At 63.6% G+C, this 112,854-nt stretch carries 102 protein-coding genes and 5 pseudogenes (1 of these 107 only partly in view); 56 read left to right on the top strand and 51 right to left on the bottom strand.

The genetic code is table 11. From position 1 onward, the window contains the following. Positions 1-157, top strand: the end of a protein-coding gene (locus AC1RMD_RS06745) for an ABC transporter substrate-binding protein (RefSeq protein ID WP_492924901.1). The gene continues 926 nt to the left of window position 1, outside the view; only the last 157 of its 1,083 coding nucleotides appear in the window; its start codon lies beyond the left edge, outside the window; it ends in the stop codon at positions 155-157. A 3-nt stretch (positions 158-160) separates the two neighbouring features. On the opposite strand, the gene AC1RMD_RS06740 is transcribed toward AC1RMD_RS06745, so the two are convergent. The 3 genes from AC1RMD_RS06740 to AC1RMD_RS06730 form a co-directional block, all read right to left on the bottom strand. After that, positions 161-862, bottom strand: a complete 702-nt coding sequence (locus AC1RMD_RS06740) for a hypothetical protein (RefSeq protein WP_492924899.1) — start codon at positions 860-862, stop codon at positions 161-163. 414 nt (positions 863-1,276) lie between these two features. Continuing rightward, complete coding sequence (locus AC1RMD_RS06735) at positions 1,277-1,726, bottom strand: HEAT repeat domain-containing protein (RefSeq protein ID WP_492924897.1); 450 nt, start codon at positions 1,724-1,726, stop codon at positions 1,277-1,279. A gap of 10 nt (positions 1,727-1,736) precedes the next feature. Then, positions 1,737-2,387 carry a hypothetical protein gene (locus AC1RMD_RS06730; protein WP_492924895.1) on the bottom strand — a complete coding sequence of 217 codons (651 nt, stop codon included), beginning with the start codon at positions 2,385-2,387 and terminating at the stop codon, positions 1,737-1,739. Positions 2,388-2,607: 220 nt separating this feature from the next. On the opposite strand from AC1RMD_RS06730, the gene AC1RMD_RS06725 reads away from it, so the two are divergent. From AC1RMD_RS06725 to AC1RMD_RS06680, 10 genes are all read left to right on the top strand, one after another. Next, the gene (locus AC1RMD_RS06725; RefSeq protein WP_492924893.1) at positions 2,608-4,038 is read left to right on the top strand and encodes a circularly permuted type 2 ATP-grasp protein; all 1,431 of its coding nucleotides are present in this window, start codon (positions 2,608-2,610) and stop codon (positions 4,036-4,038) included. A 9-nt stretch (positions 4,039-4,047) separates the two neighbouring features. After that, complete coding sequence (locus AC1RMD_RS06720) at positions 4,048-4,998, top strand: alpha-E domain-containing protein (protein WP_492924891.1); 951 nt, start codon at positions 4,048-4,050, stop codon at positions 4,996-4,998. A 13-nt stretch (positions 4,999-5,011) separates the two neighbouring features. Then, positions 5,012-5,815 carry a transglutaminase family protein gene (locus AC1RMD_RS06715; RefSeq protein ID WP_492924889.1) on the top strand — a complete coding sequence of 268 codons (804 nt, stop codon included), beginning with the start codon at positions 5,012-5,014 and terminating at the stop codon, positions 5,813-5,815. A 58-nt stretch (positions 5,816-5,873) separates the two neighbouring features. Then, positions 5,874-6,749, top strand: a complete 876-nt coding sequence (locus AC1RMD_RS06710) for a proteasome-type protease (RefSeq protein WP_492924887.1) — start codon at positions 5,874-5,876, stop codon at positions 6,747-6,749. A 56-nt stretch (positions 6,750-6,805) separates the two neighbouring features. Next, positions 6,806-7,216, top strand: a complete 411-nt coding sequence (locus AC1RMD_RS06705) for an Hpt domain-containing protein (RefSeq protein WP_492924885.1) — start codon at positions 6,806-6,808, stop codon at positions 7,214-7,216. 595 nt (positions 7,217-7,811) lie between these two features. Then, a complete protein-coding gene (locus AC1RMD_RS06700) occupies positions 7,812-8,222 on the top strand; it encodes a hypothetical protein (RefSeq protein ID WP_492924883.1) in 411 nt (136 codons plus the stop codon). 104 nt (positions 8,223-8,326) lie between these two features. Further along, entirely contained in the window at positions 8,327-9,238 is a 912-nt protein-coding gene (locus AC1RMD_RS06695; protein WP_492924881.1) for a LysR family transcriptional regulator, read from the top strand. A gap of 105 nt (positions 9,239-9,343) precedes the next feature. Continuing rightward, positions 9,344-11,272 (top strand): serine protein kinase, encoded by a 1,929-nt coding sequence (locus AC1RMD_RS06690; RefSeq protein ID WP_492924879.1) that lies wholly within the window; start codon positions 9,344-9,346, stop codon positions 11,270-11,272. A 9-nt stretch (positions 11,273-11,281) separates the two neighbouring features. After that, positions 11,282-12,427 carry a DUF444 family protein gene (locus AC1RMD_RS06685; protein ID WP_492924877.1) on the top strand — a complete coding sequence of 382 codons (1,146 nt, stop codon included), beginning with the start codon at positions 11,282-11,284 and terminating at the stop codon, positions 12,425-12,427. Then, positions 12,424-13,815 carry a SpoVR family protein gene (locus tag AC1RMD_RS06680; RefSeq protein ID WP_492924875.1) on the top strand — a complete coding sequence of 464 codons (1,392 nt, stop codon included), beginning with the start codon at positions 12,424-12,426 and terminating at the stop codon, positions 13,813-13,815. Before AC1RMD_RS06685 ends, AC1RMD_RS06680 begins: the two co-directional genes overlap by 4 nt. Here the strand turns inward: AC1RMD_RS06680 and AC1RMD_RS06675 are convergent. Further along, entirely contained in the window at positions 13,772-14,833 is a 1,062-nt protein-coding gene (locus AC1RMD_RS06675; RefSeq protein ID WP_492924873.1) for an SDR family oxidoreductase, read from the bottom strand. The genes AC1RMD_RS06680 and AC1RMD_RS06675 overlap by 44 nt on opposite strands. Further along, positions 14,833-16,113, bottom strand: a complete 1,281-nt coding sequence (locus tag AC1RMD_RS06670; protein ID WP_492924871.1) for a nucleotide sugar dehydrogenase — start codon at positions 16,111-16,113, stop codon at positions 14,833-14,835. The genes AC1RMD_RS06675 and AC1RMD_RS06670 overlap by 1 nt, the downstream gene beginning before the upstream one ends. Before the next feature lie 185 nt (positions 16,114-16,298). Here AC1RMD_RS06670 and AC1RMD_RS06665 point away from each other — a divergent pair, with 185 nt between their 5' ends. Continuing rightward, on the top strand, positions 16,299-18,674 hold the full coding sequence (locus AC1RMD_RS06665; RefSeq protein WP_492924869.1) for a hypothetical protein: 2,376 nt from the start codon (positions 16,299-16,301) through the stop codon (positions 18,672-18,674). Then, positions 18,668-19,423 (top strand): S1 family peptidase, encoded by a 756-nt coding sequence (locus AC1RMD_RS06660; RefSeq protein ID WP_492924867.1) that lies wholly within the window; start codon positions 18,668-18,670, stop codon positions 19,421-19,423. Before AC1RMD_RS06665 ends, AC1RMD_RS06660 begins: the two co-directional genes overlap by 7 nt. On the opposite strand, the gene AC1RMD_RS06655 is transcribed toward AC1RMD_RS06660, so the two are convergent. Then, on the bottom strand, positions 19,424-20,176 hold the full coding sequence (locus tag AC1RMD_RS06655; RefSeq protein ID WP_492924865.1) for an N-acyl amino acid synthase FeeM domain-containing protein: 753 nt from the start codon (positions 20,174-20,176) through the stop codon (positions 19,424-19,426). Between the two features lie 108 nt (positions 20,177-20,284). Further along, positions 20,285-20,893 carry an XrtA/PEP-CTERM system exopolysaccharide export protein gene (locus AC1RMD_RS06650; protein ID WP_492924863.1) on the bottom strand — a complete coding sequence of 203 codons (609 nt, stop codon included), beginning with the start codon at positions 20,891-20,893 and terminating at the stop codon, positions 20,285-20,287. 157 nt (positions 20,894-21,050) lie between these two features. On the opposite strand from AC1RMD_RS06650, the gene AC1RMD_RS06645 reads away from it, so the two are divergent. From AC1RMD_RS06645 to AC1RMD_RS06585, 13 genes are read left to right on the top strand one after another with little or no spacing between them, the layout of a single operon-like run. After that, positions 21,051-22,577 carry an XrtA system polysaccharide chain length determinant gene (locus AC1RMD_RS06645; protein WP_492924861.1) on the top strand — a complete coding sequence of 509 codons (1,527 nt, stop codon included), beginning with the start codon at positions 21,051-21,053 and terminating at the stop codon, positions 22,575-22,577. A 9-nt stretch (positions 22,578-22,586) separates the two neighbouring features. Further along, complete coding sequence (locus AC1RMD_RS06640) at positions 22,587-23,351, top strand: XrtA-associated tyrosine autokinase (RefSeq protein WP_492924859.1); 765 nt, start codon at positions 22,587-22,589, stop codon at positions 23,349-23,351. Then, positions 23,335-24,864 (top strand): TIGR03016 family PEP-CTERM system-associated outer membrane protein, encoded by a 1,530-nt coding sequence (locus AC1RMD_RS06635; protein ID WP_492924857.1) that lies wholly within the window; start codon positions 23,335-23,337, stop codon positions 24,862-24,864. The genes AC1RMD_RS06640 and AC1RMD_RS06635 overlap by 17 nt, the downstream gene beginning before the upstream one ends. A gap of 12 nt (positions 24,865-24,876) precedes the next feature. Beyond that, a complete protein-coding gene (gene wecB / locus AC1RMD_RS06630; RefSeq protein WP_492924855.1) occupies positions 24,877-26,019 on the top strand; it encodes a non-hydrolyzing UDP-N-acetylglucosamine 2-epimerase in 1,143 nt (380 codons plus the stop codon). Beyond that, a complete protein-coding gene (locus tag AC1RMD_RS06625; protein ID WP_492924853.1) occupies positions 26,019-26,852 on the top strand; it encodes an XrtA system polysaccharide deacetylase in 834 nt (277 codons plus the stop codon). Before wecB ends, AC1RMD_RS06625 begins: the two co-directional genes overlap by 1 nt. 20 nt (positions 26,853-26,872) lie before the next feature. After that, positions 26,873-27,880: a FemAB family XrtA/PEP-CTERM system-associated protein gene (locus AC1RMD_RS06620; protein ID WP_492924851.1), complete on the top strand. Its 1,008-nt coding sequence runs from the start codon at positions 26,873-26,875 to the stop codon at positions 27,878-27,880. A 4-nt stretch (positions 27,881-27,884) separates the two neighbouring features. Beyond that, positions 27,885-29,114 carry a TIGR03087 family PEP-CTERM/XrtA system glycosyltransferase gene (locus tag AC1RMD_RS06615; RefSeq protein ID WP_492924849.1) on the top strand — a complete coding sequence of 410 codons (1,230 nt, stop codon included), beginning with the start codon at positions 27,885-27,887 and terminating at the stop codon, positions 29,112-29,114. After that, entirely contained in the window at positions 29,111-30,682 is a 1,572-nt protein-coding gene (gene xrtA, locus AC1RMD_RS06610) for an exosortase A (RefSeq protein WP_492924847.1), read from the top strand. Before AC1RMD_RS06615 ends, xrtA begins: the two co-directional genes overlap by 4 nt. After that, entirely contained in the window at positions 30,666-31,838 is a 1,173-nt protein-coding gene (locus AC1RMD_RS06605) for a TIGR03088 family PEP-CTERM/XrtA system glycosyltransferase (RefSeq protein WP_492924845.1), read from the top strand. Before xrtA ends, AC1RMD_RS06605 begins: the two co-directional genes overlap by 17 nt. Positions 31,839-31,848: 10 nt before the next feature. Then, entirely contained in the window at positions 31,849-33,774 is a 1,926-nt protein-coding gene (locus AC1RMD_RS06600) for an XrtA/PEP-CTERM system amidotransferase (protein WP_492924843.1), read from the top strand. 2 nt (positions 33,775-33,776) lie between these two features. After that, positions 33,777-34,985, top strand: coding sequence for a TIGR04063 family PEP-CTERM/XrtA system glycosyltransferase (locus AC1RMD_RS06595; RefSeq protein ID WP_492925650.1), 1,209 nt, complete (start codon positions 33,777-33,779; stop codon positions 34,983-34,985). Further along, on the top strand, positions 34,982-37,453 hold the full coding sequence (locus AC1RMD_RS06590; RefSeq protein ID WP_492924841.1) for a glycosyltransferase: 2,472 nt from the start codon (positions 34,982-34,984) through the stop codon (positions 37,451-37,453). The genes AC1RMD_RS06595 and AC1RMD_RS06590 overlap by 4 nt, the downstream gene beginning before the upstream one ends. 13 nt (positions 37,454-37,466) lie before the next feature. Then, a complete protein-coding gene (locus AC1RMD_RS06585; RefSeq protein WP_492924839.1) occupies positions 37,467-38,213 on the top strand; it encodes a class I SAM-dependent methyltransferase in 747 nt (248 codons plus the stop codon). On the opposite strand, the gene AC1RMD_RS06580 is transcribed toward AC1RMD_RS06585, so the two are convergent. From AC1RMD_RS06580 to AC1RMD_RS06560, 5 genes are read right to left on the bottom strand one after another with little or no spacing between them, the layout of a single operon-like run. Beyond that, positions 38,210-39,394: a hypothetical protein gene (locus tag AC1RMD_RS06580; protein WP_492924837.1), complete on the bottom strand. Its 1,185-nt coding sequence runs from the start codon at positions 39,392-39,394 to the stop codon at positions 38,210-38,212. The two genes, AC1RMD_RS06585 and AC1RMD_RS06580, sit on opposite strands and share 4 nt — an antisense overlap. 2 nt (positions 39,395-39,396) lie before the next feature. Beyond that, a complete protein-coding gene (locus AC1RMD_RS06575; protein ID WP_492924835.1) occupies positions 39,397-40,875 on the bottom strand; it encodes an MBOAT family O-acyltransferase in 1,479 nt (492 codons plus the stop codon). Continuing rightward, complete coding sequence (locus AC1RMD_RS06570) at positions 40,865-41,938, bottom strand: glycosyltransferase family 4 protein (protein WP_492924833.1); 1,074 nt, start codon at positions 41,936-41,938, stop codon at positions 40,865-40,867. Before AC1RMD_RS06570 ends, AC1RMD_RS06575 begins: the two co-directional genes overlap by 11 nt. 10 nt (positions 41,939-41,948) lie before the next feature. Next, positions 41,949-43,394: a lipopolysaccharide biosynthesis protein gene (locus AC1RMD_RS06565; RefSeq protein ID WP_492924831.1), complete on the bottom strand. Its 1,446-nt coding sequence runs from the start codon at positions 43,392-43,394 to the stop codon at positions 41,949-41,951. A 9-nt stretch (positions 43,395-43,403) separates the two neighbouring features. Next, positions 43,404-45,485, bottom strand: coding sequence for a glycosyltransferase (locus tag AC1RMD_RS06560; protein WP_492924829.1), 2,082 nt, complete (start codon positions 45,483-45,485; stop codon positions 43,404-43,406). A 99-nt stretch (positions 45,486-45,584) separates the two neighbouring features. On the opposite strand from AC1RMD_RS06560, the gene AC1RMD_RS06555 reads away from it, so the two are divergent. After that, a complete protein-coding gene (locus AC1RMD_RS06555; protein WP_492924827.1) occupies positions 45,585-46,880 on the top strand; it encodes a putative O-glycosylation ligase, exosortase A system-associated in 1,296 nt (431 codons plus the stop codon). Then, positions 46,877-47,767 carry a polysaccharide deacetylase family protein gene (locus AC1RMD_RS06550; protein WP_492924825.1) on the top strand — a complete coding sequence of 297 codons (891 nt, stop codon included), beginning with the start codon at positions 46,877-46,879 and terminating at the stop codon, positions 47,765-47,767. The genes AC1RMD_RS06555 and AC1RMD_RS06550 overlap by 4 nt, the downstream gene beginning before the upstream one ends. Here the strand turns inward: AC1RMD_RS06550 and AC1RMD_RS06545 are convergent. Genes AC1RMD_RS06545 through AC1RMD_RS06535 form a run of 3 tightly spaced genes read right to left on the bottom strand, consistent with a single transcriptional unit; the run spans position 47,744 to position 52,391 of the window. Next, positions 47,744-49,576, bottom strand: coding sequence for an asparagine synthetase B family protein (locus tag AC1RMD_RS06545; RefSeq protein ID WP_492924823.1), 1,833 nt, complete (start codon positions 49,574-49,576; stop codon positions 47,744-47,746). The two genes, AC1RMD_RS06550 and AC1RMD_RS06545, sit on opposite strands and share 24 nt — an antisense overlap. Further along, positions 49,573-50,814, bottom strand: coding sequence for a pyridoxal-dependent decarboxylase, exosortase A system-associated (locus AC1RMD_RS06540; protein WP_492924821.1), 1,242 nt, complete (start codon positions 50,812-50,814; stop codon positions 49,573-49,575). Before AC1RMD_RS06540 ends, AC1RMD_RS06545 begins: the two co-directional genes overlap by 4 nt. After that, on the bottom strand, positions 50,811-52,391 hold the full coding sequence (locus tag AC1RMD_RS06535) for an acyl-CoA ligase (AMP-forming), exosortase A system-associated (RefSeq protein WP_492924819.1): 1,581 nt from the start codon (positions 52,389-52,391) through the stop codon (positions 50,811-50,813). The genes AC1RMD_RS06540 and AC1RMD_RS06535 overlap by 4 nt, the downstream gene beginning before the upstream one ends. Before the next feature lie 157 nt (positions 52,392-52,548). Between AC1RMD_RS06535 and AC1RMD_RS06530 the strand changes: the two genes are divergently transcribed. The 6 genes from AC1RMD_RS06530 to AC1RMD_RS06505 are packed head-to-tail and all read left to right on the top strand — an operon-like array spanning position 52,549 to position 57,010. Beyond that, a complete protein-coding gene (locus tag AC1RMD_RS06530) occupies positions 52,549-53,271 on the top strand; it encodes a GNAT family N-acetyltransferase (RefSeq protein ID WP_492924817.1) in 723 nt (240 codons plus the stop codon). Then, positions 53,259-53,501, top strand: coding sequence for an acyl carrier protein (locus tag AC1RMD_RS06525; RefSeq protein WP_492924815.1), 243 nt, complete (start codon positions 53,259-53,261; stop codon positions 53,499-53,501). Before AC1RMD_RS06530 ends, AC1RMD_RS06525 begins: the two co-directional genes overlap by 13 nt. Next, positions 53,498-54,304: a hydrolase 2, exosortase A system-associated gene (locus AC1RMD_RS06520; RefSeq protein ID WP_492924813.1), complete on the top strand. Its 807-nt coding sequence runs from the start codon at positions 53,498-53,500 to the stop codon at positions 54,302-54,304. The genes AC1RMD_RS06525 and AC1RMD_RS06520 overlap by 4 nt, the downstream gene beginning before the upstream one ends. Continuing rightward, on the top strand, positions 54,301-55,131 hold the full coding sequence (locus tag AC1RMD_RS06515; protein ID WP_492924811.1) for a hydrolase 1, exosortase A system-associated: 831 nt from the start codon (positions 54,301-54,303) through the stop codon (positions 55,129-55,131). Before AC1RMD_RS06520 ends, AC1RMD_RS06515 begins: the two co-directional genes overlap by 4 nt. Further along, the gene (locus tag AC1RMD_RS06510) at positions 55,125-56,372 is read left to right on the top strand and encodes a glycosyltransferase (protein ID WP_492924809.1); all 1,248 of its coding nucleotides are present in this window, start codon (positions 55,125-55,127) and stop codon (positions 56,370-56,372) included. The genes AC1RMD_RS06515 and AC1RMD_RS06510 overlap by 7 nt, the downstream gene beginning before the upstream one ends. Then, a complete protein-coding gene (locus tag AC1RMD_RS06505) occupies positions 56,369-57,010 on the top strand; it encodes a tetratricopeptide repeat protein (protein WP_492924807.1) in 642 nt (213 codons plus the stop codon). The genes AC1RMD_RS06510 and AC1RMD_RS06505 overlap by 4 nt, the downstream gene beginning before the upstream one ends. A gap of 3 nt (positions 57,011-57,013) precedes the next feature. On the opposite strand, the gene prsR is transcribed toward AC1RMD_RS06505, so the two are convergent. Genes prsR through AC1RMD_RS06490 form a run of 3 tightly spaced genes read right to left on the bottom strand, consistent with a single transcriptional unit; the run spans position 57,014 to position 61,774 of the window. Then, positions 57,014-58,360, bottom strand: a complete 1,347-nt coding sequence (gene prsR, locus AC1RMD_RS06500) for a PEP-CTERM-box response regulator transcription factor (RefSeq protein ID WP_492924805.1) — start codon at positions 58,358-58,360, stop codon at positions 57,014-57,016. A gap of 16 nt (positions 58,361-58,376) precedes the next feature. Then, on the bottom strand, positions 58,377-60,392 hold the full coding sequence (prsK, locus tag AC1RMD_RS06495) for an XrtA/PEP-CTERM system histidine kinase PrsK (RefSeq protein ID WP_492924803.1): 2,016 nt from the start codon (positions 60,390-60,392) through the stop codon (positions 58,377-58,379). Then, complete coding sequence (locus tag AC1RMD_RS06490; protein WP_492924801.1) at positions 60,392-61,774, bottom strand: TIGR03013 family XrtA/PEP-CTERM system glycosyltransferase; 1,383 nt, start codon at positions 61,772-61,774, stop codon at positions 60,392-60,394. The genes prsK and AC1RMD_RS06490 overlap by 1 nt, the downstream gene beginning before the upstream one ends. Positions 61,775-61,958: 184 nt before the next feature. On the opposite strand from AC1RMD_RS06490, the gene nadB reads away from it, so the two are divergent. Both nadB and AC1RMD_RS06480 read left to right on the top strand, forming a co-directional pair. Beyond that, positions 61,959-63,572, top strand: coding sequence for an L-aspartate oxidase (nadB, locus tag AC1RMD_RS06485; RefSeq protein ID WP_492924799.1), 1,614 nt, complete (start codon positions 61,959-61,961; stop codon positions 63,570-63,572). Positions 63,573-63,581: 9 nt separating this feature from the next. Beyond that, complete coding sequence (locus AC1RMD_RS06480; RefSeq protein ID WP_492924797.1) at positions 63,582-64,118, top strand: GNAT family N-acetyltransferase; 537 nt, start codon at positions 63,582-63,584, stop codon at positions 64,116-64,118. Between the two features lie 37 nt (positions 64,119-64,155). On the opposite strand, the gene AC1RMD_RS06475 is transcribed toward AC1RMD_RS06480, so the two are convergent. Together AC1RMD_RS06475 and AC1RMD_RS06470 are read right to left on the bottom strand one after the other, a co-directional pair. Beyond that, on the bottom strand, positions 64,156-64,935 hold the full coding sequence (locus AC1RMD_RS06475) for a PEP-CTERM sorting domain-containing protein (protein WP_492924795.1): 780 nt from the start codon (positions 64,933-64,935) through the stop codon (positions 64,156-64,158). 102 nt (positions 64,936-65,037) lie between these two features. Further along, positions 65,038-65,613 (bottom strand): TetR/AcrR family transcriptional regulator, encoded by a 576-nt coding sequence (locus tag AC1RMD_RS06470; protein ID WP_492924793.1) that lies wholly within the window; start codon positions 65,611-65,613, stop codon positions 65,038-65,040. Between the two features lie 62 nt (positions 65,614-65,675). Here AC1RMD_RS06470 and AC1RMD_RS06465 point away from each other — a divergent pair, with 62 nt between their 5' ends. Next, the gene (locus AC1RMD_RS06465; RefSeq protein WP_492924791.1) at positions 65,676-66,713 is read left to right on the top strand and encodes a DUF418 domain-containing protein; all 1,038 of its coding nucleotides are present in this window, start codon (positions 65,676-65,678) and stop codon (positions 66,711-66,713) included. A 4-nt stretch (positions 66,714-66,717) separates the two neighbouring features. On the opposite strand, the gene nadC is transcribed toward AC1RMD_RS06465, so the two are convergent. The 3 genes from nadC to AC1RMD_RS06450 form a co-directional block, all read right to left on the bottom strand. Next, positions 66,718-67,584, bottom strand: coding sequence for a carboxylating nicotinate-nucleotide diphosphorylase (nadC, locus tag AC1RMD_RS06460; protein ID WP_492924789.1), 867 nt, complete (start codon positions 67,582-67,584; stop codon positions 66,718-66,720). Then, on the bottom strand, positions 67,581-68,726 hold the full coding sequence (gene nadA / locus AC1RMD_RS06455; RefSeq protein ID WP_492924787.1) for a quinolinate synthase NadA: 1,146 nt from the start codon (positions 68,724-68,726) through the stop codon (positions 67,581-67,583). The genes nadC and nadA overlap by 4 nt, the downstream gene beginning before the upstream one ends. Positions 68,727-68,817: 91 nt before the next feature. Continuing rightward, positions 68,818-70,419 (bottom strand): ABC-F family ATPase, encoded by a 1,602-nt coding sequence (locus AC1RMD_RS06450; protein WP_492924785.1) that lies wholly within the window; start codon positions 70,417-70,419, stop codon positions 68,818-68,820. A 231-nt stretch (positions 70,420-70,650) separates the two neighbouring features. Here AC1RMD_RS06450 and AC1RMD_RS06445 point away from each other — a divergent pair, with 231 nt between their 5' ends. From AC1RMD_RS06445 to AC1RMD_RS06435, 3 genes and pseudogenes are all read left to right on the top strand, one after another. Beyond that, the gene (locus AC1RMD_RS06445) at positions 70,651-73,458 is read left to right on the top strand and encodes an FG-GAP-like repeat-containing protein (protein ID WP_492924783.1); all 2,808 of its coding nucleotides are present in this window, start codon (positions 70,651-70,653) and stop codon (positions 73,456-73,458) included. A gap of 54 nt (positions 73,459-73,512) precedes the next feature. Beyond that, entirely contained in the window at positions 73,513-74,226 is a 714-nt protein-coding gene (locus tag AC1RMD_RS06440; RefSeq protein WP_492924781.1) for a hypothetical protein, read from the top strand. 120 nt (positions 74,227-74,346) lie between these two features. Then, positions 74,347-74,832, top strand: a pseudogene (locus AC1RMD_RS06435) (PEPxxWA-CTERM sorting domain-containing protein); the annotation flags it as partial. Here AC1RMD_RS06435 and ldcA read toward each other — a convergent pair. The 5 genes from ldcA to queE form a co-directional block, all read right to left on the bottom strand. Further along, positions 74,811-75,737, bottom strand: coding sequence for a muramoyltetrapeptide carboxypeptidase (gene ldcA / locus AC1RMD_RS06430; protein WP_492924780.1), 927 nt, complete (start codon positions 75,735-75,737; stop codon positions 74,811-74,813). The pseudogene AC1RMD_RS06435 and the gene ldcA overlap by 22 nt on opposite strands. 10 nt (positions 75,738-75,747) lie before the next feature. After that, complete coding sequence (locus AC1RMD_RS06425; RefSeq protein ID WP_492924779.1) at positions 75,748-76,692, bottom strand: alpha/beta fold hydrolase; 945 nt, start codon at positions 76,690-76,692, stop codon at positions 75,748-75,750. A 73-nt stretch (positions 76,693-76,765) separates the two neighbouring features. Continuing rightward, positions 76,766-77,248 carry a tRNA adenosine(34) deaminase TadA gene (gene tadA, locus AC1RMD_RS06420; protein WP_492924778.1) on the bottom strand — a complete coding sequence of 161 codons (483 nt, stop codon included), beginning with the start codon at positions 77,246-77,248 and terminating at the stop codon, positions 76,766-76,768. Further along, positions 77,241-77,687, bottom strand: coding sequence for a 6-carboxytetrahydropterin synthase QueD (gene queD / locus AC1RMD_RS06415; protein ID WP_492924776.1), 447 nt, complete (start codon positions 77,685-77,687; stop codon positions 77,241-77,243). Before queD ends, tadA begins: the two co-directional genes overlap by 8 nt. Positions 77,688-77,689: 2 nt before the next feature. After that, positions 77,690-78,325: a 7-carboxy-7-deazaguanine synthase gene (gene queE, locus AC1RMD_RS06410; RefSeq protein ID WP_492924774.1), complete on the bottom strand. Its 636-nt coding sequence runs from the start codon at positions 78,323-78,325 to the stop codon at positions 77,690-77,692. Between the two features lie 142 nt (positions 78,326-78,467). Between queE and AC1RMD_RS06405 the strand changes: the two genes are divergently transcribed. Both AC1RMD_RS06405 and AC1RMD_RS06400 read left to right on the top strand, forming a co-directional pair. Further along, positions 78,468-79,289: a sensor histidine kinase gene (locus AC1RMD_RS06405; RefSeq protein WP_492924772.1), complete on the top strand. Its 822-nt coding sequence runs from the start codon at positions 78,468-78,470 to the stop codon at positions 79,287-79,289. Between the two features lie 23 nt (positions 79,290-79,312). Then, positions 79,313-80,299: a sensor domain-containing diguanylate cyclase gene (locus tag AC1RMD_RS06400; protein WP_492924770.1), complete on the top strand. Its 987-nt coding sequence runs from the start codon at positions 79,313-79,315 to the stop codon at positions 80,297-80,299. Here AC1RMD_RS06400 and AC1RMD_RS06395 read toward each other — a convergent pair. Genes AC1RMD_RS06395 through AC1RMD_RS06380 form a run of 4 tightly spaced genes read right to left on the bottom strand, consistent with a single transcriptional unit; the run spans position 80,296 to position 84,104 of the window. Beyond that, positions 80,296-82,023 (bottom strand): DUF4214 domain-containing protein, encoded by a 1,728-nt coding sequence (locus AC1RMD_RS06395; RefSeq protein WP_492924768.1) that lies wholly within the window; start codon positions 82,021-82,023, stop codon positions 80,296-80,298. The two genes, AC1RMD_RS06400 and AC1RMD_RS06395, sit on opposite strands and share 4 nt — an antisense overlap. A gap of 53 nt (positions 82,024-82,076) precedes the next feature. After that, positions 82,077-82,325 (bottom strand): hypothetical protein, encoded by a 249-nt coding sequence (locus tag AC1RMD_RS06390; RefSeq protein WP_492924766.1) that lies wholly within the window; start codon positions 82,323-82,325, stop codon positions 82,077-82,079. Next, a complete protein-coding gene (locus AC1RMD_RS06385; RefSeq protein ID WP_492924764.1) occupies positions 82,322-83,110 on the bottom strand; it encodes a DNA/RNA non-specific endonuclease in 789 nt (262 codons plus the stop codon). Before AC1RMD_RS06385 ends, AC1RMD_RS06390 begins: the two co-directional genes overlap by 4 nt. A 31-nt stretch (positions 83,111-83,141) precedes the next feature. Next, a complete protein-coding gene (locus AC1RMD_RS06380) occupies positions 83,142-84,104 on the bottom strand; it encodes a helix-turn-helix transcriptional regulator (protein ID WP_492924762.1) in 963 nt (320 codons plus the stop codon). Positions 84,105-84,190: 86 nt separating this feature from the next. Here AC1RMD_RS06380 and AC1RMD_RS06375 point away from each other — a divergent pair, with 86 nt between their 5' ends. After that, positions 84,191-84,820, top strand: a complete 630-nt coding sequence (locus tag AC1RMD_RS06375) for a LysE family translocator (RefSeq protein WP_492924760.1) — start codon at positions 84,191-84,193, stop codon at positions 84,818-84,820. 136 nt (positions 84,821-84,956) lie between these two features. On the opposite strand, the gene AC1RMD_RS06370 is transcribed toward AC1RMD_RS06375, so the two are convergent. Then, the gene (locus AC1RMD_RS06370) at positions 84,957-85,190 is read right to left on the bottom strand and encodes a hypothetical protein (protein ID WP_492924758.1); all 234 of its coding nucleotides are present in this window, start codon (positions 85,188-85,190) and stop codon (positions 84,957-84,959) included. Positions 85,191-85,528: 338 nt separating this feature from the next. Between AC1RMD_RS06370 and AC1RMD_RS06365 the strand changes: the two are divergent. Continuing rightward, positions 85,529-86,629: pseudogene (locus AC1RMD_RS06365) on the top strand (methyl-accepting chemotaxis protein); the annotation flags it as partial. Here AC1RMD_RS06365 and AC1RMD_RS06360 read toward each other — a convergent pair. Next, positions 86,626-87,276, bottom strand: a complete 651-nt coding sequence (locus AC1RMD_RS06360) for an HAD family hydrolase (RefSeq protein WP_492924756.1) — start codon at positions 87,274-87,276, stop codon at positions 86,626-86,628. The pseudogene AC1RMD_RS06365 and the gene AC1RMD_RS06360 sit on opposite strands and share 4 nt — an antisense overlap. 101 nt (positions 87,277-87,377) lie before the next feature. On the opposite strand from AC1RMD_RS06360, the gene AC1RMD_RS06355 reads away from it, so the two are divergent. Beyond that, the gene (locus tag AC1RMD_RS06355) at positions 87,378-89,744 is read left to right on the top strand and encodes a diguanylate cyclase domain-containing protein (protein WP_492924754.1); all 2,367 of its coding nucleotides are present in this window, start codon (positions 87,378-87,380) and stop codon (positions 89,742-89,744) included. A gap of 6 nt (positions 89,745-89,750) precedes the next feature. Here AC1RMD_RS06355 and AC1RMD_RS06350 read toward each other — a convergent pair whose 3' ends face one another. After that, positions 89,751-90,392 carry an FABP family protein gene (locus AC1RMD_RS06350; RefSeq protein ID WP_492924752.1) on the bottom strand — a complete coding sequence of 214 codons (642 nt, stop codon included), beginning with the start codon at positions 90,390-90,392 and terminating at the stop codon, positions 89,751-89,753. 29 nt (positions 90,393-90,421) lie between these two features. Beyond that, on the bottom strand, positions 90,422-90,841 hold the full coding sequence (locus AC1RMD_RS06345) for an ATP-binding protein (RefSeq protein ID WP_492924750.1): 420 nt from the start codon (positions 90,839-90,841) through the stop codon (positions 90,422-90,424). 40 nt (positions 90,842-90,881) lie between these two features. Here AC1RMD_RS06345 and AC1RMD_RS06340 point away from each other — a divergent pair, with 40 nt between their 5' ends. After that, positions 90,882-91,334, top strand: a complete 453-nt coding sequence (locus tag AC1RMD_RS06340) for a FecR family protein (RefSeq protein ID WP_492924748.1) — start codon at positions 90,882-90,884, stop codon at positions 91,332-91,334. A 3-nt stretch (positions 91,335-91,337) separates the two neighbouring features. Then, positions 91,338-91,928, top strand: coding sequence for an OmpA family protein (locus AC1RMD_RS06335; protein WP_492924746.1), 591 nt, complete (start codon positions 91,338-91,340; stop codon positions 91,926-91,928). Positions 91,929-91,932: 4 nt separating this feature from the next. Here the strand turns inward: AC1RMD_RS06335 and AC1RMD_RS06330 are convergent, their stop codons facing one another. From AC1RMD_RS06330 to AC1RMD_RS06320, 3 genes are read right to left on the bottom strand one after another with little or no spacing between them, the layout of a single operon-like run. Beyond that, positions 91,933-94,044, bottom strand: a complete 2,112-nt coding sequence (locus tag AC1RMD_RS06330) for a CHASE2 domain-containing protein (protein WP_492924744.1) — start codon at positions 94,042-94,044, stop codon at positions 91,933-91,935. Positions 94,045-94,052: 8 nt separating this feature from the next. Then, the gene (locus AC1RMD_RS06325) at positions 94,053-95,021 is read right to left on the bottom strand and encodes an MBL fold metallo-hydrolase (RefSeq protein WP_492924742.1); all 969 of its coding nucleotides are present in this window, start codon (positions 95,019-95,021) and stop codon (positions 94,053-94,055) included. After that, positions 95,018-95,371, bottom strand: a complete 354-nt coding sequence (locus AC1RMD_RS06320) for an STAS domain-containing protein (RefSeq protein ID WP_492924740.1) — start codon at positions 95,369-95,371, stop codon at positions 95,018-95,020. The genes AC1RMD_RS06325 and AC1RMD_RS06320 overlap by 4 nt, the downstream gene beginning before the upstream one ends. Before the next feature lie 136 nt (positions 95,372-95,507). On the opposite strand from AC1RMD_RS06320, the gene AC1RMD_RS06315 reads away from it, so the two are divergent. Continuing rightward, positions 95,508-96,806: an NCS2 family permease gene (locus tag AC1RMD_RS06315; RefSeq protein WP_492924738.1), complete on the top strand. Its 1,299-nt coding sequence runs from the start codon at positions 95,508-95,510 to the stop codon at positions 96,804-96,806. Here the strand turns inward: AC1RMD_RS06315 and AC1RMD_RS06310 are convergent. Further along, on the bottom strand, positions 96,803-97,087 hold the full coding sequence (locus AC1RMD_RS06310; protein WP_492924736.1) for a hypothetical protein: 285 nt from the start codon (positions 97,085-97,087) through the stop codon (positions 96,803-96,805). The two genes, AC1RMD_RS06315 and AC1RMD_RS06310, sit on opposite strands and share 4 nt — an antisense overlap. A 126-nt stretch (positions 97,088-97,213) precedes the next feature. Here AC1RMD_RS06310 and AC1RMD_RS06305 point away from each other — a divergent pair, with 126 nt between their 5' ends. The 6 genes and pseudogenes from AC1RMD_RS06305 to AC1RMD_RS06280 form a co-directional block, all read left to right on the top strand. Beyond that, positions 97,214-97,672: an Lrp/AsnC family transcriptional regulator gene (locus AC1RMD_RS06305; RefSeq protein WP_116989168.1), complete on the top strand. Its 459-nt coding sequence runs from the start codon at positions 97,214-97,216 to the stop codon at positions 97,670-97,672. A gap of 122 nt (positions 97,673-97,794) precedes the next feature. After that, positions 97,795-98,949 (top strand): hypothetical protein, encoded by a 1,155-nt coding sequence (locus AC1RMD_RS06300; protein ID WP_492924734.1) that lies wholly within the window; start codon positions 97,795-97,797, stop codon positions 98,947-98,949. 14 nt (positions 98,950-98,963) lie between these two features. Beyond that, positions 98,964-99,374: a type 2 periplasmic-binding domain-containing protein gene (locus tag AC1RMD_RS06295; RefSeq protein ID WP_492924732.1), complete on the top strand. Its 411-nt coding sequence runs from the start codon at positions 98,964-98,966 to the stop codon at positions 99,372-99,374. Between the two features lie 92 nt (positions 99,375-99,466). Beyond that, positions 99,467-100,285: a beta/gamma crystallin-related protein gene (locus tag AC1RMD_RS06290; RefSeq protein ID WP_492924730.1), complete on the top strand. Its 819-nt coding sequence runs from the start codon at positions 99,467-99,469 to the stop codon at positions 100,283-100,285. Between the two features lie 93 nt (positions 100,286-100,378). Next, positions 100,379-101,434: a GGDEF domain-containing protein gene (locus AC1RMD_RS06285; RefSeq protein ID WP_492924728.1), complete on the top strand. Its 1,056-nt coding sequence runs from the start codon at positions 100,379-100,381 to the stop codon at positions 101,432-101,434. 25 nt (positions 101,435-101,459) lie between these two features. After that, positions 101,460-101,615 (top strand): annotated as a pseudogene (locus AC1RMD_RS06280) (thioredoxin domain-containing protein); the annotation flags it as partial. A gap of 7 nt (positions 101,616-101,622) precedes the next feature. On the opposite strand, the gene AC1RMD_RS06275 reads toward AC1RMD_RS06280, so the two are convergent. The 8 genes and pseudogenes from AC1RMD_RS06275 to AC1RMD_RS06240 form a co-directional block, all read right to left on the bottom strand. Beyond that, positions 101,623-102,246, bottom strand: a complete 624-nt coding sequence (locus AC1RMD_RS06275; RefSeq protein WP_492924726.1) for a GyrI-like domain-containing protein — start codon at positions 102,244-102,246, stop codon at positions 101,623-101,625. 180 nt (positions 102,247-102,426) lie between these two features. Beyond that, positions 102,427-102,669 (bottom strand): annotated as a pseudogene (locus tag AC1RMD_RS06270) (transposase domain-containing protein); the annotation flags it as partial. 894 nt (positions 102,670-103,563) lie between these two features. Beyond that, positions 103,564-104,178 (bottom strand): DUF416 family protein, encoded by a 615-nt coding sequence (locus tag AC1RMD_RS06265; RefSeq protein WP_492924724.1) that lies wholly within the window; start codon positions 104,176-104,178, stop codon positions 103,564-103,566. 626 nt (positions 104,179-104,804) lie between these two features. Next, positions 104,805-105,293 carry an Imm42 family immunity protein gene (locus AC1RMD_RS06260; protein WP_492924722.1) on the bottom strand — a complete coding sequence of 163 codons (489 nt, stop codon included), beginning with the start codon at positions 105,291-105,293 and terminating at the stop codon, positions 104,805-104,807. A 2-nt stretch (positions 105,294-105,295) separates the two neighbouring features. After that, positions 105,296-105,700, bottom strand: coding sequence for a hypothetical protein (locus AC1RMD_RS06255; protein ID WP_492924720.1), 405 nt, complete (start codon positions 105,698-105,700; stop codon positions 105,296-105,298). Between the two features lie 179 nt (positions 105,701-105,879). Next, the gene (locus tag AC1RMD_RS06250) at positions 105,880-106,251 is read right to left on the bottom strand and encodes a hypothetical protein (protein ID WP_492924718.1); all 372 of its coding nucleotides are present in this window, start codon (positions 106,249-106,251) and stop codon (positions 105,880-105,882) included. Positions 106,252-106,840: 589 nt separating this feature from the next. Then, positions 106,841-107,356, bottom strand: coding sequence for a hypothetical protein (locus tag AC1RMD_RS06245; protein ID WP_492924716.1), 516 nt, complete (start codon positions 107,354-107,356; stop codon positions 106,841-106,843). A 61-nt stretch (positions 107,357-107,417) separates the two neighbouring features. Continuing rightward, the gene (locus AC1RMD_RS06240; protein ID WP_492925648.1) at positions 107,418-109,184 is read right to left on the bottom strand and encodes an RHS repeat domain-containing protein; all 1,767 of its coding nucleotides are present in this window, start codon (positions 109,182-109,184) and stop codon (positions 107,418-107,420) included. 729 nt (positions 109,185-109,913) lie between these two features. On the opposite strand from AC1RMD_RS06240, the pseudogene AC1RMD_RS06235 reads away from it, so the two are divergent. After that, positions 109,914-110,414: pseudogene (locus AC1RMD_RS06235) on the top strand (transposase); the annotation flags it as partial. A 127-nt stretch (positions 110,415-110,541) separates the two neighbouring features. On the opposite strand, the gene AC1RMD_RS06230 reads toward AC1RMD_RS06235, so the two are convergent. Genes AC1RMD_RS06230 through AC1RMD_RS06220 form a run of 3 tightly spaced genes read right to left on the bottom strand, consistent with a single transcriptional unit; the run spans position 110,542 to position 112,440 of the window. After that, a complete protein-coding gene (locus AC1RMD_RS06230) occupies positions 110,542-111,027 on the bottom strand; it encodes a hypothetical protein (protein ID WP_492924714.1) in 486 nt (161 codons plus the stop codon). A gap of 1 nt (position 111,028) precedes the next feature. Further along, positions 111,029-111,196 (bottom strand): hypothetical protein, encoded by a 168-nt coding sequence (locus AC1RMD_RS06225; protein ID WP_492924712.1) that lies wholly within the window; start codon positions 111,194-111,196, stop codon positions 111,029-111,031. Continuing rightward, complete coding sequence (locus tag AC1RMD_RS06220; RefSeq protein ID WP_492924710.1) at positions 111,193-112,440, bottom strand: polymorphic toxin-type HINT domain-containing protein; 1,248 nt, start codon at positions 112,438-112,440, stop codon at positions 111,193-111,195. The genes AC1RMD_RS06225 and AC1RMD_RS06220 overlap by 4 nt, the downstream gene beginning before the upstream one ends. On the opposite strand from AC1RMD_RS06220, the gene AC1RMD_RS06215 reads away from it, so the two are divergent. Next, a partial coding sequence (locus AC1RMD_RS06215; protein ID WP_492924708.1) for a prepilin-type N-terminal cleavage/methylation domain-containing protein occupies positions 112,390-112,854 on the top strand: 465 nt, incomplete at its 3' end. The two genes, AC1RMD_RS06220 and AC1RMD_RS06215, sit on opposite strands and share 51 nt — an antisense overlap.

The following is a 112,854-nucleotide window of genomic DNA, read 5'->3' as shown; positions in this document are numbered from 1 at the left end:
CAAGCCGGACGTCATGCCCATCTTACGCCAGATGACGCCGACGGTGATGGTGGATCCGGCACGCATGGCGGCCTTGAAGGTCACGCTGCCGGCCGCGATGATCGCCCACAAGACCGAGACCAGCAGCGGCTTCTGGCAGATCGACATGGCCAAATAGATACTACTGCATGGCGACTAGCACGAGGATCAGGCCCTGCCCGCTCGCGAGAGGCTGAAGAGCTTTTCCAAGTATCGCGCCGACCGCGTCGCCCGGATCGTCAACGCGCATGGCGTGACCCGGGGTCTCGGAGGTCGTTAACAGATCGCCGACCTTGATGGGCGAGCTATTCGCATCAGCTTTGCAATATACCTTTCCGAAAAGAGCTAGCGGCATGCGGCTTGCATCGGAATCACGCTGATCCAGGATAATCGCCGGCCGGAGATTGCCGGCTCCCGATACGATACCCGCAACCCTTGTGTCATAGGCGTGTCGGCTTTGTGCCAGGACACCCGTATCGTCGATCACCAATACAGTTCCCGGCTCAACTTCATGTGCGCCAACCACATCGAAATGCTCGGCACAATCGGCTCCGGTCAGAATGACGTCACCATCAACCTTGACGTCACCACCAACCTTGATGTCTTTTTCGAAGACTGCACGTCCCCCAACCCCAATGTTGTCCATGAAGCTAACCGAATTGGAGAATTCCGAACCGCTGGCCGTGCTCAGAACGGTGGTGCCAAAATCGCTGGAAAGTGTAATGCGTCCGGCAGACTCCAATAGCACCGAACTCTCAAAACCGGGCGTGGAGTTCTTGATGCTTAAGTTTCCATGTGCTGGGTCCAATGAGATTGCAACTTCATCGGAATTGAGCTTCAGCATGCCAGTCGCATCGGCGATAAACTTGGTCGCTCCTTCGGTATTAGTGATCGCAATAATTCCGTTATTGAGGGCGACGGAACCATCTTTGCCAAGAGCGACACTAATATGCCCCTCGCCGTCGTCGATCGAGATCGATCCGCTGGTATCAAGCCGGATCGCGGTACCGTCATCTCCGTTAATTTGAACTATGCCCGGTTCGGCAATCAGGCTAATACGCTGACGGCCATCCTTAGGTCATCCCTGCCCAAACAGAAATAGACCTTCTGCCAAAATCACTCCGGCTGGATTGAGCCCACCCATGAAAACAGGGTCCGCTCCAATCACCGTACCGGTATTTCCCTCGCCGTCGTTAACGATTACCGGCGCTATGAAGGTTGACATTTGAACGATCTCCTCAGAAAGAAGCGACATGTATTACTGACGTCGATACGAAATATTTCCGGCTTCCTTGCGCACGCCCTCGTCCGGGTCCTTCGTTAACAACTCCTTCACTTTCATTCCGACTTCAGGCGAAAAATTCGTGGACATAGATCTTAATGTTCGCACCCGAACACTGGGATCGACATCGTTCAAGAGCTTTATTACTTGCGGCGACAAGCTTTGCTGGAAATGTTTTAGCGAACCGGCGGCGGCGATGCGAACACGAGGATCTGTATGTGCAGCAGCCTGGTCAAGCACTTCGAGCGCAGCAGGCGTTCCGACAAAGCCGGCAAGCGAAGTCGCCTTCGCTGCAACAGCGATGGACGCTGTACGAGCAAGCGTTATCAGATGAGGGATGACGGACGGCCCAAGTTGAGCCAGTATTTCATACTGTGGTTCATCAACATCCAGGCGCTGCGCCAATTCTTCTATCGAAATCGACATTGGAGTGCTCCTAACAAAAACGTACCAGACTGCTGCTTTGCATCGTCCTGATCTCATCTTCAGCCAAGACAGGCACCCCGACTATGGCGTCCGTTCCTATGCCGTCCCCGCCGATCATTAACCGGGTCACATCTCCAACATGAGACAGTCCAAGAACATGACCTATTTCATGTGCCAAGGTCCATTTTGACGCGATGGTCGCCACAACCGCGCCTTCCCTGTTCCGCGGATGAGTTGCACATCCGTTAAACACTGGATTTGTCGCTTGCACGAAATAAACTACGATGTCACCGAAGACGACATTATTGCGATGGTCATATAACTCAGCCTGCTCTTCGGTGACGGTTCCGTCACAGTTTCCAACGTCCACGGTATTTAACAAGGAGAAATTTTCAATTGCCGACAGCGGTTCCCGACTGGCTTCGCGGACCCCGATAAACGCCGTGTCATAGACCTGTCGCATAAGAAGCAACATTTTGCTAATGCGAATGTCCGGCGCAGTAAGAGTTTTCAAATGGACGGTAATACATTTGACATAAGGGCAAGGCGCAGAAATGAACTGGCGCAAGGAAAGGGGAAAGGCCATGCCGCCCTTTACAGCAGCTGCCTTGACGCTGGCGGGTGTTCCTGCAAGCCGGCAAGAGTCACTTAGGAAGTGCATAAACATCTCCTCACGCTGATACGACATTTCTTATATTTCTAACGGAACAATTTACAAGAGATGCGACTTGTTGGACATCCGGCGCAGCTGAAAGGTTCCGTTTCAAACGCCGACACCTTTGCGGCCGGTCCTGCTGAAGGAGTGGCCGCACCAAGATTGGGCATTTTCTCTGGCACGTTTCTTGATAGAAGAGAAATGTACTCATCAGGGAATGTTCGATATGGCTAAATTCTTCAACGAAATGACCGCCGACGGGCTGGCCCACCATGCCAGCGCCGAGGTACGTGAACACTACCGCGAGTTTTGCGGCTGGCTGCAACGCCAGTCGGCCGAGACCATCGAGCGCAAGCGGGCCGAGGCCGATTTGACCTTCCGCCGGGTCGGCATCACCTTCGCCGTCTACGGCGACGATGCCGGCACCGAGCGGCTGATCCCCTTCGATACGATACCGCGCATTATTCCGGCGGTCGAATGGAAGCAGCTGCAAACCGGGCTGGTGCAGCGGGTCCAGGCGCTGAACATGTTCATCCATGATATTTATCATGACCAGAACATCATCAAGGCCGGCATCATCCCCGCCGAGCAGATCTACAAGAACGCCCAGTACCGGCCGGAGATGCAGGGCATCAAGGTGGTGTCGGACATCTATGCGCATATCGCCGGGGTCGACATCGTGCGCGCCGGCCAGGGCGAGTTCTACGTGCTGGAGGATAACCTGCGGGTGCCGTCCGGCGTCTCCTACATGCTGGAAGACCGCAAGATGATGATGCGGCTGTTCCCCGAACTGTTCGCCCGCAACAAGATCGCGCCGGTCGACCACTATCCCGACTTGCTGCTCGACAACCTGCGTTCGGTGGCGCCGATGGGCATCAACGATCCCACCGTGGTCGTGATGACGCCGGGCATGTACAACTCGGCCTACTTCGAGCACGCTTTCCTGGCGCAGCAGATGGGCGTGGAGCTGGTCGAGGGCAAGGATTTGTTTGTCAGCGATAACACGGTGTTCATGCGCACCACGCGCGGCCCCAAGCGGGTGGACGTGATTTATCGCCGCCTGGACGACGATTTCCTCGATCCGCTGGCGTTCCGACCGGATTCCTCGCTGGGGGTGCCGGGGCTGCTGTCGGTGTATCGCGCCGGCCGCGTCTCGCTGGCCAACGCCATCGGCACCGGGGTGGCGGACGACAAGTCGATCTATCCCTTCGTTCCCGACATGATCAAGTTCTACCTGTCCGAGCAGCCGGTGCTGAACAATGTGCCGACCTACCAGTGCCGGAAAAAGGAAGACTTGGCCTACACGCTGGCCAACCTGCCCGAGCTGGTGGTCAAGGAAGTGCATGGCGCCGGCGGCTACGGCATGCTGGTCGGCCCGGCCTCGACCAGACAGCAGATCGAGGACTTCCGCCGGCGCCTGATCGCCAGGCCGGACGGCTATATCGCCCAGCCGACGCTGGCCCTGTCGGCCTGCCCGACCTACGTGGAAAGCGGCATCGCGCCCCGCCACATCGATCTGCGTCCTTTCGTCCTGTCCGGCAAGACCATTTCGATGGTGCCGGGCGGCCTGACCCGCGTGGCCTTGCAGGAAGGCTCGCTGGTGGTGAACTCGTCGCAAGGCGGCGGCACCAAGGACACCTGGATTTTGGAACGCTAAGGAGAGCCCATGTTAAGCCGTACCGCCGATCACCTGTTCTGGATGGCGCGCTACACCGAGCGCGCCGAAAACACCGCCCGCATGCTGGACGTCAACGTGCAGACGTCGATGTTGCCGCAATCCGACGAGGAAAACGCCCACGGCTGGCGCGCCATGCTCGGCATCTCCGAGCTGCAATCCGCGTTCGACCGCAAGTACGACTCGCTGGAGGCGCGCGCCGTCATCGATTTCATGGTGCGCGACCCGGACAACCCCTCCTCCATCGTGGCCTGCCTGACCGAGGCGCGCGAGAACGCCCGTGCCGTGCGCGGCACGCTGACCACGGAAGTATGGGAAATCCAGAACCAGACCTGGCTGGACATGCAGAAACGCCTGGACAGCGATCTGCTGGAAACCGATCCCAGCAAGTTCTTCGAGTGGGTCAAGTTCCGCTCGCATTTGTCGCGCGGCGTCACGGTTGGCACCATGTTGCGCGACGAAGCGGTGCATTTCATCCGATTAGGCACCTTCCTGGAGCGGGCCGACAACACCGCCCGCATCCTCGACGTGAAGTTCCACGGCGGCGGCGCGGAAAACACCGCCGAGACCATGACCCAGCGCGATTTTTATTACTGGGGCGCGCTGCTGCGCTCGGTGTCCGGCTTCGAGATCTACCGCAAAGTGTATCGCGACGTCATCACCCCGGCCCGCATCGCCGAGTTGCTGATGCTGCGCGGCGATATGCCGCGTTCCTTGCTGGCCTGTATGGACGAGGTGGTCCAGAATCTGCTCGAGGTACGCAATGACGTTTCCGCCGATACCGAACGCTTCGCCGGCCGCCTGCGCGCCGAACTGCAATTCGGCAAAATCGACGACATCCTGGCGAACGGCCTGCACGACACCCTGACCGGCTTCCTGGCCGATATCAATCAACTGGGCAATCGCGTCAGCCGGGATTTCCTGGTGCCGCTGGCGGCTTGACACGAGGCACTCTATGCAACTGACGATACGGCACGAAACACGCTACACCTACACCACGCCGCTGGCCTACACCATCCAGCAGCTGCACCTGACGCCGCGCGCGGAAGCGCAGCAGCACGTGTTGTCGTGGAACATCGCCATGCCGGGCCAGGTGCATGCCTACACCGACGCCTACGGCAATCTGTCGCACATGATGACGATGAACGTCCCCCACCAGGGCTTGACCATCGTGGCCGGCGGCGTGATCGAGACCACCTGTCCGAAACAGGGCCGCATTCCGAACGGCGACAGCCTGTCGCCGCTGATCTACACGGTGTCGACCCGGCTGACCGAGCCCACGCCCGGCATCCTGGAACTGGCGGCCTCCTGCCTGCCGGATGGCAAGGCGCGGACCAGGGACCTGATCCGCCTGGCGGAGCACATCTTTGGTGCGGTCCGGTATCAAAGCGGTGCGACCGCCGTGACCACCACCGCCAGCGATGCGTTGGCGCTGGGTGAAGGCGTATGCCAGGACCACGCGCACCTGTTCCTGGCCTGTTGCCATGCGCACGGGATACCGGCGCGCTACGTGTCCGGCTATATCGATCCGGAAACCAGCGACCACGCCGCCAGCCACGCCTGGGTGGACGCCTGGGCCGAGGACCAGGATTACACCGGCTGGGTCAGCGTCGATGTGACCCACGCGCGGCTGATGACGGACGCCTATTGCCGCCTCGCCATCGGCCGCGACTACGATGCGGCGGCGCCGGTGCGCGGCGTGCGGCGCGGCGGCGGCACCGAGTCGATGAGCGTGGACGTACAGATCGTGCCGCAATAGTTTCGGCGCCAGCGACGGGGTGTACAATAATAATTATCCTAATCAATAACTTGTAACGATGACCTATTGTGTGGGCATGCGCCTGAATGCCGGGCTGGTGTTTCTATCCGATTCCCGCACCAATGCCGGTGTGGACCAGGTCGGCACCTTTCGCAAGATGAGCGTGTTCGAAATTCCCGGCGAACGGATGATGGTGATGATGACCGCCGGCAATCTGTCGATCTCGCAATCGATACGCCAGTTGGTGTCCGAGCAGCAGAACGCGGACGGCCACAGCATCTGGACCGCCACCAGCATGCACGAGGCGGCCCGCCTGCTGGGCGACGCCGTGCGCCAGGTGCACGAGCGCGACGCCAAGGCGCTGGCCGAGTTCGGCATCGAGTTCAATGTCAGCATCATTTTCGGCGGACAGATCAAGGGCGAGCGCTGCCGCCTGTTCCAGATCTATTCGGCCGGCAATTTCATCGAATCGCACGACGAAAACACCTATTTCCAGATCGGCGAGGCCAAGTACGGCAAGCCCATCATCGACCGTGTGGTCACCCCCGCCACCAGCCTGGACGACGCCGCCAAATGCGCGCTGATCTCGATGGATTCGACCTTGCGCTCGAACGTGTCGGTCGGCCTGCCGCTGGACTTGCTGGTGTATGAGACTGAAAAGCTGGCGGTCACCCATTTCGTCACCATCGACGAGCGCAACCAGTATTTCCAGATGATACGCAGCACCTGGGGCCATCAACTGAAGCGCGTATTCGAAGGCCTGGACCATCCGGTCTGGGACGCCGCGCCCGAGGCCTCCAGCAATGTGCTGCATTCGGCACAGGCCGGCGGCAAGCCGGTGCGCGTGGCGCCGCCGGCGAATGTGGCTGTGCCACCGGTGTCGGACACGCCATTGCAAACGCTGACGCAACAGTTCCATGACGGGCAACAGTAGTCGGCGTTCAGGAAAGAGTATGATGCAAAGAGTTTTCACCTTACACGGAGCGATGCATGTCTGACGCCTTACCGCCGGTAGCCGAGGAACAGATCTTTTCGGTCGATACCTTGCTCAAGTACATGGGCAATGACGATAAAGCGCTGGCCGTAGTCTCCAAGATCGTGCGCGACGCCTGCGCACCCGGCATGGCGCCGATCCAGCAGGCGGCCGTCGCGCTGCGCGAGGAGCGCTACACCGAGGCCGGAAAGATCCTGCACAGCCTGCGCGGATCGATAGGTACTCTGGGCGCCAAGCGCCTGGTGTTGTCCTCGCTCAAGCTGGAGCAGGCCATCGCCGGGCGTCTGCTGGACCAGGTTCCAGCGCTGTTGCGGGACCTGGAATCCGAGTATCGGCTGGTGTTGCAATCAGCCGACGGCTGGTTGCAAGGAAATGCACCACAAGGCGGGCAAACCGCCCAGGCCTGAAGTTACAGTTACACGCTGGACTGCTACCACTTTCACCAGCGGTTATCCCCGACCGCTGTACGTGCCCCACGCCTCATGCTTGCCTGATCAGTTTATTGCTGTCTCAGAGTCAACTATTTGCAATCTTGCCTACGTAGAATTCAAAAAAATCGGGCATATTGTTCAGTAATTGTGAATACTTATCCGTGTTGCAGTGCAACCAAGCGTGCCCTGTTGCCGCTTTATAGCCCTTCTTAACGAATGGTTACAATTGTTACCCCGAATATCGGCTGGCTTACCGGAGGCTGAAAAGCTTCGTGATAAGATCCGATCCGTACTGGCCAATTCAAGCCAGCTAGCAAGGCGGAATCTAGTGTGCGCCGTGTTTGCCGACGATTTTGTAGAATAGAAAGATAATTTTATTGCGCTGGGGCATCTTGCGCAATTGATAATTTGTCTCAGTGCAAGTATAATGGTGCATTGCGTCGAGACGCTTGAACGACGCGTGCAGCATTTGAAGTGCCACAACAGACGGCCTAGGTTTTAGCCTTGGACAGCGCAGTCGCAGGCTTTCCTCACTGACAGTGGTACTGCTTTAACCAAGGGTAACTAAAATATGGAATTATTCAACAAGTCTGGCGTGCTGGTATCGTCGGTGCTGGTGCTGGTGGGAGCGCTGATCGCTTGCCAGGCTCAGGAAGACGGGATCCCTTCGCCGACCGCGATTGAAGCCGCCGCCATGCAGTTGGGTCCACAAGGCCAGCCAGCCGCCGAACGCCGCTTGCAGGAGTGGGCCGAACAGGGTTCGCCGGTGGCCCAGCGCGAACTGGCGCTGCGGTATCTGGCCAACCCGGCCAAACGCGGTGAAGCCCAGCAGTTGTTTGAACGCGCCGCCAACGCCGGCGATGCCCAGGCCGCGGTGGGACTGGTCGGTATGTATCACAGCAGATCCGCCGGCGGCAACGCCACCATCAGCGCCGGCCGGGTGATCAAGGAAGCCGCCAACGTGAACTACCTGCCGCACTGAACCCTTGGTTCCCCTTGCCATAGAGCCGCAACACCCATTTGGTGCTGCGGCTTTTTTATTGTGTTGTTGATTTATACTTTACAAAACATGAATGGGAGCGCCGTATGGACCGGTTGCGTGCACTGGAAGTGTTCGTTGAGGTAGTTCGCCGGGAAGGCTTTGCCCGTGCTGCGGACGCGCTCGACACATCACCGGCCAACGTCACCCGCTACATCAGCGACCTGGAGGCGCATCTGCAAACCCGGCTGCTGAACCGCAGCTCGCGCAAGATGTCGCTCACCGCCAGCGGCGAGGCGCTGTTCGAACGGGCCAAGTCGATCCTGGATGACGTGGCCGAGGCCGAAGCCATCGTTTCCTCCGCCACCATGCAGCCGCAGGGCGTGCTGCGCATCAACGCGCCGCTCAGCTTCGGCGTGTTGCACCTGGCGCCGCTGTGGGCCAGGTTCATGCAGAAATATCCCGACGTGCAACTGGACGTGGCGCTGATCGACCGCGTGGTCGATATCGTCGAAGAAGGTTACGACATGGCGATCCGCATTTCGCGCGCCGGCTCGGCCTCCAACGTGGCGCGCAAACTGGCCACTTCGCACAATATCCTGTGCGCATCGCCCGCCTACATCGAGCGACGCGGCATGCCCATGCAACCCGCCGAGCTGCTGCAGCACAGCTGCATCGGCTACAGCTACGCGGCCACCGCCGATGAGTGGCAGATACTGGACGCCCAGGCGCAGCCGCATACGGTCAAAGTGCGCTGCGTCATGCACACCAATAACGGCGACACCGCGCGCGGCGCGGCGTTGGGCGGCCTGGGGGTGATCTGGCAGCCCAGTTTCCTGGTCGGCGCCGACTTGCGCGAAGGCAGGCTGGTGCGGGTGCTGCCGGACTACCACATGCCCGACATCGACGTGCTGGCGGTCTATCCCAGCCGGCGCCACCTGAGCGCCAAGGTGCGGGTGATGATCGACTTCCTGGTCGATGAATTTTCCGGCACGCCGCCGTGGGACCGCGTTGACTGATTTTCGGCCATAAAAATCCCCGAGTCCATTTGATGCACCTCATATAGCCCGCCCGCCCTGGCGCAGATACTTGTCTGTGCTGACTGCACAGGAGGGGATGCGACGATGGATCAACGCGAACAATACCGGGAGCAATTGCAAGCCTTCACGCGGCAGCACCGGGCGGGACACTGGAGCGGCAGCTTCGCGCAGTTCATGGAGCAGGTGCTGCCGATGGCGCCCTGCCAGTTCGTGCGCAGTTCGCATCAATACATCTGGGACATGCTGGGCTGGAGCGGCCAGCAGGACGAGAACGGCAAGTTGCGCTGCAAGCTGTTTGCCGACGAACTATTCGGCATCGATGACGCCTTGGCGCGCGTGGCCGACTATTTCAAGGCCGCCGCGGCGGGCTCCGAGGTCGGACGGCGCCTGCTGTTGCTGCTGGGGCCGCCGTCCGGGGGCAAATCCACGCTGGTGATACGGCTCAAGCGCGGCCTGGAGGAATACAGCTACACCGACGCCGGCGCCATGTTCGGCATCGCCGGCTGCCCGGTGCACGAGTCGCCGCTGCATCTGGTGCCACACACCATGCGGCCGGGTTTCCGCGAAACCTATGGCGTCGACCTGACCGGTGAGTTGTGTCCCCATTGCCGGATGCGGCTGGAGCACGAGCTGAGCGGCGACTTCCTGCGCATGCCGGTCGAGCGCATCTTCATTTCGGAGGCCGGCCGCAGCGGCGTCGGCACCTACGCGCCGCATGATCCCAACACGGCGGACATCGCCGACCTGGTGGGTTCGGTCGATCTGTCCAAGGTGGCCGAGTTTGGCGACGAGGGCGACCCGCGCGCGTGGTCCTGGTCGGGCGCCGTGTATGCCGCCAGCCGCGGCATGCTGGAGATGATAGAAATCCTCAAGGTCAAGCGCGAATTCCTGTACCTGCTGCTGACGCTGACGCAAGAAAAAAACGTCAAGGTGGCGCGCTTTCCGCTGATCTATCTCGACGAGACCATCCTCGCCCATACCAACCTGGCCGAGTTCCGCAAATTCCTGCAGGAGAGCGAGAATGAAGGTTTGCTGGATCGCATGGTGATCGTGCAGGTCCCGTACACCTTGAACTACCGGGACGAGGCGCGCATCTACCACAAGCTGATCCTGGCGGCGGCGCCGGCCTTCCGCAGCGTGCACCTGGACCCGCATGTGCTGCACGCCGCCGCCGTGTTCGCCGTGCTGACCCGCCTGCATGAAAGTGACGAGCGCGACGGCGAACTGGCGCGGCGCGTGCGCATCCACGCCGGCGAAGACGTGGACGGCGTCCATCCATCCGACGCGCAGCGCCTGCGCAGCAAGGAAAAGGCGCCCGACGAGGGCTTGTCCGGGGTGTCGCCGCGCTTCGTGATCAATGCCCTGTCGAATGCCATCATACAGTCCTCGCGCAGCAGCCTGACCACGATGGACCTGCTGCTGGCGCTGAAGGACGGCATCGAAAGTGATGCGCGGATCGAGTCGGCCCGCAAGCGCAAATGGGTCGACTATCTGGTCTTGACGCGGAAGGATTTCTATAACCGCTGGGTCAAGGAAGATGTCCACAAGGCGCTGTTCGTCTCGTTCGAGCAAGAAATAGAGGATTTGCTGGGCAAGTATCTGGACGAGGTCGAGGCCATGCTGGACAACCGTCAGGTCAAGGACCCGATCACCAGCGAAGAGCGGCGGCCGGACGAGCGTTTCCTGCGCGCGGTCGAGGAGAAGATCGCGATTTCCGATTCCGGCAAACAGTCGTTTCGGCAGGAGGTGGTGCGCAAGGCCATGAGCGCGTACAAGCGCGGCCAACGCTTCGGCCTGGGCAGTCATGCGCAGCTGCGTGACGCCTTGCAGCAATACCTGTTCGAGCAACGGCGCGACGTGTTGCGCCTGGTCAGTTCCAGCAAGCGTCCGGACGACGAGGTGCGGGCCAAGATCTCGGCGGTCGAGCAACGCCTGGTCGACGAGTACGGCTACGACAGCCACTGCGCGCGGGAAGCCTTGAATTATGTCACCACGCTATTGGCGCAGGAATGAGGCGACACCATGCGGACAGGTCAACGCGACTGGTACGAATTGTTCTCCCGGGGCGCGCGCGACTGGCTGCGCCACAACGACAAGGTGCGCAACGCTGTGAGGGATCACTTGTCCGAGATCATATCCTCGTCCGAGCTGATGAGCGAGCCCGGCCAGCGCAGCGTGCAGGTGCCGTTGCGCTTGCTGGAACATGCGCGCTTCCGCCTCGCCGACAACAATAGCACCACCGGCGCCGGCCAAGGGCCCGGCCAGCCGGGCGACCTGCTGCTGCCGCCGGAAGACGGCTTCGGCGATGATAGCGGCGCCGGCAACGCGCCCGGCACGGTCACGCTGATGATGGAGTTCGCCATCGACGACATCGTTGACTGGCTCTGGCAGGAATTTCAACTGCCGTCGCTGCAGCCGCGCGGCAACGCCACGCTGGAGCAACCGGAACTGCTGCATCGCGGCTGGGATAAGCACGGCGCCCGTTCGCGGCTGGACCGCCGCCGCACCATCAAGGAGGCCGTCAAGCGGCGCGCGGTGCAGAGCGCGCCGGCGGCGTTTACCAACGAAGACTTGCGCTTCCGCCAGCTGGTGGAGCGGCCGCGTCCCAGCAGCAATGCCGTGGTGTTCATGGTGCTTGATGTGTCCAGCAGCATGACGCAGGCCGAGCGGCGCCTGGCCAAGACCTTCTTCTTCCTCGCGCTGCAGGGACTGCGCCGTAGCTACCGGCGGCTGGAGCTGCGCTTCCTGGCGCACGCGGCGCGTGCGTGGGAGTTCAACGAAAGGGATTTTTTCGAGGTCAGCGGCATGGGCGGCACGATGGCGTCGACCGGTTTCGAGCTGGCGCGCGCGCTGCTTGACGAGCAATACGATACGGCCAGCTACAACAGCTACCTGTTCTACGCCTCGGACGGCGACAATTTTTCCGAAGACCGGACGGCGGCCAGCAAGTTGCTGGGCCAGCTGGCCGACCGCATGAACTACCTGGCCTATGTCGAGACCTTGCCTGGCATGCCACGCATGCTGGAGACCGAGATGGGGCGGCTGTGGAAGGAGCGCGAGCGGCAGGGACTGCCGCTATCGAGCGTGGTGCTGACCCAGAGCGAGGACATCATCGGCGCGCTGAAACAGTTTCTGACGCAGCAAGCTGCCGCCGAGGAAAAGGCATGAGTACGCTTGAAGACTGGACCGCCCGCATTGAGCACCTCGCCAGCGAACTTGGACTGGAATACTGCCCGGTAGACTTCGAACTGGTGCCGCAAAACTTCATGCTTGAAATTGCGGTGTACGGCGTGCCGGTGCGCATGCACCACTGGTCGTTCGGCGTGCGCTACATCCACCAGCTGTTGCATCAGAACATGGGGCACTCGCGCATCTTCGAGGTGATGTTCCCCGGCGATCCGTGCCGGGCCTACATGATGAATCAAAATAGCCTGGCCGAAAACACGCTGGTGGCCGCCCATGTCATCGGTCATGCGGATTTTGTTCGGCGCAACAGCTTGTTCGAGCGCTTCCTGAAGCTGGCGGGCGGACATATCCTGGAACAAAGCGCGGCCCGCGCCTATCGCCTGGAACTGGCGCTGGCGCGGCACGGCCAGCGACGGGTGGAAGCCGTGCTGGACGCGGCGTTGGCCCTGGAGCCGCACATCGACATCCAGCAGGAGCTGTACCGACCGCCCTACCCCGACGCTCCGCCTGCGCCGCCACGGGACGCAGCCGGGCCATTTCAACAGCGCTATCGCTCCCTGCCCGGCGAGCAAGCGGCATCCCCCCAGGCGACCAGGCGCGCGCAGTTACCGCCACATCCGGAGTACGACTTGCTGTGGTTCGTCGCACACTACGCGCCGGAGCTGCAGGATTGGGAGCGCGACATCTTCCTGGCCGTGCGCGAAGAGTCGTTCTATTTTTATCCCGTGCAAGCGTGCCAGATCATGAACGAAGGCTGGGCTTCCTACTGGCACGCGCGTCTGTTGCGGGAGGCGGAGTTCCTGCCGCAAGCGATCTACCTGCAAGCCCTCAAGGCGCACTCCGATGTGGTGCGGCCGTATGCGGGCGAGCAGCAGTTGGCGCTGGCAGTCAACCCCTACCACCTAGGCTTCAGCATGTGGGAACGCATCGTCGAGCAGCAAGGCATCGAGGCGGCGCGTCGTATTTGCAGCGAGGAGGACGATTTCGGCTTCATCCGCAATTATCTGGACGCGGAGCTGGCCTCGGAGCTGGGCTTGTTCAGCTACCAGATGCGCAAAGATGGGGAGACGCGCATGCTCAGCCGCGATATTCATGAGGTGCGGGAAGCCATCCTGGCGCCGAAATACAACTATGGCGCGCCGCGCATCGCCGTCGACAAGGTGCAGGACGACCAGAGCCTGGTCCTGCGACACGACCATGCCAGCGATGGCCGTGGGCTGGACCTGGCCGCCGCCGAGCAAGTGCTCAACTATGTGGCCCGCATCTGGCGCAAGCCAGTCACCTTATTGACGGTCGACTTTCGCGGTGTCCCGCGAACCTTGACGGTCAGCCACCCAGATACTCCACATACCAGTGCAAAGCCTGCCTGAGTCCGCGCTGCAGATCGTGGGTGGGCGCATAGCCCAGCAGTTCCCTGGCCTTGGAGATGTCGGCCTGCGAATGGCGCACGTCGGCGGCGCGGAATTCGCCGTACTCCGGTTGATAGTCGCGCAAGTGGGGGTAGCGTTCCACCAGCAAGCCATGCAGCATCAGGTACAGTTCGTTCAAGCTGGTGCGGGCGTTGAGCGCGACGTTGTAGACCTGGTTGACCGCCTCTTTGCGATCGGTCAACGCCGCCAGCAGGTTGGCCTGCACGGCGTTGGCGACATAACAGAAATCCCGGCTGGTTTCGCCGTCGCCGTTGATCACCAGCCGGCGCCGCCCTATCATCGCCGCGATCCACAGCGGAATCACGGCGGCGTAGGCGCCGGATGGGTCCTGACGCGGCCCGAACACATTGAAATACCTGAGACCGATGCATTCGGTGGCGTAGCAACGCGCATAGACTTCCGCGTACAACTCGTTCACATACTTGGTCAGGGCATACGGCGACAGGGCTTTGCCGACCTGGGCCTCCCGCTTGGGCAAGGCCGGATGGTCGCCATAGCTGGCGCTGGAGGCGGCATAGACGATGCGCCGCACGCCAGCCAGGCGCGCGGCCTCCAGCACGTTGAGGCCGCCGCCGATATTGATGTCGTTGGACAGCAAGGGTTCACGCAGCGAGCGCGTTACCGAGCCCAGCGCGGCCTGGTGCAGCACGAAATCGGCGCTGGCGCAAGCGCGGTTGCAGGTGGGCGCGTCGCGGATGTCGCCTTCGATCAATTCAAAGCGGCGCCAGGCCTCCGGCCCCACCGTGTCCCTGACTTGCTCCAGATTGTGGCGGTAGCCGGTCAGGAAGTTGTCCAGTCCGACGACCCGCTGGCCCAGTTCCAGCAAGGCCTGCAACAGGTTCGATCCGATGAAGCCTGCGGCGCCGGTCACCACCCAGCGGTACTGTTGTTGCTGCAGATGCTCGCGCACGTCCTGGTAGCAGGTGGTGGCGGGCGTGCCATCTTCGTAGTCGGCCATCATAGCCTCCAGACACTGAGTCCGCTCTCACGCAAGGCCTGTTGGTCGAACTGGGACTTGAGGTCGATGAAGCAGCCGTCATGGACGACCTTGGCGCGGATCTGCTGCAAGGGACGCGCCGCCAGCTCGCGATGGGCCACCGCGCTGATCATGGCCTCGGCGCAGGGCAGCTCATCCCAGGACTCCAGCCGCACGCCGTATTCGTGGTGCGCTTCGTCGGGATCGGCAACCGGGTCGTGCACGTGGACTTGCAAACCATAGGATTCCAGTTCGGCGATCAGGTCGGCGACCTTGGAGTTGCGCAAGTCCGGGCAGTTTTCCTTGAACGTCAGCCCCAGCACGTTGACCCGGCATCCCTTGAGCTTGAACCCGGCGCGCACCATGGCCTTGACCGTTTTCTCGGCGACAAACTTTGCCATGCCGTCATTGATGCGGCGCCCCGCCAGGATCACGTGCGGATGGTAGCCCAGCTTTTCCGCCTTGTGCGTCAGGTAGTAGGGATCGACGCCGATGCAATGCCCGCCCACCAGGCCGGGCCTGAACGGCAGGAAATTCCACTTGGTGCCGGCCGCCTGCAAGACCTCCAGCGTATCGATGCGCATCCGGTCGAAGATGATGGCCAGCTCGTTCATCAACGCGATATTGAGGTCGCGCTGGGTATTCTCGATGACTTTGGCGGCCTCGGCGACCATGATGCTGGAGGCGCGATGCACGCCGGCGCTCACGACCTCTTCATACAGTGCGGCTACGCGTTGCAAGGTGTCGTGATCGTCGGCCGCGACGATCTTGCGGATGGTCGCCAGCGTGTGCTCGCTGTCGCCGGGATTGATGCGCTCGGGCGAGAAGCCGACATGGAAATCCCGCCGCCATTTCATGCCTGAACACTGTTCCAGCACCGGGATGCAGATCTCCTCGGTGGCGCCGGGGTAGACCGTGGATTCATAGATCACCACCGCGCCTGTCTTCATATAGCGCCCGACCGACTGGCTGGCGCCGACCAGCGCGGAAAAGTCCGGCTGGTGGGCGCTGTCCACCGGCGTTGGCACGGCGACCACGATGTAGTCGGCCTCGCTCAACGCGGCCGGGTCGCAGCCCATCTCAAGCAGGCGCGCCGCAGCAAATTGCTCGCTGCTGACTTCGCCGCCCGGATCGATGCCGCGCCGGTAGCTCGCCACCTTGCGCGCCGACAGGTCGACTCCGATGGTACGGCGGCGCGTGCCGAACGCCACCGCCAGCGACAGACCCACATACCCCAATCCCACCACGGCCACGACTTCCATAACTCACCTCGCGTCTGAGCGTTAAACATGCGTCTCGGCCGATTCTACGGAGCGCTTTCCGGCCGCTGTTGAGGTGTCGCAAACCGGCGCCGATTGCGCCGCAAGGCGGCTCCGTTTGTGGCGTATCAAGGAGTGTCGCGAGCAGAGTTCCTACTCTATGCCTACCGTTCGCCAAGGAGAGTCCCATGATGTCCGTCCGCCTGCTTTCCGTGGCCTGCTTCGGCGGATTGATCCTGGCGTTGAGCGTCTATCCCCTGCATGGCAGCTGGCTGTCCGCCGTCCTGCTGGGCTACGGCGCGTTGCTGTGGTGGCGACCCGTGCTGTGGCTGCTGGCCTTGCCGGCAGTGCTACCCGTACTGGACCTGGCGCCGCACACCGGCTGGTTCTTTCTGGAGGAAATCGATCTGGTCCTGCTGCTGACCGCTGGCTGCTGCTATTGGCGTTTCGACACCACCGGCATGCGCCCGATGTTTCCACCGCTATTCCGCTTCAGCTTATGGTTGCTGGCCGGCGCCTGCGGCGTCGCGCTGTGGCGCGGATTGCGGCCGTTGCCGCCAATTGATGTCAATTCCTTCAACAACTACCTGAGTCCCTACAACGCACTGCGCGTGGGCAAGGCGTGGATCTGGAGCTACGTGTTGCTGCCGCCGTTGAAACAAGCACTGGGCCCGGACCTGGCCGGCCTGCGCCGTTTCCTGATACCCGGCATGTTGATCGGCCTGCTGTTGACCTGCGTCGCCGCGACATGGGAGCGCTGGCAGTTTCCAGGCCTGCTGAATTTCTCCAGCGACTATCGAATCACTGCGCCGTTCTCCGCCATGCACACCGGCGGTGCGGCACTGGACGGCTACCTGGCGCTGAGCTTCCCCTTGCTGGCGGCATGGCTGTTTGGCAAGCACTGGTCGCCGCGCCAGACGGCGGCGTTGCTGATGCTGCCGCTGGCGCTGTACGCCGGACTGGCGACCTTTTCGCGCGGGCTGTACGCGGCCTATGCGTTGGCCGCTCCCGTCCTGGCCGGCATCCCATTGATGGGCGGCTCGCGCACCGCTCCGGCCAGGCGCCGCTGGCGCGCGGCGCTGCCCGTGGTGGCCGCCGCCGCGCTGGCCGCCTGCGTGCTGGGCGTGGTATTCGAAAGCAGCGGCTATCGCGGCTTCGGTGCGGCCTTGACCTTATTGACGGCGGCGCTGATCCTTTCCGCCCTGCCCCTGCCACCGCTGGTGCTGGCGAGCAGCCTGATTTGCGGCGCCGCGCTTGCCGGCGGGCTGGCCTGGCTGTTGCCGGTCGGAGAACCGCCGCTGGCCATGTTGAAGAGTCCCTATCTGCTTTTTCTGGTCTCGCTCGCCGCGTTTGCGCTGGCCGCCAGCCGCCCCCGTGCCTTGTTGCCTTTGGCTATGCTGGCCTTGGCCGGACTATCGGTCAACGCGGCATGGATCGCCTATCATCATGCCGGCGCGGCCACGCTGGCGCCGAGTGCCGGCTTGCTGCTGACGGCCATGTCGCCGCTGGCGCTCAACGTCCTGCGCAGGCGCCCGCTGTGGCGCCTGCGACGCCGCAGCCTGACGGCGCTGGTGACTTGCGCGATGGTGCTGGCAAGCGCCGTCCCCGTCTACAACGGCTACTTCGTCGCCGAACGTTTTGCCAGCACCGGGAGCGATCTGTCCGCGCGCTTCCGGCACTGGAGCGACGCGCTCGGCCTGATGGATGACGACCTGGGCACCGCGATGCTGGGCGCAGGGCTGGGTAAATTCCCCGCGCTGTACTTTTGGCGCAATCGGCTGCACGAAGTGCCGGCCAGCTATCGCTACCTGGACCAGGGCGGCAATCGATCGCTAGGTTTGTTCGCCGGCGAGTATCCGGCGGGTTACGGCGAACTGCTGCGCTTGCTGCAAGTCGTCCCCATCGAAAGCGGCACATCCTACGTGGTGGCGCTGGATGTATGGAACGCCGGCGTTCCCGCCTTCCTGCACGTGAATCTGTGCGAACGCCAGTTGCTCTATCCACAGGCATGCATCCCCCTGCCTATGCGCCAGGTTCCGCATGCACCGTATTGGCAGCGGTATCAATTCCCGTTATCGTCCGGCGTCCTGGGCCGCGGCGGCCGCCGGGTACAACTGGAAATCGCGGTGGAAGGCGCACACGCCGCGTTGGATATCGACAACGTGAGCCTGCGCAATCGAGACAGCCAGCGCGAACTGGTGCGCAACGGCGCGTTTTCCGACGCTAACAATTACTGGTTCTTCAGCAGCGATCGTCATCACCTGCCCTGGCACCTCAAGAACCTGGGACTCAATCTGTATTTTGACATGGGCTGGCCGGGACTGCTGGCCTACGCCGGCCTGCTGTCCAGCGCCGCCGCCGAACTGCTGCGCCGCGCACGCGACGGCGCCGACCTCGCCCAGACGTTGGCCTTGCTGGCCGCGCTGGGCACGTTTCAGGTCGTGGGCCTGTTCGACAGTTTGTTCGACGTACCCCGCATCACCTTGCTATTCATGCTGCTGCTGTGCGCTGCCGCACTGCGGCCTGCCCCGTCCATTCCTCCTACCGCGAGCGCGTCATGTTGAAACCTGCCTATTTGCCGGCGTTGCTGGCCCTCAGTCTGTCCATGCCCGCCACCGCAGACGACCTCAGCCGCATAATCGAACTCGTCAAGCCTTCCGTGGTTGGCATCGGCAGTTTTCAGAAGAGCCGCAGCCCGGCCTTGTCATTTATCGGCTCGGGCTTTGTGATCGAGGATGGCTTGACCGTGGTGACCGCCGCCCACGTGGTCCATGAGTTGTTGCGCACCGATCAGGGCGACAACCTGGGCGTGCTGGTGCGCCAGGGCGAAACCGCCCAGTTCCGCGCTGCCGCCGTGACCATGATCGACAAGGAGCACGACCTGGCGCGCCTGCGGGTGCGGGGCGCGCCGATTCCCGCCCTCAGAATGGGCGACTCGGCCAAGGTGCAGGAGGGGAAATCGCTGGCCTTTATGGGCTTCCCTCTCGGCATGGTGCTTGGCCTGCGTCACGTTACCCATCGCTGCACCGTGTCGGCGATTACACCCGTGGCCATGCCCTCGATCAGTTCAAGCAAGCTCGACGGAAAGCTGCTGAACCAGCTGCAAAAAACCACCTACGTCGTGTTCCAGCTGGATGGCACGGCGTATCCGGGCAATAGCGGCAGCCCGCTGTTCGACCCCGACACCGGCGAGGTGATCGGCGTGGTCAACATGGTATTCGTCAAGGGCGTCAAGGAAACGGCGATCTCCGCGCCCAGCGGCATCGCCTACGCCATTCCCGCCAGCTTCCTCGCGCCGCCTCCGCCGCACTAGTCAGGTCTTGCCCGCGATCAAGCGCCCGGTGATACCCGGTTCGTCCCAGGTCGGGAAGAAGTACGGGTAGAACGAGCGTTCGGTGGTCTGCTGTTCCATCATGCCGCCGAATTTGCGGATCTGTTCGCCCATATATTCCAGCTCCAGGCGCAGCAGCACGGCCGGCGCGCCCACGCGTGTGCATGGCCGCTCGCCGCCAAAATCGCGAAAGCCCAGCATGCGCTTGTAGAACATGACATGGCGCGGATTGACCTCGATCACGTAGTCGGTGTAGCCGTGGATATTGTGCGCATAGATATAGGAGATGTGGATCAGCGCCGCGAACACGCGCTTGGACACCCCCTTGTCGATCGCCAGCCGCGAAGGTTCGCACAGGCGGCGGTGGCGGGAGCGCAGATCGTCCAGCTTGTCGCGGAAGTTCTCGTCGGCGGGCAGGCCCACCTCTTCGTTGTCCAGGCACAAGGACATGGTGCCCACGGTTTGTCCGCCGGTTTCCGCAAACAGCGTGATCTTGTTCAGCGCGTGACTGGCGTTGGGGTCGACCGAATAGCCGCGCCACCCGTACATCTTTTTGAGCAACAAGCTGGCCGCTTCCCGGCGCCCCTGCGAGTTGGCCATGCGGATGTGGAATATCTGCTGGTCTATGGTGTGGTCCAATTCCTTGTTGGCTACGCCTTCGCCGACCACGAGGTCGCGCAGGCCTGGACCGGCCTCAAATGTAACTATTGCGTCGTCATGTTGCACGGTTGGCATCCTGTCAGGTCTGTCGGCCAGCTGTCGGCAAAGGACAAACTGGGCTCATGCTCTTCAGACCTGCCTAGTGGATGAAAAGTTCCGCAAAATTTCAAATATTTTTGAGGCTCAGAACCAACTTTCCGGGATCACCAATACATCGCCGGGCAACACCGCTACGTTGGCAGAAATATCGCCGTCGCGCAATAGGTCCTGCAGCCGGACAGGCAAGCTCTGCCGTGTGCCTTTCACCGTGCGGATGATGTTGGCTTTGTTGCCTGCGGCGAAGTCCGTGATGCCGCCCACCGCGATCAGCACGTCCATCAGCGACATGCCCTGGCGATAGGCCAGCGCCTGCGGCTTGGCGGCCTGGCCGATGACGCGGATCTGCTGGTCGTAGGGGCCGACGAAGCTGGTGACGATGACGGTCGCCACCGGTTGCTGTATGTATTTTTCCAGCGCCTTTTCGACATCGCGCGCCAGCTGGGAAGAGGTCTTGCCGGCGGCCTGCAGGTCTTCGACCAGCGGCGTGGTGATTTTTCCATCGGGCCTGACCGGCACGCTGACCGACACTTCCGGATTGCGCCAGACATTGATGTTGACCACGTCGCCGGCGCCGATCAGGTAATCGCCCTGGGGCGCCACCGGTTCTTCCGGCGGCAGTGCGATGCGGTGCGCGCAGCCTGCCAACAGCAAGGCCGGCAGCGCAGATAAGGCAGTACGCAGAATAGTATGCATGACGAATCCCGTTTGAATAGTCCGGATTCCATGATTGAGAAAAGCCGTCCGCCGCTGCTTGATCTGCCTCAATCACTGCCCAGTTAAGAAAAAAACCCCATATTCCGAGCCATATAATTTGAATTCACCGTACCCAGGCTACCGGAGAAAACACATCATGGAGCAGATGATTAGCCAGTTGTTAATCAGCTTGCAGGGGATATGGAAATATCGCTGGTATGCGATCGCCGTCATGTGGCTGGTGGCGCTGGCCGGCTGGACCAAGGTGGCGCTGCTGCCGGACGATTATCAAACCACGGCGCGGGTGTTTGTCGATACCCAGAGCATATTGAAGCCGCTATTGTCCGGCATGACCAGCGTGCCCAACGTCGAGCAGCAGGTTTCCATCATGAGCCGCACCTTGCTTAGCCGTCCGAACGTCGAGCGCGTGATGCGCATGGTGGACCTGGACCTGAACGCCAAGACCGCGCGCGATCACGAACAGCAACTGGACGAATTAATGAGCAAGATTAAAATCGGCGGCACCAATACCTACGACATCTACACCATCACCTATAACAACCGCAATCCGAAACTGGTGCGCGATGTGGTGCAGTCGCTGTTGACCATATTCGTCGAAGGCAGTTTCAAAGGGAAGAATGGCGAAACCCGCAAGGCCGTGCAATTCATCGACGAACAGATTAAATCCTATGAAGACAAACTCATTGCGGCGGAGAATTCAGTCAAGGAATTCAAATTGAAGAATAACGGCCTGCTGCCGCGTCAAGGAATCGATTACAGCAGCCAGATAATGCAATCGGCCGACACGCTGAACGCCGCCCGGCTGGAATTGCTGGAAGCCGAGCAGTCGCGCAACGCCATCCGCAGCCAGATCAGCGGCGACGAGCCGGTGCTGGGGGCCGACCTCAATCCCGCCAGCATCGACAGTCCCGAACTCGACGGACGCATCTCGGCCCTGAACAAGAACCTCGACGCGCTGCGCATGCAATACACCGAGCTGCATCCGGACATCATCGCCGCCAAGCGCCTGGTGGCGCAGCTGGAGGCGCGCAAAGTCGAGGAAAGCAAGCTCAAACCGGCCGGCGATCCGGGCCGGAACTACAGCCCGATGCTGCAGCAACTCAAGGTCGCGCAGACCGAGGCCGACGCCAAGGTGGCGGCCGTCAGCGCCCGCGTGCAGGAGTACGCCGCCCGCCACCAGCGGTTGCTGGCTCAGGCCAACGCGGTGCCGGAAGTCGAATCCGAACTGGCCCAGCTCAACCGCGATTACCTGATCAACAAGGACAACTACGAAAAGCTGATCGGACGGCGCGAGGCGGCCAAGCTGTCGGGCGAGCTGAGCTCCACCACCGAGATGATGACCTTCAAGATCATCGACCCGCCGACGGTGCCGCTGACGCCGGTGGGCCCCAACCGCATCCTGCTGTCGAGCCTGGTGCTGGGCGGCGCGCTGCTGACCGGCCTGGCGGCGGCCTTGCTGATCAGCCAGGTACGCCCCACCTTCCTCAGCCCCAGCGAGCTGCGCGAACGCACCGGCCTGCCGGTGCTGGGCACGGTGTCCATGAACTGGACCAACGTCCAAAAGATCAAACGCAAGCGTGGCCGCTATGCCTTCGGCACCGCCCTTTCCTGTCTATTTGTCGCCTACGGCGCCGTGCTGGCGATGGCGGCGTTGCGATATTAGGAGTAGCGCATGGAGCAATCGACCGACCATACTATGCCCGGCAACGGCGCTCCGCGCCATATCGAGATCAATCTCGAACGGCTCAACCAGCTGGGCATGGTGACCCACGACGGCGGCCGCACCGCCGTGGCCGAGGACTTCCGCATCATCAAGCGGCCGCTGCTGCGCAACGCCCGCGGCGACCACGGCATCCCCGCGCTGCGGCACGGCAATCTGATCGTCGTCACCAGCGCCCTGCCCGGCGAAGGCAAGACCTTCTGCGCGGTCAACCTGGCGATGAGCATCGCGATGGAGATGGACATCACGGTGTTGCTGGTGGACGCAGACGTGGCGCGGCCGTCGGTGCTCAAGGTGCTGGGCCTGCCGGCCGAGCCGGGCCTGATGGACATCCTGCTGCGTGAACGCACCGAGCTGTCCGACGTGATCCTGAGGACCAACGTCGCCACGCTCAGCATCCTGCCGGCCGGGCGCGCCAACAAGCACGCCACCGAACTGCTGGCCAGCCGCAGCATGAGCCGGCTGCTGACCGAGATCGCCGAACGCTACGCCGATCGCATCGTCATCTTCGACTCGCCGCCGCTGCTGATGACCACCGAGGCCAGCGTGCTGGCGGCGCAGATGGGCCAGATCGTCATGGTGGTCGAGTCCGAGACGACCAGCCAGCATGCGGTCAAGGAAGCCTTGCGCCACATCGAGAACTGTCCGCATGTCAGTCTGATCTACAACAAGAGCAAGGCCTTCCCCGGCGGCGAATACTATGGTTATTATGATTAACCTGGCTCCGCGCGGCGCGCCCTACCAGCTCAGCATGCTGGTATTGCTGTCGCTACCAGCCTGCGCCATTCCGGCCGAATGGAGCGTGACGCCATCGGTGCGGCTGCGCGAATCCTATAGCGACAATATGAACCTGGCGCCGTCCGGCCAGGCGCGCGGCGAGTTCACCACCGAACTCTCGCCCGGCATCGCCGTCAACACCAGCGGTCCCCGGCTCAAGCTGGCGCTCGACTACTCGCTGCAAAGAATCGCCTACAGCCGCCGGCCCGACCGCAGCACCCAGCGGCTCGACGCCAGCGGCCACGCCGACGTGCTGCGCGACTGGCTGTACCTGGACGCGCGTTCCAGCATCAGCCAGCAGAACATTTCGGCGTTCGGTCCGCAGCTGGTGGATCCGGCCCAGCTCACCGGCAACGACAGCACCGTGCGCGCGACCAGCATCGGTCCCTACCTGAAACACTACTTCCATGGCCTGGCCACCGCGCAGCTGCGCTACGACTACCAGCGCGTCAGCAGCGGCCGCCTGTTGAGCGTGCGCAGCGACGACACCAGCCTGCAGCTGACCGGCGACAACGGTGGCCAGGGCTGGAACTGGGACGTGCGCGCCAACCGCAAGAATATCGACGACTCCGCGCTGCCCACGGTCACCATGAGCGACGTCGCGCTGACGCTGAGCTACCCGCTCAACAGCCGGCTGTCGCTGTTTGCCACCGGCGGCTACGAAAAGAACGACTATCACTCGACCAGCGCCCAGCCGCAGGGCCGCCACTGGTCGCTGGGCGGCAACTGGACGCCGTCGCCGCGCACCAGGCTGGCCGCCAGCATGGGGCGCCGCTATTTCGGCAACACCTACAGCCTCGATGCCGAATACCGCCTGCGCAGCATGTACTGGACGCTGAGTTACAACGAGGACATCACCACCACGCACGGCGAGTTCCTCAGCATTCCGCCAACCGGCCTCGGCGACTTCCTGAACCAGTTGTGGGCCACCCGCATCCCCGATCCGCAGGCCCGCGCGCAAACCGTCAAGCTGTTCCTGCTGGTCTCGCAACTGCTGGGGACCAACGGCAATGTCAACTTCTTCAGCCATCGCTACTATCTGCAAAAAGACTGGAAGCTGGCGACGGTGTACAGCGGCGCGCGCAGCGCGCTGGCGTTCAACCTGAGCAGCGGCCGCCGCACCGCCCAGACCAGCAACGCCATCGACAGCCCCTTGCTGGGCCCGGACCAACTGGCGCTGGAGGACCGTACCCGCCAGAACACCGCCCAGGCGGGCTGGAACTACCGCATGTCGCCGCGCACCAACCTCACCATCGGCGCCAGCCTCGGCAGGGCGGAGTCGCTGAGCACCGGCCGCAGCGACCGCAACAGCGCGGTGACCCTGTCGCTGAGCCATCAATTGCAGCCCAAGGTCAGCGCCAGCGTCGACCTGCGCCATGTCCGCCACAGCAGCAACGCCGGCGGCAATTACCGTGAAAACGGCATCGGCGCGGCCTTGATGGTCGCGTTTTAAGCGGAGTCAGCCATGCCCTCGCCCTCCCGCATCGTCTGCGTCGTCGCCGCCCGCCCCAATCTGATGAAGATGGCGCCCATCCTGCGCGCCCTGGCCGCGTCCGAATTCCCGCTCGAGTCCGTGCTGGTCCACACCGGCCAGCACTACGATGCCGACATGGACGGCGCGTTCTTCACCGCGCTGGAGATGCGCGCGCCGGATGTGCAGCTGCAGGTCGGTTCGGGCAGCCACGCGGTGCAGACCGCGCTGGTCATGCAGCGTTTCGAACCGGTGCTGGACGCCAGCGCGCCGGCCGCCGTGCTGGTGGTTGGCGACGTCAACTCCACGCTGGCGTGTGCGCTGACCGCCGCCAAGAAGAACATCCCGGTGCTGCATGTCGAAGCCGGCCTGCGCAGCTACGACCGCGCCATGCCGGAGGAAATCAACCGCATCCTCACCGACCAGTTGTCGACGCTGCTGTTCACCAGCGAAGCGAGCGGCATGAGCAATCTGCTGCGCGAAGGCATACCGGCGGCCCGCATCCACTTTGTCGGCAACGTCATGATCGACACCCTGCAGCGCGAATTGGCGCGCGCCACGCCGGTGCTGGAAGTGTTGCGGCAAGTCCATCTCGCCGGCTTCCTCCCGCACGACAACCGCTACGCGCTGCTGACGCTGCATCGCCCGTCCAACGTCGACGATCCGCGCCGCCTGCGCCTGCTGATGGAAACCATCGTCAAGCTCAGCGACGACGTGCCGGTGCTGTTCCCGCTGCACCCGCGCACCCGCGCCATGCTGCAGCAATACGAACTCGCCCATCTGCTGGACGCGCCGCGTGTCGCCTGCCTGCCGCCGCAATCCTACCGCGCCATGCTGGGTCTGATGAAATATGCCAGCCTGGTGTTGACCGACTCCGGCGGCGTACAGGAGGAAACCACGGCGCTCGGCGTGCCCTGCCTCACGCTGCGCGACAGCACCGAACGCCCGGTCACGGTCACCGAGGGCAGCAACGCCATCGCCGGCCGCGATCCGGCCGTCATCCTGGCGCTCAGCCGCGACATCCTGCGCTACGGCGGCAAGGCCGGCCGCATCCCCGCCTGTTGGGACGGCCACGCCGCCGAACGGATCGCCGCCCACATCGGTCGCTGGCTGGCCGCCAACCAGGAGGCAAACTGATGCGCAACGCCCTGTCGATCGACGTCGAGGACTATTTCCAGGTATCGGCCTTCGCCGGCCATATCAGCCGCTCGGACTGGGCCACGCTGCCGTGCCGGGTCGAACGCAACGTCGACCTGATCCTCGGGCTGCTGGCGCAACAGCAGACGCGGGCGACCTTCTTCACGCTGGGCTGGATCGCCGAACGCTATCCGGCGCTGGTGCGCCGTATCGCCGAAGGCGGCCACGAGCTGGCCAGCCACGGCTACGCCCACCTGCGCGCCAACGAGCAGACGCCCGCGCAGTTTCTCGACGACATACGGCGCAGCAAGCAACTGCTGGAACAGCTGAGCGGTACGGCCGTGCTCGGCTATCGGGCGCCCAGCTTTTCCATCGGCGCCGCCAACCTGGCGGCATTGGACAGCTTGTACGCCGCAGGCTACCGCTACAGTTCCAGCATCTATCCGATCCGCCACGACCACTACGGCATGCCGGACGGCGCGCGCTTTGCCTGGCGTCCGCGCGGCGAGCACGGCGTGCTGGAACTGCCGATCAGCACCGTCCGCCTGCTGGGACGCAACTGGCCGGCCGGCGGCGGCGGCTATTTCCGCCTGCTGCCCTACGCCGCGTCCCGCTGGGCCTTGCGACGCATCAATTCAGTCGATGGCCAGGCTGGCATATTCTATTTTCATCCGTGGGAACTCGATCCCGGCCAGCCACGCCAGCACGGTATCGCCTTCAAGACCCGGTTTCGCCACTACCTCAACCTGCACCGGATGGAGGGACGCATCGTCCATCTGCTGCGCGATTTTCAATGGGGCCGGATCGATCACCTCTTCCTGGGGCAAGCATGATGGAATGGAGCGTAGGACAGATGGGGAAACATGACCACGCGCGCTGGGATGCTTTCGTGCAACGCTGCCCCGACGCAACCTTCTTTCACCGCGCCGGCTGGCAGCAGGTGATCGAAACCGCGTTCGGCCATCCGACCTGGTATCTGTATGCCGAAGCGGCCGGACAGATCCAGGCCGTGCTGCCGCTGGCCCAGGTCAACAGCCGGCTGTTCGGCAACACCCTGTGTTCGCTGCCCTTCTGCGTCTACGGCGGCGTCGCCGCGCTGGAGGAAGGAGCCGCCGCCGCCGTCGACCAGGCGGCCCAGCAACTGGCCCGCCGCCTGCGGGTCGACCATCTGGAATATCGCCACCGGCAATCGATCCACGCGGACTGGCTGCACAAGGACCTGTACGCCACGTTCCGCAAGCCGCTCGCCGCCGATCATGAGCGCAACCTGCTGGCCATCCCCCGCAAGCAGCGCGCCATGGTGCGCAAAGGCATGGCGGCCGGCCTGGACAGCGTGATCGACGCCGACAGCGACCGGTTCTACGATAACTACGCCACCAGCGTGCACCGGCTGGGCACGCCTGTGTTCGGCCGCCGCTATTTCCGCACCTTGCAGCAGACTTTCGGCGACGACTGCGAAATCCTCAGCGTGCAGCGCGGCGGCCAGGCGATCTGCTCGGTAATGAGTTTCCACTTCCGCGACGAGATCCTGCCCTACTACGGCGGCGGCGGCGACGCCGCCCGCATCCACGCCGGCAACGACTTCATGTACTGGGAAGTGATGCGGCGCGCCACCGAGCGCGGCCGCCGGCTGTTCGACTTCGGTCGCAGCAAGTACGGCACCGGCGCGTTCGCGTTCAAGAAGAACTGGGGTTTCGAGCCGCAGCCGCTGCGCTACGACTATCAACTACACCGTGGCAAACAGTTGAAGGATGTCCAGCCTTTGAATCCGCGCCTGCAACTGCTGATACGCGCATGGCGCATGTTGCCCCTGTCGCTGGCCAATGCGATCGGCCCCCACATCGTGCGGCAATTGGGCTAGAGCCATGCGCGACCTGCTGTACTTGACGCATCGCATACCCTACCCTCCCAACAAGGGAGACAAGATCCGCGCCTACCATGTGCTGCGCTACCTGCAGCGCCATTTCCGCGTCCACCTGGGCAGTTTCATCGACGACCCCGCCGACCTGGTCCATGCGCAGCCGCTGGCGGCCGATTGCGCCAGCAGCTGCTTCGTCCGCCTGCATCCGCGCCTGGCGCGGCTGGCCAGCGTGCCGGCGCTGTGGCGCGGCGAGGCCCTCAGCGTCGCCTACTATCGCCACCCGGCGCTGCGCGACTGGGTCGACCACACCTTGAAGCGCCATCGCATCGACAGCGCGCTGGCCTTCTCCGGCCCCATGGCCCAATATCTTCCGGCCCGCACCGCGCGCGGCCCGCTGCACCGGGTGCTGGACCTGGTCGATGTCGACTCCGAGAAATGGCAGAACTACGCCGATGACCGGCGTTGGCCGCTGTCGTCGTTGTACCGGCGCGAGGGCCGCCGTCTGCTGGAATTCGAACGCGCCGCCGCCCGCGCCTTCGACCAGACCTTGCTGGTCTCGCGCGCCGAGGCCGAACTGTTTCGCTTGCGGGCGCCGGAATCGGGCCACAAGACCGGCTATTTCAGCAATGGCGTCGACTGCCAGTATTTCTCGCCGCAGCCCGACGCGCCGGACCCATACCACGGCGCCCGCGCGCTGGTGTTCACCGGCGCCATGGACTACCGGCCGAATATCGACGCCGTCGTTTGGCTGGCCCAGCGCGTCATGCCGACGCTGCGGCAAGAATTTCCCGGGCTCCAATTCCACATCGTCGGCGCGCGTCCCAGCCCCGCGGTCACCGCGCTGGCCCGCCTGCCGGGCATCCACGTCAGCGGCACGGTGCCCGATATCCGTCCCTATCTGCACTACGCGGCACTGGCGGTCGCGCCGTTGCAAATTGCGCGCGGCATACAAAACAAGGTGCTCGAAGCCATGGCCATGGGCAAGACCGTGGTGGCGACGCCGCAGGCCCTGGAGGGACTTTCCGCCGTGCCGGGACGGGATCTGCTCAGCGCCAGCGGCGCCGTCGAGTTCATCCAGCAGATCGGCCTGCAGTTGCGGACGGCCGGCGGCCTGGGCGCGGCGGCGCGCCAACACGTGCTGCGCGACTATCAATGGAGCAGCAATCTCGAACGCCTGGGCGTCGTGCTTTACGTCCCCGAGCCCGAACGCCATCCGGCGGAGCCGATGCCATGACGGCCGTACTGTCTCCCGTCCCGGCGCCGCGGGCCGAGCCGCCCGCCAGGCCGGCCCGGGCCTGGCCATATGCCTGCCTGCTGTTGGCGCTGGGAGTGCTGCTGGCCGCATACTGGCCCACGGCCGGCGCCATGATCAATCAGTGGTGGCATTCGCAAACCTTCGCCCACGGCTTCCTGGTGCCGCCGGTCTGCGTCTGGCTGGTCTGGCGGCGGCGCGACCAACTGGCCGTCGTGCCGCTGCGTCCCGCGCCGGTGGTATTGCTGCCGCTGGCGCTGTTGGGCCTGCTCTGGTTGCTCGCCACGGTCGCCAACGTGCCGGTGGTGCAGCAGTACAGCCTGGTCGTCATGGTGGCCGCGCTGGTGGCGCTGGTGCTGGGCTGGCGTTACGCGCGCGCCATTTGCTTCGCCCTGGCCTATCTGTTGCTCGCCGTCCCTTTTGGCGAAGTATTCATCTCGCCCTTGATAGACTTCACCGCCGGCTTCACGGTGACCGCTTTGCAGCTGGCCGGCATCCCGGTTTTCCGCGACAACAACTACCTGTCGCTGCCTAGCGGGAACTGGTCGGTGGAGGAAGCGTGCAGCGGCCTGCGCTACCTGATCGCGTCGGCCGCCCTCGGCACGCTGTACGCTTACCTGAGCTACCGGAGCCGCTGGCGCCGGGCCGCCTTCATTGCCGTCGCGCTGCTGCTGCCCATCGTCGCCAACGGCGTGCGCGCCTTCTCGATCGTGCTGATCGGCCACTACAGCAACATGACGCTGGCCGTCGGCATCGATCATCTGATCTACGGCTGGCTGTTCTTCGGCCTGGTCGCCAGCTTGATGTTCTGGTTGGGCGCGCGCTGGCACGACGCCAGCCCGCCGGCGCCGCGTCCGGCGGCCGCCAGCCTGCCCGGCCAGGCGGCGGGAGCGCGCCCGTCGGCCTGCCTGGCCGCGGCGCTGGCAGGGGTGCTGTGCCTCGCCCTGTGGCCGCAGCTGGCCCGCATCGCCTTGCGGCCACCGGTGGACCAGCGCCACGCTGCCGCGCCCTTGACGCTGGCGCCGCCTCCCGCGCCGTGGCGCGCCAGCCCCATGCAGGCCGGCGACTGGCACGCCCGGCATGCGGGACGGCCGCAGCGCTGGTCCGCCAACTATAGCGACGGCGTGCAGCAGGCGTCGCTGCAGCTGACCTGGTATCGCCACCAGTTCAAAGGCGAAGAACTGCTGACCCAGGTCTGGAGTACGCCGCCCGGCAGCCCGGCGTGGAAGGAGATGGCCGAAACCAGCCGGCTGATCCACCTTGGCCAGCAAGCCCTCCGGGTACGGCAAACCATCGTCCAGGCCGGCGAAACCAAGGTGCTGGTGTGGCGCTGGTACCGCCAGGCGCGGCGCGACACCGGCAGCCCCCTGCTGCTCAAGCTGCTGCTGGCGCGCAGCAAATTGCTCGGCGACGGCGACGACGGCGCCGAGATCGCCGTCGCCGCGCGCTTTGACGAGCGGCCTGAGCAGGCGGCGCTGGCCATGCAAGCACTGTTGTCGGCCATGCAGCCCGCCATCGAACAAGGACTAGCCCATGTCGCCGGACGCTGAACTGGTCGCCGCACCGTTGATCGTGCACCTGATCCATCGCCTCGACGTGGGCGGCCTGGAGAACGGCTTGATCAACCTGATCAACCACCTGCCGCCCGACCGCTATCGCCACGCCATCGTCTGCCTGCGCGACTACACCGACTACCATCTGCGCATCCAGCGGCCCGGGGTGGAAATCATCAGCATCAACAAGCGCGAAGGCAAGGACTGGGGCCACTACCTGCGCCTGTTCCACACGCTGAAACGGTTGCGGCCGCTGCTGATCCACACCCGCAACCTGTCGGGCATCGAAGGCCAGTTGCTGGCGGCCGTGGCGGGCGTGCGCCTGCGCGTGCACGGTGAGCACGGCCGCGACATGGACGACTTGCACGGCCTGAGCCTGAAGTACCGCTGGCTGCGCAAGCTGCTGCGGCCGCTGATCGGGCACTTCATCGCCGTCAGCAAGGACCTGGAAACCTGGCTGATCGGCACGATAGGCGCCCGGCCGCAGCACGTCACCCACATCTGCAACGGCGTCGACAGCCTGCAGTTCCACCCCCGCCTGGGGCCGCCCGCCGCCATCGGTCCGGCGGGCTTTCTGTGCGAGGACGCCTTCGTCATCGGCAGCGTCGGCCGCATGGCCGAGGTCAAGGATCACCTGTCGCTGGTGCAGGCCTTCATCCTGCTGATCGCCGAGCACGCGCTGCCGCGCGACCGCCTGCGCCTGCTCATCGTCGGCGACGGGCCTTGCCGCCAGGCTTGCCAGGAGCTGCTGCGCCAGGCCGGCATGGAAGAGCTGGCCTGGCTGCCGGGCCAGCGCGACGACATCCCGCAACTGATGCGTGCCATGGATGTGTTCGTTCAACCGTCGCTGGCCGAAGGCATGTCCAACACCATCCTGGAGGCGATGGCGACCGGCTTGCCGGTGGTGGCCACCGCCGTCGGCGGCAATCCGGACCTGGTCTACAGCGGCTGGACCGGTACGCTGGTGCCGGCGCGCGCGCCGGCGATGCTGGCCGCCGCCCTCAACGACTACTACCGCCTGCCGGCGCTGGCCAGCAGTCACGGCCAGCGCGGGCGCCGGCGGGTGCTGGCCGAATACAGCCTGAACGCCATGGCCGACGCCTACCTGGCCGTCTACGACGCCCTCGCCGCCCCACCGCAACGTGACCGATGAAAGGACCGCCATGTGCGCCATCGCAGGGATCTTCGATCTCCACCGTTTTGCCGACATCGACGCCGGCCTGCTGCACGCCATGACCGAGCGCCAGCGCCACCGCGGCCCCGACCAGGGCGGCACGCACCTGGAACCGGGTCTGGGACTGGGCCACCGGCGCCTGTCCATCATCGACCTCGGCGGCGGCCAGCAACCCTTGTTCAACGAAGACCACAGCGTGGTCGTGGTCTACAACGGCGAGATCTATAATTTCCAGGCCCTGATGCGCGAACTGCAGCAGTTCGGCCACAGCTTCCGCACCCATTGCGACACCGAAGTCATCGTCCACGCATGGGAGCAATGGGGCGAGCGCTGCGTCGACCGTTTTCGCGGCATGTTCGCCTTCGCGCTGTGGGACCGCCGCCAGCAAACGCTGTTCCTGGCGCGCGACCGGCTGGGCGTCAAGCCGCTGCATTACGCGCTGCTGGACGACGGCCAGCTGCTGTTCGCCTCCGAGATCAAGGCCCTGCTGCTGCATGACGGCTTGCGGCGCGATCTCGATCCGCTGGCGGTCGAAGAATACTTCGCCTACGGCTACATTCCCGAACCGCGCACCATCTTCCGCCAGGTGCGCAAGCTGGCGCCCGGCCATACGCTGTTGCTGCGCAAGGGGCAGCCGCTGCCGGCGCCGCAACGCTACTGGGATCTCCCGTTCGAGATCCAGCCTCCGCTCAGCGAGGCCCAGGCCGCCGACGAACTGCTGGCGCGCCTGCGCGAAGCGGTGCGCATCCGGCTGGTGGCCGAAGTGCCGCTGGGCGCCTTCCTGTCCGGCGGCGTCGATTCCAGCGCCGTGGTGGCGATGATGGCGCTGGAGTCGGCGGCGCCGGTCAACACCTGTTCGATCTCCTTCGGCGATCCGCAGTTCGACGAGTCGCCCTACGCGCAAATGATCGCCGAACGTTACGGCACCCGGCATCACATGCAGCGGGTCGAACAACACGACATCGGCCTGGTCGACCGCCTGGCCGGCCTGTACGACGAACCCTATGCCGACAGTTCCGCGCTGCCGACCTACCGCGTCTGCGAGCTGGCGCGCCAGCGCGTGACGGTGGCCCTGTCCGGCGACGGCGGCGACGAGAACCTGGCCGGTTACCGGCGCTACCGCTGGCATCTGCACGAGGAGCGCTGGCGCACCTTGTTGCCGCTCGGCCTGCGCAAGCCTCTGTTCGGCGCCCTCGGCCGCCTCTATCCCAAGGCCGATTGGGCGCCCCGGCCGTTGCGCGCCAAGACCACGTTCGAGGCGCTGGCCCGGGACAGCGTGGCGGCCTATTTCCACAGCGTCAGCATCATGGACGACGCCATGCGCCAGGCCCTGTTCAGCCCCGCGCTCAGGCGCGACCTGGCCGGCTACCATGCGCAGCAAGTGTTGTACCGCCACGCCCGCGACTGCCCGGCCGGCGACGCGCTGTCGCGCATCCAGTACCTGGACCTGAAAACCTACCTGCCGGGCGACATCCTCACCAAGGTCGACCGTGCCAGCATGGCGCACGGGCTGGAGGTGCGGGTGCCGTTGCTCGACCATCGGCTGGTCGAGTGGATCTCCTGCCTGCCGCCGGAACTCAAGCTGCGCGGCGGCATCGGCAAATACCTGTTCAAGCGCGGCCTCGAACAGCATTTGCCGAAGGAGCTGCTGTACCGCAACAAGATGGGTTTCTCGGTGCCGCTGGCCGCCTGGTTCCGAGGCCCGTTGCGGGTCCGCCTTGAACGCAGCCTGCGCAGTCCGGTGCTGGCCGATTGCGGCTTGTTCAATCTCGACCACGTGCAAACCTTGCTCGCGCAACACCTGTCCGGCCGGCGCGACCACAGCGCGCCGCTATGGTCGTTGTTGATGTTCGAATCCTTTTTGCGCCAGCTGCCCGCGGCGGCGCCGCGCAACCTGGTCCGGCAGGCAGCATGAAAATGCGCGTACTGCACATCCTCGACCATTCGCTGCCGCTGCACAGCGGATACACCTTTCGCACGCTGGCGATACTGCGCCAGCAGCGCAGGCTGGGCTGGCACACCAGCCACCTGACCAGCGCCAAGCAAGGCGGCGGCCAGCGCGAACAGAAAATCGACGGCTGGCACTTCTTCCGCACCCCACCGCTGGCCCGCTGGTGGGCGCGGCTGCCGCTGCTGCGCCATTGGGGCGTGGTGCTGGGCCTGCAGCAGCGCCTGATGACCATCGCCGCCCGGCTGCGCCCGCACGTGCTGCACGCGCACTCGCCCGCGCTCAACGGCGTTGCCGCGCTGCGCGTGGGACGCGCGCTGGGCATACCGGTGGTGTATGAAATCCGCGCCTTCTGGGAAGACGCCGCCGCCGATCATGGCACCAGCCGCGCCGGCGGCCTGCGCTACCGCCTGACGCGGGCACTGGAAAACTACGTCCTGCGCCGGGCCGACGCCGTCACCACCATCTGCGAAGGCTTGCGCAACGACATCGTCGCGCGCGGCATTCCGGCCGCCAAAGTCACGGTGATACCGAACGCAGTCGATGGCGACCAGTTTTCCGCCGCCCCCGGTACGCCGGAAAATCTTGCGCTCAGCCTTGGCCTGGACGGCAAGCTGGTGCTGGCCTTTATCGGTTCGTTCTACGCCTATGAGGGCCTGGCGCTGCTGATCGCGGCGATGCCGCGCCTGCTCGCCGGTGCGCCCTCGGTACGGCTGCTGCTGGTCGGCGGCGGCCCGCAGGAGGCCGAGCTGCGCGCGCTGGTCGAGCGCCTCGATCTGCGCGCGCACGTCAAATTCGCCGGCCGCGTGCCACACGAATGCATCGCCGACTACTATCGGCTGGCCGATATTTTGATCTATCCCCGCCTGCCGATGCGCCTGACGGAACTGGTCACGCCGCTCAAACCGCTGGAGGCGATGGCCCAGGGCAGGCTGGTGGTGGCCTCGGACGTCGGCGGCCACCGTGAGCTGATCGCGCATGGCCAGACCGGCATCCTGTTCAAGGCCGGCGATGCCGAGGCGCTGGCGGAGCAGGTCCTGCATCTGGCGCGCCACGCCGATAGTTGGCCGGCGCTGCGCCAGCGCGCGCGCGCCTACGTGCGGAACGAACGCAACTGGCCGGCCAGTGTTGCACGCTACCGCCCCATTTATGAGCGCCTTTGCGCGCACGCGCCATGAACGGCCCCCAACCGTTGGCTGCGGCCATAGGCGCCGCGCCCATCGCCGGCCTGCGGATCGCGCTGGTGGGGCCGCTGCCGCCGCCGGCGGGCGGCATCGCCAACCAGACCGAACAGCTCGCCGCGCTACTGCGCCAGGCCGGCGCCGAGGTCGACCTGGTCCAGGTCAACCCGCCGGTGAGGCCGTCGTGGCTGGGGTCGGTGCGCGGCCTGCGGGCGGCGCTGCGGCTGCCGCCCTATCTGTGGCGCCTGTGGCGCGCGGCTGGCCAGGCGCAACTTGTGCACATCATGGCCAATTCCGGCTGGTCGTGGCACTTGTACGCGGCACCGGCCATCTGGATCGCCCGCCTGCGCGGCAAAGGCGTGCTGGTCAACTATCGCGGCGGCGAAGCCATGGATTTCCTCAATCGGCGCGCCGCCCTGGTCCGCTACAGCATGGCCAGGGCGCACGCCCTGATTGTGCCGTCGGCCTTCCTGGCCGAAGTCTTCTCGCTGCACGGCATGTCTGCGCAGATCGTGCCCAACATCGTCGATCTGGCGCGCTTTCATCCGGCCGCTCCGGCGGCGCCGCACGCCGCCATCCTGGTCGCCCGCCATCTGGAGCCGCTCTACGACCAGGCGACGGCGCTACGCGCCTTCGCCATCGTGCGCCGCAGCCTGCCGCAAGCCCGGTTGACCATCTGCGGCGACGGTCCCGAATTGCAGCGTCTGCAACAGCTGGGCAACACGCTGGAGCTGGGCGACGCGCTGCGTTTCACCGGCAAGCTGGATAATGCGGCCATGGCCGCCCAGTACCGCCAGAGCGACCTCGCGCTGAACCCCAGCCTGGCCGACAATATGCCGATCTCGATACTGGAGGCGTGGGCCAGCGGGGTGCCGGTGGTCAGTACGGCCGTCGGCGGCATACCGTATCTGGTGCGCGACGGCGTCAACGGCCTGCTGGTGCCGCCGCAGGACGCGCAAGCCATGGCCGACGCCATGCTGGCCGTGCTGCTGGCGCCGCAGTTGGCCCGCGCGCTGGCCGCGGCCGGCAAGGCCGAAGCCCAACGCTACGCCTGGCCGCAGGTCGCCCCAGTGCTGTTGGCGCAGTACCGGCGCGTACTCAAGCGTCCGCCGGCCAGCGGCTACACGGCGCTGGTGTCCCGGCTGTTGTTTCCGCTGCACGAACTGCTCAAGCAACACCGCAGCGTCGCCCTGCGCCGCCGCCTGGAACAAAGCCAGTGGTGGCCGCCCGAGCGGCTGGAAGCGCTGCGCGTGCAGCGCCTGCGCGCGCTACTGCTGCACGCCTCCGAGCATGTGCCGTATTTCCGCCAGCTGTACACCAACCTCGACTTCGACGCCACCCGGGTGCACGAGCTGCGCGACCTGCGCTGCCTGCCCATCGTCACCAAGGCGGACATCAATCACCACCGCGACGAATTCGTTGCCGACGATGCCGGGCCGCTGCAGCGCCTGAATACCGGCGGCTCCAGCGGCGAGCCCTTGATTTTCTACCAGGGCAAGGACCGCGTCAGCCACGACGTCGCCGCCAAATGGCGCGCCACGCGCTGGTGGGGGGTCGACATCGGCGATCCCGAGGCCTTGATGTGGGGCTCCCCGATCGAACTCAAGGCGCAGGACCGCTGGCGCATGCGGCGCGACCGTTTGTTGCGCAGCCTGCTGCTGCCGGCCTTCGATCTGTCGGCGGCCCGCCTCGACGACTACCTGCGCCGGCTGCAGCGCCAACGGCCGGCCATGCTGTTTGGCTACCCCTCGGCCATCTGCGTGCTGGTCAAGCATGCGCAGGCCAGGCAAGTACCGTTGGACCGGCTGGGCGTCAAAGTGGTGTTCGTCACCGCCGAACGGCTCTACGACGAACAGCGCGCCCTGCTGGAGCAGGCGTTTGCCGCCCCGGTCGCCAACGGCTACGGCGGCCGCGATGCCGGCTTCCTGGCCCATGAGTGTCCGGAAGGCGGCCTGCACATCACCGCCGAAGACGTCATCCTCGAAATCGTCGATCCGCACGGCGCGCCGGTCGCCGCCGGCGACAGCGGCGCCATCGTCGTCACCCACCTGGCCAGCCGCGATTTCCCCTTCATCCGCTACGCCACCGGCGACGTCGGCGCGCTCGATACCCGCCCCTGCCCGTGCGGACGCGGCTTGCCGCTGCTGAAGCGGGTCGAGGGCCGCGTCACCGATTTCGTCGTGGCGCGCGACGGCACCGTGATGCACGGCCTGGCGCTGATCTACGTGCTGCGCGACCTGCCGCAGATCCGCGCCTTCAAGATCATCCAGGAGAGTCTCGACGTCACCCGCGTGCTGCTGGTCAGCGTCAGCGGCTTGCCGGCGGTGATCAGGATAGACATCATCCGCCAGTTCCGCGCGCGTCTCGGGGCGTCCGTGGAAATACTGATTGAAGAGGTGGCCGAGATACCGGCGGAAGCGTCGGGCAAACACCGTTACGTCATCAGCAAAGTAGCCGCCAACTGAACCAGGAGCCGACATGCCCATACTTGCCTTCACCGCGCTGGCCTTGCTGCTGGCCGTCGCACTGTACGCCTTGCACAAGCTGCGTCACGTCCACATCCTGCTGTACGACGTGCGCGACCAGACCCACAACGACCAGGCCGGCTTGTTCCGCCAGCTGGAAGCCCTGCAAGGCCTCTACGTCGAGCTCGATCTCAAGCACAGCCTGCCGCCGACACGGGGCTGGGCCGCCTCGCCGGATTTTCTGCTGGAAGTGGCGCGCCATGCGCGCACCCTGCAAGCGGCGACCGTGCTGGAGTGCAGCAGCGGCATTTCCACGCTGGTGCTGGCCCGCTGCATGCAGTTGAACGGCGGCGGCAAAGTCTACAGCCTGGAGCACGACCGCCATTTCGCCGCGCAAACGCGCGCCCAGTTGCGCCGCCATGGCTTGCAAGACTGGGCCACCGTCATCGACGCGCCGTTGACCCCGCACGACATCGACGGGCAATCCTGGCCCTGGTACGATCTCGCGCAAATTCCTGCGTTGCCGGCCATCGACCTGCTGGTGATCGACGGGCCGCCGCAGGCGACGCGTCCACAGGCGCGCTTCCCGGCCGGCCCGCTGCTGTTTCCCCGCTTGAGTTCCGGCGCCGCCGTCTTCCTGGATGACGCCGCCCGCCCCGACGAGCAGGCGATACTGTTGCGCTGGCGCCAGGCATTTCCGGCGCTGGCATACACCAGCCAGGCCTGCGAAAAAGGTTGCGCGGTCCTGCGCAAGCACTAGCGTTCGGCGGCCACGCCTCGCACCATCCCGGTTTCCACGGGATGGGTGCGGTGATAGCGTTCGCGCGCCAGGCGCATCGCCGCCTGATGGCCTGCGACGTCTTCCGGGTTCAGCTCGACGCCAAAATCGGCCGGCACATCACCGCCGCCAAACATCCGCGCCAGCACCATCGCCCCCACATTGCTACGGTAGTGCGAAGTCTCCCAGTAGTACCGCATGGCCGGCCGCCGGCTCACTTGCGGGATGGTCTCGGTGGTCACGCTGTTGAAGCCGGAAAAGTCATAGATGCGCAAATCGCATCCGGCGACGCGATAGCGTTGCCCCATGTCCGCCAGCGCGCGCTGCCAGGCTTCCATGGCTGGCCACTTGCCGCCCCAATACAGGGCGTCGGCCGTCATCGCGTGGGTTGGATTGACATATATGCGGATGCGGGTGCCGGCGCCGCATACTTCGGCCATGCTGCGATCGAGCGCCCGCATCGCCTCGTCCATCGGTCCCGGGCCGCGCAGGTACTCCCGCACCCGCGGAGCGATGGCGGCACCGGTCCCGCCCAGGCCTTCGATGCGCTCATGCACGCAAGCTTCGTCCCGCTGGCCAAAAGACGCCAGGCTGGAACGGCAAACGCTGCCGAAAGTCCCGCGCAGCACGCGGATGGAGTCCGCCGTCATGTCAAAGGCGAAGGCCCGCCTGGCATTGATCAAGACGCGCCGCCACAAATACAGTGGCCCGCTGGCCACCAGTTCGCGGTCGAAGTCCGTGTTGCCGATCTCCAGGGTGAACGACGGCGCGTCTATGCCCCAGACCAGGGTTTTCAGCTGCCCCACCTTCGCCGCGTGGTCCACCATCGCCATCGCATCGCCCAGCGTAGCGCCGGACAGCGCGCCGTTGAACACGTCCAGGTCGGCAAACGGCGTCGCCCGCGTCGGCAGGCCCAGTTCGGTTCGGGAATTTCCGACGTACAGCACCGTGGGCTTGAATTTTGCCAGGACATAGGTCTTGCCCCAGGCGCTAAGCCTCTCCCTTCCCGGCTGCAGGTGCTGAAGCTGCGGCGTTTGCCATTGATGGGTCAGATACGGATCGACCTGGTAGTTCAAGCCCGTCACCGCAGCGATCACCAAGGCGCTGCTGCCACAAAATACGGTCACATAGTCGCGCCATTCGGCGCCGGATTGCTGGCTCATGATCAGAATTGGAAATAGAGGAATTCGCTGACGCGGTTCATGCTGAACAGGCAGCCGAGAAACAACAGGGAGAACGCCAGGCTCCAGGCTTTGCGCGGACGCCAGGCCCAATGCCAACGTCGCGGCGCCGCAAGAAGCTGTTCGACGCACGGCGCGTAGTGGCGGAAGATTTCCTGCGTATTCGGCGCCACAAAGGCCAGCACCATGGCCAGCATCAACACAGGAATAGCGATGCCGCTGAAATCTATCCAGCGGATGCCCGCAAAGCTGAAGCCGGAAGGAAAATAGGCGGCATATGCGGCCATTCCGCGCGGCAAAGCCACGCCATTCGCTCCCGCCATCGCGCCCAGGACATCGGCGGCGCTCGCCAGGTCCGGCGCCCGGAACACCGTCCACGCCGCCACCACGGCAAGGAAGGTCAGCCACCTGCCCCACCAGCGCGGCGGCCCCTCCCCGGCCAGCGCCAGCCAGCCGCGATACACCACCAGATACAAGCCGTGCAAGCCACCCCACACCACAAACGTCCAGCCGGCGCCGTGCCACAGTCCGCCGAGCAGCATGGTCAGCATCAGGTTGCGGTAGCGATGATGGCGATTGCCTCCCAACGGCACATACAGATAGTCGCGCAGGAAACGCGACAAGGTCATGTGCCAGCGCCGCCAGAACTCGCCGATGTTGCCGGCCTGGTAGGGCGAATTGAAGTTCAGCGGCAATTTCACGCCGAACAGGCGGGACAAGCCTATCGCCATGTCGGAATAGCCGGAGAAATCGAAATACAGCTGGAAAGTGTAGGCCAGCGTACCGATCCAGGCCTCCACCAGCTGCGGATGGGCATCGGCGGCGAACACCGGCCCCGCCAGCACCGACAGCGGATCGGCCAGCAGCACCTTCTTGGCCAGGCCGAGCACGAAGATCGACAGGCCGACGGCGACATCGGCCGCGTTCAGGCCGGGCGGGCGCTCGAACTGCGGCATCATCTCCTTGTGATGCAGCACCGGTCCGGCAATCAGATGCGGGAAATAGCTGACGAACAGGGTGTAGTGCATGAACCGGTACTCGCCGGCCTTGCCCCGGTAGCAATCGAGCAGGAAGGCGATTTGCGTAAAAGTAAAGAACGAGATGCCGATCGGCAGCACCACGTCCCAGCCACGCGGTGGCGCACCGGCCAGCGCGTAGACGTTGTCCATGAAGAAGTTCGCATACTTGAAATAGGCCAGCAAGGCCAGGTTCGCCGTCAGCGCCAGCGCCAACCAGCGGCGCCGCCGGAGCGCCACCTGCATGCGCCCGGCGCTCCAGTAGTTGAACACGATCGACAGCATCAGCAAGGGAAGATAACGCAAGTCCCAATAGCCGTAGAAGAACAGCGACGCCAGCGCCAGCCAGGCGATCGCCCACCGTGGACGCATGCGCGCCAGCACATAGTAGCCGGCCAACACCGTCGGCAAGTACAGGAACAGAAAACTGAAGGAATTAAACAGCACGGCTCGCCTCTTGCTGCCGGCGCGTCCTGTGATACAGCTCGGTATAACAAGCCACCATCTGTTCGGCGACCCGCTGCCAGCTGTAGCGTTCGACCAGCGCGCGCACCCGCGCCCGTTCCGGCGGATTGGCCAGCAGGCCCTCCACGGCAAGACGCAAACCGGCCGTATCGTTCCACGCCAACTGTTTCAAGCCGAAGCCGCTGTCGGGCAGGCTGAGCGCACTCTCGTCGGTCATCACCACCGGCGTGCCGGCCGCCAACGCCTCCAGCACCGACAAGGGGAACACTTCGCCCTGGCTGGGCAACGCCAATACGGACGCGCTGGCGTAGGCGCTGGCCAGCAGCGGATCGTCATGCTCCAACTGTCCCAGCCAGCGCACCCTCGGCTGCGCCAGCAACTGCTGCAAATAGTTCTGGTGCTGACGCTGCGCCCGGCCGATCAACACCACCGGCAGGGCCGTCGGCGCCAGCGCACGTACCAGTCCCAGCTGGTTTTTGTACGGTGAAATCGCTCCCACCATCAGCACAAACGGCCCGTTCAGTCCGGTACAACGCCGAAACTCTTCCTGCCGTGCGCCAAAGAAGTGCGTGCTGATGCCATTCGGTAGCATGCGGATCTTCCCCTCGGGGATCTGGAACGCGCCGACGATGGCGTCGCGCTCGGCCGCGCCCAGCGCGATCACCATTTGCGCCAGCTGCAAGGCGCGCTTGGTTTGCGCGTAACTGGTTTGCACGTTCCAACCGGTCAGGCGGCCGGTCAGCTGGTCCGCCAGCCGCGCACGCATGCCATCCAGCCGCCCCCAGCCCGGCGACAGCACCGACGACAGCACCACCGGCACCTCAAGGTCGACCGCGAGCTCCACCAGGCGGTGATTGCCGTTGATCGCGGAGAACACGTGGATCAGGTCGAACTGGTCCAGGCGCTCGCGGTTGGCGTCCACCAGCGATACTTCCAGGCCGGGCGCCGATTGCTCCTGCAAGGCTCGCATGGTGGAGCGCACCTGCACCTGCAGTCCGCCCTCGCGTTGGAACAACATGGGATACGACAGGATTCCTACGCGCATAAGATGTCCCCTATTTGACTAGCCGCGCCCAGACTTTGCGTCCCGCCAACGTGCATTCGGCGGCAAGCTCGTGCTGGAAAAGAAGGATGGCCGCCAACCACAGCGGCAGCGCAAGCACGGCGGCCATCGCCAACTGGTACAGCGCGCGCTCAGGCGACGACGGATGCCAGGCAAACCACAGCACCGGACCACCCAGACTGCAGAGCGCGACCCATGCGCTGCGTTTGAGCGCGCCCAGCAAGGCGCCGGCCTGCAAATCCGCCAGTTGCCGCAGATAGCGCAACGTCCAGATGCACCTGAACACGGCGCCGACCACCACCGCCCACGCCACCCACTCCAGTCCGAACGGTGCGGCCAGCAGCACGGCAAGCACGCGTACCGGCGCCGACATGGCATCCAGCTTGGCCTGGGTGCGCACCGCTCCCATCGCCACGAACAGGTAACGCGCCATGCTGAACATGCTATATAAGGCGCTCGACAGGCACATGATGCGTATCAACGGCACGCAAGCATCCCACTGCGCGCCATACAGCAAGCGCACCAGCGCCGGCGCCGAGATCGCCACGAAACCGAAGAAGGGCCAGGCCAGCACGGTCACGTAGCTGGCGGTGGTCAGGTAGGCTTGCCGCAAGTCGCCGCCAGCCCGCGCCTGGGCCGAAAACAGCGGGAAGATGACGGGTGAGATGGCGCCGGTGACCAGTTGGTTGAAGACGTTCAGCACGCCCTGCGCCTTGCCGAAGATGCCGACCTCGGCGACGCCGATCAACTTGCCGACGATCAGGTCCGGCGCGGCCACGCCCAGTTCGTCGATCACGCTGCCGGCGGTTGAAATGGTGCCGAACGACAGAATCGCCGCCATGCCGCGCCGCGCGGGCAACCACGGCAGGCCGCTCGGCCAGCAGCAGCTGCTCGCCAGCAGCCCCGCCGCCGCACCGGCCACGGCGCCCCAGACCAGGCTCAGATAGCCATGCCCCAGCCAGGCCAGCCCGACCGAAACGAGCAACTGCGCGCCGCTGCTGGCGGTGTTGATCGCGAAGATGGCCGAGAACCGCATTTGTCGCCGCAGGCACGGCAAGGCCAGCGAGCTGAACGGAATCAGCAGGAAGTTGATCGACAGCAGCTGCAACACCGAACTCAGACGCGGATCCCGATAAAACCTGGCCGCCACGCCGCTGCTTAGCAGCACCACCAGGGCCAGCGCCCATGCCACCAGGATGCTGGTGCCCAGCGCCGCCCGCAATTTTTGCTCGGTCAACTGTTTTTCCTGGATCACATACGGTCCGACGCCGAAGTCGCGCACCGCCTGCGCCAGTCCGACCAGCACGGCGCCGACCGCGTAGACGCCGATCTCGGCCGGCGTCAGCAGCCGCGCGAGTATCATCGTGCCGGCCGTGTTCAGCAACAGCAGCGTGTATTTTTCCGCAAAGGACAGCAGGAAGGATATACGCGGCTGCATGGCGCCGCCTCAGATCAGCTGCTCGTAAAAGGCGAGAACCTGCTTGCCCACGACCGCGCGGCTGTAGCGCTCCTCGGCTTCCCGGCGCGCCTGTCGTCCCATCGTCTCGCGCCGTCCGGGCTGCTCCAGCAGTTCCGCGACCAGGGCGGCGGCGGCGTTGACATCGTTGGCCGGCACCAGCAGTCCGCCGCCGCTGTCGCCCAGGATATCCGCGCTGCCCGGCACGTCGGTCGCCACGGCGGGGACGCCGCAAGCCATCGCCTCGATGGTCGCGATGCCAAAGCCTTCGTTCCGGCTCATCAGGACGTGCAGGTCCAGCGCCGGCAACAGCGTCTCCAGCGTCGTCACGAAACCGGTGAACACGACATAGGGCGCCAGTCCGGCCGATTCCACCTGCCGCCGCAGCCCCGCCTCGAGCGGCCCGCTGCCCATCATCACCAGATACAGCTGCGGAAAGCGCTGCCGCAGCAGCACGAACAGGTCGAGCAAGAGCCCGGGCCGCTTTTGCTCGGACAGGCGGGCGGCCACGCCGATCACCAGCGCGGACGGCGGCAGTCGCAGCGCGACGCGCGCGGCGCGGCGCAAGTCCGGACCCGGTTTGAATTTGTCGGTGTCGACACAATTCGGTATCACCGCCACGCGCGCGGTGGCCGGCAAATATGGCTGGTAGATGGCCATGAAGTGCGCCAGCGCCGAACGCGATACGGCATACACGCCGCGCACCGCGCCGAATGCATGGTGCAGCAGGGGCTGGTGCCAGGCGCTGATGTCCGCCGCCGGGAACGCATTGTGCACGCTGATGACGGCGGGCAGGCGACAGTAGCGCGTCAGCCACAAGGCGGAGGCGCCGTAATTGGTCCAGCACCAGGCGATATGCACCAGGTCGGCGCGAAAGGCGCGCAAGCGCCGCGCCGCGCCCAGCCGCGCCCGCAGCAAGTTCCAGCGGCGCCAGGCCCACTGCTCGAAGAACGGCGGCGGATCGAATTCCGCCACCACGATCTGCTCCTGCGCCAACCGCCCGGCCCAGGCATCGATGCCGGCAAAGCGGCGCAGCGCCAGGCTGCCGTCGGCGCCGGTCTGGCGCAGGTAGCGCAGCTCCTGCGCCATGCGCATTTCCATCCCGCCCAGCTCGCCGGAATAGCTGGTGATCAGCACCCGCTTGCCGGCCTCGTTGCGCCCCTGGCGCGCCTCGAAGAAATAGCCGCGCAGAAAAGCCAGTTCCCACCGGCGCCGGAACAGCGCGTCGGCATCCCCCGCCAGGCGCGCGCGCAGGCAGCCCAGGCACTCCAGCGCAAAGCGCGCCAGCATCCAGCGCGGCACGCCCGACCATTCGGGAAAAGTGCCGGGCCGATCCTGCCGGTACTTGCCGCGTCCGAAACGCCAGGCCTTGTCCAGCACATACGCCTGCGTCAGTTGCCGGCTGCGGATGTGGTGGGCCACCCTTGCAGCGGGAAAGAACCAGGCCGGGTAGCCCGCCAGTGCCAGCCGGCGCGTCAGCTCGGTCTCGCTACCCATCGCATAGGCGCCGCCATTCGGACCGATCGAAGTGTCGTAGCGATAGCCGGCGTCGAACACCGCCCGCCGCACCGCCATGTTGGCGCCCCATACCAGGCCGGGGAACACTGGTCCGTCCGGCAGGTCGGCGGCGGTCAGGCCGAACGTCAGGCCCACCGGCGTCAGGCGCGGCAGCCACTCGGGCGGCGGCTCAGCCCAGTCCGCCTCTATCGCTCCGCCAAACACGGAGTAATCGCCATGCGCGGCGGCGCAGCGCTCCCATTGGCGTAGCCAGTCCGGCGCCGGCGTGGCGTCGTCATCGCTGAAGATGAACAGGGCGTCGTCGCCGCAATGGCCCAAGCCCCATTCCACGGCCAGGTTCAGGGCCGCGTTCTTGCCCTTGTCTGGCGTACTGAGCAGATGCAGAGGCAGCCGATCGTGATATTCCGCAATCAGGGCGCCGGTGCCGTCGCTGCTGCCGTTCTCGACGATGATCAACTGCCACGCCTGGCGTGGCAGTTGCAGGCGGCAATAGCCGTCCAGTACTTTGGGCAGGGTCTGCGCACCATTGCAGGTCGCCATGAGAACGGTCAACAAGGGCACATCTCCCATATCCTAAGATTGCAGAACGTGACAATCCAGTGTAATGACAGGCTCAAATATATCGTTGAGCCGCATCAACGAGTTCCATTGCCCATGCGCGACATCCTGATCACTCTTATCGTCTTCGGCAGCCTGCCCTTGATCCTGCGTAACCCCGTCAACGGCGTGTTGATGTGGGTCTGGATCAGCGTGATGAATCCGCACACGCAGGGCTGGGGCTTCGCCACCACCTTTCCTTTCGCCTTCATCATCGCCGTGGCCACCTTGTTCAGCGTCGCCATCTCGCGCCTGCCCAAGACGCTGCCGGTCTCGGGCATCACCTTCACCTTGATCGTGCTGGTGTTGTGGATGAACGTCACCACCCTGTTCGCGATGTTTCCTTCGCTGGCCTACGCGCAATGGAGCAAGGTGATGAAGATCATGCTGATGAGCCTGGTCACCATGATGGTGATACGCGAACGCGCCGACATCCAGCGCCTGCTGTGGGTATTGGTGATGTCGCTGGGTTTCTACGGCGTCAAGGGCGGTATCTTCACGCTGCGCAGCGGCGGCGAGGAACGGGTCTGGGGGCCGGAAGGCACTTTCATCGGCGACAACAACGAAATCGCGCTGGCCCTGATCATGACCATCCCCCTGATGCGTTATCTGCAACTGCGCAGCGACCAGCGCTGGCTGCGCCACGGCCTGAGCGCGATGATGCTGCTCAGCGCATTGGCGGCGTTGGGTTCGTACTCGCGCGGCGCGCTGCTGGCGATCGCCGCCATGATAGTCGTGATGTGGTTCAAGAGCCGCCACAAGGTCACCGCCGGCATCCTGATCGCGTTGCTGACGCCGTTGGCCCTGCTGTTCATGCCGGAGCGCTGGAGCGAGCGCATGGACAGCATCGGCGCCTATCAGGAAGACGAGTCCGCGATGGGCCGCATCAACGCCTGGTACATGGCCTGGAACCTGGCCAGGGACCGCTTCTTCGGCGGCGGCTTCGAGATCGCCGAACCGACCACCTTCTTTCTCTACGCGCCCAATCCGCACGACGTCCACGCGGCCCACAGCATCTATTTCCAGGCCTTGGGCGAACACGGCTTCGTCGGCCTGGCGCTATATTTGCTGCTACTCGGCCTGAGCTGGCGCTCGGCGGCCTGGATCGTGCGCCACAGCCGCGGCCAGTCGGACCTGGAATGGGCACAGCAGCTGGCCACCATGACGCAGGCCAGCTTCGTCGGCTTTGCGGTCGGCGGCGCCTTCCTCAGCCTGCTCTACTTTGACGTTCCCTACTATTTGATGGGCATCATCGTCGCCACCCGCGCGCTGGTCGCGCAACGGCAGCACGCCGTCAACCCCAGCGCGCAAAGCGGCCTGGACAGCCGCCAGCCGGCGATCGGGCAATCATGAGCCGCCGCCTGTCCATCCTGGTCTACCACCGCGTGCTGGCGCAAGCCGATCCCTTGCTGCCGGAGTTGCCGGACGTGCGGCTGTTCGAGCGCCACATGGCCTTGCTGAAACGCTGTTTCCGGGTGCTGCCCCTGGGCCGCGCCAGCGAGCAACTGCGCCTGGGTACCTTGCCCGCGCGCGCCGCCTGCATCACCTTCGACGACGGCTATGCGGACAACGCCACGCATGCCTTGCCGATACTGCGGCGCCACGGGCTGAGCGCCACCTTCTTCATCGCCAGCGACTACCTGGACGGCGGCCAGATGTGGAACGACGACGTCATCGCCTGCGTGCGGCAAGCCCGGCAGCGCGTGCTGCACTCGGGCGCGCCAGGTTGCGACGCCCTGTTGCTGCACACCGCGCACCACAAACGCCAAGCCATCGATCAGTTGCTGGGGGCTCTCAAGTACCTGCCTTGCGAACAACGCCGGGCACTGGCGCGGCGCCTGGCCCCGGCGCCGCAGGAAGAGCTGATGATGCGCTCCCACCAGGTGCGCGCGCTGCACGCGGCCGGCATGGAAATCGGCGCGCACACCGCCTCGCACCCCATCCTGGCGCGTCAGGCGGACGCCGACGCCGACGCCGACATGGTCCGCGGCAAGGCGGCGCTGGAAGGCCTCATCCAGGCGTCGGTCAAGTTGTTCGCCTATCCCAACGGAAAACCCGGGGTGGACTACGACCAGCGCCACGTCGACATGGCGCGCAGGCTCGGTTTCACGGCGGCGGTCAGCACCGAGCCGGGCGCCGCGCACGCCGGCAGCGATCCACTGCAACTGCCGCGCTACACGCCGTGGGAAGCGGACCGCCTGCGCTTTCTGTTCAGGCTATTTGCCAGCCGTCGCGCCTGACTTGGCCAACCATTGCTCCAGCATCATCAGCACCCACACCATCGTGCCGTGGTAGGCCGGGTGCTCGGCCAGCAAGGTATGCATCAGGTGGTCGATGAAGTCCTCGCGGATGATCTTGCGCTTCTTCAGGTCGCTCAAGCTGTCCAACACCAGGGCCTGCAGACCCGCATCCTTCTGCAACCAATGCCCGAAGGGCAAGCCGAAGCCGTGCTTTTTCTTGCGCAGGATGGCTGGCGGAAGGTAGTCCCGCAGCGCGCGCTTGAAAAAGTAGCGCAGTCGCGTGCCGTTCAGCTTGTCCCTGGGCGACAGCCGCGCGGAGAAGGCCAGCATCTCGTCGCTCAGGAAGGGAAAGGCCACGTCCACGCCGCCCAGTTCGCACGCCAGGCGCACCTTGCGCAAGTCGTTGTCGGCCAGCGTATAGCGCAGATCCAGGGTCTGCATGCGATTGATCTGGCTCAGGCCGTCGCTCTGCCAGTAGCAATCGCTCATCTGGTCGCCGGGCACACGCTCGTCTATGCTGGCAAGGAAGTCGGCGTGCAGCATCGCGGCCGGTCCGTAGCGGTGCAACAGATTATAGCTTTCCAGCCGGGCCGGCATGGGCAAGACCGCCTGCGAGATATAGCTGCGCGCCTTGCGCAGCAACGCCAGGTCCAGCTTGCCGGTCAGGCCGAACAGCAAAGGTTCCAGCGCCACCTGCCGCAATGCCGACGGCAACTGCTCGTAGCGCGACAGCACTGCCTGATCGGCATAGCGCTCGTTGCCGCCGAACAGTTCGTCGCCACCGTCGCCGCCCAGCAAGCGGGTCACGCCGTCGGTGCGCGCCATGTTGGCGCAATAGTAGGCCGGCACCGCCGATGAATTGCCAAAAGGCTGGTCGGATACCGCGGCAATGCGCGGTATGGCCTTGGCCACGTCGCCCGCCGTCACATACAGCTCGTGATGGTCGGCGCCGAAGTGGCGGGCAGCGATCCGCGCATAACGCATCTCGTCGTAGCCGGCCACGTCGAAGCCGATCGAATAGGTAGGCGGAGCGCTGCCGCTGACGCTGGCCAACATGCCGGCCAGCGTCGAACTGTCGGTCCCTCCGCTCAGGAAGGCGCCGGTCCTGGCGCCGCCGGCCGAGCGCCGCACCGAGCTCTCCAACGTCGCCAGGAATTGCTGTTTGAGTTCGATAAACGGCGTTGCGGATTGTTCGTGGTACTCGATCTTCCAGTAGTCGCCTGTCTCCAGGTGACCGTGCCGGTACTGCAGATACTCGCCCGGCTGCAGGCGGCGCTGGCCGCGATACACCGTGCGCGGCGCCGGCACCGTATGGAAATACAGATAATTGTAGAGCGACTGCGGATCCAGGGTGCCCACCGCGTGCGGATGGGCCTGCAACGCGGCCGCAGACGTAGCGAACAACACGCCCTGCTTCACCTGCTGATAATGCATGGCGTGCACGCCGCTGCGATCGATGGCCAGCAGCAGCTGCCCGCCGGCATCGGCCATCGCGCACACGGCGAACGGACCGGATAGCGCCGCGCAAGCCTTGGCGCCGTTGATCAGCCACAGCGCGGCAAAGCGCTCCGCCAGATTCTCGCCGCAGCCGTTCAACAAAGGCCGGCCCCAGACCGCAACCAGCACGCCGCCGGCGCCATGCAGGCTGACGCTGTCCGCGGCGGCGGCGACGGCCACGCCGCCGCGTGGCGCCGCCACCATCCGGACCGGGCTGTCGTCAAAGCGCGCCAGCGGCGACGCCATGCCGGCCAGCATTTGTTGCACGCCACCGGCATCGGTCGCCGCCAGATAGCCGCACAGGCCGCTCATACCAGTACCTCCAGCGGCAATGGATGACTGAGGAAGGCGGTCGGGCTCGCAGTCAGCCCGTAGGCACCGGACTGGAACACCACCACCAGGTCGCCCACCTCGGCACGCGGCAACTCCATGCGATCCGCCAACAAATCCAGCGGGGTGCACAGGGGCCCCACCACCGACGCCGTCTCCAACGGCCCGCCATGCATGCGGTTGCCGATCGCGACCGGATAATTCTTGCGGATCACCTGGCCAAAATTGCCCGATGCCGCCAGATGCTGGTGCAAGCCGCCGTCGGTGATCAGGAACGTCTGTCCATGCGAACGCTTGCGCTCCAGCACGCGACAGACGTAGATCCCGCCCTCGGCCACCAGATAGCGCCCCAACTCCAGGATCAGGGCGGTATCGGGCGAACCTTGGCGCAGCAAGCCCAGCGACTGCTCCAGTCCATCGGCGACGGCGGACAGGTCCAACGCCCGCTCACCGGGAAAGTACGGCACGCCGAAACCGCCGCCGATGTTCAGCATGCGCATCGGCGAGCGCGCGTGGCCGGCCAGGCGCAGGCCGAGCTCCACGCTGTGCCGTTGCGCCTCGCAGATCGCCGCCGCCGACAGATTCTGCGCGCCGCAAAACAGGTGGAAGCCGTGGAAATCCAGTTCCAGCTGCTCCAGCCTGCGCAGCATCGCCGGCACCCGCGCCGCGTCCACGCCGAACGGACGGGGGCCGCCGCCCATCTTCATGCCGGCCAACTTCAATTCAAAATCCGGATTGACCCGCAACGCCACGCGCGGCCGCATGCCCAGCTCGCCACCGATGCGGGCGAGCCGTTCCATCTCGCCCTCGGATTCCAGATGCAGCAGCACGCCGGCCGCCACCGCGCAGCGCAACTCCCCGTCGCGCTTGCCGGGGCCGGCAAAGCTGATGTGGTCGGCCGCCATGCCCGCGTCCAACGCGACCTTCATCTCGCTGCCGGAGGCGACGTCGAAACCATCGACCAGCGCCGCCAGCATCTGCACCAGCGCCGGCATCGGATTCGCCTTCAGGGCATAGTGCAGCTGCACGCCCTGCGGCAGCGCGTGTCGCAGCATGCCGACGCGGGTGGCGATATGGGTGCGTTCGTAGGCATAAAAAGGCGTGTGCCCCACCCGTTCCGCCAGGCGGGTCAGCTGGATGCCGCCCAGCTGGAGCACGTCGTCCAGCGTCGGGAACTGGTTGAGCTCGGCGTGGCGCGGCAGCCCGTCCGGCGCCGTCACGACGCGCCTCGCGCACCGGCCAGCTGGTCGGCCAACAGCTTGCGGTCGATCTTGCCGTTGGGATTACGCGGCAAAGGCACGCCGCGAACTTCGATGGCGGCCGGCACCATGTAGGCCGGCAAGGACTGGCGACAGGCCGCCAGCAAGGCCGCGCCGTCGATGGTGCCTTGCGGCATGGCCGCCGCGACCAGTGTGATCGACTGCCCCAGGGTCGCGTGCGGCACGCCGATGGCGGCGGCCTCGGCCACCATGCCGGTGGCATACACCACCTCCTCCACTTCGGTCGGACTGACGCGATAACCCGAGGTCTTGATCATGTCGTCGCTGCGGCCGATGAAATACAGATAGCCTTCGTCGTCGCAGCGCACGGTATCGCCGGACCACACCGCCAGCTCGGGCACGGGCAGCCCGCCCAGGCGGTCGGGCAGCGGCCGGAAGCGTTCAGCGGTGCGCTGCGCATCATTCCAGTAGCCCATCGCCACCAGCGCGCCGCGATGTACCAGCTCGCCCGGTTCGTTGGGCGCGCAGGCCGAACCGTCGCCGCGCAACACCAGGATCTCCGCATTCGGTATCGCCTTGCCGATCGAATCCGGCCGACGGTCCAGCTGTTCAGGCGCCAGGAAGGTCGAACGGAACGCCTCGGTCAGGCCGTACATCAGATAGATTTGCGTGTACGGCAAGGCCTTGCGCAGCGTGGCCAGCGTATGGCGTTGCATGGCGCCGCCGGAATTGGTGATGTAGCGCAGCCGCTGCGCATGGCGCCAGTCCAGGTCCGCCAGCTGCATCCACAGCGGCGGAACGGCGGCCAGGCCGGTGATGCGTTCGCGTTGCACGGCGTCGAGTATGTCCCGCTGCAACAGGTGGTTCAGCAGCACCGCGCAGGCGCCCACGGCAAACGCCGTGGTCAGCTGGCTCAGGCCGTAATCAAAGCTCAGCGGCAGCACGCACAGGATGCGGTCTTCCGCCGTGTTGACCAGATAGGTGGACACGCTCAGCGCGCCGGCCACCAGATTGCGGTGCGACAGCACCACGCCCTTGGGCCGGCCGGTGCTGCCCGAGGTGTACAGGATGGCGGCGATGTCGCTGTCGATGCAGGCATGCAAGGCGGTCTGCGGCGCATCGCGCATGCACTCGCGCCACGACAGCAATTGCACGCCGTCCGGCGCCGCCAACGATTCCATCGAACCGATCACCACCACTTTGCGCAAGCCCGGGCACGCCGCCAGCGCCGTCGCCAACAGGTTGTAGCGCTCGCGCGTGGTGACCAGGATGCGCACATCGCAGTCGCCCAGGATGTGCGCCACCTGATCCGGCTTCAGCACCGGATTGACCGGCACAAACACCGCGCCGGCGGCCGCCGCGCCGAACATGGCCACCACGGCTTCCTCGCGCTTTTCCATGTACACCGCCAGCCGCTCGCTGCGTCCCAGTCCGTGGTGCACCCAGGCGGCGGCGGCCAGCTGCACCATCTGCGCCAGCGCGACGTAATTCAGTCCGACACCCTGATAGGACAGCGCCTGGCGCCGCGGTTCACGCTGCGCCGACTGAAAGATGAGTTCGTGAACTAGCTGGGTCATAGCGATATTCCATAGATAGACTGCCCTCTATGATTGAGATAAATCGCCATCGACTCCTTGATGTGGCTCAAGCATGAAGCCCGCTTGTGCTGGCTCAAACCCGCTGTGTTGTGTGCGGGGTCTAATCTGTATTCCGCTTCCATCCCGACCCGCCGCGATGACTACTGGTTTGCGACACACCTACCTGCAACTGGGCTGGCTGAACGCCATGCTCTACTGGATCGCCCAATTGCTGGAGGCGGCCAGCGCCGGCACGTGGGCGCTGTACCGCTACCATTTCGTGGCGCAGTACGTTGGCGACAGCCCGTTGTGCGGCACGCGCGGACAGGACATCGACATCCACCAACATGCCGCCGCCGACGCCACGCCGCCCGACTATCCACGCCCCGAGAGCGTGGTCCGGCAGCGCTACGCGCAAGGCGCGCTCAGCCTGACCGCCTGGCGCAAGGGCCGGCTGGCCGGCTTTCTTTGGCTGATCCCTGATGCCTACCTGGAAGATGAAGTGCGCGTGCGCTACCGGCTGGCGAGCTCGCGCGCGGCGTGGGATTTCGACGTCTGGATCCGGCCGGAGGAACGCCTGGGCTGGGTCTTCCCCCGCCTGTGGGAAGCGGCCCGCAACCACCTGCGCCAGCACGGCGTACGCTGGACCTGCAGCCGCATCTCCGCCTTCAATCCGGCGTCGCTGCGCGCCCATGCCCGCATCGGCGTGGTGCGCATGGGCAGCGCCATCTTCCTGCGCTGCGGCCGCTGGCAATGGATGTGGGCCAGCCAGGCGCCGTTTGTACACCTGTCGCGCCACGCAGGCAATTGTCCGCAATTGCTGTTCGATACCAGCGCCTTACCCGAGATCGTTCCCGAGGAGCCGTCATGCCGCTACTAGATCAAGTCTGCCAGACCTTGCGCGCCACGCTGGGCCTGGCGAAAATGCAGCTCAATCAAGACACCCTCTTGCTGGGCAGTGTGCCCGAGCTGGATTCGATGGCGGTCGTCAACCTTATCGTGGCGCTGGAGCAGCAGTTCGGCATCACCGTCGACGACGATGAAATCAATGCCCGCCATTTCTTCACGGTCGGCACACTCGCGGCATTCGTGCAGGGCAAGCTGGCGTGAACGACTACACTCAACGCAGCCACGCGCTGCCCTTTTTTCTCAAGGCGGACGCAGGCGACCGCTTCTGCTTGTACTATCCGCCGCATCCGGAAGCCGAAGCGCGCGGCGCGCTGCTGTACGTCCATCCCTTCGCCGAGGAACTGAACAAAAGCCGGCGCATGGCGGCGCTGCAGGCACGCGCCTACGCCCGGGCCGGCTACGGCGTGCTGCAACTGGATCTGTACGGCTGCGGCGACAGCAGCGGCGATTTCGCCGACGCCCGCTGGGATATCTGGCTGGCCGACCTGGCGCTGGGCTGGCAATGGCTGGCCGAACATTCGCCCGGCCCGGCCTACCTGTGGGGCCTGCGCCTGGGCGCCTTGCTGGCCTTGCGGTTCGCCGGACAAGCCCAGCCGGTGCCGGCCGGGCTGGTGCTGTGGCAGGCGGTGGTCAGCGGACGCTCGCATCTGCACCAGTTCATGCGGCTGCAAAACGCCGCCAGGTTGTTCGGCGCCGACGAGCAGGCCGACACGAATGAAGTAGCCGGCTATACGCTGGCCACCGAGCTGTGCGACGCGATCCGGAGTGCCGACGCCGGCAACCGTCCCGCATGCCCGGTGCAATGGCTGGAACTGGTAGTGCCACCTCAACCAGTGGTGTTGCAGCCGGCATCGGCCTTGCTGCTGGAGCGCTGGGAAGACGCCGGCGCGCACATCGACGCCTATCCGCTGGCCGGCGCGCCCTTCTGGTCCACCCCGGAGATCGCCGAAGTGCCCGCCCTGATCGCCGCGACGCTGGCCGCCATGCCGGTGGGGCCGGCATGAACTGGCAACGGCTGGCCTTGCACTTTCCCTGCCAGGACTGCTGGCTGGTTGGCGTTCTGCACGTGCCGGAGCGGCCCCGGCCGCGAGGCGTGCTGATCGTCACCGGCGGGCCGCAATACCGCATCGGCAGCCACCGCCATTTTGTGTTGCTGGCGCAGGAGCTGGCGTCGGCCGGCATTCCCGTCATGCGCTTCGACTACCGCGGCATGGGCGACAGCGAAGGCGAGCCGCGTCACTTCGAACAACTGGACGACGACCTCGACGCCGCGATCGCCGAATTCTTCGGAAAGCTGCCGGCGATGCGGGAGCTGGTGCTGTGGGGCCTGTGCGACGGCGCCACCGCGGCCGCCCGCCACGCCGCGCGCGATCCCCGCGTGGCCGGGCTGGTGATGCTCAATCCCTGGGTGCGCACCGAGCAAGGCAACGCCCGCGCCACGCTCAGGCATTACTACGTGCAGCGACTGCTGGACCGCGACTTCTGGCTCAAGCTGAAGGGCGGCGCCGTGCATATCAACCGCAGCCTGCGCTCCTTCATCGCGCTGGCTTCCACGGCAAGACAGTCGCCAACCACGGACGCCTCCCTGCCGCAGCGGCTCTACCGCGCCCTGCAGCAATTCCCCGGCCGCACGCTTATCGTGCTCAGCGGCGCCGACCTGGGCGCGCGCGAATTCTCGGCGCTGTACCAGCATCAGGCGCAGTGGCGCCAACTGCTCGACGGCCCGCGCGTGCGCCTGGTCCACGTTCCACAGGCCAACCACACTTTTTCCAGTAGGACCTGGCGCGCCAAGGTCGCCACCGCCTGCGCCGACTGGCTGGCGTCATGGTGAAGCGCGTCTTGATGATCGCCTATCACTACCCGCCGCTGTGCGGGGGCAGCGGCATCCACCGTACGCTGGCGTTCACCCGGCACTTGCCGCAGTTCGGCTGGCAGCCGATGGTGCTGACGGTGCACCCGCGCGCCTACGAAGACATCGGCCCCGACCACGCTGGCCACGAAGTCCCCGTGCATCGCAGCTTCGCGCTGGACAGCTCCCGCCATCTGGCGCTGCGCGGCCGCTATCCTGATGTGCTGGCCCTGCCGGACCGCTGGATTTCCTGGTGGCTGGGCGCGGTGCCGGCCGGCCTGCGCCTGATCCGCAAGCAGCGTCCGGACGCGATCTGGTCCAGCTATCCGATCGCGACGGCCCACCTGATCGCGCTGAGCCTGCACCGCCTCACCGGCATTCCCTGGATCGCCGACCAGCGCGATCCGATGGTGGACCACGACTACCCGCCCGATCCGCGCCGCCGCCGCATCCATGCCTGGATCGAGCGCCAGTCCATGCGGCGGGCGGCCGCCGTGGTCTGCACCACGCCCGGCGCCCTGAGCGGGCTGGGCCAGCGCCATCCGCAAATAGGCGAGCGGCGCCTGGCCTTGATCGAAAACGGCTACGACGAGGCCAGCTTCCGCGTGGCCGAAGCCGCCGCGCCGCCGCCTGGCCCGCGCGGCCCGTTCAGGCTGCTGCACAGCGGCGTCATCTATCCATCCGAGCGCGACCCGGGCCCCCTGTTCGCGGCGCTGGCCAGGCTGTCGGCCGAGCGCCGCATCGCGCCGGAAAACTTTCGCCTGCTGCTGCGCGCCAGCGCCCACGACGACCATCTGCGCGCGCTGATGCGGCACCACCCCGGCGTGGCCGAGCTGGTCGAGCTGGCGCCGGCGCAGCCCTACCACGCCGCGCTGGCGGAAATGCTGGACGCCGACGGCTTGCTGCTGCTGCAGGCGGCCAACTGCAACAGCCAGATCCCGGCCAAGCTGTATGAATACCTGCGCGCCCGCCGCCCCGTGCTGGCCTTGACCGACGCCGCCGGCGACACCGCGGCCACGCTGCGCGCCGCCGGCATCGACAGCATCGGCCAGCTCGACAACGCGGCCGACATCGCCACCGCCCTGCTGCGCTTCCTGCATCTGTGCCAAACGGGACAAGCGCCGTTGGCCGCAGGCACCGTCATCGAAAGCCATTCGCGCGCCGCCCGCACCGGCCAACTGGCCGCGCTGCTGGAACGGGCCGTCCACAAGGAGTCGCTATGAAACCACAAGCACACCTGTTCATTCCGCTGCTGCTCGCCATCGCCGGCGCCGCCGCCGCACCGCGCGCGCCCGTCGGCGAGGTCTGCGGCAGCTACGTCCGCCACGATCCCGGCGGCGACTACACCAACCCCAGCGACCGCGAAGGCTTGACCGTGGTCGAGCAATATCATTTCACGCCCGAGGTCGAACGACTGGTGCGCGGCGCCACCGGCTCGCTGGGCGCCGACATCGGCTACACCCTCGACCATTTTCCCAACCACCACCGGGCGCTGGCGGCGATGAGCAAACTGGCGCTGCGCGACAAGAACCACAAACCCTACGGCGCCCGCTATTCGATCGACTGTTATTTCGACCGCGCGCTGCGTTTCCGGCCGGACGACGCCCGGGTCCACGCCCTGTTCGGCGGCTACCTGCTGGGACTGGGACAGTCCGAAGCCGCGCTGGAGCAACTCAAGGAAGCGGTCCGGCTGGAACCGGGCAACGCCACCACCCACTACAACCTGGGCCTGCTTTACCTCAAGCGCAAGGACTACGAACAAGCGCGCGCCAGCGCACACCGGGCCTACGGCATGGGCTTCCCGCTGCCGGGGCTGAAAAATCAGCTGAGCGCCGCCGGCCAGTGGCGCGAGGCCGAGTAGCGGCTACTTCAAGCCGTGGTGGTTCATCAGGTCGTACAAGGTCGGCCGGCTGACACCGAGCAACTCGGCGGCCTTGACGATATTGCCGTCGACCCGTGCCAGCGCCTGCACCATGACCTTGTACTCGGCCGCGTCGCGCGCCTGCCGCAGGTTGACGCTGGCTTCGGCGGCCGCGCCGTCGGGCAAGCCCAGGTCCTGCGGCGCGATCTGCGGGCCGTCGGCCATGATCACGGCGCGCCGTATGCAGTTCTCCATCTCGCGCACATTGCCCGGCCACGGATAGGCCTCGATCGCCGCCAGCGCCTCGGGACTGAAATGCAGGGCCGAGCGCGACTCGCTGGCGCAGAACTTGTTCTTGAAATGATGGGCCAGCAAGGCGCTGTCGCCGACCCGATCGCGCAACGGCGGAATCGACAGCACGATCTCGCTCAGCCGGTAAAACAGATCTTCGCGAAACCTTCCGCTCTCGGCCAGGGTCTTCAGGTTCTGGTGGGTGGCGCAGACGATGCGCACATCGATGCTGATCTCGCTGCGTCCGCCCACCCGTTCGATCACGCGTTCCTGCAGGAAGCGCAACAGCTTGGCCTGCAGGTGCATCGCCATGTCGCCGATCTCGTCCAGGAAGAATGTGCCGCCGTGCGCCAGCTCCAGCTTGCCCAGGGTCTGGCGCTGGGCGCCGGTGAACGCGCCTTTTTCATAGCCGAACAATTCGCTCTCCAGCAGTTGCTCGGGAATGGCGGCGCAATTGATGGCGACAAAACGCTTGTCGTGCCGCGCGCTGAGGCGATGCAGGCCGCGCGCGATCAGTTCCTTGCCGCTGCCTGAGTCGCCCAGCAGCATCACCGTCGCCGACGACGGCGCCACTCGCTCCACGCTGCGGCACACTTTCAACATGCCGGGATCGCGGCTGATGATGCCGGCCAGCGGCGAGTCCGACTGGATTTGCAGCATGCGCCGGTTTTCCTGCTGCATCGCATGCAGATAGAAGGCCCGCGCCACCACCAGCGACAGCGTGTCGGCGTCGAGCGGCTTCTGGTGGAAATCATAGGCGCCCATGGCGATCGCCTTCAGCGCGTGCTCGCGCGCCTGGTTGCCGGACAAGATGATGACCTTGGTGTCCGGCGCCGCCGCCAGCATCTGCTGCAGCAAGGCCAGTCCTTCGCGCGCGCCATCGGGGTCGGGCGGCAGGCCCAGGTCCATGGTGACCACCGCCGGCTGGTGCCGGCGCAGCTGCGCCATCGCCGACTCGCGGTCATCCGCCAACACCACCTCGTAGGCGTCCAGGCTCCAGCGCAGCTGCTTCTGCAGGCCGGCATCGTCTTCCACCACCAGCAATTTGCTTTTTCCCATGTCTATCCTCCAAGGCTCAGGCCGCTGCCGCATCCACATGCAGCGGCAAGATCAGGCGGAACGTGGTGCCGCGCGCCGGCGCGCTGCTCACTTCCAGCCGGCCGCCGAGCTCGCGCGCATACTCACGGCTCTCGAACACGCCGATGCCCATGCCGGCGCGCTTGGTCGACTCGAACGGCTGGAACAGCCGCTCGCGGATGAATTGTTCGCTCATGCCGTGGCCGGTGTCGCTGAGCTCGATCACTGCGGCGGCGTCGCCGCGCAGCAGGCGCATGGCCACCCGGCCGTTGCGCGGCGTCGCCTCCACCGCATTCAGGATCAGGTGGCCGATCACCCGCTCCAGGCGCTGGCGGTTGGCCAGCACCATCAGCCCGTCCGCGCACAGCTCCAGCGCCGGCCGCGGCTCCAGTTGCGCGTAGCCGCGCATCAGTTGCTGCAGCACGGCGTCCAGCTGCAAGGGCGCGGCCTGTTCGGCCACCTCGTCGCGGCGCAGCTTGAGCAGCAGCGACTTCAGCTTGCCCAGCGAGTGGGACAGCGTCTCCAGCATGTCCTCCTGGAATGCCGGATTGGCCTTGTGTCGCTGCGCGTTCACCAGCAACAGCGACAGCTGCGACACCAGGTTCTTCAGGTCGTGCACGACGAAGGTCGACATGCGGTTGAACGATTCGAACTGGCGCGCCACCGCCAGGCTGTTGGCCGATTCCTGGTGCGCCAGATAGCTGGCGGCCTGCCGGCCAGCGATCTTGAGCACATCGCAGACTTCCCAGTTGAGCAACAGCTTGGCGCGCGGCGGCGCCAGGCAGATGTAGCCGTACAGGCTGCGTTCCAGCATCAGCGGCACCACCAGCCGCACCGCATCCGAGTCCCGCAGCCAGGCCGGCAACGCCGCCAAACCGTAGCGCTGTGGATCAGCGCGCCACTCGCGGACATCGATCACCCAGCCGCGCGCCGCCAGAAAAGCGCACAGCGCGCCTTCGGCCGGCTCCACCGCCGCCGGCAGCGGCATATTCCAGCGCGCCACCGCCTGGAAGTCGGCGCCGTCGCGACGCAGCCACAGCAGCCCTGCGGGACTCTCGACCAATTCCGCCATCGCCTGGATCGCGCGCAGCGACAGCGCCGCGCTATCCTCGGCCAGCGCGTGGGTGAAGCGCTGCCATTCCCGCCGGTAATCGTAGCGTCCCTGATAGAAGTGCTTGCTGATGAATACCTTCAGGCGCGACCGCACCGTGCCAGAAAACAGCACGCCCGACAACAGCAGCGCCGCGCCGAACAGGCAAGCCAGCTGCATCAAGGTGCCCCACACGCCGCCGATGTAGCGCAGATACCAGGCGCTGGCGGCCATCGCCATTAAATACAGCGCGGAGCCCAGCAGCGCCGCCGAGCCGAACATGATCTGGCGCGACAGCGCCAAACCCGCCGTCCACACCGGGTTGCGCGCCACCGCCAGCGCCAGCAAAGGCACGCTGAGCGCGTTGACGGCGCCGCGCGCGGCCCAGATCTCCTGATTGACGCGATGAAACAGCAACGCCTCGCTGTACAGGTAGAAATCGTAGGCGAACAAGGCGCCGGCGCCCAGGCAGGCAAACTTGATGCCCCAACGCGACGAAGGCGGCGTGCCCCGGTACAGATGTTCGACCAGCAGCATCCCCAGCACAGCCAGCCCCAGGCGGATGACGATCGCCGCCAGCGCCCGCCCGTCGGCAGCCGCCAGCCAGGCCAGCGCCGCCAGCACGGCCACCGCCGCCAGCCAGCCGCGCCGGCGCGCGCCGCCGCTGGACAGCACCAGCAGCAGCGCCAACCAGGCCGCGGTGCGCAGCGCCTCCAGTCCATCCATCGCCGCCAGCAGCCCGGCACGCCAGGCCGATCCGGCGGCCGCCAACGCCGCCCAGGCGACCGTCGCCACGCATGCCGCGCCGAATGCGCCCGCGTGGCCGCGCTGCCGCCAACCGCCCCGCAACAGCAAAGCCGCCAGCAGCGCGAACGCCAGCGCCGCCAGGCCGTAGCTGAAGCCGGCCACCAGCGACCAGGACATCAACGCCCGCCTTTGCCGAACAACACCACCTGCACCGTGTCGATCAGGATCAGCAGATCGAGGAACAGGCTGTTGTTCTTCACGTAGTACAGATCGTATTGCAGCTTGCGCAGCGCGTCCTCGACCGAGGCGCCGTAGCTGTAGCGCACCTGCGCCAGCCCGGTGATGCCCGGCTTGATGCTGTGGCGCACGTTGTAGTAGGCGATCTCGCCGCACAACTGCTCGACGAAGTACGCCCGCTCCGGCCGCGGTCCGACAAAACTCATCTCGCCCTTGAACACGTTCAGCATCTGCGGCAATTCATCGATGCGCAGCTTGCGGATCCAGTGGCCGACCATGGTCACGCGCGGATCGTTCAGCACCGCCCACTTGGGCTTGCCGTCCTGCTCGGCGTCCAGCCGCATGCTGCGGAACTTCAGCACCTTGAACAGGCGGTTGTCGCGCCCCACGCGCTCCTGCTGGTAGAACACCGGCCCACCGTCCTCGATACGGATCGCCAGCGCCGTCAGCAGCATCAGCGGCAAGGCCGCCAGGCAGATCGCCGCGCTGGCCACCAGGTCGAAGGCCCGCTTGACCGCCGCCCGCAACATGCTCTGGTCGAAGCCGCCGCCGAAGATCAGATAGCTCGGCTGCAAGGAGTCGACCCGGATCTGGCACGCCTCGCGCTCGAAGAAGGTGGCGGCGTCGGTCACCGGCACGCCGCCCAGCGCGCATTCCAGCAGTTGTCGAACTGGAAACGCCCCATTGCGGCGGTCGCCGACCGACACCACGATCTCGTCGGCCGCGTAGCGCCGCGCCAGCGACAGCAGCGACAGGTCGGCCGGCAGCAGCAGCGCCGCCGGCACGCAAGACACTTCCCCGGCCACCGGCACGAAGCCCACCACCTTGAACGCATGGAAGCCGACGCTGCTGGCGCCCAGCTCCAGGCACTCGCGCGCGGTGGCGCCGTCGCCGATGACGATCAGGCGCTGCTCCAGCATGCTCGACTGCGCCGACGTGAACACCACCAGCCGCGCCAACAGCACCGCCGCCCCGCCCAGCACGAACACCACGCTGCCGACGCGGCCGAACTGCGCGCCCGGTATCATGTTCGACAGCAAGGTCATCAAGCCAAAGCCCAGCACGAACGACGGCAGGATGCGCAACAAGGTGCTCTTGATGTCTTCCCTGGATTGATTGTGCTGGTACATGCCCAGCGTGCCCATGCTCAACACCATGACCAGCGCGAACGCCAGCGCCGGCAGATACAGCTGGTCGCCGCCATGCCGGCCCTTGAGCCACAATGGCGCGCTGGCCACGGCGGCCGTCAACAGCACCAGCAACTCCAGCAACAACAGCATGAAGGCTATTTTTGACACATAGTGGTGGAATATCCTGATCACGATCCGCTCCCCGACACCACACAGCGGTGTAACTCCGATCATCGCCAACCCGAGGCGCTCGCACCTTGAGCGGCCACAATTTGCTGGTCGGTTCAGGCTTAAAACAGCCGAAAATCAGCCGGATATGACGCGTTCATGACAAATGGTCTATAGTCATGGTTCTCTACCGCATCCAAACGTAATCATGAAATTTGATGTTGCAATTGTCGGCAGCGGATTGGCCGGCCTGTCGGTCGCCCTCCACCTGGCCGAAACGCGCACAGTCGCGATCATTTCCAAACGCGCGCTGAAGGATGGCGCCAGCAATTGGGCCCAGGGCGGCATCGCCGCCGTGCTCGATTCGGGCGACAGCCACACCCAGCACATCGACGACACCCTGATCGCCGGCGGCGGCCTGTGCGACGAAGGCGCCACGCGCTACATCGTCGAGCACGGCCGCGAGGCGATCGAATGGCTGATCGAGCAGGGCGTGCCCTTCACCAGGGACGATTCGGCCGAACTGGGCTTCCACCTGACGCGCGAAGGCGGCCACAGCCAGCGCCGCATCATCCACGCGGCCGACGCCACCGGCCACGCGGTGCAGGTCACGCTGGAGGAAAAAGTCCGCGCCCATCCGAACATCACCCTGTTCGAACACCACTGCGCGATCGACTTGATCACCTCGGACAAGCTGCACCCGCACAAGAAGGCCAACGCCCAGCCCAAGTGCTACGGCCTGTACGTGCAGGACGAGAAGACCGGCCAGGTGCTGACCTTCGCCGCCGAACACACGGTGATGGCCACCGGCGGCGCCGGCAAGGTCTACCTGTACACCACCAATCCCGACACCGCCAGCGGCGACGGCATCGCCATGGCCTGGCGCGCCGGCTGCCGCGTGTCGAACATGGAATTCATCCAGTTCCACCCGACCTGCCTGTACCACCCGTACGCCAAATCCTTCCTGATCACCGAGGCGATCCGCGGCGAAGGCGGCTTGCTCAAGCTGCCGCCGGAAGCCGGCGCCGCCGCCGGCAACCGCTTCATGCTGGCCCACGACGAGCGCGCCGAGCTGGCGCCGCGCGACGTGGTGGCGCGCGCCATCGACTTCGAGATCAAGAAACGCGGCCTCGACTACGTGCACCTGGACATCAGCCACAAGCCGGCCGAATTCCTGATCGAGCACTTCCCGACCATCTACGCGCGCTGCCTGGAACTGGGCATCGACATCACCAGGCAGCCGATCCCGATCGTGCCGGCCGCGCACTACACCTGCGGCGGCGTGGTCACCGACCTGCACGGCCGCACCGACCTGCCCGGCCTGTACGCGGTGGGCGAAACCGCCTGCACCGGCCTGCACGGCGCCAACCGGCTGGCCAGCAATTCCTTGCTGGAATGCGTGGTCATCGGCCGCGCCTGCGCCACCGACATCGCCGCCAAGGAAAAAGGCGAGGTCCCCTACTTGCCGGACTGGGACGAAAGCCGCGTCACCGACGCCGACGAGGAAGTGGTCATCTCCCACAACTGGGACGAGCTGCGCCGCTTCATGTGGAACTATGTCGGCATCGTGCGCACCACCAAGCGGCTGGAGCGGGCCCAGCACCGTATCGCGCTGCTGAAGGAAGAAATCGACGAGTATTACCGCAACTTCCGCATCACGCACGACTTGCTGGAGCTGCGCAACCTGGTCGACGTGGCCAACCTGATCGTCAACAGCGCCTTGCAGCGGCACGAAAGCCGCGGCCTGCACTTCAGCCGCGACTACCCGGAGACGCTGCCGAAAGCGCTGCCGAGCATCCTGACGCCGGCGCGCCGCAAATAGGGGGCAGGCATGATCACCGTGCGCGCAGCCCGGCCGGGCGATATTCCCGCGATGGAGGCGCTGATCGCCCGTTCCGGCATCGAGCTGAGCGACGGTTTCTACAGCCCGGAGCAGGCCGCGGCGATCACCCGCCACGTGTTCGGCGTCGATACGCAACTAGTCGCCGATCAAACTTATTTTTTGCTTGAGAAGCATGGGGAGATGGTGGCCTGCGGCGGCTGGAGCAAGCGCAGCACGCTGTTCGGCGCCGACCGCGCCAAGCAAGGCGCCGATCCGCTGCTCGATCCGGCCGTCGAAGCGGCGCGCATCCGCGCCTTCTTCGTCGAGCCGTCGGCGGCCCGCCAGGGGCTGGGCCGGCTGTTGCTGAGCCATTGCACCGAGGCGGCGGCCGCCGCCGGTTTCCGTACGCTGGAACTGGCCGCCACCATGCCGGGCGTGCCGCTGTACCTGGCCTGCGGCTTTACGACGGTGGAACGGTTTGAGATTACATTGCCGGGCGACATCAAGGTGCCGCTGGCAAAAATGCGGAAGAGTATCAACGCCTAGCGCCGGCCGGCATCAGCCGCCGGCGCCATCGACTGGCTTAAGCCGATTTCTTGCGGCGAGCCATGTAGCCCAGCAGGCCGAGGCCGGCCAACAGCATGCCGTAGGTGGTAGGCTCAGGTACTGGTGGCGTCACGGCGCCGAAGCCGTCCAGATAGGCGTAGCCGGTGTGGCCGGTTGGCTGGCAATCGGCCGCCAGCAGCGACAGCGTGAAGCTGTGGCCCGACAGCGACTGGTCGATGCTCAGCTGTTCTACTTGCCAGCTTGGCGTGTAGAACAGATTGCCTTCTTTGGCGAAGCGGCTGTCCACGCCCGAACCGCTGAAGCCGGCGTTGTAGCTGCGGCTGATCAGCAACTGGCCGGTGGTGTCGTCGGTCAGGGTCAGCTTCATCAGCGCCGATTCGTATTCCTGGTGGCCGCCGTTTTCCAGCACGGCTTTCCAGGCGAAGTAGATGTTCGCGTCGGTGTAGTTGCTGACTTTCTGACTGATCGCGGTCGCATAGCCGCCGCTGGTGGTGTCTTCAGCGCGGTAGGAATAGTTGCCGCTGTACACGGTTGAACCCAGCAGCGCGCCCAGGTTGGAATCGACATAGCTGCTGTCGACCACGGCGCCGCGGCTGCCATTGTCACTGTTCAGGCTGCCACCAGGCAGGAATTGCGAAGGCTGCATGCTGTTGTCGGTGCCGGCGCGATAGCCGCCGCCGGTGGTCCAGCCACCCGTGGTGCCGGCCTCGAAACCACCATTGTAGAACCCGTCCGCGTGCGCCATGCCCGTCAGACCCAGCATCGCCACCACACCTGCCAATAATTGCTTTTTCATCTACCTACTCCTTTAATTAATGCTATAAAAATGACAAGGCATATTATATTGCATTTAAGGCATTCATAATGGTAAATTTTTACATATGTGCATGCTTATTTTTCATGTAACTTGCAGCGCGTGGGCGATAAAGCCCAACAGTTCCGCGCGCGCGTGCGCCGCCTGCGCCACCTCGCCGAGTACCGCCCTCAGCGCCTGCCCCTCCACCAGATCGAGTATCAAGTTCGCGGTCTCCGCCGGGCAGGCGCAGCGCCGCAGCCGGCCGCTCGCCGCGCCCTGCTCCAGCAAACCCACCAGCGCGGACCACAGGCCTTCCCGATTGCCGGCAAAGGTCGCCGCGATGGCCGGATTCCGTACCGCCTCGGCGACCAGTTCCAGCGTCATCAGCGCATTCTCGGGCCGCGCCGCAAAGTCGAGGTAGGCGCCGACGAAGCGCATCAGCGCCGCGGCCGGATCGTCCTGCGCCTGCAGATGGGCGATGAAGGGCGCCAATTCGCCCGCCTCCAGCGCGGCGATCTCGGCCAGCACCGCCTCCTTGCCTGAAAAATGGTTGTAGAGATTGCCCAGGCTGATGCCCGCCTCCGCGGCAATATCGCGTACGCCGGTCTGGTGATAGCCCTTGCGCAGGAAACAGGCGCAGGCGGCCTCCACGATCAATTGCTTTCTTGACTCCGACATAAGGACCTCATATGATGAACGAACGTTCGTTCATCATACTTCAAACCCGATGAGGAAACCATATGCAACATCAGAAACAACGACTTGAAGGACTGGACCTGGCGCGCTTTCTTGCCTTTGTCGGCATGGTGATCGTCAACTTTCGCATGGCGATGGGCATCAAGGATGGCGACAGCCTGCTGGCCGTGCTCACCGGTGCGCTGGAGGGCCGGGCCGCCGCCTGCTTTGTGGTGCTGGCCGGCATCGGCCTGGGCATCGCCGCCGCCCGCAACGACCACGCCCAGACCGTCACCGTCACCCTGCGCCGCGCCGTCTTCCTGCTGGTGCTGGGCCTGTGCAACATGCTGCTGTTCGAGGCCGACATCCTGCACTACTACGCCTTCTACTTCCTGTTCGGCGCCTTGCTGCTGAGGCTGTCGTGGCAGGCGCTGGCGGCCTGCATCGTCGCCCTGGACCTGCTCTTCGTCGCGCTGGTATTGACGCAGAACTACAGCGCCGGCTGGGATTGGCACACCTACACCTACAGCGGCTTCTGGACGCCATCCGGCTTCGGTCGCAACCTGCTGTTCAACGGCTGGCACCCGGTGTTGCCGTGGCTGGGTTTTCTGTTGTTGGGGATGCTGCTGGGGCGGCTGCCCTTGGCGCAGCGCGCAGTCCAGCACCGGCTGATGGCCTGGGGCGCCGCCGCACTGCTGGCGGCGGAAGGCGCCAGCCTGCTGCTGCGCCCCGCCCTGCCCGAGCTGTCCGAACTGCTGACGACCAAGCCGATCCCGCCGATGCCTCTGTATATGCTGGCCAGTTCCGGCAGCGCCGTGCTGGTGATCGGCCTGTGCCTGCGCAGCGCCGCCTGGCTGCACCGCAAACGCGTGCTGCAGCTGGCCATACCGGCCGGCCGCCAGACGCTGACGCTGTACATCGCGCACGTGCTGCTGGGCATGGGGACCTTGGAAGCGCTGGGCCTGCTCAGCGGCCAGGGCGTGGCGACGGCGGTGACGGCCGCGCTGCTGTTCTGCGTGGCCGCCAGCGTCTATGCCTGGTGGTGGTCGCGCCATTTCCAGCGCGGTCCGGTTGAAGCGCTGATGCGCAAGCTGGCCGGCTGAAGCCTTAGCCGACGATGCGCAAGGAGTAATCCGTTGCGCGCACATCCTTGGTCAGGCTGCCGATCGAAATACGGTCCACGCCGGTCTCGGCGATGGCGCGCACGGTATCGAAGTTGATGCCGCCGGACGCTTCCAGCAGGGCACGGCCGGCGTTGAGCCGCACCGCGTCGCGCATCATGTCGAGGCTGAAGTTGTCGAGCAGGACCGAGCCGGCGTCCGCCGCCAGCGCCTCTTCCAGTTCGGCGATGCTCTCCACTTCGACCTGGATCGACACGCCCTTCTCCAGCCGCTTGGCGGCCAGCACCGCGGCGGTGATGCCGCCGGCCGCCGCGATATGGTTTTCCTTGATCAGGATGCCGTCATACAGCGCCAGGCGCTGGTTCTGTCCGCCGCCCACGCGCACCGCGTACTTCTGCGCCAGGCGCAGGCCCGGCATGGTCTTGCGGGTATCGAGGATGGCCGCGCGGGTGCCGGCGATGACGTCGACATACTTGCGGGTGGCGGTCGCCACGCCCGACAGCAGCTGCAGGAAATTCAGCGCAGCGCGTTCCGCCGTCAGCAGCGCGCGCGCCGGGCCCTGGATGGTGCAGACCAGGCTGTCGGCCTTCATCAGATCGCCTTCGGCATATTGCCAGTCGATCTCGATGCCGGCCTGCATGCAGTTCATGATGCCCTCGAACCAGGGCGCGCCGCACAGCACCGCCTGTTCGCGCACGATCACGCGCGCGGTGGCGCGGCCGCCGTCCGGCACCAGCAGGCCGGTCAGGTCGCCGCTGCCCACGTCTTCCAGCAGGGCCGCCAGCATATTGCCTTCAAAGGCGGTCCTCAGTGCGTCGTCGAAAGGCGCGAAAGTGTTGACTAAAGTACTCATGCCGGACCGATTCCCGAAAACAGTTTAGCTTCTTTTGCCAGGTCAGCGCCCGGCTGCACCTTGGCCTTCTTGGCCGCCGCGAAGTCCAGCATGCGGTTGATGGACGTCACCGCCTGCTTGCCGATCTCGGGATCGACGTGGATTTCGTTGGCGGAGCTGTGGTCCATATTCTCCAGCACGTCGGCCAGGTTTTGCAGGCCGTTCATCGCCATCCACGGGCAATGCGCGCAGCTCTTGCAACTGGCGCTGTTGCCGGCGGTCGGCGCTTCGATAAAGCGCTTGCCCGGCGCGGCGGCGCGCATCTTGTGCAGGATGCCGTTGTCGGTGGCGACGATGAAGGTATCGGCGTCCGACTCGACGGCGGCGTTGATGATCTGCGTGGTCGAACCGACCACGTCCGCCAGCGCCACCACGTTGGCCGGCGATTCAGGGTGCACCAGCACCTTGGCGTTCGGATATTCGGCCTTCAGCAGCTCGAGTTCGATGCCCTTGAACTCGTCATGCACCAGGCAGGAACCTTGCCACAGCAGCATGTCGGCGCCGGTCTGCTGCTGGATGTAGGAGCCCAGGTGCTTGTCCGGCGCCCACAGGATTTTCTTGCCCTGCTCGTGCAGGTGCTTGACGATGTCAAGGCCGATCGATGAGGTCACCATCCAGTCGGCGCGCGCCTTGACGGCGGCGCTGGTGTTGGCGTACACCACCACGGTGCGGTCCGGATGGGCGTCGCAGAAGGCGGTGAATTCATCGACCGGGCAGCCCAGGTCCAGCGAACAGGTGGCGTCCAGGTCCGGCATCAGGATGCGCTTTTCCGGGCTGAGGATCTTGGCGGTTTCGCCCATGAAGCGCACGCCGGCCACCACCAGCGTCTTGGCCGGATGGTCGCGGCCGAAGCGCGCCATCTCCAGCGAATCGGAGACGCAGCCGCCGGTTTCTTCCGCCAGGTCTTGCAGGTCGCCGTCGACGTAGTAGTGGGAAACAAGCACCGCCTGCTTTTCGATCAGCAAGCGCTTGATGCGCTCCTTGAGGGCGATGCGTTGCTCGGGGGATGGAGTCGCTGGCGTACGCGCCCAGGCGTGGGCGGTGCAGCTGGCTCCGTCTTGTGGATGTTCGTACTCGACGGATTTGATCTCTATGGTTTGCATGGTGTTCGGGGTACGTGAAACGTGAGGCAATAACTATCGCACATTGCAAAGAATCCCGCTGGCGGCGGGATTCTTTGATGGGAGCCGACGCTTAGTCGATACCCTGGCTGGTCAGATAGTCTTCATAGTTGCCGCGGAAGTCAACGATCTCGTTTTCCTTGATCTCGATGATGCGGTTGGCCAGCGACGACACGAACTCGCGATCGTGGGAAACGAAGATTAGCGTGCCGGCGTATTTTTCCAGCGCGATGTTCAGCGATTCGATCGATTCCATGTCCATGTGGTTGGTCGGCTCATCGAGCAGCAGCACGTTGTGGCGGCCCAGCATCAGCTTGCCGTACATCATGCGGCCCTTCTCGCCGCCGGACAGCACCTTGACGGATTTCTTCACCTCGTCGCCGCCGAACAGCAGGCGGCCCAGGATCGAGCGCACGGCCTGGTCGTCGTCGCCTTCCTGGGTCCAGTCGCCCATCCAGTCGGTCAGCGTCGTGTCCTTGGCGAACTCTTCGGTCGGATCCTGCGGCATATAGCCGACGTTGGCGTTCTCGGCCCACTTGACGATGCCGTGATCGGCGTGCAGGTGGGCGATGTCGTCGCCGCCGATGCAACGCAGCAGCGTGGTCTTGCCGGCGCCGTTGGCGCCGATGATGGCGATGCGCTCGCCCGCTTCAACCATGATGCTGAAGTTGTTGAACAGCTGGCGGTCGTATTTCTTCGCGATCGAATCGACTTCGACGGCCAGGCGGTGCAACTTCTTCTCGCCGTCGAAACGCACGAACGGATAGGCGCGCGACGACGGCTTGATGTCGTCGACCTTGATCTTCTCGATCTGCTTGGCGCGCGAGGTGGCCTGGCGGGCCTTGGACTTGTTGGCGGCGAAGCGGCGCACGAAGTCCTGCAGCTCGGCGACCTTGTCCTTGGCCTTGGCGTTGTTGGCCAGTTGCTGGTTGCGGGCCTGGGTCGAGGCGAACATGTACTCGTCGTAGTTGCCCGGATAGATCTTCAAGGTGCCGTAGTCCATGTCGGCCACGTGGGTGCAGACCTGGTTCAGGAAGTGGCGATCGTGGGAAATGATGATCATGGTGGAGTTGCGGTCGTTCAGCACGTCCTCCAGCCAGCGGATCGTATTGATATCCAGGTTGTTGGTCGGCTCGTCGAGCAGCAGGATGTCCGGATTCGAGAACAGCGCCTGCGCCAGCAGCACGCGCAGCTTCCAGCCCGGCGACACATTGCTCATCGGTCCCTTGTGCAGCTCGATGTCCACGCCCGCGCCCAGCAGCAGCTCGCCCGCGCGCGACTCGGCGGTGTAGCCGTCGTACTCGGAGACTTTGCCTTCCAGCTCGGCGGCCTTCATGTAGTCGTCGTCGGTGGCTTCCGGATTGGCGTAGATGGCGTCGCGCTCCTGCATCGCGGCCCACATCTCGGTGTGGCCCATCATCACCACGTCCAGCACGCGCATTTCTTCGTACGCGAACTGATCCTGGCGCAGCTTGCCCAGGCGTTCGTTCGTATCCAGCATCACGTTGCCGCCCGACGGCTCCAGATCGCCGCCCAGGATTTTCATGAAGGTGGACTTGCCGCAACCGTTGGCGCCGATGAGGCCATAGCGATTGCCATCGCCGAATTTGACGGAAATGTTTTCGAACAGCGGCTTGGCGCCGAATTGCATGGTGATGTTTGCTGTACTTAGCACGGATAAGGCCCTTAAAGCATGGATTTGATTAACCGGGCATTTTACCACTAGCCGGGCCAGGTTGGAGGAATCGCACAGCGCCGGACGCCGGGACCTCCGCTCCTGCCGAAAGTTCGACTCGCACTGCTGAGGTAACTCAACAGGGTGATGTTAACAAATCCTTAAAATTTTTCATCTCTCGCCTGAATGACGTCAAGAGACAAAAACCTGGTATTTAGGAAGGGAGTGGTCATGGTCTTCTGCCTGCGCGCGGTGCCGCTGGTGCTACTCGTATTCTGCGCAGCCGTCATGGCCGAGCAGACCGCGATGACCACGGCGGGCCAATTCTCGGTCGATACGATGGGGCGCGCCAATTACAGCATTCCGATACAAACGCCTCCCGGCACCGCCGGACTGGCCCCGACCATCGCCATCAGCTACAGCAGCCATAACTTCAACGGCGTGGTCGGCATCGGCGGCGCCGTCACCGGCATATCCACCATTTTCCGCTGCCCCAGGACCAAGGCACAGGATGGCCGGCAATCCTCCATGAACTTTTCCGGCAACGACGCGTTTTGCCTGAACGGCACGAGACTGGTGTCGATCGATGGCAGTGTGGACGGTGAGTCCAATGCTGAATACCGAACGGAACGAACCGACTTCACCAGGGTGATCTCTTACGGATCGGGCCACCCCTGCCACAGGAATGCGGACACCGGCGCCGCCGGCTGCGGCACCGATCCCGGCTGGTTCAAGGCCTGGACCAAGGACGGCCGAATCCTGGAGTTCGGCAATACCAGTGATTCCCGCATCGCCATGCAAAACCTCCCCCTGGCGCGGGTGTGGGCACTCAATAAGGTGCGGGACGTTAAAGGAAATTACTACACTATCAGCTATACCGGGGACACCGGCGGCGGCGACTTCTACGTCCGGCGCATTGATTACAGCGGCAACAGTGCAACTGGCGAGCCAGCGGACAATTCCATCCAGTTCGTGTACGAAACCCGTCCCGATCCGGTGCTCGTCTACGCCTCGCTATCCAAAATCGAAACGAGGCTCAGGCTGCGAAGCATAGCGACCTTTACCGGCGTGGCTCCGGTGAGAGAATATCGTCTCGCCTATGCCGTCAGTCCCCAAAGCGCCCGTTCCGTGCTGAAGAGCGTTACCGAATGTGAAATGCAAAGCGGGACATGCATGCCGCCGACCTCTTTCGAGTGGGAATTCCAGCCCGCCGGGCTCGGCGCACAGCGCTGGGCGACCCGGGCGGGCGCTTATCAGGAGGCGCAGCAATGGTTCTCGGCCGACGTCGACGGCGACGGCAAAACCGACCTCATCAACGTGTTCGACGATGTGGATCATACGTTGAGCATCGATGTCCATCTCAGCAGCGGCGGCGGCTACACGATGCAACGCTGGGCTACCCAGGTCGGCGCCAGCCATGAAAATGTCAAGCTGCTCGTGGCAGATATCAACGGCGACGGCAAGTCCGACCTGCTGCGGCTGTCTCGCTTCGGCGGCAACATCTACGCCGAGTCGCTACTGAGCACCGGACACAGTTTTTCGGTTCCGGCCGGCAGAGACTGCCTTGCCAGCAGTGAAGCGGAACGCCTGTGGTTTGTCGCCGACCTCGATGGCGACGGCCGTCAGGACATTGCCAGCGTCAGCACCGTCCGCGCGCTGACGCATTTGAGCGTGGCCTTCGCCGGAAGCAGCGCGACCGCCGGCGGGGTCGCGTTCGGAGCGCTGGTTGACCGCGGGGGCGCCCAGGTCACCACCGAAGCCCGGCACTGGTTCCTGGCAGACGTCAACGGCGACGGCCGCGCCGACTTTGTCTGCGTGCGCAACGACAACGGAAGCGCGACGACCGATGTTTTTCTCAGCGACGGCACAGCCCTGACCCCGGCCATAACCTGGGAGACCCGGGGCGGCGGTTTCTGGGATGCGCAACAGTGGATGCTGGCCGACGTCACCGGTGATGGCCGTCCCGACCTGATCAATGTGTTTGCCGAAGACGGATTGACCACCGTCGACGTGCACGTCAATGTCGGCGGCGGCTTTCGCCTTGCTCGCTGGCAAACCAAGACCGGCGCCATCGTTGACGGGCAAAAATGGCTGGTGGCCGACCTGAACGGCGATGGCCGCGCCGATCTGGTCAGCATCCGCAACGACGCCGGCCTGGCCACCATCGACGTTCAAGCAAGCAGAGGCACCGCCTTTCACTGGCAGAACTGGGCAAGCCGCAGCGGCGGCTATTCGGACGCGCAACGCTGGTTTGTCGCCGACAGCACGGGCCAGGCCAGCCCCCATCTGGTCACTGTGTTCAACGACAATGGCGGTGCGTCCTTCGACGTACATCTGTCCAACCGCGTGGGTGACCGCCTGACCCATGTCATCACCGGCCTGGGCGCGGTCTACGCCATCAGCTACAGCCCCTTGACTGACGACGCCGTGCACGCGGTTGACGCCGACGCCGTCTACCCGCTGACGGACGTGCGCTTGCCTTTGTATGTGGTGTCCGCACTGAGCGCGCCGGACGGCGGGGGCGGCACGCACACCGTCAACTATCGCTACGGTGGCCTGAAAGCCGAATTGAACGGGCGCGGCCTGCTGGGCTTCCGATGGATACAGACGAACGATCTCAGCAGCGGTGTCGCCGTAAGAACCGAATACCGCCTTGACTGGCCGTACAGCGGCAGCGTCAATCAGATTACCACCTCGATCGCCGGCGACGGCAACGGCGGCCTGCTAAGCCGGCAGCGCAACACTCGCGGCTGCATCCTGCTGGGAGCGCATGCGGACACCAGCTGCAAGCCGGTAGTCGGCGGCATTTATTTTATCTACGACAGCGGCAGCGTCAGCGAAAGCTGGGACCGGAATGGCGTCGCGCAGCCGACCGTCACCAAGACCACCCAATACGACAGCTGGGGCAACCCCACCTTGTTCCGCCAAAGCGACGCGGATGGCGTGGTACTTCAGGTCAGCACCAGCTATCTGAACGACACCGACCGCTGGATCCTCGGCCGCCCGACGCGGCGCACCGTTACCAACACAACCCCCTGACCCCGCAGACTACCCAGCGAGAAGACGATGCCAGCTCTTGTACGAAAATATGGTTTGGCGGCGCTGCTGCTGGCCGGATACGAAACGGCCTGGAGCTCCACCGTGATTCGCACCACCGCCTACCAGTACGACAGCAGTACCGGGTTGCTGCTCAGGGAAATCGTCGAACCAGGCAGCGCCACACTGCGAGTGGAGACGACCTATGCCCGTGACGCTTACGGCAACGTCATTACCACCACGCAGTCCTCGCCTGCTGCCACCAGCACCGTCGGCGTCACTTATGACAACCGGGGCCGTTTCCCCGTCGCGACCAGCAACGCCCAGGGCCAGCGCGCCAGCATGATGATCGAGGGGCGCTATGGCAACGTCACCTCGATGACCGACGAGGATGGTCTAAATTACAGTTGGCAATATGACGGCTTCGGCCGCCGGCGCCGGGTCGTCCGGCCGGACGGCACCCAGATCGACTGGGACTATCTGTACTGCGCCGGCGTGGCGGGCGGCACAGCCAGTTGCCCGTCCGGCGCAAAGTACCTGATCCAACAACGCGCGTTGGCGGCCGACGGCGCCACCGCGAACGGGCCGTGGACCAAGCGCTATTTCAATCTATTGGACCGGGAAATCGCCGCTGAAACTGTCGATTTCGCCAAGACCGGAGTCATCAACGCATCGCTCCGGCACGACGCGCGCGACCACCCTCCAAGTGGGGCGTGGGGGAATTGCCACAATCAGAAATCCCGTTGGACAGCTTGCCACAATAGAGACTAATATGACAACTCTATTGTAATAATTATACTCAAGGGGGTGTCATTGATGAAGAAATTAGCAATCGCCGCGATCCTGGCCGCAAGCGCCTTCTCGGCCCAGGCCGCCACCGAACTGGTTGTCAACGGAAACTTCGAAACCGGCACCTTCGCCGGCTGGACCAAATCGGGAAATCCTTCGCTGTCGGACATCATTTCCAACACCGCCACCTCCAACCACACTTATGTGTGGCGCAGCGGCGCGACCGGTTCGCCGGCCTATATCAGCCAGAACCTGGCGACTTCGGCGGGTTCGACCTATACGCTGAGCTTTGATGTGTACAACAGCGCCACCAGCAACACCACCTTCGAGGCGGATTTCAACGGCGTCAGCGTCTACAGCTTCGCCAATACGGTGCACAGCTGGACCCACGTCACGCTGAGCGGCCTGGTGGCGACCGGCGCCACGACCGAACTCAAATTCGGCGCGCGCAACGATCCGAGCTTCCTCCGCCTGGACAACGTCAGCGTGACGGCCGTGCCTGAACCGGAAACCTATGCCATGCTGATGGCGGGCCTGGGCCTGGTGGGCTTCGCCGCGCGCCGCCGTCAGCGTCCCAACGTCGGATAATCGCTGATCGTCAGTTCGAACCCGCGTTCGCTCGACACCAGATGCGCCATGCCGCCGTAAGGCAGCGTGGCGCGTTCTTTGATGTGGCCGAACGGCAGGCCGGTCAGCACCGGGATAGGCAAGCGCTCGCGCAGGTAGGCCAGCATGGTTTCGAAATCGTAGCCGTTGTCGAAGGCGCTGAGCTTGTAGCCGGAGAAGTCGCCCAGCACCAGCGCCCGCTGGCCTTCCAGCGCGCCGGCGTACAGCAGCTGCAACACCATGCGCTCGACCCGGTAGGGATGCTCGCTGATGTCTTCCAGGAACAGGATGCCGTTCGGCTGGGCCGAGAAATACGGCGTGCCCAGCAGGCTGACCAGCATCGCCAGGTTGCCGCCCCACAGTTTGCCGGCGACATCGACCAGCGGATTGTCCGAGCCGCCCTCCGCCACCGTCCCGCGCACCGCGTGCACCGGCCCGCGCAGACAATCCCAGAACTGCCGCATGGTGTAGTCGACCGGCGTCTCACGGATGAAATCGTCGCACATCATCGGACCGCCAAAGCTGACTCGGCCGGTCTGCTTCATCAGCGCCATCTGGAACGCCGTGAAGTCGCTGTAGCCGACGAATAATTTCCCACTGTCCGCCATCGCGCGGAAATCTATCGACGGCAGCAAGCGGCTCATGCCGTAGGAACCGCGCAGCGCGATCACCACCTGCACCGCGGGATCGGCGGCGGCGGCGTTCAGCTGCGCCAGGCGGCCGGCGTCGGTGCCGGCGAAACGCTGGAACTTCTGATCGTCGTCGTAATAGTTGTGGACCAGGTGACCTTGCCGGCGCAAGCGCTCGATGCCGTTCTGCAGTGCTGCGTGATCCGGCGCGTAGCCGCCTGTGGCCGCGATCGCGATGCCGATAGTGGATGTGCTCAAAGTGTCTCTGTCAGTGATGGGTGCCGCTGTCCGCCCGACGGGGCGCCAACGGAGGAATGTCCGGCGACATATTACCGCGCAGATGTTGCTCAAGCAAGGCAAGCAGCCGCTCGATCAATTGCGGCGGCAAGTCGTGGCCCATGCCTTCGATCACGTGCAAGCGGGCGTTGGGTATGGCGGCCGCCGTGTCGGCGCCGCAGGCCAGCGGCACCAGCGGATCGGCGGCGCCGTGGATCACCATCGCCGGGCAACTGATCTTGCGCAGCAGCGCCGTGCGGTCGCCGGAGGCGACGATGGCCACCATCTGTCGCGCCATGCCGGCCGGATAGACGCTGCGGTCCAGCGCCCGCTCGATGTTGTCGCGCAGTTGCCGCTCCGGCGTCGGGAACGACGGGCTGCCGATGATGCGGTACACCTGCACCATGTGGTCGATCACATCGCGCCGGTTGTGCGGAGCGGCGGGCGCGCGCATCAAGGCGTTACGCGCGGCCGGTGTCGGCCCCGGCAGGCCGCGCCGGCCGCTGCTGGACATGATGGAGCTCAGGCTCAAGGTGCGCTTGCCGTGGCGCGCGGCGAAGATCTGCGCGATCATGCCGCCCATCGATACGCCGACCACGTGCGCGCCGGCGATACCGAGTGCGTCGAGCAGGCCGAGCGCGTCGTCGGCCATGTCGTTCAGCGTGTAGGCCGGCGCCTGCTTCCAGCCCACCAGCGACTTCAGGTAGGCCAGCATCAGATTGGGTTGCTTGAAATGTGAGAATTTGCTGGACAGGCCGATATCGCGGTTGTCGTAGCGGATCACGTAGTAGCCCTGCTCGACCAGGCCGTCGACCAGGTCCTGCGGCCAGGCGATCAGTTGCATGCCCAGGCCCATGATCAGCAGCACCGGCGGGTCCAGCGGATTGCCGCTGGCCTCGTAAGCAATCGTGATTCCGTTAGCTTGTGCGGTAGCCAAAACGACCTCCCTCGATGGTGCCGGTAACAGTAGCTTGAGCATACCATTTTTACCGGGCCGGGGAAAACCGCCGCTATTCTGTCGTGTTGCGCTTTGCCGCGGCGGCCGCGGCGCGGCGGGCTGCAAAGAAGGACTTCAACATGGCGCCGCACTCCTCGGCCATGACGCCGCCGGCGATGCCGGTGTGGTGATTGAGCTGTTCCTGCTCGAACAGATTGAGCACCGAGCCGCAGGCGCCGGTCTTGGGGTCGGTGGCGCCGTACACCACCTTGGCCAGGCGCGCGTGCATCATCGCGCCGGAGCACATCACGCACGGCTCCAGCGTCACGTACAGTTCGCAGCCCGGCAGACGGTAATTGCCCAACGCCTCGGCCGCCGCCCGCAGCGCGACGATTTCCGCGTGCGCGGTCGGATCATGTTTGCCGATCGGCTGGTTGTAGCCGCGCGCGATCACCACGCCGTCCTTGACGACGACCGCGCCGACCGGCACCTCGCCCAGGTCCCATGCGTGCTGGGCCTGTTCGAGCGCCTGCCGCATAAAATCCTCGTCAGGCATCGGTGATTTCTGCCCAGCAGTTAGGGGTTTCGTGCAACACCAGCTTGTGCAGGTGCAGGCCGGTGCCGTAGCGGTCCTTGTAGGCCGCCTTCAGGATGCCGAACGCCACGTGGGCCAGGTTTTCCACGGTCGGGATGCGGTCGATCACCACGGTCTTGTGGCCCGGCAGCGTCGCCAGGAAGTCGCGCACCGCGGCATCCTTCTCGTAGACGATGAAGGCATGGTCCCAGACGTCGACCAGGTGTTCCTTGGCCAGCGCCTTGATGTCGGAAAAGTCCATGATCATGCCGTTGTCGGAATTGCCTTCGGCGGTGATGATATTGCCGGTCAGCGTGATTTCCAGCGTGTAGCGGTGGCCGTGCAGGTTGCGGCACTGGCTCTTGTGGTCGGGGATGCGGTGGCCGGCGTCGAATTCCAGCTTGCGGGTAATGGTCAGCATGATTAAGGTATCTGTAAAAGTTTATGGGTTTGCAAGCTCAGCTTCCATTTCGGATTGCGCTTGCAGGTGTCGATCGCCAGTTTGATATTGAACTCGGCCAGCGGGCCATCCATCGCCTGGACAAAGAAATTCTCGAAGTCCAGTTGCTCGTAGGCGCCCAGGTCCTGGCCGGTTTGCGGGATCACCACCTTGATTTCGCTGCCCTTGGTCACCACCAGCTTGGAACCCATCTTCGGGCTGACGCAGATCCAGTCCACGCCTTCGGGCACCGGCAGCGTGCCGTTGGTTTCAATCGCGATCGTAAAGCCGACCGCATGCATCGCGGCAATCAGCGCGGTATCGAGCTGCAACAGCGGTTCGCCGCCGGTGAACACCACGTATTTGCTGGCGGTGTAAGTCTCGGGCCACAGCGCGTCGATGGCGGCGGCCAGGGCTTCCGGCGTGGTGAACTTGCCGCCGCCTTCGCCATCGGTGCCGACAAAATCGGTATCGCAGAACTGGCAGACGGCGCTGGCGCGGTCGCTCTCGCGCCCGGTCCACAGATTGCAGCCGGAAAAACGGCAGAACACGGCGGGACGCCCGGCGTGGGCGCCCTCACCTTGCAGCGTGTAAAAAATCTCTTTGATGCTGTACGTCACGGCAGTTCCCAATAGGACAACCCTCAATTATATCTTACGCTACACTTTTCAGTCTATGCCGGTAGAAGTTGACATTTCACAATGCTACCGCGCAGCAACCACGATATGTTGGTCTGGTGGACGCTAACTGGGGAAGTCAATCATGCGCTACGCTCAACCGCTCCTGGAAATCGATGTCATCATTGGCGCCGCCGTCACGCTCGCCTGCATAGCCCTGTTGCTGCTGTGGCGACAACGACGCCTGCAGCGCGCCCTGATCCTGCTGGAAAGCAAACTGGGCGAAGAACGCGGTCGCAGCGAGCTGGCCGAACAGGCGCTGGGTGATACCCGCCTGCAAGTATCCCGCCTCAACGCCAGCCAGCAGTCGCTGCGGGACGCCGAACGCCGCCGCATCGCCCGCGACTTGCACGACGACATGGGTCAACATCTGCTGGCCATGTCGTTCGACATCGCCGACCTGGCGCAGCGCCACGGCGGCCTGGCCGAACCGTTGGCCGAGGTCGAGGCCAGGCTGCAAGCGGCCACCCGCGCCATGCGCAACATTGTCCGCGATTTGCAGCCGGAACAACTGGAGAGCGGTTTGCAAGGCGCAGTCCAGCAACAGGTGGAGCAATTTTCAAGACTCAGCGGCATACCCTGCCGGCTGGAAGCCGAGCCGGCCGCGTTCAACATCCCGGCCGACGAGCGCATGGACGCGGTGGTGTTCCGCATCCTGCAAGAATCGTTGAGCAATATTGCGCGCCACGCCCAGGCTTCCGAAGTGTGCATCGGTCTGTGCCGCGTCGCCGACGGCCTGAGCCTGACCGTGCGCGACAACGGCGTCGGCCTGCCCGACCCGCCGGCGCGGCGCGGCTGCGGCCTGCGCGGCATCGCCCAGCGCGTGGCCGAGGCCGGCGGCCGTTTCGATATCTCGAGCCAGCCCGGCCACGGCACGGCACTGACCATGTCCTTCCCGCTCCAATAAACAACCGCTAACGGGGACCACCCATGCCCACTCAAAAAATCCAGCACCTGATGGAATTCTCGCAAGCCGACATGCAACACGGCTTCGCGTTGAAATTGATGGAACTGCTGGTCATCCCGACCTTCGTGATCGACATCCACGGCAAGGTCATCATCTGGAACCGGGCCTGCGAGCGCCTGACCGGGGTCGACGCCTGGGAAGTGCTGGGCACCGCCGACCACTGGAAAAGCTTCTATCACGACCAACGGCCGACGCTGGCCGACCTGGTGATACAGGGCCGCGACGCCGACGTCCAGACCCTGTACCACCAGCATGCCCGGCGCAACGACAACGACAGCGGCCTGCGCGCGGAAAACTGGTGCGATATGCCGCGCGTGGGCCGGCGGCGCTACCTGGCGGCCGACGCCAGCCCCATCCTGGACGCCGACGGCAAGCTGGTGGCGGTCGCCGAAACGCTGCGCGACGTCACCGACGAGAAGCGCGCGCAAGTGGCATTGGAGCAGCTCGCCACGCGCGACGGCCTGACCGGCCTGGCCAACCGCCGCTGCTTCGACGACACCCTGCAAGCCGAGTGGCAACGCGCGCTGCGCCAGCAGCAACCGCTGTCGCTGCTGATGGTCGATGTCGACAATTTCAAGCAGTACAACGACGCCTACGGCCACCTGGGCGGCGACGAATGCCTGCAAAGAATCGCCTGCGCGGTGTCGAGCGAAATGCGCGCCAACGACCTGGTGGCGCGCTATGGCGGCGAGGAGTTCGCCGTGATCCTGCCCAACCAGTCGCTGAAAGGCGCAGCCATCGTGGCCGAGCGCATCCGCTGCCGGGTCGAGCAGCTGCACCTGCCCAACCTGGGTAGCGCGCAACATGTGGTGACGGTGAGCATAGGCGCGGCCACCGCGCTGGCGGCGCAGGGGAACGACCCCAGTCAGCTGGTGGCGACGGCCGACTCGGCGCTGTACCGCGCCAAGCACATGGGCCGCAACCGCATCAGTCTGCCGGAATCGCCTTAGGTCGGATCAAACAGGTAATCAAAACCGCTGCCGATGATGCCGGCCAGGTGGCCCACGTTCTCCGGCGATTCGGAGATGTCGGCCAGCACGCCGGCGCGGGAAATCGCGCCTCTGGTGATGTCGTTGATGTAGAACTGCGCCCCGCCCGCATCCGGCTCGCGGTCCAGCGTATTGCGATACACCTGGTAGACGAACTCGGTATCGGACAGGTTGGTGCCGTAGGTCATGGCGAACTCCTCGCTGCGCAGGAATTGCTCGGCCACATAGGTCAGCGATAATCCCAGGTCCAGCACCTTGACCCAGAAGCCCAAGCCGCCGACATCGGGCGCCCGGTGGAATGCGGACTGGTACAGGCGAAACGCCTCGCCGCCCAACTGGTGGCGCGCGATGTCCAGCGCGACCGCGTTGCCGCTGTCGAAATACAGCCGCTCGACGCCGGTCACGGTGTCGTGTCCGCCAGCGCCGACGTTGTCGGTCACGATAAAATCGCTGCCGCTGGCGGTGATCGTGTAGTTGCTGCGCGCACCGCTGTAGTGCACGGTGTCGAAGCCGGCGCCGGCGTCGATGTAATCGCTGCCGGCGCCGGCGACCAGCTTGTCGCTGCCGGCGGAGCCCCTTAAGACCTGCCCGCCGCCGGATAGGTCGATGGTGCGGTCGCTGAAGCGCAGAAGCTCGACGCCGCTCAGATGGTCCGTGCCGTCGCCGGCCACGACCAGATCGCCGAAGTTCCCCGACAAGGCGTAACGCGAGAATGCGCCCGAGAACACCACCGTATCCACGCCGCTGTTGCCGGCGATGGTATCGCTGCCGGCGCCTTCGTAGACGACATCCGCGCCGCTTCCGCCGGTGATCGCGTTGCCGCTGCTGTTGGCATAGATGGTCGAACCGCCGGAGCCCGCGACGGCGCCCTCGACCGTCACGTTGTAGGCGATCGAAATATTGCTATAGCCTGGCGCGGTCGAACTGAAACTGCCCGCGTTGAGGTTGATGGTCACCGCATCGGTGCAGCCCGAGAAATTGAACGTATCGGCGCCGCCCGCATCCCAGATGCACTGCATCGGCGAACTGCGTACGAAACTGTAGCTGTCATCGCCTGCGTGATAGCTCATATTGGCGCCGTACAGGTACTGCATCGCCTGGATATCGTAAAGCGCCGGCGTGATGCCGTACTTATGGCTCAACTGATAGCCGGCGCTGGTGTTATACGACATCTGGCTGTAGTCCAGGTTGTCCGTCGCCGCCGGCAGGTAGGGGCCGTCGATATCGCCACCGGTGGAATTGTAGTTGCCCGGGTGTTTCAAGCCCAGCGTATGGCCCAGCTCGTGGATCAGCACCGACGGACCGAAGCTGCCGGGCGTGAAAACGGTAGTCGTCTTGTCGGCATTGTTGGTGAACAGATAAGTCGGATCGCCGCCATTCGGCAAGTAGGCGTAGCCGCTGCTCTGGTTACCCTGGTTGTTGGTCGCCAACTGAATATCGCCGCCCGAAAACACTTCGGAGAATGTGACGTTGGCGACGGCCGACCAGCTCGCCAGCGCCGTACGCACGGCCTGTTGCTGGTCTGACGACATCGGCGCGAAACCGTTGACGTCGTCGGCGCTGCCGTCGCTCGGCGCCACACTCATGAAGCTGTAGCTCAATGCGACGGCCTTGCCGGGACTGGTGGTCCAGCTGCTGTAGACCAGCGCGTCGATCGAATTATTTCCGGTCGTGAAGAAAGTCATGATGTGGCCAAGGCGAATTAGTATGATTGCTTCATAGTATCACCAGTAACCATCTAGTCAAATGGATTCGCCACGGTTTGACGAGGCGGCGGCGGCAATTTGGCCGGCAATTCTTGCGCCTCCAGCCGCGCCACCACATCGCCCAGCAAGGCATGCAGCGCGCGGGCGTCGGCCAGCCCGGCCTGGTCGGCGGTCAGGTCGACGTCGCCGCTGAGGGTGATGCGGTCCAGACGGTTCTCGATCGCCAGCTGGCCGACGTTCAGTACGTCCGATTCATTGGCGTAGGGTACAAATTTACTCATGACAGACTCCGGGATTTACGTGGTTTGATCTTCGGCAGGCGCAACATCGTCTCTTTCTGATGCGCCGCCAGCGACGGCAGCAGGTTGATGCCGACCCGCGCCTCCAGCTGCGCCACGCTCAGTGTTTCATATTCCGCGCCGGCGCGGTTTTCGATAAAGAACGCGGCGCCCGCGCGCTGGCGCGGGCTGTACACCAGCTTGTACAGATGGCTGGGCACCAGCACATTGCCGGCCTTTTGCAAATTGCCGCCGATGAAGGCCGGGCCGGTGATCACGTACAGGTCGCCCTCCTTCTGCGCCAGCTTGCGCACCGCACCTTCGATGCCGGCCCACACGTGACGGTTATTATCCGCGTCCTGCGGCACCATGTTCGCCAAGGTGAAGCTTTCGTGCTGGGTCTCGCGGTCCGGCATGTCGCCGTTCGGCGCCATGTGGCCGCGGTCGTAGCCGCTGCGGGCGTAGTCGGACAGCTCGGCGCGCAGGCTGGCCGGCAACTGCTGCTCGGTATGGAAGGAATTCTCGCGCGACAGCGTCCTGGCGGCGTCGATGTTATCGGAGGTCAGGTGTTCGGCCGACCACAGCGGCGTGCGCGTGATCCCGGAATGCATGACGCCGAACACGCCGTAGCACAGCTCGGTGGTGGCGGCAGTCATCTTGACGTTGCGGATTTCCGGCAGGCGGCCATCGACATAATGCGTGGGACAATTGCCGGCCCAGGCCAGGCTGGCGCCCAGCAGCCCGCAGGCGAGCGCCGCCGCGGCGACGGATCGTTGAATCAGGTGCATAGTTCCTTCGGATTAGTGTTGTGGCGGCATTCTAGCGGAGCTTGGCCGCCAGCAACAAGCGCTCGGCAAGCGTGCGCAGCTCGTCACGCAAGGCGGCAGGCTCCAGCACCTTGAACGCGAACGGCGCGGCCGCCAGCTGCCGCGCCAGCCAGCCCAGTTCGTCGGACTGGTTGTGCAGCACAATACCGTCCGCCGTCTGCTCGAACAAGCCGATGGTGTCGATGAAGGCGCGGCGCGCGCTGGCCAGGTCGGTCTCCAGCAAGATCGTGGCGGCGAACTTGCGCGGCAACGACGCCACCGACTGCCGCAGATGCTCCAGTGCGTCGAAGCCGGCCGGCAGCTGGAAATGGCCGCGCGCGGGCGCCACCCGCACCACGCGGTCCAGGCGGAAAGTGCGGATGGCCGCGCGCAAATAGCAGTGGCCGACGACGTACCAAAAGCCGCCGTAGTACACCAGGCCGTACGTATCCACGTCACGTTCGCTGTCGACGCCGCCTGAGCGGTAGCGCAGATGCACGCGCCGGCGCGACTTGGCGGCCAGGCTGAGCGCCGTCAGCGCCGCATTGTCCTGCGGCGTGGCGCCCTGCTGGGCGATGGAGCGCAGATCCAGCCGCACTGTCTGGTCGATGGCGTCCACCCGCTGGCGCAAGCCGTCCGGCATGATGCGGCCCAGCTTGGCCTGCGCGCTGGCCACCGCCGGCGCCGCTTCGGCCAAGCCCAGTCCCCGCGCCGCCAGCAGGCCCAGCGACAGAGCCAACGCCTCGTCGTCGGTGAACATCATCGGCGGCAATTTAAAGCCTGGCATCAGCGCGTAGCCGCCGTGGCGGCCACGCTCGGCCGTGATCGGTATGCCGATGTCCTCCAGCATGACGATGTAGCGGCGCAAGGTGCGGCCGTCGACGCCAAGCCGGTTCGCCAGCTCGGCGCCGCTCATGCGGCCATGGGTTTGCAGCAGCTCCAGCACTGCCAGTACGCGGGTGGTTGGATGGTACATGCCGCAAAGATAGCAGATTTATAGGGCTAAATCCGTCCTATTTAACCGCTAGACTGGCGCAAACACACCAACAAAGGAGCAAAAACATGAGTCAAACCGCCAACCTGGGCCTGTATTTTATCGTGGTATTCGGCGTGATCGCCCTACCCGGCCTGGACATGGCCTTCGTCATGGGCAGTTCGATGCTGGGAGGGCGCCGCTCGGGGATGGCGGCGGTGGGCGGCATCATCGCCGGCGGCTTCTGCCATCTGTGCATGGGGGCGCTGGGGGTGGCGGTGGTGTTGCAATGCTGGCCGCCGCTGTTCAAGATCATGTTGCTGGCGGGCGCGGTCTACATCGCCTGGATGGGCTACTGCCTGCTGCGCAGCGACAGCATCTTCCACCCGGCGCCGGGCGCCGAAGCGATGGCCGACGCCGTCATCTTCCGCCGCGCGCTGACCACCAGCCTGCTCAACCCCAAGGCCTATATCTTCATGCTGGCGATCTTCCCGCAATTCCTCAAACCGGGCCAGGGGCCGCTGTGGGTGCAATCGGGCGTGCTGGGCGGGATCACCGCGCTGACCCAGTTGGGCGTCTACGGCGCGCTGGCCTACGCCGCCAGCGGCGCCAGCGGCTGGTTCGCCAGCCATCCGGCCGCCGCCACGGTCGCCGCCCGCATCATGGGCGCGCTGCTGATACTGACCGCCGTGCTCAGCGCCACCCAGGCCTGGGCCTGAAAACAAAAAGGGCCGGAACCCTGATGGCTCCGGCCCTTCCAAACATCCGCCCTACCAGAGGCTGAGTTTTAGTTCAATTGCGACAACTCTGCTTACTATTTTACATCGTTTTTCCGCAAGTGGGTGAAAGTTGTGGTCAAGACGGCTTGCTGCGGCGCGCCGCCCGCGTGGTATTGGCGCGCCGGTGTCCGGTGCCGCGACGGGGAGTCTGGGGTTTGTCGTCCTTGGTCTCCCCGGTCTCGGCCCGCTGCTTGTTGACGATGCGGGCCGCCACCTCCGCCTCCCGGCCCGGATAGCGGCCTTCCTCCTCGAACTTGCGCTCCAGTTCCTTGTACTCCCGTTCGCGCTTGGGACTCGCTCCTTTGGGCATGATCCGCTCCTTCACTCTGATTGGCAGGACCATGCTACCGAAAGCGCAACACTGTCGTCGCACGGCAGCGGAATATTGCTAAAAGTTATAGATTCGCACGACCGTTCGCTGATACACTTTCCGTTCCCCGGAGCAAATACCGGTTCTTAAAACATAAAAATAGACGAGACATGAAGATTGCCGATATCAAGATAGGCCACCGCCTGACAATAGCCTTTTCATTAACAGCCCTGATGCTTGCCGTAGTGGTCGCGGTAGGCACGCTGGGCATGCGCGCCACCAGCCTGGAACACGCTTCCGGTAACGCCCAGCAGATCGCTTCCTTCTACAGCACGCTGATGATGGCGCTGGGCCTGGCTGGCGGAGCGATGAGCCTGTTCACTGCCTGGTTCATCACGCGCGGCATCGTCGGTCCGATCCGCCATGCGGTGCGGGTGGCGCGCACGGTGGCCGGCGGCGACCTCAGTTCCAACATCGAGATACGCTCGCGCGACGAAATCGGCCAGCTGTCGGCCGCGCTGAAGGAGATGAACGCCAGCCTGATCGGCATCGTCTCCGAAGTGCGCGGCGGCACCGAGGCCATCGGCACCGCGTCGGCCGAAATCGCCGCCGGCAATATGGACCTGTCGGAGCGCACCGAGCGCCAGGCCGGTTCGCTGGAGGAAACCGCCTCGTCGATGGAACAGCTGACCTCCACCGTCAAGCAGAACGCCGCCAACGCCCAGCAGGCCAACCAGCTGGCGGTATCGGCGTCCGCCGTCGCCGGCCAGGGCGGCGCGGTGGTGGCGCAGGTGGTCGACACCATGGCCTCGATCAACGCCTCCGCGCGCAAGATCGTCGACATCATCGCCGTCATCGACGGCATCGCCTTCCAGACCAACATCCTGGCACTGAACGCCGCAGTGGAGGCGGCGCGCGCCGGCGAACAAGGCCGCGGCTTCGCGGTGGTGGCCAACGAAGTACGCAACCTGGCGCAGCGCTCGGCGGCGGCGGCCCGTGAAATCAAGGGCTTGATCGGCGACTCGGTCGACCAGGTCGATGCCGGCGCGCGCCTGGTCGACCAGGCCGGCGTGACGATGACCGAGATCGTCGCCAGCGTGCGCCGCGTGACCGACATCATGAGCGACATCGCGGACGCCAGCCAGGAGCAGCTGTCCGGCATCGAACACATCAACGGCGCCATCGTCGAAATGGACCAGACCACGCAACAGAACGCCGCGCTGGTGGAGCAAGCCTCGGCTGCCGCGGCCACCCTGCGCGACCAGGCTACGCACCTGCAAGGCGCGGTGGGCGTGTTCAAGCTCAGTGGCGATGGCGCGGTGCGCAACAGCGCCAGCGTCAAGCCGATCAAGTCGGCCCGCCGCGCCGGTGCCCATCCATCGGAACACTTCGCCGAGCTGCAGGCGCCGCAGCCGCGACGCTCGTCGTCCGCCGGTTAAGCAGCGATCAGCGATTCGATCTCGGCCAGCAGCTGCGGCATGCTGTCGACCACGCGCCAGGCGCCGGCGAAGTCATGACCGCGCGTCAGCGCGTTGCGCAGGACAATGCAGCGGATGCCGGCCGCCGTCGCCGCCTGCAGGCCGCGCGGCGAGTCTTCCACCACCAGGCAGTCGCTGGCCCGCATGCCCAGCCGTTCAAGGCCCAGCAGATAGGGCTCCGGCGACGGTTTGCTGTTCACATAGGATTCCTGCGTCAGCACGAATTCGAAATGCGGCAGCAAGTCCAGGCGTTGATGGATGATCTCGAAATGCTCGCGCATGGAACTGGTGACCACGCCCATGCGCAGGCGCGGCGACAGGCTGGCCAGCACCGCGCCGACGCCGTCGATGGCGGGTATGCGTTCGGAAGCGAGCGTCATGGCGTAGCGGCGATCGCGCTCGCTGCGCCAGGCGTCCATCCCGGCCTGGTCCATTTGCGGATCCAGCAAATGCCAGGCGCCGCAGTGATCGGCCAGGTACCAATCGAAGAAGTGCTGTTCGCTCAACTCCAGTCCAAGCGGCCGGAACAATTCCCGGTTCGCCTCGTAAAACAGGCGTTCGGTGTCCACCAATACGCCATCGTTATCCCACAAAATCGCCCGCAGCATCGTCACTGTCCCGTGTATATCGTCACAGCGGGCATTGTACCCGCTGGCCTTGCGCGGCCGGGTATGCAATACTCCGTCCAACATACCAAGAACAGAGCAACATGGCCGTTTTAGCACTGCTGCCACGCAGCCTCAAATTCCGCATGACGGCGGTGGTCGTCATGCTGGTGCTGGTTGCCACAGTCATCGTCACCTGGGTAGCGCTGGTGCTGGCCGAACGCGATATGAAGAGCGTCATCGGCAACCAGCAATACGCCCTGCTGTCCTCCGCCGCCGCGCAGGTGGACGCCCAGATCACCGCGAAAAAAGCCCTGCTGGCAAGCCTGGCCGACGCCGTGCCGCCCGACGCCGGACAAGACCCCGGGCGCATGAGCGCCTTCGTCGCCCGCCACCCGGCCGTGCGCAAGCAATTCCTCAACCTGCATATCTTCAACCGGAACGGCGTCCTGATACACACCGAAGGCGATGGCGCCGCCGTGCTGGCGCTGGACGAACGGCCGCGCGCCTATATGCAGAAGGTGCTGGCCGCCGGCCGAGCGGTGGTGTCGCCGCCATTCAAGAGCATCCTGTCCGGACGGCCCGCCATCATGATCATCCAGCCGGTGCTGAACGCCCAGGGCCAGGCGGTGATGCTGCTGAGCGGTAGCATCGACTTGAGCAACTCCGACTTCCTGGCGCAGATCGCCGCGCAAAAACCGGGCAAGACCGGCTACATGTTCATCATGACCACGGGCGGCATCCTGCTGCACCACCCCCATCCCGAGCGACTGCTGGAACACATCAATGCGCGGCCGGGCTACAACCGCGCCACTGAAATGGCGCTGCAAGGCTTCGAGGGATGGACCGAAGCCGCCAACAAGGACGGCAGTGACGGCATCTATTCGTACAAGCACCTGTCCACGACAAATTGGATCATCGGCGCCCGCTTCCCGGTCGACGAAGCGTTTGCGCCGATGATCGAAATGCGCCGCCACGCGATGTTGGCGGCCGGCGCCTTTGCCGCGCTGGCCGGCCTGATGGCGTGGTTGGCGATCCAGTCCCTGCTCAAGCCCCTGGGCCGGCTGCGCCGCAACATCAGCGACATCCGCAGCGGTGACGTCAGCATCGGCGTGCTGCAACGGCGGCGCCGCGATGAGATCGGTGAATTAAGCAGCGCCTTCCACGAGCTGATGGCGGAGCGCGAACTGGCGCAGGAAGCGATACGCGACCGCGAATCGCTGATCGCCGCCAGCGAAAAGCGCCTGCGCATGATCGCCGACAGCATCCCCGCCATCATCGCCTACATCGACCGCGACAACCGCTACCACTTCACCAACGAATACTTCCGCACCATGCTGGGCCTCGATCCGCAGGCGATGATAGGCCGGACCATGTCCGAGGTGCTGGGCAAGGATTTCGTCGCCTCGATCGCGCCGTATCACGAGGCGGCGATGCGCGGCGACCGCGTGCACTACGAGCGCGAAGGCCGCAAGGACGGCCTGCCGCAGCAGGTGATGGGCGACCTGATACCGGACATCGCCGCCGATGGCAGCGTCGCCGGCGTCTATCTGATGGCGGTCGACATCACTGAGCGCAAGAGCGCCGAGTTGCGCCAGGCCGCCAGCGAAAAGCGCCTGAAACTGCTGACCGACAACCTGCCGGTGCTGATCTCTTACCTGGACCACAAGCGCCGCTTCCAGTTCGTCAACGCCACCTTCTTCCAGTGGTTCGGCGTGGAGCCGGGCAAGCTGATAGGCCGCCATCTGGTCGACGGCATCGGCCGCGACCACTACGAGCAAGCGGAGGCGCATCTGGAGCAGGCCTATCGCGGCCAAAACGTCACGTACGAACTCAAGGCGCAGATCGACGGCAGCCTGCACACGCTGGAAACCACCTTCGTGCCGGAGCTGGCGGCCGACGGCACGGTGGTCGGCATCTACTCGCTGACGCACGACACCACGCGCATGAAGGAAATCGAAGAGCGCCTGACGCAGCTGGCCCGCATCGACTCCTTGACCGGTATCGCCAATCGCCTGATGTTCGAAGAGATACTGCAACTGGCGGTGGTGCGCTCCAGGCGCAATCGCCGGCCGCTGGCGCTGGCCTACCTGGACATCGACCACTTCAAGGGCATCAATGACACGCTGGGCCACGGCGCCGGCGACGAGGTGTTGAAGGAGTTCGCCTCGCGGCTGGTGGGCAATGTGCGCGCCTCGGATACGGTGGCGCGCTTGGCGGGGGATGAATTCGTGATCGTGTTCGAACAGGTGGACGGTCCCGGCGAATGCGCGCGGCTGGCGGCCAAGATCATCGACTCGGTGCGGCGGCCGTTCCAGGTCGCCGGCAAGACTATGCAGATCACCACCAGCATCGGCATCGCGCTGCACCAGCGCGACGCCGAAACCCCGGCCGAACTGGTGGCCCGCGCCGACAGCGCGCTGTACGCGGCCAAACGCAATGGCCGCGACGGCTACGCGCTCTCCAAATGAACGTTACTAAGCGGCGACGCCGCTCGCCATCGGATTGGCGACTGGCTCGGACACTTTGAACAACAGATTGCGATCGACGTGGTGGAACGGTTCTTCCTGGCCGCGTATCATCATCACGGTGTCTTCTTCGTAGCCCCAGCTGCCATCGTCGTTGATGGTGACCTTGATGCGATACTCGACGGTCTTGAAGCCGTACTCCAGGAAGGGATTGGAACGGATGCCGTAGGTATCGGACTCCAGCCGCGCCACCAGTTCAAACTCCTTCGCGTCCGGCGCCACCACGGCCGACGCCATGGCGATCTGGCCGCGCGGGATGGCCAGCGTCTGGATCACCGTGCTGGTGGCCGGCTCCCACAGCCAGTAGCCAACCTGCTCGTGATAAGTCTTGGCCTGGCCAGGCTTGTTGATGATGATCAGGTAGCGCAAGCCGTAGAACAGCTGCGGACCATTGGTGACCGGATCGATAGGCTGCAACTCGATGCGCTCGACATAGGCCTGCTTGCGCGGACCATCCGCCTTCGGCTTGATATCGAGGCCACGCTCGCCCTTCCAGATGCCCGCCATCGGCGCCAGCGGGCCGAGGTTGTTCAGGGTGTTGACGTCGATGGTGGAAGGCTCGGTGTAGATATCGCTGGAAAACTCGCTCATGCATAATCCTGGGTGGTTGGTGATAGGCACTATTGTAAGGCGATCTCGATACGGTTGCGTCCTTCATGGTGGCGATAGGCCACGGCGCTCCCCAACTGGCGTATCAACAGCAGTCCGACCCCGCCTACGCCCTGCTCCTCGATGGGCCGCGCCGGATCGGGGGCCGGCGGTCCCTGCGTGAGCGGATTGAAGGCCGGCGCCTCATCCTCGTACACCAGGCGCGCGCCATCCACGCCGACCCACACCGAATGGGCGCTGTCGCCGCCGTGGCCATGCAGGATGCTGTTGCGCAGCAGCTCCTCGAGTATCAATTCGGCGCGCGCGACCACGCCCGGCCCAAGGCCAGCCTGTTGCAGCGCCATCGCAGCAAACGACATCGCGCCGGCGACCGCATCCAGCCGCGCCGGAAACCGCAACAGGTGCGCAATACCGGTTTCTTTTCTGTCCATTCGAGCATATTATCGGAATGCTCATCTCAGGAGAAGAATCATGCGTAACTTAAAAGCCGCCGTCGCTGCCATTGCTGCCGTCCTCGCGATGGGCGGCGCGGAGGCGGTCGAACAGCCGGCGGGCATGGTCAAGACCACCAAGGGCGCGGCCTCCATAGAGCACGCCGGCAAGCAGACCCCGGCCACGGCCGGCGCCGCGCTGATGGCCAGCGACCGCGTGGTCACCGGCGCCGATGGCAGCGTCGGCATCACGCTGCGCGACGAGACGCTGCTGGCGGTGGGCCCGAACAGCAATGTGTGGCTTGAAAAATACGCTTTCGATCCGACCTCGCACGAAGGCGTGCTGAATGCCACCGTCAAGCGCGGCACCCTGGGCGTCATCTCCGGCAAGCTGTCCAAGCAATCGCCGGGCGCGGTGCAGTTCCGCACCCCGACCTCCATCCTGGGAGTGCGCGGCACCGAATTCGTCATCGACGTCAAAGATGGGGAGTGAAGCATGACCATGCTGATCTGGATCGTCTGCCTGCTGGCAGCAGTCTCGCAGCAACAACGTACCCCGACCGAGCAAATCACCCTGCTCCCCAGCCAGGACGGCAAGGCCAGCGCGCTGATCATCACCACCGCCGGCGTCGATACGGTGCTCGACCACCCCTACCAGACCGCCGCGATCGACAACAAGGGCGCCACAGTCAGCGCCGGCAACGGCGCCGACATCGGCAAGCGCTATGCATCCACGCTGACCGCGATGCCGCAGCGGGCAGCGGTGTTCACGCTATACTTCATCACCGACACCGACACGCTGGTGCCGGAATCGGCGGCGCGGCTGGCCGACATCAAGGCGCAGCTGGCGTCGCGCCCCGCTCCCGAGATCATCGTCATCGGCCATACCGACACCGTCGCCAAGCAGGACTACAACGACCAGCTGTCGCTGCGGCGCGCGGCCACCGTCAAGCGCATACTGGTGGAAGTGGGCATCGACGCCGACCGCATCGCCGTGCAGGGACGCGGCGAGCGTGAGCTGCTGGTGCCTACCGCCGACGGCGCCGACGAGCCGCGCAACCGGCGCGTCGAAATCCGCGTGCGCTGATCGATCAGACCGCGCCATCCCAGCGCAGCACCAGCAAAGTCAGGTCGTCCGATGGTTCGGCCTGGCCCACGTGCAGGCGCACATCGTCGCGCACCGCCTGCACCACCGCAGCCGGCGTGGCAGCAGCTGTCGAGGGCAGCGCGGCCAGCAAGCGGTCCAACCGCTCGTTGCCATACAAGTCTCCCGCTTCGTTCATGGCCTCGTTGATGCCGTCGGTGGTCAGGCACAGACACTCGCCGGCTTGCAGCTGGTAGTGCTGCACCGGATATTCGAAATCGTCCAACACGCACAGCGGCGGGCCGTCGGCCGATTGCAGGTGCTCGACGCGGCCGTCCACGGTCAGGCGGCGCGGGGCGTCATGGCCGGCGTTGCACAGGAAGACCTGGCCGTTCGATGCGTCCAGTATGCCCGCCACGCTGGTCACGAACAGCATCTCAGGATTCTCGCGGGTCAGCTCGCGGTTGGCGCCGTTCATGATGGCGGCCATCTCGGACGGGCCGCGCAACGCGATGCTCTTGGAGAGCGCCTTCGCCACCACCATGAACAGGCTGGCCGGCAAGCCCTTGCCCGACACGTCGCCGACCATGAAGAATACCCGGTCGCGGTCCAGCATAAAGAAGTCATACAGGTCGCCGCCCACTTCGCGCGCAGGCTCCAGCAAGGCCTCCAGCGAGAAGCGCGTCTCTCCCGGGAAGGATAGCGCGGCCTGCGGCAGCGTCGCCATCTGGATGCGGCGCGCAGCGCCCAGCTCACCGGCGGTCTTGGCGGCGGACACGCGGGCCACCTGCAAGGCGCGGTCGCTGTGCTTGCGGTCGCGCACCGCCGCCGCCAGCATGCTGGTCAACAGGCTTAGTCCGACCAGCACCACGGCGCACACCACGCTGGTCGCATCGAACAGCAGACCGGCCCGCGCAAACAGCAAGATGCCAGCGCCGTACACGCTCAGTACCAGCGCCCCGCCCAGCGGCACGGCCAGCAACAGGCGCAGCTTGGGAAGCAACCATACCAACAACAGGCTGCAGGCGCCAAACGTCGCCACCTCGGCCCAGCGCATCCATCCTGGGCGCCGCAGGAAGGTCCCATCGAAGAAGCTTTCTATCATCTGCGCATGCGTATCCACGCCGGGCATGAAGTCTCCGCGCGCATTGGTCTTGTAGTCGGTCAGTCCCAGGCCGGTCATGGCGACGATGACGATCTTGTTTTGCAGCGCGCCGTCGGCCAGGCGGCCGCGCATCACGTCCAGCGCCGAGATGTAGCGGTCCATCGCCGGCGCCGAGAAGTTGACCCACACCGTGCCATCCGGCGCGGTCGGCACGCGCAGGTCGCCGACCGACACGCTGTGGACGCCGTCGGCGTCGGCCTCGATCTCCAGCGCCGAACTGCCGGTGGCCACGCGCAGCAATTCCATCGACAGCGCCGGCGCCAGCGTCTCGCCGATGGCGCCAAGCAGTGGCGCGCGCCGCACGATGCCTTTTTCGAGATTCACCGACAACAGGCCCTGTCCCTTGGAAGCCGCTTGCAGCAAGGGCAAACTGGACATAGCCTGCGGAAAGCGCATCACCGGCAGCGACGCCGCCGGCCAATTCACATGCACCGGCCACACGCGCAGCGCATCGCTGGTACCGGCCTCGGGATGCGCAAAACCCGCCGCGCCAAGCACAATCGGCGCACGCCGCATGGCCGCCGCCAGTACGTCGTCATACGCAGGCAGCGCCGCCAGGCTGTCGCGCAGCGGACCGGCCGGCAGCCGGGCCGCCAGCGCCTCCGGCGAGGTGGTGTCCGGCTCCGGCATCAGGATATCGAGCCCGATGGCCAGCGGCTGTTGGGCGTTGATGTGCTCTATCAGCTCGGTCAAGCGGGTGCGCGGCCACGGCCACTGGCCGAACTCCTTCAGCGAGGCTTCGTCGATGGCGATGATCTGGACCGGCCCCGATGCCCGCTGGCGCGGAAAATGAACCTGGTAGGCATTGAACAAGGCAAGCCGCAACTGCGGCAGCAGACCATCGCCGCCGACGGCCAGGGCCATGGCCAGCAAGCCGGCCAGCACCAGCGCCAGCGGCCTGCCCTGGCCTGCGCGTACGCCGCCAAGGGCCTGGGTTTGCAAGCGGAGCAGCATGGCCGCGCTTACAGGTCGATTTCCATGCCGTCGTAGGCCGAGACGATGTCCAGCGGCGCTTCGCCGGTGATCTCGGCGTAGCGCCGCGTCTCGGCCAGCACGCGGGCGATCTGCGCGTCGTCGTAGATGGGTTCGTGGTGGAACAGGCAAAGCTGGTGGACCCCGGCCAGCTGGCACAGTTCCACGCCCACCACGTTGCTGGAGTGGCCCCAGTCGGCCTTCACCGAAATGGAATCGGCCAGCGAATACATGGCGTCGAAAATCACCAGGTCGGCATCGCGGAAGAATTCGACGAAGGCCAGGCGTTCGGCGGCGTTATCCAGCTTGTGCTCGGAGTCGGTGCTGTAGATCATGACCTTGCCGCCCTGCTCCAGACGGTAGCCGTAGGAGTCGCCCGCGTGCAGTTGCAGCTTGGCGGTCACGGTCAGGTCGTGCAGATGCAGCGGAACGCCGGGTTCCATCTGCACGAACTCGATGGCCGCGCTCAGCTGGTGGAAGCCGACCGGGAAGCTGATCGGCTCCTGCTGGCGGCGGAAGGCGGTCTCCAGCTCCTGGTGGCAGCCGTAGATGATGATGCGGTTGCCCGGTATGTAGGCCGGCGTGAAGAACGGGAAGCCCATGATGTGATCCCAATGGAGATGGGACATGAACACATGGTAGGTCTGCGGCTTGGCCGGGCCGTAGCGCGCCAGCTTGGCGCCGGCCAGCGCGCGCACGCCGGAGCCCAGGTCGAGGATGATGTGTTCGTGCGTGGTGTCGGGGTTCCACACCTCGACTTCCACGCAGCTGGAGTTGCCGCCGTAGGTGCCGCGCACGTCGAAGCCCAGGTCGTTGTCGATATACGACGCCACCTTCTCCGGCGTATCGAGGTTGCGGCCGATCGCGCCTTCGAGCGCCGTCACCAGCTTGGAGCGGATCTGCTTGTGGTTCAGCGCCACCGGCAGCGAGCCGCGCGCGCCCCAGATACGGGCTTTCATGACGCGCCGCCGACGGCCGCCAGCGCGCCGGCGCGGTCCGGGAAGATCTCGAACAGCATGTCGAAGCGGCTGATGGTGAACACTTCCAGCACCAGCGGCTGCAAAGCCGCCAGCACCATGCGCCCGCCCTGCGCCTTGACCTGCTTGATCGCCAACATCAACGCGCGCAAGCCTATGCTGCTGATGTAATTGACGCCGCTGAAATCGAGCACCAGCGCAGCGCCATCCTTGCCGCAGTCGCGCAGGTGCGGGTCGAGTGCTAGCTTGAAGGCGTCGGCATGGGTATGATCGATACGACCGGCGGGGCTGAGCACCACGGTGCTGCCGGCTTGCTGTGGCTGAAGTTCCATAATGGTGCCCTGTGCGCTGTGCGGGTGGGAATGGCGATTTTTTCCATTTTTACATCTTTTTGTGCAAGAAGCAATTCCGAGGAGAATCGCCTGTACATGATATTCTTCGGCCTCGACGCAACCAGGGAGAACGCACATGTCGCCGCTCGACAAATTTTTCAAGCTCACTGAGCATGGCAGCAACGTTCGGACCGAGGTGGTTGCGGGCATCACCACCTTCCTGACGATGGCTTACATCATCTTCGTCAACCCGGCCATTCTCGGCGATGCCGGCGTGCCGAAAGACGCCGTGTTCGTCGCCACCTGTCTGGCGGCGGCGCTGGGCACCGTCATCATGGGCCTGTACGCCAACTATCCGATCGGCATGGCGCCGGGCATGGGCCTGAACGCCTACTTCGCCTACGCCGTGGTGCTGGGCATGGGCGTGCCTTGGCAATCGGCGCTGGGCGCGGTGTTCATCTCGGGCTGCCTGTTCATCCTGGTGAGCGTGTTCAAGGTGCGCGAATTGATCGTCAACGGCATACCACACTCGCTGCGGGTGGCCATCACGGTGGGCCTGGGCTTGTTCCTGGCGCTGATCGCGATGAAGAGCGCCGGCCTGGTGGTCGCCAGCCCCGAAACGCTGGTGCGCGTGGGCGACATGCACAAGCCGCAGACCATCATGGCCGTGTTCGGCTTCCTGCTGATCGTCACCCTGGACCGCCTGCGGGTGCCGGGTGCGCTGTTGATCGGCATCGTGGTGGTGACCATCATGAGCTTCTTCTTCGGCGGCAACACCTTCCACGGCTTCATGTCGCTGCCGCCGTCGCTGGCGCCGACGCTGTTCCAGTTCGACCTGAAAGGCGCCGCCTCGCTGGGCTTGTTCAACGTGGTGCTGGTGTTCTTCCTGGTTGAACTATTCGACGCCACCGGCACGCTGATGGGCGTGGCCAGCCGCGGCGGCTTGCTGGTCGACGGCAAGATGAAGCGCCTGAACAAGGCGCTGCTGGCCGACAGCTGCGCGATCGTGGCCGGCTCCATGCTCGGCACCTCCAGCACCACGGCCTACCTGGAGAGCGCGGCCGGCGTGCAGGCAGGCGGCCGCACCGGCCTGACGGCGCTGGTGGTGGCATTGTTGTTCCTGGCGGCGCTGTTCTTCGCACCGATCGCCGGCGTGGTGCCGGCCTACGCCACCGCGCCGGCGCTGCTGTTCGTCGCCTGCCTGATGCTGCGCGACCTGGTCGAGGTCGACTGGAGCGACACCACCGAGAGCGTACCGGCCGCCATCACCGCGCTGGTGATTCCGTTCACCTACTCCATCGCCCACGGCATCGCCTTCGGCTTCATCACCTACGCCGGACTGAAACTGCTGACCGGACAGGCGCGCCAGGTCAAGCCGGTGGTGTGGCTGATCGCCGCGCTGTTCCTGTTCAAGTACACCTATATCGCCGGCTAGCCGCCGGCCGCCAGCCGTTCAGGCGCCGCCACCAGCGTCGGCATCTCCCGCACCGCCAGGATGCCGACCACGTTGTTGAGCCGCATGCGGCACAGCGTGAGCGGGTCCTCGTCCTCGGCCGCCAGCCGTATCTGCACGTCCACCCCTTGCGGATGCGTGGTCGTGCGCAGGCTGCGCAGCTCCAGTCCCAGCCGGCGCACGATCGCCAGCACCGCCTCCAGCGTGGCGATGGGATCGTCCGGCTCGATACAAAATCGGTAGCTTTTTTGTGTGGTATTCATGCAACCAGAATATCCGGGAGCCGGCAAAATAGGCTTCCTTGTTTTGCTCGATATTCAGCCAAATGAAGAAGATCATCCCGCCCGATGTAAAATCACAGGAATAATCATCTTTCAGGACTCTGCAACATGGAAATCGACGAACTGGACCGCCGCATTTTGCGCGAACTGCGCCGTGACGGCCGCCTGAGCAACACCAAGCTGGCGGAAAAGGTCGGCCTGTCCACCACGCCGTGCTGGAACCGCGTGCGGGCGCTGGAGGAAGGCGGGCTGATCGAAGGCTACACGGCGCTGCTCAGCCAGCAGGCGCTGGGCTACCCGGACACCGTCATCATCGAAGTCACGCTGGACCGCCACGACGACGATATCTTCGAAAAGTTCGGCCAGGCGCTGGCCGACCTGCCGGAAGTGATGGAAGCCTACCTGCTGACCGGCGAATACGACTACCTGATCAAAGTGGCGGTGGCCGGCACGGCCGGCTACGAGGAATTCCTGCGCCGCAAGCTGTACAAACTGCCCGGCCTGCGCCACAGCCGCTCCACCTTCGTGCTGCGCTGCCTGAAACGCGCGCATTCGGTCGAGCCCTGAAGTGGTTTATTAACATTAATAAATACTCAATACCCAAATAAGACACTTTAGCCAATAGCCTTGCCCTTTTATTTTTTCGATAGTAAATTAAAAATAGAATATCTAATAAAAGGGGAAGCACGATGCAACTTGCTAAAATTTCCGCATTAGCAACATTGACCATCCTTTCATCCTCCGCCTATGCGGTGGACAGCAGTTTCAGCGGATTTGCGCAATTTACCGCCGGACGGGTTTTAAGCGGAAGTTCCGCCGGCCCCACTCCCTATCAACTCAATGCCAAGCCGGGATACAGCTACCAATGTCCCTGCTTTACCGGCAATTATGAATATGCCGGCGTCTATGAATACCATAAAACCGATCTGCGTCCGGAGTCGCTGGCCGGGGTGCAGGGCAATTTCAAGTTCACGCCCGAATTGTCAGCCACGGTGCAGGTGGTTGCGCGCGGCGCCGACAGTTCCGTCAATGCCGACTGGGCCTATGGCAGCTACAGGATCTCGGATAACCTGACCCTGCAAGTGGGCCGCAAGCGCTTGCCGCTGTACTACTACTCGGATTATATGTACGTCGGCTACGCCTACCCGTGGCTGCGGCCGTCGCAGGACCTGTACGCGTGGCAGATCTACTCCTACGACGGCGCCAATCTGCTCTACACCAACAACGTCGGCGACTGGACCTACACCGGCAATGTCTGGATCGGCCGCCGCAAGAGCACCGACAACGAGCTGCTCGGTAATCTCTACTATTCGACCCAGATCGATGAGAGCTGGAAGAAGATGATCGGCGGCTATATCGACGCCAGCAACGACATCTTCAGCGTACGCGGGGTCTATATGCATACCGTGGTCGAGCGCTACTCCGTCATCAACGGCGTGCGTACGCTGGTCATGACCGGCCCGAATGGCGCTTTCGTCAATGACGTCGGCCAGGCGTTTTATGGCGTGTCCTTGAATATGGATTATAAGAACTGGCTGCTGCGCAGCGAGATTAATTATATTAACCGACCGTCGGTTAAAAACACCTATACCGCCCAGTCGTACTCGGGCGGATATAAGATGGATAAACACACATTCATGATTTCCTGGTCGCAATTCCAAGAAAGAGCCGAGTATTGGCCAACCGGCACCGAGAAACACGATACCACCTCTCTGAGTTATCGCTGGGATTACACCACCTCGCAGGCGCTGAAGGTGCAATTCGACAAGATCAACGATAAATCAAAATTCCAGTTCACCGGCGACGCCAACCTGCTGTCGGCTTCCTGGCAAATCGTCTTTTAATACGGAGGGGTTTTATGCGGAAAATTATCAAGCCGGCGGCGCTGATCTGCGCCGCGTTCCTGTGCAATACAGTGGCCGCGATGGAGATCGTGGTGGTGGTCAATCCCAAGAATCCCGCCAGCCGCATGTTCTCGGATCAGGCGTCTCAGTTCTTCCTGGGCAAATCCAATATGTTCGTGCCCCTGGACCAAGGCGAGAAATCCCAGATACGCGCCGAGTTTTACCAAAAACTGTCCGGCAAGGATGTGTCCCAGGTCAAGGCGGCGTGGGCCAAGATCGTTTTCACCGGCAAGGGCGTGATGCCGGCCGAGCTGCATTCGACGGCCGAGGTCAAGAAGGCCATCGTGGCAGACATCAACGCCATCGGCTACATCGAAAAGTCCGCCGTGGACGACAGCGTCAAAGTCATCCTGACCCTGCCCTGAGGCCCGCCATCCGCTTATGTTGTCGACCGCACAGATGGAGCGCCGGAAGCGGCGCATTGTGCAGGTGCTCAAACAACTATAAAAGGATGAACATGAACCAGCCCCTCAAACTCGCCATCGCAGTCGCTGCAATGACGCTGGCGTCGCAAGCCATGGCGCAGATTACGTTTTACGAACATGACGGCTGGCGCGGTCGCACCTTCACCGCCAACGGCAACCGTCCAGTCCACGACTTCTCGCGCACCGGTTTCAATGACCGCGCCTCGTCGGTGGTGGTCGAACGCGGCCAGTGGGAAGTCTGCGACGACGCCAACTTCCGCGGCAACTGCATGGTCCTGCGCCGCGGCAGCTACGAGTCGCTGGCCGGCATGGGCATGAACGACCGTATTTCGTCGGTGCGCTCGGTAGGCCGTCGCGCCCGCTATGAAAATGAAGCACCGGCGCCGCTGCCGCAGCCAACATATGAATACCGCCGCCGTCCGAGCGAGCGGGTCATCGAAGTGCCGATCACCTCGGCGCGCGCCGTGGTCGGCACGCCGGAACAGCGCTGCTGGGTCGAACGCCAGCAAGTGACCGAACCGGCCCGCGGCGGCACCAACGTCGGCGGCGTCATTGCCGGCGCGCTGATCGGCGGCATCCTGGGTCACCAGGTGGGTGGCGGTACGGGCCGCGACGTCGCCACGGCCGGCGGCGCAGTCGCCGGTGCGGCCATCGGCAACAATATGGCCAACAACAGCAACTCGCAGAGCTATGCCCGCGACGTGCGCCGCTGCGAAAACGTCAGCAACCCGACGCCGGAATACTGGGACGTGACGTATAACTATCGCGGCCAGCAACACCGCGTGCAGATGAGCACCGCCCCAGGCCAGACCATCGCCGTCAACGCCAAGACCGGCGAACCACGCATGTAATGCTGGAATTTGCCCACATTTCCCAAATTAACTGGGATGTGGGCAAACCAGCAAGTATACTCAATCCCCCAATTGGGCCGGCCTTGAGACTGCATGCGTAAACTACTCCCCTATTCCTACTACGGTGGCGACACCGACGAGCAGCAGCAGTTCTACTCTGAACTACGGCCGGTAGCCATTATTTCGCAAAGCGTCGGAATGGTGAGCTGGCTCACGGCCGCCGTCCTGCTGGTCTCCAGCGGACAGTCGCTGCACGCCAGCCTGCTGTTCGGCGTGCCGGGCATGCTGCTCAGCCTTGCCATCTCGCTGCGTGCCGCTTCCGTCAGAGCGCTGGTCATCTCGGGCATCATCGGCACCACCGCCACCGCGTTTGCCTTTCGCCTGCTGATGGCCTACTGCCCCGACCCGACCTTCTGGGTGCTGCCGGTCGGCACCGTGCTGACCTTGTCGGCCGCGCCCATCTTCGGCGGGATGATCAATTACATCGGCGCCGCCGTCGCGGTGTGGCTGATACTCACGGTCGGCAATTTCCCTGCGCAGCCGGGACAGCTCACGTTCAATCTCGCGCTGCTGGTCATGGGCAGCAGCTTCGCGATGGCGATCTATTTGCATGCCTATTTCCTGAACCTGCGGGTACGCAGCCACCGCGCGCGGCGGGAGCTGGCGGAAATGGCCTTCAAGGACCTGGTCACCGGCTTGAACAATCGCCGCAAATTCACACTGGAAGTGCGCCGCGTGCAGTCGCTGCCCTCGCAGACGCCGTTGTTTTTCCTGATGATAGACATCGACGACTTCAAGAAGATCAACGACACGCTGGGCCACGACGCCGGTGACGAAGTGCTGATCCACACAGCACAGGTGATCGGCAAGCTGGGTGCCGGCCATCTGTGCGGACGCCTGGGAGGCGAGGAATTCGGCGTCTTGTTCCATGGCGAGGCCGCGGACGCACTGGACTTTGCCGCCGCGTTGCTGGACGGCGTGCGCGCGGCGACGCATCCACCGCGCACGGTCAGCATCGGCATCGCCGAATTCGACCGGGACAGCGACCTGGCGGTCAGCTACAAGCGTGCCGACGAGGCGCTGTATCGCGCCAAACGGCAAGGCAAGAACCGCTATGTGCTGGCGGCCGATATCAAGGCCGCTGCTTGATCCGGGATTGTCGATTTGAGGGTGCGGCCCGGGACTTGCGCGCGACACGCGCGTACGCTGGGCGCTTGAGGAAGTAGACCAACCCTACCTGGAGCGCCCTGTTTCGTTCGCCGCGATGAAGGAGCCGACGCATCTGGCTATTCATCCGTTTGGACAGATTCCAACTGACGAGCAAGACGACCAGTTTGCTAGTGCGTCATTGGGCGAACTGGCTGGCGCAGGATCAGCGTCCGTTCCTCTGGAGCAGTTCGTTGCCAGTCATCGAGGTAGATCTCGTGATACGGTCCATTAGGCTCCAACCCACGATCCGGCAGGACTGTTCGATACAGTTGATCTAGCAGTGGACCTATCCGATCGGGAGCGCCTACATGCCTCAACTGCACACATGGACCTTCCTCAAATGAAACTATTCGCAGGGAATCAGGAAGCGGACCCAGCTGCGAGCTTACTTCCTGAACCGCTTGATCAAACAATTCTTGGGTCGTCCATGCCGGCAAAACAATCATCGCCCGCCAGTTCCAGTTGGCGCGCACGCCATCGGCAAGTTGGGCCGGATCGTTAGCCCAGTAGAGCAGTTCTACCGGCGCGTCGATGAAGTTCTTTCCCATCCTTTTACGTGCCTCGCGGCGAATGGGCTGGATGGCCTGGAGGAGGATCTGAATAGCTGCTCCAATGGCAGCACGGTTGGCGCCGCCAACGCCATCAATTGCTGCATAGATTAATTCTGGCACGGTGGCTGCTTCAAAATCAGCTGTTCCAGGCATGTACAGCTGTTTCAGCAATGCACGGTCTTGTGTGAGATCGATGGTCATTCAGGCCTCCAGGGTCTAGTTTGCATGTAGGCAATCGTGCCCACCTTGCACGACGTCGCCCTCGTACCATTTTCTCCTACTTCAGCAGATAAAAAAAGGCCGCCCGACGGCTGCCTCTCGGTAACTCAAGCGCAAGTACTTAGAAGATAAGCATCCAGCGCGCCCACCTGTACAGCCTGTTCAGCGCGGGATAGAGTTTGGAAATGGCAGCAGCGTATCGAGTTGACTGTTGGGGCACGTCGGGAGACGTTCCAGTACGCTGGACAGCCAGCGCAGCGGATCGAGCCCGTTCAGCTTGGCGGTGGCGAACAGGCTTTGAATAGCGGCGGCGCGGCGGCCGGCCCGCTCCGAACCGGTGAATAGCCAGTTCTTCTTGCCGATGGCAATAGGACGGATGGTGTTCTCGGCCGGATTATGCCGAATGCCGGATTATGCCGCATCCATGACAGCTGGAACGGAGTTGTCAGCGCCATCGGCAGCGGGTTGGGGGCGGCTTTTTTTTATTAATAATATAAACGATATAAACAATAACCACACAGCGCCGCGCCGCCCGTGGCGCCGGCTCGGTCAAGGCCGCGCAGCGCCCCGCAGGGGCTTGGCCTTGACGGCCACAAAAAAAACACGCTTGCACCGCTTGTAGACGCGGGGTTGGGGTTGTGTGGTTTTTGACCTGGCTAACGGCGAAGGTGTAGCAGGGGTTTCGCGTTGCGCAGCAATGCGCCTGCGGAACGACATGCGCGACAGCGTATGGCTCTACGGCGGCAAGCGACGCAGGAGCGCGCCCTGTGCACCTGACTGGCTTGCGCTTTCCCCCTGACTGACGGCAGCGCGCGGCCGTAAGCGCCAAAGGCGCGCACGCCGTAGCGCTGAATGCTTGATGCGCCCACAAGGCGCACTGAATGGCCTGGCAGACGCGCAGGGGCGCAAGACATAACGCCTCGTTCCGCGAAGTCGCCCCACCAAGTGGAGCGCAGCGCAACGACTGGGGCGACTTCGCGGAATGACGCGTTATGTGAACATCGGCGCGCAGCGCCGATTTCCCCCGGAGAGGCTGTGTCTTTGCTGCAGTTGACCTGACTGCCGGCGCAGCGCGGCGGCAAGCGGTGCGTCGCACCGCGCGCCCCGTAACCCGCGAACGAACCAAACGTGGCCCTTGCTATCCGCGTGCGGCTGGCGGGATCGCACAGCGACTGATTGGGTCGTTCCAATCAACTACGGCCGAGTCCGTGTTTGAGTGTCGGCACAGCACCCGTCACACGGCCCCTGTCACGCGGGAACAGATCCCGTCACGTTAAGCCCGTTACGTTTAATTCCAGATCAGACACTAGGCAAATTCAGGTTTCCTATTTCATCATTTCGGCGAAGCGCAACCAGGTCAGGTAACGAACTCTCCCCAATCGTTAAGGCTTTCTTTACCGCCTCCATGTCACCCGCTTGCCGAACCAATTCTTGCTGCATTAGAGGATGAGTCAAGATCATCTCCTCAAGGTTAGGAGCATTCGGCCTCATGTTCTCTATCTCCTGAACAAAAAGGTCAACCGAATCTGTCGCATACGTAGCAATCTTAGCGATCATCTCTGGTTGAGGGTTCAGGACATGGTCGAGCAAACTGCAAATTGCGAAGCAAGCATCTTGTGCCGAAGTTACACGCAGAAAATCAAAGTCGTCAGAGTGGGGAGCAACAAATTCGCATTCTTCAACAAGCCTCCTAACCTCATCAAGCGATATTGCCTGGCCACTCAAATCCAGCCATACCAGATCGAGCGCCTGCCGTAAGGTTTCCGGCCGTCCCCACTGAGCCTCTTGTTGGAATGCCACGTAATTCGGAAATAACCGTTCGCAGCAAAGCACGCCAAATGCTCGCTGTCCCTTAACACTTATATCGCTCAATGCTTGAAGCACCGCTTTCTCATTAAATGCTGGCAATGCCATTTAAACCTCACAATTCATTTCAATGGGCTCAAAGGTTCTATCCCTTCACCTTCGAGACGGCCGGCACACCCCGAGCAAATGGGTCGACTTGCAGAAGTCCCTGTAGGTGTCAGCCCCATTTCTTTAGCCGAATTCACGCCAGTAACTTCGGCATGTCCAACCCCAACACCTTCAACCTCATTTTTCGATAAGGCATTTCGTTGAGCTGGTGAGAGGCGGCGCTCACTAGAACTTATAACGCGAATCCCCTCTTCCGTCTCAGTGACGGCTGTTGTCCTGGCACGCTGCGCTCTTGGATCAAGGAGAGAATGTAATTGTTTTGCACGCTCAGCAGCAGATAGCTCTTGGCCCGCTCTTGCAGCCTGAGCACCACGCAACAACTTATACCCATCCCAAGCCTACACTCCAAAACGCTCAAACGGAACAAGACTCCCGGAGATAATGGCCATCGTACCAACCATACCAGATGCATGATCGGTTATATCGACACGCCTAGCACTAGTCCCTAGGATCTGCTCGCCGTTTCCATTCGTTCCGTAATCATGGAACTCCTGCACGATGCCCTGCAACGGATCACCTGGCGATCTACGCGAATGGTCCTGGAATCCGCTGTTTGCCGACAACGTTTAAGAATTTAGATTAAATCCTTCTAGCACAGACTCAATTTCGTTGGGATCAAAATATGCATCCATAACATTATTGTCTTCTGCATTCCAAACACAACGTTCTTGCCCAATTTCGTCTTTCATTAGCAATATGGTCACAGCGTCAAAGGAGGACATGCCCAAATGCGAAATATGAAATCTAGAAAAAGTATCGCGGTAAACCTCAGTCTTATCCATGTCAGGTCCCACATTTACGAGCACAGAACAAGCCAAACGCTGAAACACGAGATCCCGTGGCAAATCAAACAGACCGGACTCAAATCTATCTCTGGGTATTGATATGAAATCGCGAATCCAGTTGAGACATCCTTTCAAATCTACAGATCGGTCGTTCTTATTGCCGACGACCATCCCATTTATCCAAAAATAGAAATAACCAAAAGTCCAATTATCCACAACGTCGCAAATCTCCCACTCGACAGCAAAACGCTCTTTTATTCCAATTAGCATGATTAGTGTCCATTTAATCGATCTACTGCATACGGAGTTAAGTTCCGCACCCCATCCCCAACTCTCTCGATCCCGCTGAAGTGTGCGGTTCCATCATTGCTCGGCGAATATCGATAAATTTGTCCATCAGAATTCTTGCCGAACCAAGCGGTTGGATTGGCCGGATCGTTCGGTACGGCCTTTGAAAATACATTCTCCGCATCGGCTGGAAGTGGAGTCTTTGCTGGATTGAATCCTCTCTGACCGGGAACGTGGGCCGGATTGACATGATAAGATGGCTTGGGGCCTTCGTAACGCGGAAGCTTACTTGTGGGATTAGCTTTCATGCCGCGTAACTGCATGGCCAGCCCAAGATAAGCAAACCAGTTCTCTTTGAAACTTTCTTTGGCCGCAATACGGTCGCCCACAGCCAAGTCCCATGTATCGGAAACCAGTTTTTTCGCTGTTACGACAACTTGAACCAGATTCTTCCCAGGATAGTCATCAGGGTCATAATGAGGAGTAAAGAAGCTTTGGCCTGGGGGGCTGTAGTTCTCGCTACTCTCTGGTCGACCAGGATTATTTATCCCAGCATTGTTTGCCGAATCTAATCTTTCACGTCAATTTGAAGTGTTTTCCCGGTCGCACTCATAGCTGAAGTTAAAAGCTCCGCCAAATCAGCTGGGGCATCGATCAGTCCTCCTAGATCGAAGCCGACCTGCCCATCAGTCTCCAATAAATGGATCCCATTGCTAAGCACTTGCGCCGTCGTACGGGGTTCCTCTTCAAAGCGATAGGCGGTGACGTCGGTGAGCAGAAATGTAACCAGCCGCCATTTATCACCTTGCTGCCCCCAGTCACGTGCAAGCACGTCGACTTCCAAATCTTTCGTGCCACGCAGTCCGTAGCTAATCTTAATGGACTGAAGCAACGCGTCAGTGAAGTCATAAAAATTCTTAAATATTTCTTCGTTTTTCATTTGCATTTAAAGACCTATTGGGGTATGCGGAACCACGCCAGAGGGAATAGCATCCCATCCACGAGGAAGCTCACTGTTCGGAATATGCGGTTTTCCAGCTCCATGACCAGACGCCGGATTTCCAGGCTCAGGGAACGTATGGCCGTGACCCGATGGTGCGCCGGGGCCGTGGTTCTTGAAGTCGACGTGTCCAACTACATTTCCCTCCGCGTCATAAATAGCGTTTTGAACCGCCTTTCCCGTCTTGGGGTCAATGTGCGTATAGGCGGAATTCGGTGTCGCACCGCTGGTCCACGGCTTAGTCTTGCCGCTAAATCGGGAAAGTGCATTGGCGGCGCGTTCAGCCCTAGAGGACTGGAAAGCACGGTACCCCCAAACGAAAGGACGTTCAAATGGAATTCCGCTTGCTGCGATTCCGAACATCGTCCCAACTTCACCTGACGCGTGATCGCGCATTTCGACACGCCTAGCGTTGGTCCCCCAGACCTGCTCACCTCTTTCATTCCGCCCATAATCACGGCCTTCTTGTACCCATCCTTTTAAAGGATCGCCAGGGCTCTGCCTAGAATGATCTGGTGTGTTTGCCGAATCAATTTCGCTTTCGGGCGTGCTCGCTCGTTAGATCATACTTGCCGAGCAGTCCGACAACTTGATTCATTATCATAGACGCTTCGTTTACCCGCTGTCGCTCCAAGGAGACTTGCACATCTACATCGCGGTAAGAAAGAAAAAGTTTACAAATATCTGTGTCAAAGCATATGACAGTGCCAACGGAATATGTTGAGTCAGCCTTATTTGGCAATCGATGAAAAAACCACGTATCCCGTCCACAGTTGGCATCGCAATTCAACCATCCGAAGGGCGTTTTGGAAAAATGAAGATCCCCCTTACTCAGCATCTCTTTGAAGCCAGAGGGCATGCCGTCACCATGTCGATCTTTACTCGATTGAAGCAGCAGCCCCCACTTGCCGTGATATGGCCCATTCGGCAGAGCGACAAATGCGCCCGGATTACGATCCAGACCATCCGTCGCTTCTGTTCCAGTTGAGCTAATTACCGCCTGAGCAGGAAATCTAAAGCTTACGTCTGCTATCTCGACATCCATAGTTCTTTTGCTCCACGCATAAAATACTACGACCAAAAGAATTGCTATGCCGATTAGAAATTTATTTTTTATTACCATCGCATCCCTCACACCATGTAACCGGATAAGAACTCGCCGGCAACCCACCCAACGTGCCACCAAAGGCACCGGGTGAGACTTCATACTTAGAGAAAACATCCCAGTGATAACCTGCCACCTGATTCGGAGATAGAAGACCAGGCACACCGACTTGGTCTCGCATATCGATCCCGACCGCATCAGCATGAGCGCGCGCAAGGTCCAATCCAATCTTTTGCATGGTAGCGTCCTTCTCGGCGCCAGTACCGCTAAGGTTCAATCGCAAAACCGTCCAAGTAAATTTCGAAGAGGTTTTTTGCCACGCAGTTGGCTTATTAAGAAGTTGAGGTGCCCACCCCGACAACGCGGTCTTTGCAACCGGATCGTGACTAACCAGGTTTCGTGACTGCCAGAAAGAAATGAAATCACCTTTATCAAGATACGCACGTTGATCTTTTGTGACCTCAAGTTTTTGCCCTGGTATTACAACGCACTGCATACCTGCGTCGCAACCATTAATCTGACCGGTAGCCTGCGTGGCCTTCGCTCCTACGTAACCACTGATTGCCGAACTCGCGTCCTTTTTCTTTGGATCATTTTGAACCGTACCGCTAGGGCCTAATGACTTGCTGCCAGCTGCAGAAGCTGAGCTTGCCGCCTTGTCCTCTGCCGCCCATTTTTGGCTAGCGATGGTCGTCTTGTCACCAAATTCGGATGCACTATTCGTCATCCCTTTGCAAATAGTCTTCTCGCTACCATCTGAACAGAACCCGGTCGGATCGGTCAGGTTCGTTGGGTTATTCAGAACGTAGCTATAGCGGTTATAGCTCTGCCCGTTTAGTGGATCCTCTACGAACGGATCACCCGACAAGAACTTCGCCACCAACGGATCATACACGCGCCCATTCATGTGCACCAGATCCAGCGGATCGAGCATCTCGTGGCCGGTGTAGCCCTTGTTGTCGACCACACCGTCCAGGTTGTCCGGCACCGCGCTGCCATCGGGTAGGCGGCGCTTGCCCCATGCGTCGTAGGCCAGCTGCTCCTGCACCACACCGGTCTCGCCGCTGATCGCCACGGGACTGCCCAGGCGGTCGCGGTGCAACCAGTGCAGTTCGGTCGCCGTCGCGTTGGCCTTGTCGATCTCCACGCCCAGCCTCATCGGCCAGTAGGTCTTCACCGACACCATCCGGCTCTGGCTATCCAGTTCGACCTCCTGGGCGCCGCCATACACTGTCATCGTGCCGTCGTCGCGCGTCTGGCGGGTGCGCTGGTGTTCGGTTCCGTAGACGAAGGTGCTCGATTTGCCGCCCTTGGTGATCCTGATCGGCATGTCGAAGTTGTTCCACGTCGCCGTGTGCCATGGATCGCTCAGCAGATTGCCGTTGTCGTCGTAGCTGAAACTGCCCGGCACGCCAGCGATGCTCGACACCGCGTGCGGCCTCACCGCCGTCGCGCCCTGCGTCGGGTAGGCATAGTTGCCATTGCCTACGCCAGTCTTCGACAGTAGGTTGCCCGCGTCGTCGTAGGTGAACACCTTCGGCGCCGCGCCGATCTGGCTCAGTTTCAACCGGTTCAGGTCGTCGTAATCGAATAGTTCGCTGAAGCCAGCACCGGCCCAATACTGCGTACGCAGCGTGACGTTGCCCAGCTTGTCGTACTCGTAGCCTTCCGTTAACAGCTCGGCCGTACCGACCTTGGTCAGGCTGCCCTTCAGGCGGCCGCTCTGTTCATCGTAGGTGTCGGTCTGCACCAACCCATTACCCAGCATGGCGGCGGTCGGGCGATGCAGCGCATCCTGCTTGGTCGCCTCCCACAGAACCAGACCCTTGCGTTCGACTCGCGCCAGATAGCCGAACTGGTTGTAGCGCTGCGCGAACTCCCGGGCCTGATCGTTGCCGTGGTTGTAGGTCAGGTTGATCACCCGGCCCCAGGTATCGTATTTCGGCGTGCTCACATAGCTGCCGTCGTACAGCTGCTGCGTCGTCGCGGCCGGCCGGCCCAATGCGTCGTAGGTATGTACGCGGCGGTAATCCTTGTTGTCCGGCTTGCCCGTGTACGCTTCCGCCAGCTGGCCTACGCCCACCGCCGCCGTGTCGTAGATCCAGTGGCTCTCCAGGTTGTCCTCGAGACGATCCACCATGCGGTTCAATGCGTCGTACTTCATCTTGGTGTACGGATTGGCCGGCGGCGTCGGCAAGGCTGCCTTAACGCGCTGGATCGGGTTGACCTGCTTCCACGTCAGGCCCAGCGGATTGACGGAATAGTCGATCCGGCCCAGGTCGGGATCGTTCAACTGGATCTTGCGGCCCAGCGAGTCGTACTGCACGGTGATGACGTTGCCGTTCGGGTCGATCGTCTTCACCAGGCCGCCCCATGCGTCGTAGCCGAAGCTGGTGGTCACGGTCTTCTTGGTGGGCGTCGTCAGCCGGTTTTCCACGGACGTTGTCTGGCCCAGCACGTTCTTGAATTCGACCCGCACCTGCGACTTCGCATTGGTCAGCGTGGTGTTGGCGCCGACCGAAAACTGACCCAGCGTAAAAATCCCGTGAGCTGGACTTACCGTCAGACCAATTCCATGCACTGGCGGCAGCGCTCCAACCCAAAAAGCGCGCTCGCTTGGCGCTTGAAGCAGGCACTGCGCGAGCTCTATCGGAGCGCCGTGGCCGCCAACTGCGCCAACAAGGCCAAGCAGGACTTGATGGACTGGATATCCTGGGCCAGCCGTTGCAGGCTTGAACCGTTCAAACGCCTGGCAGTCCCCCTCAAGGAGCGCCTGCCCGGTGTGGTGCGCGGCATGCTCGACGGCCGCAGCAACGCCTATGTCGAGGCCATGAATGGGATGCTCCAGCAAACCAAACGCGCCGCCCGCGGCTTCCGCACAGTGACCAATTTCATCGCCATCGCATATTTGCGCATGGCCAAACTCAAACACTTGCCGGTCAATCCGTTATGCGCCGCCGCGCCACGCGGATTGGGCGTTACCCGGCATTTCGCCTGAAGTCAAATTCCACTGGAAACGGCATAGAGCCAAAAAAATAGACAAATCGCTGCCACTTTTTTTAAATTAGCATCTCAATCAATAACGCCAATTTATAGCGGACAAGCGGATCGGGCAACGGAACAAATCATTCCGAATCGATCGATAGGTCTATAAGCTCATCAATGGTGAGTTTGTCGGTTGGCTCCGCAAGAATCTTACCTGATAAGAATTCTTTATTTCCAGCAATAACAGCCGGAATAGTAAACTCAATAGGAAAGATTGAAGCTATAGGCTTGCCCAAAAACAATGACAACGCTTCACAGCCACGTCGAGGATAATCAACATCATGATACCGCGCCAGATCAAACCACTCTCCGTCGTGAAATATTGAAGCGGTAAGAAAATGCCTTGTTGAAATCGGACTATTTAGAGATATATTTCCTAGCAATGCCCATTTCTTTGTGCCATCAGCAAGTGTAACTTGCAAGCCAGCAATTCTATTCAACATAGAATCCACTGGCAAATCCGCCACGGGGTTGACCATTACGTCACCATTCCGTTCAGAATTGCTTAGTTCCCAAATAGCACATCTTTCAATATCGTCAATTGACAATTCACTTAGTTTTTTCATATCACTTCACCTTCGCCCCTTCTCTAACTGCGGCATCCCATAGATGAGTCCCAAATCTGGCATCAAATGCTTTTGTATATTTTTCAAACTTTACCATATTTGCGGCCTTTTCAAATTCAGAAAGAGATTCGTAGTAAGCAGTAGCACCACCTTTAATTTGCCGTTTCAAAATCTTATCCAAACCGCTATGAAAAGCGTCATGAATAGTTTTGGGCAACGGCTCCAGCAGTTGCTGAAATTGCCCCCCCCCAGATACATAGGGTATGGGTGATGAAACTTTACAGCATCATCAGTCCCTTTTGCCAGTGCAAGCACTATTTTTTCCGCCGCTAGTGCGCAGGGACACGCGTTATGAACAAAAGCTCTTTGTACTCCGGCAAAATACGTGTGGAAATCCGCTACTGTAAAGTTATACGTAGTTTCAACATTATTCAAGGCCTTCAAAGAGACAACCGTTAGGCGATTTTTGGCGGCATCTATGAGATGCATTCCAGCAACCAGGTTAGTAGTTTCCACCCAACCTTTTTCATCGACCCAAAACGGATGATTATCTGTCACTTCTATGCGTGCTTCTTCACCACTATCCGACCGGCTAGTAAGTTCAAATAGTGCTTTCCCATTGGTAACGATTAGCGCAGTTACCGGCTTCAAAGTAGTTTCACCCGTTTGAACACTACGCGAAAGAACGAGTTGGCCTACCTTTATCGTTTCTATAGGCGTTGAACCTTCTTCCGTCTGTATTGGCGTCCCGGCACGGAAACAGCATCCGCACGCTTCCGCCGTCTTCTGCACAGTAGTAGTAGCTCTGGTTAATGACGAAAAACCACTAACTAAGATCCCTTCGTTTGGCACTCCCTCTAATATTTGCATTGCAGCATCGCTTACCGAGAGATTTGCTGTGGCAGCCTTCTGTAGTTCCCATAAGTCAATCCAATAGCCAACAAACTCTCCGTGCTCGTCATTTTCGGAGGCAACTCCCTCCGGGATACCCGTTCCAAAAGTTGCGGTAGCCTTCACACGAATGGCGATATTAGATCCAGTTTTTACCCATTTTCCAATTAAGTTTAATGTTGGCTTTGTTCCTTCTTTAAGGGCATCTCGAGTTCTCTCAAGTAGGTTTTTAAAATCCCACTGCGCCATTGCTATTTCTACTCTATTACCCGAAACGTAGATACTCTGGACTGGTTCGAAACCGGTAGGGTCAGTCAAATTCGTCGGATTATTGAGAACATAGCTGTATCGGTTATAATTTTGCCCATTTTGCGAATCCTGTACCAATGGATCAGCCGACAAAAACTTAGCAATCAGGGGGTCATACACACGCCCGTTCATGTGCACCAGATCCAGCGGATCAAGCATCTCATGGCCGGTGTAGCCCTTGTTGTCGACAACTCCATCCAGGTTGTCCGGCACCGCGCTGCCATCCGGCAGGCGGCGCTTACCTTGCTTGAATTGCTGGTGGTGATCGTCATCATCGGCTTGCTTGCCGCTTTCGTGGCGCCGCGCTATTTTTCCCAGATTGGACGATCGCAGGTCCAGATCACGCGTGGCAGCACTGCTTGCTACGTTCCACCACGGCCTCCATCTGCCGCGATGCTTCCGCTTTCGTTTGCCCATTCGCCGCCGTGCCTACCTCGGCACCCAGTATGGCCCGCGACGACATCCGGTCGTCTTCCTCCATATCGGGCGCAGTTGCCTGCCTTGTTGCGTCATCGATTTGCATCGAGGTCAAATGTCCTAATCGCGTTGTTGTCAAGGGGAACCCAATTTTCCCCAGTTGTGGGAATCGAAAATTCCCCACCCCGTTCATGCTTCAGCCTCTTCCGG

It is taken from the genome of Duganella sp. GW822-FHT06D06, from assembly GCF_058799615.1.
Note: the sequence above shows the minus strand (reverse complement) of the source record. Positions and strands in the feature narration are given on the sequence as shown.

What these genes read in the sequence shown, in the direction of transcription:
- AC1RMD_RS06640 (WP_492924859.1), top strand. Translation starts at nt 22,587, where the DNA reads ATGGAGCAATCGACCGACCATACTATGCCCGGCAACGGCGCTCCGCGC.
- nadB (WP_492924799.1), top strand. Translation starts at nt 61,959, where the DNA reads ATGAAATTTGATGTTGCAATTGTCGGCAGCGGATTGGCCGGCCTGTCG.
- AC1RMD_RS06330 (WP_492924744.1), bottom strand. Translation starts at nt 94,044, where the DNA reads ATGCTGCTCCGCTTGCAAACCCAGGCCCTTGGCGGCGTACGCGCAGGC.
- AC1RMD_RS06245 (WP_492924716.1), bottom strand. Translation starts at nt 107,356, where the DNA reads ATGGATGTCGAGATAGCAGACGTAAGCTTTAGATTTCCTGCTCAGGCG.
- AC1RMD_RS06480 (WP_492924797.1), top strand. Translation starts at nt 63,582, where the DNA reads ATGATCACCGTGCGCGCAGCCCGGCCGGGCGATATTCCCGCGATGGAG.
- AC1RMD_RS06285 (WP_492924728.1), top strand. Translation starts at nt 100,379, where the DNA reads ATGCGTAAACTACTCCCCTATTCCTACTACGGTGGCGACACCGACGAG.
- AC1RMD_RS06585 (WP_492924839.1), top strand. Translation starts at nt 37,467, where the DNA reads ATGCCCATACTTGCCTTCACCGCGCTGGCCTTGCTGCTGGCCGTCGCA.
- AC1RMD_RS06295 (WP_492924732.1), top strand. Translation starts at nt 98,964, where the DNA reads ATGCGGAAAATTATCAAGCCGGCGGCGCTGATCTGCGCCGCGTTCCTG.
- xrtA (WP_492924847.1), top strand. Translation starts at nt 29,111, where the DNA reads ATGACGGCCGTACTGTCTCCCGTCCCGGCGCCGCGGGCCGAGCCGCCC.
- AC1RMD_RS06680 (WP_492924875.1), top strand. Translation starts at nt 12,424, where the DNA reads ATGAGTACGCTTGAAGACTGGACCGCCCGCATTGAGCACCTCGCCAGC.
- AC1RMD_RS06710 (WP_492924887.1), top strand. Translation starts at nt 5,874, where the DNA reads ATGACCTATTGTGTGGGCATGCGCCTGAATGCCGGGCTGGTGTTTCTA.
- AC1RMD_RS06535 (WP_492924819.1), bottom strand. Translation starts at nt 52,391, where the DNA reads ATGACCCAGCTAGTTCACGAACTCATCTTTCAGTCGGCGCAGCGTGAA.
- AC1RMD_RS06475 (WP_492924795.1), bottom strand. Translation starts at nt 64,935, where the DNA reads ATGAAAAAGCAATTATTGGCAGGTGTGGTGGCGATGCTGGGTCTGACG.
- AC1RMD_RS06690 (WP_492924879.1), top strand. Translation starts at nt 9,344, where the DNA reads ATGGATCAACGCGAACAATACCGGGAGCAATTGCAAGCCTTCACGCGG.
- queD (WP_492924776.1), bottom strand. Translation starts at nt 77,687, where the DNA reads ATGCTGACCATTACCCGCAAGCTGGAATTCGACGCCGGCCACCGCATC.
- AC1RMD_RS06650 (WP_492924863.1), bottom strand. Translation starts at nt 20,893, where the DNA reads ATGCATACTATTCTGCGTACTGCCTTATCTGCGCTGCCGGCCTTGCTG.
- AC1RMD_RS06360 (WP_492924756.1), bottom strand. Translation starts at nt 87,276, where the DNA reads ATGCTGCGGGCGATTTTGTGGGATAACGATGGCGTATTGGTGGACACC.
- AC1RMD_RS06605 (WP_492924845.1), top strand. Translation starts at nt 30,666, where the DNA reads ATGTCGCCGGACGCTGAACTGGTCGCCGCACCGTTGATCGTGCACCTG.
- AC1RMD_RS06385 (WP_492924764.1), bottom strand. Translation starts at nt 83,110, where the DNA reads ATGCACCTGATTCAACGATCCGTCGCCGCGGCGGCGCTCGCCTGCGGG.
- AC1RMD_RS06260 (WP_492924722.1), bottom strand. Translation starts at nt 105,293, where the DNA reads ATGCTAATTGGAATAAAAGAGCGTTTTGCTGTCGAGTGGGAGATTTGC.
- AC1RMD_RS06635 (WP_492924857.1), top strand. Translation starts at nt 23,335, where the DNA reads ATGGTTATTATGATTAACCTGGCTCCGCGCGGCGCGCCCTACCAGCTC.
- AC1RMD_RS06675 (WP_492924873.1), bottom strand. Translation starts at nt 14,833, where the DNA reads ATGGCCGACTACGAAGATGGCACGCCCGCCACCACCTGCTACCAGGAC.
- AC1RMD_RS06740 (WP_492924899.1), bottom strand. Translation starts at nt 862, where the DNA reads ATGCTGAAGCTCAATTCCGATGAAGTTGCAATCTCATTGGACCCAGCA.
- AC1RMD_RS06550 (WP_492924825.1), top strand. Translation starts at nt 46,877, where the DNA reads ATGAGCCGCCGCCTGTCCATCCTGGTCTACCACCGCGTGCTGGCGCAA.
- AC1RMD_RS06570 (WP_492924833.1), bottom strand. Translation starts at nt 41,938, where the DNA reads ATGCGCGTAGGAATCCTGTCGTATCCCATGTTGTTCCAACGCGAGGGC.
- AC1RMD_RS06400 (WP_492924770.1), top strand. Translation starts at nt 79,313, where the DNA reads ATGCCCACTCAAAAAATCCAGCACCTGATGGAATTCTCGCAAGCCGAC.
- AC1RMD_RS06465 (WP_492924791.1), top strand. Translation starts at nt 65,676, where the DNA reads ATGCAACATCAGAAACAACGACTTGAAGGACTGGACCTGGCGCGCTTT.
- AC1RMD_RS06505 (WP_492924807.1), top strand. Translation starts at nt 56,369, where the DNA reads ATGAAACCACAAGCACACCTGTTCATTCCGCTGCTGCTCGCCATCGCC.
- AC1RMD_RS06715 (WP_492924889.1), top strand. Translation starts at nt 5,012, where the DNA reads ATGCAACTGACGATACGGCACGAAACACGCTACACCTACACCACGCCG.
- prsK (WP_492924803.1), bottom strand. Translation starts at nt 60,392, where the DNA reads ATGTCCTGGTCGCTGGTGGCCGGCTTCAGCTACGGCCTGGCGGCGCTG.
- AC1RMD_RS06340 (WP_492924748.1), top strand. Translation starts at nt 90,882, where the DNA reads ATGCGTAACTTAAAAGCCGCCGTCGCTGCCATTGCTGCCGTCCTCGCG.
- AC1RMD_RS06395 (WP_492924768.1), bottom strand. Translation starts at nt 82,023, where the DNA reads ATGACTTTCTTCACGACCGGAAATAATTCGATCGACGCGCTGGTCTAC.
- AC1RMD_RS06275 (WP_492924726.1), bottom strand. Translation starts at nt 102,246, where the DNA reads ATGACCATCGATCTCACACAAGACCGTGCATTGCTGAAACAGCTGTAC.
- AC1RMD_RS06590 (WP_492924841.1), top strand. Translation starts at nt 34,982, where the DNA reads ATGAACGGCCCCCAACCGTTGGCTGCGGCCATAGGCGCCGCGCCCATC.
- AC1RMD_RS06325 (WP_492924742.1), bottom strand. Translation starts at nt 95,021, where the DNA reads ATGAAAGCCCGTATCTGGGGCGCGCGCGGCTCGCTGCCGGTGGCGCTG.
- AC1RMD_RS06725 (WP_492924893.1), top strand. Translation starts at nt 2,608, where the DNA reads ATGGCTAAATTCTTCAACGAAATGACCGCCGACGGGCTGGCCCACCAT.
- AC1RMD_RS06695 (WP_492924881.1), top strand. Translation starts at nt 8,327, where the DNA reads ATGGACCGGTTGCGTGCACTGGAAGTGTTCGTTGAGGTAGTTCGCCGG.
- AC1RMD_RS06545 (WP_492924823.1), bottom strand. Translation starts at nt 49,576, where the DNA reads ATGAGCGGCCTGTGCGGCTATCTGGCGGCGACCGATGCCGGTGGCGTG.
- wecB (WP_492924855.1), top strand. Translation starts at nt 24,877, where the DNA reads ATGCCCTCGCCCTCCCGCATCGTCTGCGTCGTCGCCGCCCGCCCCAAT.
- AC1RMD_RS06555 (WP_492924827.1), top strand. Translation starts at nt 45,585, where the DNA reads ATGCGCGACATCCTGATCACTCTTATCGTCTTCGGCAGCCTGCCCTTG.
- AC1RMD_RS06580 (WP_492924837.1), bottom strand. Translation starts at nt 39,394, where the DNA reads ATGAGCCAGCAATCCGGCGCCGAATGGCGCGACTATGTGACCGTATTT.
- AC1RMD_RS06350 (WP_492924752.1), bottom strand. Translation starts at nt 90,392, where the DNA reads ATGAGCGAGTTTTCCAGCGATATCTACACCGAGCCTTCCACCATCGAC.
- AC1RMD_RS06355 (WP_492924754.1), top strand. Translation starts at nt 87,378, where the DNA reads ATGGCCGTTTTAGCACTGCTGCCACGCAGCCTCAAATTCCGCATGACG.
- AC1RMD_RS06525 (WP_492924815.1), top strand. Translation starts at nt 53,259, where the DNA reads ATGCCGCTACTAGATCAAGTCTGCCAGACCTTGCGCGCCACGCTGGGC.
- AC1RMD_RS06660 (WP_492924867.1), top strand. Translation starts at nt 18,668, where the DNA reads ATGTTGAAACCTGCCTATTTGCCGGCGTTGCTGGCCCTCAGTCTGTCC.
- AC1RMD_RS06470 (WP_492924793.1), bottom strand. Translation starts at nt 65,613, where the DNA reads ATGTCGGAGTCAAGAAAGCAATTGATCGTGGAGGCCGCCTGCGCCTGT.
- AC1RMD_RS06615 (WP_492924849.1), top strand. Translation starts at nt 27,885, where the DNA reads ATGCGCGACCTGCTGTACTTGACGCATCGCATACCCTACCCTCCCAAC.
- AC1RMD_RS06665 (WP_492924869.1), top strand. Translation starts at nt 16,299, where the DNA reads ATGATGTCCGTCCGCCTGCTTTCCGTGGCCTGCTTCGGCGGATTGATC.
- AC1RMD_RS06645 (WP_492924861.1), top strand. Translation starts at nt 21,051, where the DNA reads ATGGAGCAGATGATTAGCCAGTTGTTAATCAGCTTGCAGGGGATATGG.
- AC1RMD_RS06405 (WP_492924772.1), top strand. Translation starts at nt 78,468, where the DNA reads ATGCGCTACGCTCAACCGCTCCTGGAAATCGATGTCATCATTGGCGCC.
- AC1RMD_RS06315 (WP_492924738.1), top strand. Translation starts at nt 95,508, where the DNA reads ATGTCGCCGCTCGACAAATTTTTCAAGCTCACTGAGCATGGCAGCAAC.
- prsR (WP_492924805.1), bottom strand. Translation starts at nt 58,360, where the DNA reads ATGGGAAAAAGCAAATTGCTGGTGGTGGAAGACGATGCCGGCCTGCAG.
- AC1RMD_RS06735 (WP_492924897.1), bottom strand. Translation starts at nt 1,726, where the DNA reads ATGTCGATTTCGATAGAAGAATTGGCGCAGCGCCTGGATGTTGATGAA.
- AC1RMD_RS06390 (WP_492924766.1), bottom strand. Translation starts at nt 82,325, where the DNA reads ATGAGTAAATTTGTACCCTACGCCAATGAATCGGACGTACTGAACGTC.
- AC1RMD_RS06320 (WP_492924740.1), bottom strand. Translation starts at nt 95,371, where the DNA reads ATGGAACTTCAGCCACAGCAAGCCGGCAGCACCGTGGTGCTCAGCCCC.
- AC1RMD_RS06380 (WP_492924762.1), bottom strand. Translation starts at nt 84,104, where the DNA reads ATGTACCATCCAACCACCCGCGTACTGGCAGTGCTGGAGCTGCTGCAA.
- nadA (WP_492924787.1), bottom strand. Translation starts at nt 68,726, where the DNA reads ATGCAAACCATAGAGATCAAATCCGTCGAGTACGAACATCCACAAGAC.
- AC1RMD_RS06700 (WP_492924883.1), top strand. Translation starts at nt 7,812, where the DNA reads ATGGAATTATTCAACAAGTCTGGCGTGCTGGTATCGTCGGTGCTGGTG.
- AC1RMD_RS06345 (WP_492924750.1), bottom strand. Translation starts at nt 90,841, where the DNA reads ATGGACAGAAAAGAAACCGGTATTGCGCACCTGTTGCGGTTTCCGGCG.
- AC1RMD_RS06595 (WP_492925650.1), top strand. Translation starts at nt 33,777, where the DNA reads ATGCGCGTACTGCACATCCTCGACCATTCGCTGCCGCTGCACAGCGGA.
- AC1RMD_RS06530 (WP_492924817.1), top strand. Translation starts at nt 52,549, where the DNA reads ATGACTACTGGTTTGCGACACACCTACCTGCAACTGGGCTGGCTGAAC.
- AC1RMD_RS06625 (WP_492924853.1), top strand. Translation starts at nt 26,019, where the DNA reads ATGCGCAACGCCCTGTCGATCGACGTCGAGGACTATTTCCAGGTATCG.
- AC1RMD_RS06290 (WP_492924730.1), top strand. Translation starts at nt 99,467, where the DNA reads ATGAACCAGCCCCTCAAACTCGCCATCGCAGTCGCTGCAATGACGCTG.
- AC1RMD_RS06720 (WP_492924891.1), top strand. Translation starts at nt 4,048, where the DNA reads ATGTTAAGCCGTACCGCCGATCACCTGTTCTGGATGGCGCGCTACACC.
- nadC (WP_492924789.1), bottom strand. Translation starts at nt 67,584, where the DNA reads ATGAGTACTTTAGTCAACACTTTCGCGCCTTTCGACGACGCACTGAGG.
- AC1RMD_RS06510 (WP_492924809.1), top strand. Translation starts at nt 55,125, where the DNA reads ATGGTGAAGCGCGTCTTGATGATCGCCTATCACTACCCGCCGCTGTGC.
- AC1RMD_RS06370 (WP_492924758.1), bottom strand. Translation starts at nt 85,190, where the DNA reads ATGCCCAAAGGAGCGAGTCCCAAGCGCGAACGGGAGTACAAGGAACTG.
- AC1RMD_RS06515 (WP_492924811.1), top strand. Translation starts at nt 54,301, where the DNA reads ATGAACTGGCAACGGCTGGCCTTGCACTTTCCCTGCCAGGACTGCTGG.
- AC1RMD_RS06620 (WP_492924851.1), top strand. Translation starts at nt 26,873, where the DNA reads ATGGGGAAACATGACCACGCGCGCTGGGATGCTTTCGTGCAACGCTGC.
- AC1RMD_RS06240 (WP_492925648.1), bottom strand. Translation starts at nt 109,184, where the DNA reads ATGCTGGGTAATGGGTTGGTGCAGACCGACACCTACGATGAACAGAGC.
- AC1RMD_RS06250 (WP_492924718.1), bottom strand. Translation starts at nt 106,251, where the DNA reads ATGAAAAACGAAGAAATATTTAAGAATTTTTATGACTTCACTGACGCG.
- AC1RMD_RS06565 (WP_492924831.1), bottom strand. Translation starts at nt 43,394, where the DNA reads ATGCAGCCGCGTATATCCTTCCTGCTGTCCTTTGCGGAAAAATACACG.
- AC1RMD_RS06730 (WP_492924895.1), bottom strand. Translation starts at nt 2,387, where the DNA reads ATGCACTTCCTAAGTGACTCTTGCCGGCTTGCAGGAACACCCGCCAGC.
- AC1RMD_RS06265 (WP_492924724.1), bottom strand. Translation starts at nt 104,178, where the DNA reads ATGGCATTGCCAGCATTTAATGAGAAAGCGGTGCTTCAAGCATTGAGC.
- AC1RMD_RS06685 (WP_492924877.1), top strand. Translation starts at nt 11,282, where the DNA reads ATGCGGACAGGTCAACGCGACTGGTACGAATTGTTCTCCCGGGGCGCG.
- AC1RMD_RS06230 (WP_492924714.1), bottom strand. Translation starts at nt 111,027, where the DNA reads ATGAAAAAACTAAGTGAATTGTCAATTGACGATATTGAAAGATGTGCT.
- AC1RMD_RS06305 (WP_116989168.1), top strand. Translation starts at nt 97,214, where the DNA reads ATGGAAATCGACGAACTGGACCGCCGCATTTTGCGCGAACTGCGCCGT.
- AC1RMD_RS06310 (WP_492924736.1), bottom strand. Translation starts at nt 97,087, where the DNA reads ATGAATACCACACAAAAAAGCTACCGATTTTGTATCGAGCCGGACGAT.
- AC1RMD_RS06335 (WP_492924746.1), top strand. Translation starts at nt 91,338, where the DNA reads ATGACCATGCTGATCTGGATCGTCTGCCTGCTGGCAGCAGTCTCGCAG.
- AC1RMD_RS06375 (WP_492924760.1), top strand. Translation starts at nt 84,191, where the DNA reads ATGAGTCAAACCGCCAACCTGGGCCTGTATTTTATCGTGGTATTCGGC.
- AC1RMD_RS06600 (WP_492924843.1), top strand. Translation starts at nt 31,849, where the DNA reads ATGTGCGCCATCGCAGGGATCTTCGATCTCCACCGTTTTGCCGACATC.
- AC1RMD_RS06300 (WP_492924734.1), top strand. Translation starts at nt 97,795, where the DNA reads ATGCAACTTGCTAAAATTTCCGCATTAGCAACATTGACCATCCTTTCA.
- AC1RMD_RS06655 (WP_492924865.1), bottom strand. Translation starts at nt 20,176, where the DNA reads ATGCCAACCGTGCAACATGACGACGCAATAGTTACATTTGAGGCCGGT.
- tadA (WP_492924778.1), bottom strand. Translation starts at nt 77,248, where the DNA reads ATGCCTGACGAGGATTTTATGCGGCAGGCGCTCGAACAGGCCCAGCAC.
- AC1RMD_RS06705 (WP_492924885.1), top strand. Translation starts at nt 6,806, where the DNA reads ATGTCTGACGCCTTACCGCCGGTAGCCGAGGAACAGATCTTTTCGGTC.
- AC1RMD_RS06445 (WP_492924783.1), top strand. Translation starts at nt 70,651, where the DNA reads ATGGTCTTCTGCCTGCGCGCGGTGCCGCTGGTGCTACTCGTATTCTGC.
- AC1RMD_RS06670 (WP_492924871.1), bottom strand. Translation starts at nt 16,113, where the DNA reads ATGGAAGTCGTGGCCGTGGTGGGATTGGGGTATGTGGGTCTGTCGCTG.